The sequence below is a fragment of the Pseudomonas sp. PvP089 genome, assembly GCF_017875165.1.
Classification (GTDB): Bacteria; Pseudomonadota; Gammaproteobacteria; order Pseudomonadales; family Pseudomonadaceae; genus Aquipseudomonas; species Aquipseudomonas fortuita.
In genome coordinates, this window is the sequence record NZ_JAGGME010000001.1 from 2,331,709 (window position 1) to 2,444,887 (window position 113,179).

Genomic DNA, 113,179 nt, shown 5'->3' on the forward strand with positions numbered 1-113,179 from the left:
ACATGGAGCTCAATCTGCTGCCGTGGCTAGGATTTCGAGCTTGGTCGGCCCGGGATATGGCTAAGTATCGACTTGGAGAAGCCGCCATCGACACAAATATCCTGCCCGGTAACAAAGCCGGCTAGCGGGCTAACGAGAAACTCGATCACGTTCGCGATATCCATTGGCTCACCAATTCTCCCCAGCGGAATAATCCCTTCCCGTGCTCTCTTGATCTGTGGGTCTGCGTACATTTTTTCAGACATGGGTGTATGCGTCATACCTGGCGACACGACATTCACTCGGATGCCATCAGGTGCCCACTCCAGCGCCAGCGTTTGCGCCAACATGGTTAATGCTGCCTTGGTGGGGCTGTAGGCGCCAGAGCCGGCATGCGGAAGCTGGCCAGACATCGACGAGGTGAAGCACGCTGAGCCTCGGCTCTCGCGAAGGTGCGGGTAGGCCGCTTTGGCTAGCAGCCAGGCGCCGCGAAGATTCACGGCGAACATGTCGTCCCAATCCTTGATGGACAAGCTACAGATCGCGCCCGGGCTGGCGATGCCAGCATTCGCAACAAGCGCGTCAAGCCCCCCAAATTCGGCTACTGCAGCTGCTACAAGTTGGTCAGGTACTGCAGGGTCGCCGAGATCACCCGACAGCGAGATCGCGATGCCACCCATCGACTCTATCGTTCGAACGACGTCGTCCTGCGTCGCGTTTGACGTCTGCCCGCACACGGCAATTTTCGGCTGCGAGCCCCGGGCAAGTGCAGCCTCCGCCATCCTCAGGCATGTAGAAGCACCGATGCCGCTGCTACCGCCACTCACCAAAGCTCTCATTCAATTGCCCTCACACGTAGATTTTGTTTTAGGTGGAAGGCTCAAACTACAAAACTGGAAGGTACTTTGCAATCAAATTGACAATGGAATCCAGTTCCGTTATCGTTTTTTTCGTCATCAGGATGTCCTTGACAGCGCAGTGGCTGTCGCTCTCCAGGTGCATCCATCATCGCGTCTTCCTGCAGGCGATAGTGGTCACCATACAAAATTCATAATATGAATGGCCCGTTTCACTTCGGTGAGTCCTCAACTGAAAGGATGTTTCGATATGATCATCAGCACGTTTTCTTATCTGTGGTCATCCACGGCAATCGATGCAATTGCGCAGTTGTCAGAGCATGGACACCGCGTGTTCGAGGTGCCCGTAAGCTCGCCCCATTGCTGGCCGGTGGAAATGTCTATCGCAGAGCGTTCTGCTGCAAGCGTGCGTCTGCGTCAGTACGACGCAAAGATCAGGTCGCTCAATGCCGGCGGCTATGACGTCAACCTGGCCAGTCCCGCCGCCAATATGCGTCAGAAGAGCATCGATCACATCAAGGCAGTGATTGACCTGGCAGTCGCTTGGGATACCCAAGAGGTGGTGATATCCCCGGGTACCCGGCGCCCGATGATTTCTCCACCGCTTGAAAAGACTTATGACTGGATGTACGAGAGCCTGGCGGTTTTAACGCCGCTTGCGAAACAGGCGGGTGTTCGCTTGCTGCTGGAAAATACCCCGTATTGCTTCACGCCTACGATGGGGGAGCTGGCAGAGGTTGTTGCCACTATCAATGATGATGTCGTCAGGGTCGTATATGACATCGCCAACGCTGCTTACATAGGTGAGGATCCGGTAGCCAGTCTGCTGACCTATCGCAGCGCTATCGACTTTGTGCATGTGTCCGACACCGGCATGGATGTTTGGGGCCATGATCCAGTGGGCACCGGAGTCGTGGATTTCGTCGGACTGGGTGAGGCCGTTCAGGCGACCTGCGGTATTGAAAACTGCGTGCTCGAAATCATCCGCGAAGAAAACGCCTTGTACGAGCTGAACAAAGGTGTGCAGGATCTGCGGGAGAAGGGTTGGAACATTCCGTAATTGCGTTTCAATCGCTCGTCATCACAGTAGCCCTGAGGCCCGCAATGGGCCCAGGTCCAAGTCAGAGCGTCAGCGTGCAGGTAGCGGGCTTTCACCGTTGACCGAAGTCCACAGCGACCAGCACTCGCCAACCTTGATGGCGGACTGTTTCAGATGTTCGATATGAGCATTCAGGGTTTCCTCTCGCATGCGGGCGATAGGGCCGGCGATGCTGAGGGTTGCCACCGGGGCTGAGTTGGCCGGGCGTGTTTTATCGAATACAGGCACTGCCACAACGCACACACCCACTTCACCTTCTTCTCTGACTACAGCATGCCCCTCTTTGCGGATCAGGGCGATGTCATCGAAAATATCGCGTATCGAAACGCGAGCGTTGGGCCCTGCGTACTCTCGGCTTTTCTCGATATCCCAGGCGGCGAGAATGCGCATGGCGCGCTCATCAGGCATGGTGGAGAGCCATGCTTTACCAGCCGCGGTGGTATGGGGGATGATTTTTTCGTCCAGGGCGCGGCGGTATTGAAGGCCCCTGGTGTTATTCGTGGCCTGCAGCACCCAACTCAGATGATCCTCAGCAACTTCCGCCAGGCGAACATGCTCGCCGGTTTCGCTGGCGAGTTCGTCGAGCAAAGGTTGCATTATTCTGGCAAAGCCGGTTTCACTGATGTAGTTCACGCCCATGCTGGGAATTTTAAGCGTCAGGCAGTAGTGGTCCTGCTCGTCTTGGTAAACGTAGCCTCTTTCCCGCAGGGCGCTCAATATACGGTGAGCTGTGGCCATAGCCACTTGAGTCTGTTCACTGATGTCAGACAGGGCGAGGCCGCCTGGATGGGAAAGGAGCAGTTCCAAAGTATTGAAGTAGCGGCCTATATGTGACAATTTTCTAATCCTTAATTTCGTGCCAGCGTTTTAGACCTTGATGGGAACACCACCCAGGCGATCTGACTCATAGGCCGCCTCGATGATACGCATGACGCGGTGCATGGTGGCGAGCCCGGCACCTGCATAAGCACTATCACGGTCAGGCGCGAGTATGTCGATTACGAAGTTGTCGTAATACACGTCAGAGTTCAAGCTCATGTGCAGGTCACTTGCCTGCCCGGACGCGTCCACCAGCCGCATGCCATCTGCGGTGGAGCGTGCGTAGAACTGATCCGTTGACATTGAAAATGAATACTCCCGTTGCTCGGGCGTATTGGCGGGATAATTGTACCCCGTTTCGATAGTGCAGATGCACCCACTCTCGGTCACCAGGGTCATCAACGAGCCGATCTCTACGGCTGTCAGTAGCGGGTCGCGATAAATCACGGCTGACACGCTTCGAATCGCCTCGCCGGAAATTTCCTGAACCAGATCGACGAAATGAGGGGCGAGATTGATCGTGCATCCGCCACCCGAGCGTTTCGGCTCAAGCATCCAGGAGCAACTGTTGGTCAGGTAGCGTCCAGGCGGGCCAGCGTTGAATCGAAACGCCAGGGTTCTCCACTTGGCATCACTCTGCCTGGCTTGCTGTTTCAGGCGGTTCAATAACTCGCTGTGCCTCCATATCAACGGCACCGCCACGAACAGGCCGCTGGCCTGTGTGCGTTGGTAAAGATCCAGCACTTCGTGTTGGGTTAGCCCGCAAGGCTTTTCCATCGCGAAGGGGACCTTTTGCTCGATCAATGCCTCGCCCATGGCATGCAGCTCATCGTGCGGGCCAAAGGCGAAGGCAAAATCAGCTTCCTCGTTTTCCAGCAGGGTTTCCCAGTGATCGTAAAGTTTTGCTCCGAAACGCTGGGCGAGAGCAGGCCCCCGCGACCCCGTTGCGTCGGATACCGCCGTGACCGTTACATCAGGCAGACGCTCCAGAGCATCAAGATAGAGCGGGGTGTGCCAGTGGCTGACTTCCAGGAGAACGACTTTCAAACATCCACCCTTTATTAATAAGTATGTTTGACAAACTTGGCGACGCTAACGGGGTTTCGGATCGGACCACCGACGAATAGCGCGCAAGCGACACTGCAGAGGTTGCCAGCAGGCTAGCATGACCCTGTTACGAACGGAAGTAAGTTACGTTCTACTGGGGTGCCAAGCGCTGGGAAGGCATGGCGGCCAGCATCACGGAGGTGAGCGGGCCGAGAGCATGCGCATCGTGGAGGTTTTGATTGACGCAATGAAGAACCCTCGTGCTGGCTGCCGAGGGGAGGAGGGGTACTAAAGTCCCGTTGAGTAGCGACGCTCGATGTTTTTGAAGCCCAGAAAATCAAGTGCCAGCAAGGCCTGTCCTAAATGCATGGGCTCGCCATCAAGGGTTTTGCATCCGCGCGCTTGTGCCGCCAGTAACAACGCGGTTGGCTCGGATCGAGTGATGATGTCGACCACCACCATGGCGGGGGTTAAACGCTCTGCTTCTACTGGCATCGGATCATCGGGGTTCATGCCGAGAGGCGTCGCATTGATAACGATGTCATGACCTTCCGGGTCTGGTGGACCTGCATGCACATTGCACGAACCCTCTTTGCCAGCGCTTTGCGCCAGGTCAGCGGCGCGGTGCGGGTCCAGATCAGAAATGGTCAGTGAGTAGGCGCCAGCAGCGGCCACGGCAAAAGCGATAGCCCTTCCCGAGCCACCGGCTCCGACCAGCAGGACAGATTTCCCAAGCACAGAAACACCCTGACGCTGCATCCCCAGTACGCAGCCGAGCCCGTCGAACACAGCGCCCTCCCAGCGACCGTCCTTATCGCAGCGAACCACATTTATTGCCCCTACCTGGCGCGCGGAGGGGTGAAGGATGTCCACGACTTCAAGCATGGTCTGCTTGTGCGGCATGGTGACCAGAAGCCCGTCTAGGTTGCGCAAAGCGCGCGCGCCTTTGACGAACTCGGCCAGGGCCTGCGTACCGACCTCCAATGGAATGCACACGGCGTCAGTCTGTGCTTCGGCGAATAGCCTGTTCAGCAGCATCGGCGACCTGGCGCTCTTGAGCGGGTCACCTATCAGTCCATAGATGCGTGTTTTGCCGGTGATGTGGGGATGCATGTGAACCTACTGTAGGTGGCGAGTGCACGCAATTGCCAGCTCGCGGGTTGGATGCTTGCTGGCGGCGCACACGTTCATCGCCTTGGGGCTCAACGTGCTGCGCAGGGCAATTGCGCAACACGTTGAGCGTGATGGGTCTGGTTGTCAGGTGTGCGTCACAGCAGTTGATTTTTCAGCGCTTGATTGGGGGCGCTACTGCTCGATCTGGGATTGGACTTTTCCTGCAGCAGTTCGTACTCCTCCTTCGACATCGGCACCGCGTTGGGGTCGCCAAGTTCGCTCAGACGAATACGGAACGTTTCGCGGGTCGTGAACGCCGCAATTGCGCAGATCGCACAGATACCAAACGTCAGGGCGCCAATTTTCAGCGGGATATTTTCGGTGCCAGGCGGCGCAACCGATACGAACAGCGCTGGCAGAAACGCTGTGCATGCCACGCCGATGTTTTGACCGATAGCCATACCGGTGACGCGTACCCGGGTGCGGAACAACTCTGGGAACATGCTTGGGAAAACACCATTGAAGCCTTGGTAGGCCACGCCCCACATGAGAAGCGACAGGATCAGAGACAGCCAGAGATTGTGGATGCTGATGGCATAGAGGTACCCAAACGACAACAGGCCGCCGCAGAGCACGCCCACGATCACTGGGGGGCGACGCCCAATTCTGTCAGAGAGTCTACCGACGAATGGGATAAGTATCACCGCGCACAAATTGCCCAGGACAGGAATCCACATGAACAAGCCTGAGGGGAAGCCAATACCGTAAGCAGGCTGGACTGCATAGGTGGCGCCGAACACGGAGGCGAGGATTGCAAGGACTGCAGAGAGTGCCATGCAGACGACGCGCAACACATCCTTCCAGCTTTCGGTGAGCACTTCGACCACTGGCAATTTGCGAGGCTTGTCCCCTGCTTGCGCCTCAGCGAAGACCGGGGCCTCATGGACTTCACGGCGGATGATCCAGCCGACCACAAGCACCACAGCGCTCAGCAGGAACGGAATTCGCCAGCCCCAGGACGCAAAAGCATCTGCGGGCATGAATTGGGCCAGTGGCAGGAACACCGCCGCCGCTAGCAGTTGCCCGGCTTGCACGCCTTGAAGGGTAAAGCTGGCGAAGTAACCACGGCGCCCGTCAGGTGCATGCTCCATGGTCATGGAGCTTGCGCAAGACACCTCGCCGGCAACCGCGAACCCTTGGATCAGACGCAAGGTAATCAGTATCGCGGGAGCCCACACGCCGATCTGGTCGTAGGTCGGGAGCAAGCCAATGCACATGGTCGAAAAGCCCATCAAGAACATGCAGTAGACCAGGACTGTCTTGCGCCCATGGCGGTCACCCAGGTGCCCCAGCACCACCGCGCCTATAGGTCGTGCGATGTACCCAACCCCGAAGCTGGCAAGTGAAACGATGATGCCGACGGTGGGATTGTCCGTTGGAAAAAACAGCTGCGGGAAAAGCAAGGCTGCGGCAGTGGCATAAATGAAAAAGTCGTAGTACTCCAACGCCGAGCCGATCCAGCCGCTAGCGGCGGCCTTCCTCGACTGACGCTTGGAGTGTGGATCGCTCGGGATGCCATGGCTCATGAAGTGTCTCCGGTACCGTGATTTTGTTATTGTAACGTCGTTCCATTTGTAATGTTGTTCCGGAGCATTGCCTTTGTCAAGGCTGCTGGCAGGTCTCACGCCCCGGTCGTCGACCTGCAACAGGCTGGCAGCTCAAGCCCGGTTCAGTGTTGATGGCAGGCGTGCATTTGCGTTGACTTGACGAGGACACGGTGCTTACTATTGTAACTGTGTTCCAAATAGAACAGCGTGACATTTTGGTTGGCGCTGCTCATAACCAGCTGAGAAGAATTCCATGAGAGTCGTTAAAGGTGCTGTTGATCGCTGCCTTGAGGCTATCGAGCTGCTGGCTCGTGAGGCCCGCTGGATGCGAATGTCTGATATTGCAGGTGAACTGGGGATGGAAAAGGGGCCGGCCCACCGTGTGCTTGCGCAGTTGGTAGAACAAGGCTGGGCCGAGCAGGATGAGGCGACCTCCCAATACCGGCTGACACTCAAGCTGGCGCTTTTAGGGCAGCGTTACCTGAACGGCATCGGGCTGCCGGAGCTTGTGCAGCCGATTATCGAAAACGTAGCGTCTTTATCCCATGAGCTGGTACGCCTGACTGTCGTCTGCGAGGGCGGTTTGTCCTGGCTCGCCTCGGCTCAAGGCGCTGCACCTGGGTTGATGTACTCGCCAGCCATGGATCAGCCAATCAATCTGTACACCACTGCAAACGGCAAAGCCTGGCTTGCATCCATGCCTGACGAGCAAGCTGTCGAAATTGCTATCCGCGACGGTCTGGGCAAAGACCTGGGTGTAGGCAAAGGCCCTAAGGCTATCAATACCGTTGAACGCTTGCTTTCCGATTTGGCGGCGACCAGGTCACGAGGTTATGGCCTCGTTGTGGAAGAGGCTGAGGCCGGTGTGTGGGCTATCGCGGTGCCGGTGAAGATGATCCCGTCGGGAGTTGTGGTCGGGACCATGAGTATTGCCGGCCCGGTGTTACGGATGCATCCAGACCGCTATGACGAATTGCATGCACTGCTCGAGGATGCTGCGAACAAGCTCGGGACGGTATGGCCTCGGCAACCCAGCGTGCAGGGGTGAAGCTCATGGATCAGTGCAGTCAATCAGCTGATGCGCGTGAACCAACCCTTATGCAAGCCGCCGCGTACCTCGCGAAAGCACGCCAAACGGGTAATCGACTAGATGCTCTGCCCTGCAATGAGGCGTCACTGAGCCTGGAGCAAGGCTTCCAGATACAGCAGCATGTCGGTGTGCTGGCCGGGAAAAAAGTGGGCGGATGGAAATGCGCATTGCCCAAACCTGGCAAGTGGATAGTCGCGCCCATCTACACCGATAGCATCGTGAGTTGCGACCGATACCCCCTGGGCTTCGCAACTTCCACAGTGCGAATCGAACCCGAGCTTGCTTGCGTGTTGGGCGCCAGTCTTCCTGCCCGCGCGGCGCCGTACACGGCCGATGACATTGCGCGGGCCATCGGCCAGGTACACCTGGCACTTGAGGTAATCGACTGTCGGTACACCGATCCGCAGAAAGTCCCGTTCGAGCAGTTGCTGGCTGACGGGTTGTTCAACCATGGGTTAGTGCTGGGGCCACGTGCCATTTCGCTGAACGCGAACAATTTGCCCACTCACCTCGATGTAACCCTGAGTCATCCAGGTGTAGAGCCTGTGAGCATTGCCGGCACTCACCCGGATCAAGACCCCGTCTCACCGATTGTCTGGCTGGCAAATTTTCTTTCTGCACATGGCATCGATCTGCAAGCGGGTCAGGTCGTTATCACCGGGTCCTATGCAGGGCTGCTCGAAGTTCCCACCCACCAGCCGCTGGACATCCAGTTCGGCGAGGCAGGATCTCTGTCTGTCTTTTTTTCAACGCTTGAGGAGTAACGTATGCGCTTGGTTCGTTTCGGTTTGCCAGGACAAGAACTGCCTGGGATTTTGGATGCTCGAGGACAGGTCAGGGATCTTTCTGGCATCGTCGATGATATCGATGCCGCAGCGCTGGCACCGTCCAGTCTCGAAAAACTACGAGGCATCGACATTGAGCGCCTGCCACTGGTACCGGCCGGGACACGTTTGGGCCCGTGCGTGGGCAGCGTGCCGAACCTGATCTGTATCGGCCTCAATTATTCTGACCACGCCGCCGAAACCAACACGCCCATTCCGAGCCAACCTGTGGTGTTCAACAAGCACACCGGGGCCATCAGTGGTGCAAATGACCCTGTGATCCTGCCGGGTGATGCAAAGAAGCTCGACTGGGAGGTCGAACTGGCCATCGTGATTGGTTCACCTGCCTGGCACGTAGAGGAAAGCAAGGCGCTGGATCATATCGCCGGTTACTGCCTGGCAAACGATGTCTCCGAGCGCGCCTATCAGCTTGAGTACGAAGGGCAATGGACAAAGGGCAAGAGCAGCTTTTCCTTCGCGCCACTTGGCCCTTGGCTGGTGACTCGTGATGAAATCGCCGACCCGCAGAACCTCGACCTCTGGCTGGAAGTGAACGGCAAGCGTTATCAGAACGGTAACACTCGGACGATGATTTTCAGCGTGGCTCACATCGTGTCCTACCTCAGTCGTTTCATGCCCCTGCTGCCGGGTGACGTCATCATCACCGGCACACCGCCCGGCGTAGGCCTGGGCCAGAAGCCGCATGTGTTTCTCAAGGCCGGGGACGTCATGCGTGTAGGTGGAACGGGGTTGGGCGAGCAGTGCCAGACTGTAGTTCCCTATGTTTCGGAGATGGGCGCAGCCTGGGTTGACGGTCGCTACCCTAACGTTGATTGACCCCGGAGTAAAAGATATGAGTTTTGCAGGAACAGGCGTAGTCGCAATTTGGCATGATCTTTTGCCCGAGGCGCGGGATGAGTTCTACGAGTGGCATAACCGTGAGCACATGCCAGAGCGCGCGGCGATCCCTGGTTTTCAGCGGGGACGGCGATACATCGCGCTCGATGCGGGGCCTCTCTATTTCAATCTGTACGAGGCCGATACCGTCGGGGTGTTAGGGGGGGCAGATTACCTGGCTCGCCTCAATGCGCCGACACCCTGGACACAGAAAGTCGTGCAGTCGTATCGCAATGTTGCTCGATCGATCTGTGACGTGCACTACACCGCCGGCGTAGGAAATGGCGCCTACCTGGTCACCCTGCGCTTCAATGTAACCGCCGAACGCCACGCAGACGTTCTCCAGGCGTTGCGTGATCAGGTGCTGCCTCCACTGGCCGATGCTCAGGGGATCACGGGGATCCACCTTTGCACCGCCGATGAGGCCGTCAGCAAGGTTGAGACTGCGGAGAAAAAGGCCCGATCGGAGGGTACTGAAATCCCATCCTGGATCATCATCATCGAAGGCTGTGCCGCAGACTATGTCGGGCATGCCAGAGCGCAACTGGTCGAGGCCGTTGGCAACGTGCTGGACGAACCTGAACCGCAACTTGCCACGACGCTTTATCAACTGGAATACACCCGCTGCAAGACCCCTTCCAGCGCCGGGTGATAATTGCCGAGCTGCACTAAGCAAACAACGTTCCGCGTTTTGCTCCTTTGGGTGCGCCGCGCGTGCAGATAAGCACGCTGCGGGCGCGCTCTTTTTCAGCCAGCGTCTCGGCGCTGCAGTGCGTGCGAAAAAAAACGCTATTCAAGGGTGATGCGTCAAACGACAACAAGAATTAAAACCTCGTTGAATGAATGTTCGGCGTGAAGGGCTGCGTTTCAATTAACTATCTGTTGTGGAAAAAATAAAAATGAAAATCCGCGCATCCGGCTCTATTTTCAGTCACGCAAACGTGTTTATCGCCGTGCCGCTGCTGAGTACTGCAATCAGCGCACAGGCAGTCGAAACCGGGTTTGTAGAGGATTCAACGGCAGGATTGAACCTGCGTAATTATTATATTAACCGCAACTATGTCAGCGACTCTGCGACTCAAAGTAAGGCCGAGGCGTGGAGCCAGGCGTTCATCTTGAACTACAAGTCCGGCTTCACCCAAGGCTTGGTAGGTTTTGGACTGGACGCCATGGGTCTTTACGCTGTGAAACTGGACGGTGGCCGTGGCACGCCGGGGACCCAATTGCTGCCGATTCATGACGATGGCCAAGCGGCAGATGATTATGGGCGGCTGGCCATTGCAGGCAAAGTCAGGATCTCCGCTACGGAGCTCAAGGTCGGCGAATGGATGCCTACACTACCGATCTTGCGTTCCGATGACGGGCGTTCGTTGCCGCAGACATTCAGAGGTGCGCAGGTCACTTCTCGAGAGATCGAAAATCTCACTTTGTATGGCGGCCAATTCCGAGCCAACAGCCCACGAAACGATGCCAGCATGGACGATATGTTCCTTGCCCAGAAGCCGGGCGTCTTTTCGGATCGGTTCAACTTTGTGGGTGGTGAGTACACGTTCAACGACAAGCGGACGTTGCTCGGTGGTTGGGGCGCTGAGTTGAAGGATATCTACCGCCAGCAGATGATCCAGATCACTCACAGCCAGCCCATTGGCACATGGACACTGGCTGCCAACGTCCAATGGTTCACGGGGAAGGATGACGGGCGATCATTGGCGGGTGGTCTCGACAACCGGACCTGGTCTGGATTGTTTTCCGCGATGCACGGTGCGAACACCTTTTACATAGGCCTGCAGAAGGTTTCCGGCCAGGACGGCTGGATGAAAGTCAACGGCACTTCAGGTGGCTCATTGGCCAACGACAGCTTCAGCTCCAGCTACGAAAATGCCAATGAGCGTTCCTGGCAGGTGCGCCACGATTATAATTTTGTGGCGTTGGGCGTTCCGGGCCTGGTGCTTATGAACCGCTATATCAAAGGTAGCGGTATTCATGTTGGGGGAGAGACCGGTGTCAAGGAGTGGGGGCGGGAGACCGAACTGGCCTATGTGTTCCAGGCTGGCGCGCTCAAAGACTTGAATATCAAATGGCGGAATTCGACGTTACGTCGGGGTTGGGGCACCCATACAAGCTTCAATGAAAACCGATTGGTCCTCAACTATCCGTTTTCGCTGTTTTGATGCGTAGGGATGGGCGGCAGTCTGTATCAGGCCACGCAGCGTCCAGCCCGTAGGCAGGTAGCCCTGAATTTTAGGTACAAAGACCGCGACGCGTTGCTGAGCGCCGTAACGAACGTGGCTTACCTGGGCATATCGCTTATCATGTCCGCAGGCATTTCGGAAAGTTCGGGTGCGCTCAACAGGTCCACTGCGGACAGCAGCGCATCGGGTTCGATGGGGCTTTCCAGGATCACGGTGTGTTGGGTGTGATTGTCGATCAGGCGCAGAGTCGGTGTGGCGTTCAATCCGTTCTGCGAGGCTTCCGTGTTTTGGCGGGCCGCGGTTTGAGCCACCTCTTCACCCGCCAGGCAGCGTTGCAGGCCAGGCGTCCCACCGGAAGAGGTGCTGACGGTGGCCAACCCCTGGCCGTTGCTTTGCGAGTGCAGGTAGACCCAGACACCTGCCCCCCACAGGCCCTCTGGGCCTTCGGGCTGGCCTACGCATTCGAGCAGCCGCGCTTCGCGACTGGATGCAGGCTCGTTTTGTGGCAACGGCAGATCGGGCCAGGCCAGGTTGACGTGATCGTTGGTGACGATCCAGCGCTGCAGTTGGGGCAGGTAGAACCGGCAATGGGGGCATTCAAGGTTGGTATAGAGCGTGACCGTAAAGCGTGCTTCGGGGTTGCCATAGATCCACGGTGGGCCGCTATCGGCAGCGGGGTGTAAGGGTAGCGGTAGCCACCAGCACAGAGCCAGACCCGCGACAGCGAGCCAACCGCAGGTCCATTTCAGGTTTTGCGCCGTTATCCGTTTGCGCATGGTGTCGCTCCTGACAGTTCCTGGTTAACCCGCTTTAAAGGCTCGTTGCCACGTGCACGGTCGATGTCATGAGCCGAGTTCGGTGATGCCGTGTCCCTGCATGAGGGTATGACGCGCGGTTTTTCCCCCCAGTTCCGTCATTGCCAACGGCAGGCACCGGCTGGCTCGCACGGCGCGAAACAGCAGGTCTATCGACTTGGACAGAAACCCACCCTCACAGGCTATTTCCCTCGGCCATTTAGCTATCCGACCGCCGAACGACCGGTTTCGGCCATATAAGCCAGTCTGGCTTCATCTCAAGGTACCGCCTAAAAAATATCAGATCTTTGCCTGATATTTTCGCCAGTAGTCAATTTGATGAAAGCGGATTCAAATGATCAAGGGCAACGGGCTGGGTGAGTGTGATGAAGCCTATAGATAACGACGCCGGACCAAGGCTGCCAGATTTTTTCAGTACCAGAGTGAAGTCGTTTGTACAAGAGCGTTTGAATGCAGTGTGGGGCGGGCGCCATCTGTTGCCGCGTTGGTTCGGCTTTCGATGAATAGTAGTATTTCAGATGATCAAGCGGAACGTATTGTCAAAGGATGCATTGCTGCCATTAGAACAATCCGCGGCTGAACGCGCTATACAAGGTCGCCGCCGTGAAGACCGGAAAACCACTACCTGTCAAAATTGCCAGTTTTTCATAGGTCCAATTCTATGTATGTTGTTCCTTCACACGGAATGTCGCATACAAGGAGTGGGACCTATGAACAGACTTGTCAAATCACTCGCAGTCGCGGGCCTGATGCTTCACCTGCAGAGCCCAAGCGCTGCTCCAGTTGGTGTACCTGCTAAAGCTGTGCAGAATTATCTGGCCCCCTGTTTCACGGCCGGTAACGGTGTGAACTGTGAAGTTTCGGGTGTGGCGCGAGTCGGCGAAAATCTCATCCTTGCTAATGACAAGAAAATGCCTAGGCCTGGCGGTCCTGCAATTTTTACAATGGCACTTGATGATCATCGTATCGTCGGCACGCCCTCCTATCTAGAGGGAACGGTGCTGCTCAAGGCAGACAAGTTTGAAGGCCTTACAACCACGCTGGATGGGAAGTATGTCATCGCCATCACTGCGTTCAACAATCCTTCCAATGACGCCCTCAATACGTTGCTCTACTGGCCAGTGAGCGAACCAAAAAATGCTACGGTCATCTCTGTATCAACGGGAAATCAGGTGACAAACTCGCAAGATTTGCGGGCGAAAATTAGGGAAGCCGTAGGCTCGTCTTATTATCAGATTGAGGCGATTTCTACTTCGCCTGGCGACCGTTTGCTGATAGGTATTCGTAAGCATGGTAAAGAGAGCAAACAAGCAAAATTCTCGTTTTTATTGCTGTCAATTTCTTGCTCCATCAATGAGCAGGGCGTTCAGCTTGGCGACCAATTTGAGATTGTTTTGAGCCTGACGCCTGACCAACTGGTCGAAAAACTGGGTATGCAGGCAGGGGCGTATCCTGAGTTGGGGCTTTCTGGGCTCGAGTTTGACCGCTACAACCAAGACCGCCTTTACGCAGTTACCAGTTACGAGCGAGACGGTAAGGAGGTCGGCCAGAAAGAGATTGGCGGCTTCTTGTGGGTGTTGCCGTTTGAAGGCTCTAAGCTTGGTGAGCCTCAGCCTGTCAGGCTTGAAGAAGGGGCTGTGGTGGCCTTCAACCACAAGCCCGAGGGTGTGGAGGTACTTGACGACAGCCATGTGCTGATCGTGCATGACGACGACCGGGTAAGGGTGGAAGATCCCGAGACGCACACCAGGCGTCAAGAGCACGAATTTGGCTACAGTGTCGTAACCTTCGGCGCAGAGTAAGTTGGAACCTAGGTGCTGATCGGTCTCATTCGGGTAGCCAGCGATCACCGGCCACGGAAATCATCGGGCTGATTTACGCCAGCAGGCGGTAGTGAAGATCTATTTCTCCACTTTAAAGCCATTCAGTTGGACGGCTTCGGAGCTTGAAGCCGCTGGCGCAGGACTGACATTTTTACCAGTAGGCAGGCCTCGCCAAGCGATTTAGGGTCATGGTCAGCGAGGAGGCTGAGCTGCGCGAGTCACAAGAACAACCGTCGGGCACTTCCTCACAGCAACAGGGAAGTGGCAGAAATGAACGGACGAATGTTGTTAACGGCTTGGGCGGCGATCCTCCTGACCTGCGGCGCTGAAGCTTCCGACACGTTACGAATAGATGACCTCGCGCCTTATGGTCGTGGCGACACGGCCGGCTTTCAAAAATGGTGCGCGCAAGTGCGGGGTGTGAATCAGGCACCTCCAGCTGTGGTGGTCGATGGAGTTACTTTGCCCATATCGCGTGTCAAGCAGCAGCGGGATTCCCTGTGCTTCAACTTAGCTGAGGGGGTAAACAGTGGCCCGGTTTGGCTAAGTGCTGGCGGGTTTACGAGCAACGCGGTCTGGCTCAGCACAAGGCAAAGCTGGGTGCAATCTCCCAGCCAAGACCGTCTCGTGACTATCAATGACCGGGTGGTGACTGCTCTGGATTTGGTCAGTTTGATCTTGCGTGAAAATACTAACGGCCTGCTGGAGACGCGAAGGATTGCGCTTCAGTACGACGTGGACATCGTTGGGGTGATACCGCCTTTGAATGTTGTTCAAGTGCGTCTGCGCGCTCGCACATTGGCAGCGCGTCACAGCATCGTGAGCAGCATGAAAAGCGACCCTGCCGTGCAGGGGATCGTAGTGGAGGATGACAACCCAGAGCGACCGGAAGATCCTGAACGAATCATCGAGCCGCCTGACCAGGCGGGGTGGATCGCCAACAAACTCGAGCAGGCAGTGGAGGCCTTTAAGCACAATGTTCGTGAGCAAGGGCGGAGTTTTCAGCCAACTAACGTGGTAGTCGGCGTGGTAGAGAAGGGTGTCAATTTTGAATCGACTGATTTCTCGGCGTTTGCAGCGCCGTGCAAAGGCGTCGGCACGTGCCTTTACGCCCGCCACAGTTCTGCGATAAACGGGCACGGCTCAGTGGTTGCCGGAATACTTGCGGCTCGCCTGTATCCGCGCGGCAATGTGGCTTTTCTAAGTCGGTTGGGTGCCGTGGGCGGGCGCTTCGACATCATTGTGGATCGCGGCGCAGCGTCAGGTGTTACGGCTCGCATCGCTGCTTCGGTGAACCTTGTTGAAGACGGTGTGCGGGTGCTCAATTGGAGCTGGGGGGTTCACCGGATAGGAACGCTCAACCTGAGGGGCGAACCTGTAGATATCAACGTCCGCACCGACGAGGCAATGGCCGGGTACGAATTGTTATTGAGGCGTTTCTTTGATTGGTTAGAACACCGGCATTCGAGCGTTGTGGTGGTCAATTCAGCGGGTAATAGCGCCTCCACTACCGATGATCATCTGCCTGCATCATTGTCATCAGCTCAGCTTGTAGTAGTGGGTGGGCATCAGCGAAGTCGCCAGGTTGTGGATGTGGCTGACCCTCGTTTCGCAGTGCCTCGTAGCAGTTCAAACGTTGGCCCTCGTATCGACATCAGTGCTGCCGCGTGTCCGAATCCCTCTCGATCGACTGCGGTGAGGGCCGGGCGGGGTGGAGGGTGTGGCACTTCGTATGCCGCAGCCCTGGTCACTGGCGTGGTCGCTGCGATGATTTCCATCAACCCTGATCTCACCCCACGACAAATCAAGCACTTGTTACGCGAGAGTGCATTGCCGATGATTGCCAGACCTGATCAGGCACGCCGCATTGGGCCGACGCGACCGATCAGAGCTGCCGCTTGCTCGAACAATGTTGCTTGCGCAGTTGAGCAGTTTGCACGGCTGGATATGCATCAAGCCTTGGCGCTTGCGGTCAAGACAAAGCGTCACCCGTCCATGGCTGAAGATGGTGGTGGTGAGTTACTTGAATAGCAGGAGTGGATGAGCACCAGCACGCGGGACGGCTGTTACATGTCGAGCCTCATCGAAACGCCGCTCATTGACACCTTCGCCCTTGTGGGGCCAGCGGGCGCTTCAACACGTTGTTCTGACTATCCCAGTCCCAGGGAAATTGACTTTGACCTGACAGCTGCATCGCGTCCGGCGGCAAGGTGCAGTCGTTCGGTCAACCACATGACGCCGGCAGCTTTCTCATAAAGCTCTGTAATAGACATGCTGACGTGGGGGCGTAGCAGGGCCAGGCAGCTGCGGATAACCCCTTGATGCACAGGCTGTAACCACCCATGACAAAGGCCCAGTTCCCGAGCCTGCGACCACAGAGCCGGGCCCTTGGCGAATGTTTTGGGTTCCCATAACAATGGGATGTCCGAGCTTTGAAGATAAGGGGGTCGAAAATCCAATGCCGCCTGGACGATCCTGCGTCCGCCGGGCAAGAGGTTTTCTGAGTGGAGCTCGTAGGGGGGGCTGGTGTATCTGAAGCTGTAGAAGGTAAATCCCAACCCTGCAGCGAGATGAGGGAGCTCCTTGAGCAATGCCGGTAACTCTCGCAATCGCTCCCAATCGTCTGTGGTCCTGTTGAGCATCTAACCTCCGTGTAGGAATACACGTAGCGGGACCTGCCACGTTCAACAAACTATAGGATTACAGTAAACCCCAGCTTGATAGTCAACTTTATCGTTGCGCCTGCTTGGCATAAATGAGCAAAATGTGTTGTCAGTCACTGCATATAGGGGAGGCAGTTCCCAGGTCAAACACGCTGGACTACAGTGCCTGGCAATTGATTTTTTCTTATCTACGCCCTCAGTCGCCTTGCTTTGGTTTTACCTTGAGTCTCATCCTCGATCTCGATCGTGCTTATAAACACCAGCCGCGCTTCACGGCTGGGTCGTGCTTGCCGAGGTTCTGCCTTTTTCGTAAACCAAGCAGGTTGGCGCAATGCCAATGCTGCCCGGCACGAGTTTGAACTGACCTGTCATTTTTGCTAGTGGACACAAAGCGTCACGCGATTCAAAGTCATTGCTCGAGAGGCGCGTAAGCGAGCGATGTTGATGAGTTAAAAAACTTCGTCAGGGCGTGCGCTGACCCGCAGAGGTAATGTGTGAACCTGATGTGCCTTCATCAGTAGCCTACCCCCTATGCGGATCTACGGAGGGATTCCATGAGGGTGTCCATCTATCAACCTATACTGCTGGCGCTGCTGATACTTGTACTGCCGGGTAATGTTTGGGCAGGGCTGCCCGAATCGTTGAAGGTCATGTCATTCAATGTGCGCACACCGGTCGACGCTGCGCCTGGTAAGCGGTGGGAAGACCGTCGGGCCGCGATGGTCACGATGATTCTGGATGTCCAGCCCGCTGTTATCGGTACTCAGGAGCTCGTGCAGGAGCAGGCTGATTATCTGGCAGCTCACCTTCCCGGCTACCGTTGGTTCGGGGAGGGGCGACGCGGCGGCGACGGCGATGAACATATGGGTGTGTTCTACGACAGCACGCAGATGACGGCGGAACAATGGGGTGACTTTTGGCTGTCGGACACGCCTGACGTTGCAGGGAGCGTCAGCTGGGGCAATCTCTTTCCTCGCATGGTCAGTTGGGCGTTATTCCGTCGGATCGAGGACGGCCGCCGTTTCTATTTCCTGAATACTCATCTGCCTTATCGCGCAGAGGATGAGACGGCGCGGGTCAAGGGGGCAGAGCTGATCGCCGCTCGCGTCGACAAATTACCCATTGGCGTGCCCGTGGTGCTAACAGGTGATTTCAATGCTGAACCCGGCAGTTCGGCTTACCTGGCGCTTTCCCGCGTATTGCAGGATACCCGTCCTGTAGTGAAAACCCCGCGGGGGCCAAGCAATACCTTCCATGGTTTCACCGGCAAGGCCACAGTGCGCGTGGACTGGGTGCTGGAGCGCGGCTTCCATGCGCGCAGCTTCGTTACCGACGATCGCCTCATCAACGGCGTGCTTCCCTCGGATCACTTCCCAGTGGTGGTTGAGCTGGAGTGGACCAGCCCGTAGTCGATTATTGCTGCACAAGCTCGCGTGTCGCTCAGGTTCGGCGCCGCACGGGTGTTGCCTTAGGCAGCCATCCCGGCAAAAAAGCGCGAGGCATTTTCATCGAGGGTCGCAATGTCGTAGCCACCCTCCTGGATCACCACGCAAGGCAGGCCCAGCGCCTTGATCCGCTGCCCCAGAAGGTAAAACCCTTCATGGCTGACGTGGACCTTGGATTGGGGGTCGTTTTCGTAGATATCAAAGCCCAGCGACAGCACCAGCACGTCGGGAGCGAAGGCGTGCAGCGCTGTTGCCGCCTGGTCCATGCAGGCTAAGAAATCCGCTTCGCTGGCGCCGTGTGCCATGGGCAGGTTCAGGTTGAAGCCTGCTCCTGCACCCGCTCCGGTCTCATCATCGAACCCGGCGACCACGGGGTAGAAGTTGGTCGGGTCGCCATGAATCGACACGTACAATACATCGTTGCGCTCGTAGAAAATTTCCTGGATGCCCTGGCCGTGGTGCATGTCGGTGTCGAGCATGGCCACTTTGTCGAACTTGCCACGCAGCACCTGGGCGGCGATTGCGGCATTGTTCAGATAGCAGAACCCACCCGCCGCTTCGGCGCGGGCATGGTGCCCTGGCGGCCGGCACAGCGCATAAGCGGCCTGGTCGCCTTCGATCACCGCATGTGCTGCGGCCACTGCGCTCTGCGCCGACCAGTAGGCGGCCTGCCAGGTGTGCTCGCCGATCGGGCAACTGCCATCGGCCAGGTAGCGGGCGGTCTTGCCGAGGATGCCGCGCAACGGGTTGCCTTCACGGATGTAGATGTTGGACATCACCTCATCGCCCCAGTCTTCCGGCACTTCATGCCACTGCTGGTAGGCGCTGCCCAGGTAGTCCAGATACGCCTGGCCATGCACCGCCGCCAGCGGCGCCAGGCCGTGGTCAGCGGGCTCGAACAGCGGGTAGCCTAGCTTATTGACCACTGCCAGCAGCGGTTCGATGCGTGCCGGCACTTCCTGTGGTTGGCGCATCTGCCCACGTGACAGATAGGAGCGGGGGTGGTGCAGGCGTTGAGCTGGATGGAAAAACGCTTTCATGGATCACCTCTTGGTAACGCGTGCGATCAATCGCCCAGTTCGGGGAGAACCCTCAGCACGGGTATGACAAAGGCACCCTGGTGGTGCGTTGCCAGATATTGGGCCAAGTCCTATGCTAGGAAAAGCTTCTAATTCGAATACTCCAGTATAAGATCAACAAATAATGATGCCGACGACAACGCCCTTCACCAGGGACCCCGAAGCCAAGCGTTTCCTCAACGATCGCCTCGACTGGAACCTGTTGCGAACATTTCTGGTGATCGGCCAGGAGGGCAGTATCAGCCGCGCTGCGGCACGGCTGCACTTGAGCCAGCCGGCGGTAAGCCAGGCGCTGAGGCGTCTTGAGGAGCAGTTGGGCAGTGCCTTGGTGGTACGCCGCGGGCCACGCATCAACCTGTCGCAGGCGGGGGAAGAGGTAATGCAGATCGCTGCCGAGCTATACGGCACGGTCTCGCGGCTGGGGCCTGCGCTGGACCGCCCTGCCGAAACAGTGACGGGCAAGATCCGCCTGCTGAGCATCAGCCGTATCCAGTCCCGCGTGTATGATGAGTTTCTTGCACAATTCCACAGTGACTACCCCCAGGTGGAGGTGGAGATCGATGTGCTGCGTAGTTCGGATGTGGCCAGTGGCTTGTTGCAGAAGACCGCCTCGTTCGGCCTGAGCCTGTGCCGCACGCCCCAGCCCCGGCTTGAACAACGGGTGCTGTTAGAACAACGCTACGCGTTTTTCTGTGGCAAGCGCCATCGCTTGTTCGGTCGCAAGAACCTCACCCTGGCGGATCTGCAGGGCGAGAACTTTGTGAGCTTCACCAGTGACCAGATGGGCGGCAACCTGTCGCCGCTGACGGTGTTTCGTGATCAGCAGGGGTTTACCGGGCGTATTGTTGCATCGTCACCGAGCCTGGATGAAATTCTGCGGCTGGTGGGGGCCGGTTACGGCATCGGCTGCCTGCCGGAGCACATCGTCGCGGCGGATGTCCAGGCCAATGAGCTGTGGCGACTGCCGCCGTGGGACGGGGTGATCGATGTGAACGTGTACCTGCTGTGGAACCGGGAACAGAAGTTTACCCAAGCCGAGTCGATCTTTCTGGAGCGCTTCCAGCAGATGCTCATGACCACAGACCCGGCCGAGCGCTTTTGACCGACGTACGGGTGCGTAATCAGGCCCAGAGACCAAACACTACCAACGCCGCCACGCCAAGCCCGACCGCAATCGAGCACCCACCCAGCGACAGCGCCGCCCTGCCTTGCCGGTACCAGCCGTCATGGCCCAGTTGCCGTGCCGGGGCCAACAGGCTGCGCCAGCGCAGTTCGGTTTCGTGAAACGCTTGCAGGTTTGCCGTATCCGCATCCAGCCAGCGACGAAAGTCGATCCGTTCGCAAGCGGTCACCTGTGGGCTTTGCAAGCGCACATACCATTGCCCGGCAACACTCGACAGCACATCACGGCGTGAGCGCCCGGCCTGCAGCGCCTGGTCCATGTTTTGCTCGATGCTCGCCAGGGGCAAGTCGAGGCGGGCAGCGATGCTGGCAAAGTCCAGTTGGTCGAGGCGGTTGAGCAGGAACACTTGCTGCACACGCCGTGGCAGCCGCTTGAGCGCATGCAGCAAGGCGCGATCGGGATCGTGTTCGGTAACAGGCGTTGGGTGCTCAAGGGGCAGTAACAGACGGGTCATGGACAGCTCCTTGCATGAAAGGGGGAGGGGTGGGGGCATCTTCCTTGATGCGGAACCAGCGTAGGCGAAACGAGATTGATTCTCAAGTGCTGATTCCGCAAAGTTTTGTAATGAGCGTTCACGCCCTGAAACACCTTTGCTATCATGCGCGCCATTACGATCTTCATTAGCCTGAAGAGCCAAAAAAAAGACCCGGCAAAAAGCCGGGTCAAAAACCGTGATTAGCCTGATGAGGAGATAATCTGAGAGCGACCTAAGCTCCAGGTTATCCAGCTGGTCTCGCGATCAGCTGAGTGCAATAATAATCGTTATCATTTGCCAGTCAAATGATTTTTATCCATTTCGGTAAAAAAGTTTTACCGATGCGCTTCCTTGTCCCGGCAATCGGGGCATTTGCCGTTCCAGGCCATCACGTTCTCTCCCTTTCTTTTTTCTTCAGAATTCCGGATCTGCGGCGCGATTGTGCTCCAGCAGGGCGCGGGCCATGTCCATCATGTGCATCAACGCGTAGGTCAGTTCGCGCTGGCTGCCATGCTGGTGGCTGGCAGTTTCCTGCGCGGTGGCGGCGGCGCAGCGCAGCAGGGCGATGGCATGTTCCTGGGCCTGGTCGCTCGTGACGCTCTCGTGCAGGGTCCAGATCTTGTTGTCCAGGGTAGGGCGCTGTGGCTTGGGATTGAGGTAGTAGTCGAGGGCGCGGCGGGCGGCTTCGCTGTCGAGATCTGTTTCGTCGTTTTTCGGTGGTTTCATCGCGATACCTTGTGATTTCCCTTTAAACACAATGGAATCAGAGGATAGGTCAATCTGTACTGATTATGATCAAATAAATAATTCAGATTGTGTATTGCTGCGGATAATACAGTCCGTATTGTTTCCGCTCATGGAAAACTGGAACGCATTTCTCAAGCGCTACAAGCGCGAACACAACCTCAGCCAGCTGAAGCTGGCCGAACGGCTGGGCATGACTCAGGGTGGCGTGGGTCATTGGCTACGTGGCACGCGGCGGCCGACGCTGGAAACCATAAACGAAAAGCTCGAGAAACTTGGCCTGGTGTTTCTGGAAGCACAAGTCATGGTGGTAGAGCGTGACATCTTGCGCGAAGCCCCTGGGCGCTATGCGGTCGAGCCCCCGGTATCAACCCAAGCGCTGCTTTATGCAAGCTTCCGCTTCCCGGTTCTGACCTGGGCTGACTTGCAGGGGCCTTTGCCTGAAGCGGGCAAATGCCACGAACAGACGGATTACATGCCCGCAGGCAATGCGTTCTGGCTAGTGGTGGAAAACGACTCGATGAATGCAGCCAGTGGCAAGAGCGTGCCTGAGGGCATGCGAGTGCTGGTGGACACGGGCCTGCAGGCAGAACCCGGCAGGTTGGTGATTGCGCGGCAGCCGGGGCGGCCTGCAGTGTTGCGGCAGTTGGTCGAGGAGGGTGGCGACAAGATGCTCAAACCGTTGAATACGCGCTATCCGACAATCCTGTGTGAAGAGGGCTGCGAGTTCCTGGGGGTGGTCGTGCGGGTGCATGGGGCCTTCTAGATAGCCGGCGCTGCTGCGCGGCCCATCGCCAAGCGGGGCTCCCACAAGTACGGTGCCGATCTCAAGCATTGCGCTGGCCCTGTGGGAGCGGGTTCACCCGCGAAGAATCCAACGCGGTTTATGGCACCGGCTTTGCCGGTGTTCGCGGGCATGCCCGCTCCCACAGTGATCGCGCAAACTTTCGCCGTCCGAGCTAGGCGGTGGACCCCGCTTACCTCACTCAGCCAGTTCGACCAGCACCGTCCCTTCGCTGACCATATCCCCTTCATGGCAGAACAACGCCTTCACGGTCCCACCATGCGGCGCACGAATGCTGTGTTCCATCTTCATGGCCTCCAGCACCACTAGTGCCGTACCGGCTTCAACCACCTGCCCCGGCTCTACCAGCACCCGTACGATGCTGCCGTTCATGGGCGCACCCAGGCCGCCTTGATGGCCATGGCTGGCCTCGGCTTCGGCAATCGGGTCGAAGGCCTGAATGGCGTGCATCTCGCCATCCCAGTGCAGGTACAGCGTGCCGTCGCGGCGAATCGCCAAATGCTGGCGGCGCACACCTGCCTCATCGTGCACTAGTTGCTCGCCCACTAACTGCCAGGTGGACGCAGCGCTGCGTTCCAGTGCAACCGCCTGGTCCTGCCCGCCGCTCACCAGGTGCAGGCTGCTGCGTGCCGGCAGGCCCAGGCGCAGGCCGTTGTGCGCACCCCATGGCGAACTGCGGTCGTCATCGCGCTGATGCCCGGGCTGGCTTTGCAGCCAGGCTTCGGCTGCCGCCTCCCAGAAGCCCGCCGGCAGCGCACCTGGCGCTGGCAGCAGCACGTCCTGGTGGCGTGGAATGAATCCGGTGTCCAGCTCTGTCGCCGCAAACGCAGGGTGGGCCAAAATGCGGCGCAGGAAGGCAATGTTGGTCTTCAACCCGCCAATCGCAAACTCGTCTAGCATGGCCAGCAAGCGCAGGCGTGCCTGTTCGCGGTTTTCACCCCAGGCAATCAGCTTGCCCAGCATCGGGTCATAGAACGGCGACACCACGTCGCCTTCGCTGACCCCGCTGTCCACCCGCCGACCTTCGCCAGGCGCCGATTCCCGGTACAGCGCCAGTTTGCCGGTAGCGGGCAGGAACTCGTTGGCCGGGTCTTCGGCGTACAACCGCACTTCGATGGCATGGCCGATCAGCGGCACTTGCTCTTGGGTGATCGGCAGGGGCTCGCCGCAGGCCACGCGAATCTGCCAGGCCACCAGGTCCAGGCCGGTGATGGCCTCGGTGACCGGGTGTTCCACCTGCAGGCGGGTGTTCATCTCCATGAAGAAGAACTCGCCACGGGCATCGAGCAGGAACTCCACGGTGCCGGCACCCACGTAACCGATCGCCTGGGCCGCACGCACCGCCGCTTCGCCCATGGCCCGGCGCAGTTCGGGCGACAGGCCGGGGGCAGGGGCTTCTTCGACCACTTTCTGGTGGCGGCGCTGAATCGAGCAGTCGCGCTCGTTGAGGTACAGGCAGTTGCCGTGCTGGTCGGCAAACACCTGAATTTCCACATGGCGCGGCTTGAGCACGTATTTTTCCACCAGCATGCGCGCATCGCCGAACGATGACTGCGCTTCACGCTGGGCTGAGGCCAGGGCGTCGGCCAGTTGGCTTTCTTCCTCGACCACTTTCATGCCCTTGCCGCCGCCGCCAGCGCTGGCCTTGAGCAGCACTGGGTAGCCGATGCGTTCGGCGGCGGCGCGGAAGGTGTCCAGGTCCTGGGCTTCGCCGTGGTAGCCCGGCACCAGCGGTACACCTGCGGCTTCCATCAGCGCTTTGGCCGCCGACTTGCTGCCCATGGCGTCGATGGCGCTGGCCGGTGGGCCGAGAAAGATCAGCCCGGCCTGTTCAATTGCCCGGGCGAAGCCTGCGTTCTCGGAAAGGAAACCATAGCCCGGGTGAATGGCCTGGGCACCGCTGGCCTTGGCAGCGGCCAGCAGCTTGTCGACCAGCAGGTAGCTTTCGGCGGCCTTGGTACCGCCCAGGTCAACGCGGATATCCGCTTCGCGGCTGTGCCGGGCGTCGCGGTCGGTTGCGCTGTGCACGGCGACAGTGGTCAGGCCCATGGCCTTGGCGGTGCGCATGATGCGGCAGGCGATTTCGCCACGGTTGGCGACCAGCAGGGTGGTCAAAGCGGGGCGGCTCATGGGCGCGGTTCCTTCTTGTCATCGGTTTGCCAGGCGGGGCGGCGTTTTTCCAGGAAAGCGCGCAGGCCCTCCTGGCCTTCGGCGCTGACGCGGATGCGGGCAATGGTGTTTTCGCAGTAGCGACGCAGGGCTGGGCTGAGTTCGCCGTCGTCCACTTCGCGCAGCAAGTCCTTGGTGGCGCGCAAGGCTTGCGGGCTGTTCTGCAGCAGGTTGTTCACCCACGCTTCGACCTGGGCGTCCAGCTCACTGGCCGGATACACCTCGGCCAGCAGCCCCAGCTCGCGGGCCCGTACGCCACTGAAACGCTCGGCGGTAAGGGCGTAGCGGCGCGCGGCACGCTCGCCAATGGCCTTGACCACAAACGGGCTGATGACTGCCGGGGCCAAGCCGATGCGAACTTCCGACAGGCACAATTGGGCATCTTCGGCGCCGATGGCCATGTCGCAGCAGCTGATCAGGCCCAGCGCGCCGCCAAAGGCGGCACCTTGCACCACGGCAAGGGTAGGGGCCTTGAGGCGGTGCAGGGCGTACATCAGTTCGCCCAGTTCGTGGGCGTCATCCAGGTTGGTGTTGAAGTCCAGCTGCGCCGACTGCTGCATCCAGGCCAGGTCGGCACCGGCGCTGAAGTGCCGGCCACGGCCGCGCAGCAGCACAAAGCGCAGGCTTGCGTCTTCGGCCAGTCGGTCGATGGCGACGATCAGCTCGCGGATCATCTGCGCGTTGAAGGCGTTGTTCTTGTCCTCGCGGCTCAGCCACAGGGTGGCGAAGCCGCGTGGGTCGCGGGTTACTTCAAGGGTGCTGAAATCGCTCATGGGTCACATCCGGAAAATGCCGAAGCGGCTCTGTTCGATCGGAGCGTTCAGTGCGGCAGACAATGCCAGGCCGAGCACATCGCGCGTTTGTGCCGGGTCGATAACGCCGTCGTCCCACAGGCGGGCGCTGGAGTAGTAGGGGTGGCCCTGGTGCTCGTACTGGTCGAGGATCGGTTGCTTGAGCCTGGCTTCGTCTTCGGCACTGAAGGGCTGGCCGCTGCGCTCGCTTTGCTCGCGCTTGACCTGCGCCAGCACGCCAGCGGCCTGTTCGGCGCCCATCACGCCAATGCGCGCGTTGGGCCACATCCACAAAAAGCGCGGATCATAGGCGCGGCCGCACATGCCGTAGTTACCGGCGCCAAAGCTGCCGCCGATGATCACCGTGAACTTCGGCACCTGGGCGCAGGCCACGGCGGTGACCAGCTTGGCACCGTGCTTGGCGATGCCGCCTTCTTCGTACTTTTTGCCGACCATGAAGCCGGTGATGTTCTGCAGGAACAGCAGCGGAATACCACGCTGGCAGGCCAGCTCGATGAAGTGCGCGCCTTTTTGCGCAGCTTCGGCGAACAGGATGCCGTTATTGGCCAGGATCGCCACCGGGTAGCCCTGCAGGTGGGCGAAGCCGCACACCAGGGTGGTGCCGAACAGCGCCTTGAACTCATCGAACACCGAGCCATCGACCAGCCGCGCGATGACCTCGCGCACGTCGAACGGTTGCTTGGCATCCGCCGGGACCACGCCATACAACTCGTCGGCGGCATACAGGGGGGCCACCGGGGCCAGGCGCTGCAGCTTGCCCAGCTTGTGCCAGTTGAGGTTGGCCACGCTGCGCCGGGCGATGGCCAGGGCGTGTTCGTCATTGTCGGCATAATGGTCGGCGACGCCGCTGATGCGGCAATGCACATCGGCGCCGCCCAGGTCCTCGGCGCTGACCACTTCACCGGTCGCGGCCTTTACCAACGGTGGGCCCGCCAGGAAAATGGTCGCCTGCTGGCGCACCATGATCGCTTCGTCGGCCATGGCGGGTACGTAGGCGCCGCCAGCCGTGCACGAGCCCATCACCACGGCAATCTGCGGGATGCCCTGCGCGCTCATGGTTGCCTGGTTGAAAAAGATCCGCCCGAAATGCTCGCGGTCGGGGAACACTTCATCCTGGCGCGGCAGGTTGGCACCGCCCGAGTCCACCAGATAGATGCACGGCAGGCGGTTCTGCTGGGCGATGGTTTGCGCACGCAGGTGCTTCTTCACTGTCAGCGGGTAGTAGGAACCGCCTTTGACCGTGGCATCGTTGGCCACGATCATGCATTCGACGCCTTCGACCCGGCCAATACCGGCGATCACGCCGGCGGCGGGCACGTCTTCGCCGTATACCTCATGGGCAGCCAGTTGGCCGATTTCGAGGAATGGCGAGCCCGGGTCCAGCAGGCGGTCGATGCGCTCGCGCGGCAGCAGCTTGCCACGCGAGGTGTGCCGCTCCTGGGCTTTGGGCCCGCCGCCCTGGGCCACCTGGGCGAGCAGGCCACGCAGGGCCTGAACCTGTTCGAGCATGGCCGCGCTGTTGCCGGCGAATTCCGCCGAACGCGGGTTGATCTGGGTGTGCAAGGTAGCCATGTGCGCCCGTCCTTTATGCTCAGCGGGTTTCGTTGAACAGCTCGCGGCCAATCAGCATCCGGCGGATTTCGCTGGTGCCGGCACCGATTTCGTACAGCTTGGCATCGCGCAGCAGGCGGCCCGCCGGGAATTCATTGATATAGCCGTTGCCACCGAGAATCTGGATCGCTTCCAGGGCCATTTGCGTGGCGCGTTCGGCGGTGTACAGGATGACCCCGGCAGCGTCCTTGCGCGTGGTCTCGCCACGGTCGCAGGCCTGGGCCACGGCGTACAGGTAGGCGCGGCTGGCGTTCAGTTGGGTGTACATGTCGGCGATCTTGCCCTGAATCAGCTGGAACTCGCCGATGCTCTGGCCGAACTGCTTGCGGTCGTGAATGTAGGGCACCACCAGGTCCATGCAGCTTTGCATGATGCCGGTCGGGCCACCGGACAGCACGACGCGCTCGTAATCCAGGCCGCTCATCAGCACGCGCACGCCGCCGTTGAGCTGGCCAAGGATGTTTTCTGCCGGCACTTGCACGTCATCGAAGAACAGTTCGCAGGTGTTGGACCCGCGCATGCCCAGCTTGTCGAACTTGTTGCTGCGGCTGAAACCTTTCCAGTCCCGTTCGACGATGAACGCGGTAATGCCGTGGGCGCCCTTGTCCAGGTCGGTCTTGGCGTAGATCACGTAGGTGTTGGCGTCGGGGCCGTTGGTGATCCAGGTCTTGCTGCCGTTGAGCACGTAGTGATCGCCGCGCTTTTCGGCGCGCAGCTTCATCGAGACCACGTCGGAGCCGGCGTTCGGCTCGCTCATGGCCAGCGCACCGATGTGCTCGCCGCTGATCAGCTTGGGCAGGTACTTGAGCTTCTGCTCATGGGTGCCGTTGCGGTTGATCTGGTTGACGCACAGGTTGGAGTGGGCGCCGTACGACAGTGCCACCGAGGCCGAGGCACGGCTGATTTCTTCCATCGACACTACATGGGCCAGGTAGCCCAGGCCGGCGCCGCCGTACTCTTCCGACACCGTGATGCCCAGCAGGCCCATGTCGCCAAACTTGCGCCACATATCGGCGGGGAACAGGTTGTCGTGGTCGATTTGCGCAGCGCGTGGGGCCAGTTCGGCGGCGACGAAGGTGCGCACCTGGTCGCGGAGCATGTCGATGGTTTCGCCCAGGGCGAAGTTCAGGGAGGGGTAATGCATGCTGGGGCACCTTCTTGTTCTTGAAATTGGGTTACATCGGCGCTTATGGACTCACCGCCCGCTCCCACAAGGGTCGACGTCAAGCCATAGGTCAGATGTCGTTCATCACCTTTACGTTAACGTAAACCTGCCTGGTGTGACTGTCAATCTACTCATCACCTTTACGTAAACGTAAATCTGCGCCAGAGTATTCCCGCTTGCTTCAGTCGTGCCCAGAACAACCACAAGAAGGGACACCCATGAGTCAACCGAGCTATACCCGCGGTCGCCAGGACCAACCCTTGCTGACCCAGACCATCGGCCAGGCCTTCGATGCCACGGTGGCTCGCTGTGCCGATGGCGAGGCGCTGGTGTCGCGCCACCAGGGCTTGCGCTACAGCTGGCGGCAGTTGGCCGAACAGGTCGAAGTGCATGCCCGTGCGCTGATGGCCCTGGGCGTGAACACCGGCGACCGTGTCGGCATCTGGTCGCCCAACTGCGCCCAGTGGTGCATTCTGCAGTTGGCCAGTGCCAAGGTCGGCGCCATCCTGGTCAACATCAACCCGGCCTATCGCGTGGGCGAACTGGACTATGTGTTGCGTCAGTCCGGCTGCCGCTGGCTGGTGTGCGCCGATGCCTTCAAGGCATCTGATTATCACGCCATGGTCCAGGAGCTGGTGCCAGAATTGGCCAGTACCACGCCCGGTGAACTGGCCAGTCCGCGCCTGCCTGAGTTGCGCGGCGTGATCAGCCTGGCCGCCAACCCGCCTGCCGGCTTCCTGCCTTGGCACGCATTGGCCGAGCGGGCAGGGCAGACATCGACCGATGCCTGTACTGCCCGCCAGCAAAGCCTGCAATTCGACCAGCCGGTGAATATCCAGTACACCTCCGGCACTACCGGTGCGCCCAAGGGCGCCACGCTCAGCCACTACAACATCCTCAACAACGGCTTCATGGTCGGCGAGAGCCTGGGCCTGACGGCCTGCGATCGCATGGTAATCCCGGTGCCGCTTTACCACTGCTTCGGCATGGTCATGGCCAACCTCGGCTGCATCACCCACGGCAGCACCATGATCTACCCCAACGACGCCTTCGACGCCGAGCTCACCCTGCGCGCCGTGGCCGAGGAGCGTGCCAGCATCCTGTACGGCGTGCCGACCATGTTCATCGCGATGCTCGATCACCCCTCGCGTGCGCAGATGGACCTGTCAAGCCTGCGCAGCGGCATCATGGCCGGTGCCACCTGCCCGATCGAGGTGATGCGTAGGGTCATCGACCAGATGCACATGGCAGAAGTGCAGATCGCCTACGGCATGACCGAAACCAGCCCGGTGTCGCTGCAGACCGGCCCGGACGATGACCTGGAGCTGCGCGTGACCACCGTCGGCCGTACCCAGCCGCAGCTGGAAAACAAGTTGGTAGCCGCCGATGGCTGCATCGTCGCGCGCGGTGAGATCGGCGAGTTGTGCACCCGCGGCTACAGTGTGATGCTTGGTTACTGGGACAACCCGCAAGCCACGGCGGACGCCATCGACCCGGCCGGGTGGATGCACTCGGGCGACCTGGCGGTGATGGATGAGCACGGTTATGTGCGTATCGTCGGGCGCAACAAGGACATGATCATTCGCGGCGGCGAGAATATTTACCCGCGTGAGCTGGAGGAGTTCTTCTACACCCACCCGGCAGTGGCTGATGCGCAGGTGATCGGCATTCCGTGCAGCCGCTATGGCGAGGAGATTGTGGCCTGGATCAAGCTGCATCCCGGGCACCACGCCACGGTCGAGGAACTGCAGGGTTGGTGCAAGGGACGCATCGCACATTTCAAAGTGCCGCGGCATATCCGCTTTGTTGACGAATACCCGATGACGGTGACGGGCAAGGTGCAAAAATTCCGCATGCGGGAGATCAGCGTGGCGGAGATTTCGGCGCTATCTGCAGGTTGATGCGTTGGCTTGGCTGGCCTCTCGGCAGATTTACCCGCCCACAGACCAGCCAATGCTGCATAAAAACCTTGTCTATCCTTAAGCCTTCACCGGTGGCTCCTGGCTCGGCGGGTCGCCCACCGTCGGCGGCATGGTTGGCTTGATCGGCAGCTCGTCCGGCTCTTTTTCCGGCACGGGCGGTGGCAAGCTGGGGTCGTCAATGTTGGGATCGGGGGTTTCCGGTGGAATGGGAATGTTCATGGCCTGACCTCGCGTGGGTGGAATGAAGAGGTGCTGCAGGCTCTGACCGCTGGTAGCTGCCGTTCGCTCAATTTTTTTGAACCCCACGCCTGTGCCCGGCTCTGAACCCTTACCGCCACCAGCCTGAGGGAGCAAGGTCGATGTCACGTAACGAGCCCTTTGAAAGCGTGCCCATGGCGAACGATCACCCCGAACAGGCCATCAGCCTGTCCCAGGCGCTGTTGGCGCCGCGTGTCGTGATCGAAGACACCCAACCGGTGCTCGACGCCGGCACCTTTGCCGCCAAGGCCATCAGCGGCCAGGCTGTGGCGGTCAGCACCAAGGTGTACAGCGACGGCCACGACCGCCTGGCCGTGATGCTCAACTGGCGTCAGGCCAACAGCCGCCGCTGGCATTGCGTGCCCATGCACTCGCCGGGCAACGACCTGTGGCTGGCAGAATTCACCCCCACCGAGCTTGGCCCACACCTGTTCAGCATCGAGGCCTGGGTCGACCCGTTCGCCACTTATAGCCACGATCTGGAGAAAAAGTACAACGCCGGAGTCGAGGTACAGCTCGAACTGGAAGAGGGCCGCTTGATGCTGGGCAAAGGCATCGAACTGTGCAGCGGCGCCGTGCGTGAGGAGCTCGAAGCGGTGCAGCAGCGCCTCGCGGAGCTGGATAGCGACGGGCAGGTGGCGCTGTTCCTGGGCCCTGATGTTGCACACCTGATGAGCGAAGCCGGGCACCGCAGCTACCTGGCCCGCAGCTGTGAATTCCCCATTGATGTCGACCGCCCGGCTGCGCAGTTCGCCAGTTGGTACGAGCTGTTCCCCCGCTCGATCACTGACGACCCACAGCGCCACGGCACCTTCAACGACGTGCACCAACGCCTGCCAATGATCCGTGACATGGGCTTCGACGTGCTGTACTTCCCGCCCATCCACCCCATCGGCATGCAGCACCGCAAGGGCCGCAACAACGCCCTCAAGGCCGAGCCCGGCGACCCTGGCAGCCCGTATGCGATTGGCAGTGCCGAAGGCGGCCATGACGCCATCCATCCGCAACTGGGCACCCGCGAAGACTTCCGTCGACTGGTGGCTGCCGCTGCCGAGCATGGCCTGGAAATCGCGCTGGATTTCGCCATTCAGTGCTCGCAGGACCACCCATGGCTCAAAGAGCACCCCGGCTGGTTCAGCTGGCGCCCCGACGGCACCATTCGCTACGCCGAGAACCCGCCGAAAAAGTACCAGGACATCGTCAACGTCGATTTCTACGCCCCGGACGCCGTCCCTTCGCTGTGGCTGGCGCTGCGCGACGTGGTGGTCGGCTGGGTAGAGGAGGGCGTGAAAACCTTCCGCGTCGACAACCCGCACACTAAACCACTGCCATTCTGGCAATGGCTGATTGCCAATGTGCGCAGCCAGCACCCCGACGTCATCTTCCTTGCCGAAGCGTTCACCCGGCCGGCGATGATGGCGCGCCTGGGTAAGGTTGGCTACGCGCAAAGCTATACCTACTTCACTTGGCGCAACCACAAGCAGGAACTGCGCGAGTATTTCGAGCAGCTAAACCAGCCGCCATGGAGCCAGTGCTACCGGCCGAACTTTTTCGTCAATACGCCGGATATCAACCCGTTCTTCCTGCACACGTCTGGTCGCGCCGGCTTCCTTATCCGCGCCGCGCTGGCAACCATGGGCTCGGGCCTGTGGGGCATGTACTCAGGCTTCGAACTGTGCGAAAGCGCGCCTTTGCCGGGCAAGGAGGAGTACCTGGATTCGGAGAAATACCAGATCCGCCCGCGCGATTTCACCCAGCCTGGCAACATCATTGCCGAGATCGCCCAGCTCAACCGTATTCGCCGGCAGAACCGCGCCTTGCAAACGCACCTGGGCGTGGCGTTTTTCAACTGCTGGAACGACAACATCCTGTATTTCGCCAAGCGTACGCCTGAGCGCGACAACTACATCCTGGTGGCTATCTGCCTCGACCCGCACAACGCCCAAGAGGCGCATTTCGAGCTGCCGCTTTGGGAGCTAGGCCTGGATGACGACGCCGACACCCAGGGCGAAGACCTGATGAACGGCCACCGCTGGACCTGGCATGGCAAGACCCAATGGATGCGTATCGAGCCCTGGCATCAGCCTTTCGGGATCTGGCGTATCGAAAAAGCCCGGTAGAGCAAGGCACACATCTCCTTGTGGGAGCGGGCGTGCCCGCGAGCACCGGCGCTGCGGGTGCCAAACACCGCGGTGTCTGGTTCGCGGTCATACCCGCTCTTACGGGGATGGGGTCAAGTCAGTTGCTGGCAGAGCAACCCGGAAAATGAAAGGAGTCACCCATGGCCAAGCGTTCACGCCCGGCAGCCTTCATCGATGACCCGCTGTGGTACAAGGACGCCGTCATCTACCAGTTGCACATCAAGTCGTTCTTCGACTCGAACAACGACGGCATCGGCGATTTTGCAGGCCTGATCAGCAAGCTGGACTACATCGCCGAGCTGGGCGTCAATACCCTGTGGCTGCTGCCGTTCTACCCTTCGCCGCGGCGCGACGACGGCTATGACATCGCCGAATACAAGGCCGTGCATCCCGACTACGGCAGCATGGCCGATGCCCGGCGCTTTATCAGCGAGGCACACAAGCGCGGCTTGCGGGTAATTACCGAACTGGTGATCAACCACACCAGCGATCAGCACCCCTGGTTCCAGCGTGCCCGCCACGCCAAGCGCGGTAGCAAGACGCGCGACTTCTACGTGTGGTCGGACGACGACCAGAAATACGACGGCACGCGGATCATCTTCCTCGACACCGAAAAGTCCAACTGGACCTGGGATCCGGTCGCCGGCCAGTATTTCTGGCACCGCTTCTACTCGCACCAGCCAGACCTCAACTTCGACAACCCGCTGGTGCTCAAGGCGGTGATCGGGGTGATGCGCTTCTGGCTGGACCTGGGTGTCGATGGCTTGCGCCTGGATGCCATCCCTTACCTGATCGAACGCGACGGCACCAACAACGAGAACCTCGCCGAAACCCACGCTGTGCTCAAGGCAATCCGCGCTGAAATCGACGCCAATTACCCCGACCGCATGTTGCTTGCCGAGGCCAACCAGTGGCCGGAAGATACCCGGCCTTACTTTGGCGAAGGTGATGGCGACGAGTGCCACATGGCCTTCCATTTTCCGCTGATGCCGCGCATGTACATGGCCCTGGCCATGGAAGACCGTTTCCCGATCACCGACATCCTGCGCCAGACGCCGGAGATCCCGGCCAACTGCCAATGGGCAATTTTTCTGCGCAACCACGATGAGCTGACCCTGGAAATGGTCACCGACCGAGAGCGCGACTACCTGTGGAACTACTACGCCGAAGACCGCCGCGCGCGCATCAACCTGGGCATTCGGCGGCGCCTGGCGCCGCTGCTGCAGCGTGACCGTCGGCGTATAGAGCTGCTCACCAGCCTGTTGCTGTCGATGCCGGGCACGCCAACCCTGTACTACGGTGACGAGCTGGGCATGGGCGACAACATCTACCTCGGGGACCGCGACGGCGTGCGTACGCCCATGCAGTGGTCGCCCGACCGCAACGGTGGTTTCTCCCGCGCCGACCCGCAGCGCCTGGTGCTGCCGCCGATCATGGACCCGCTGTACGGCTACCAGACGGTAAACGTCGAGGCCCAGAGCCATGACCCGCACTCGCTGCTGAACTGGACCCGGCGCATGCTGGCCGTGCGCAAGCAGCAGAAGGCCTTTGGCCGCGGCAGCCTGCGAACCCTTACGCCCAGCAACCGGCGCATTCTTGCGTACATCCGCGAGTACACCGATGCCGATGGCAACACCGAGGTCATCCTGTGCGTGGCCAACGTGTCCCGCGCCGCCCAGGCTGCCGAACTGGAATTGTCACAATACGCCGACAAAGTACCGGTGGAGATGCTCGGCGGCAGCGCCTTCCCGCCCATTGGGCAACTGCCGTTCCTGTTGACGCTGCCACCCTATGCCTTTTACTGGTTCCTGCTGGCCTCCCACGACCGCATGCCCAGTTGGCACATCCAGGCCACCGAGGGGTTACCCGAATTGACTACACTGGTATTGCGCAAGCGCATGGAAGAACTGCTGGAAGCACCCGCCCGCGAAACCCTGCAAACCACCATCCTGCCGCAATACCTGCCCAAGCGGCGCTGGTTCGCCGGCAAGGAAGGGCCCATCGACCAGGTGCGCCTGTGCTACGGCGTGCGCTTCGCTACCGCCACCACGCCCGTACTGCTCAGCGAAATCGAGGTGCTTGGCGGGGGGACGGCCAACCACTACCAGCTGCCGTTTGGCCTGCTGCCCGAAGACCAGATCAACACAGCGCTGCCGCAGCAGCTGGCCTTGTCGCGGGTGCGCCGTGCCCATCAGGTTGGCCTGATTACCGATGCCTTCGTGCTCGAACCGTTTATCCGCGCGGTGCTGCACGCCTGCCAGAATGGCCTGCGCCTGCCCTGTGGCAGCGGCGCGGGCGAACTGCGTTTCGAGTGCACCGACCTGCTGGCGGCCCTTGGGTTGAACGATGAAAGTGCAGTGCGCTACCTCAGCGCCGAGCAGTCCAACAGCTCGGTGGTGATCGGTGACAGCGTGGTGCTCAAGCTGATCCGCCGGGTCAACCCGGGCATTCACCCAGAACTGGAAATGAGTGCCTACCTGACCGCCGCCGGCTTTGCCAATATCTCGCCATTGCTTGCCTGGGTCAGCCGGGTGGACGAGCAGAATGCCCCCCACCTGCTGATGATCGCCCAGGGCTACCTGAGCAACCAGGGCGATGCCTGGGCCTGGACCCAGAACACCCTGGAGCGGGCCATCCGCGACCAGATGGCGCCGGCTGGCGGCGATGCCGAGGTACACACCGATGCGTTGGAGGAACTCACCGGCTTTGCCGCCTTGTTCGGCCAACGCCTGGGCGAGATGCACCTGTTGCTGGCCGCGCCGACCGATGATGAGGCCTTCCGCCCACGCCCCAGCGATGCTGACGACAGCCAGCGCTGGGGTGCGCAGATCAGCGCCGAACTGACCCACGCCCTCGAACTGTTGGCCCAGCACCGTGACGCTCTCGACAGCGACAGCCAGGCCTTGATCGACGACCTGCAGCAACAGCGCGATGGCCTGGCCCAGCACATCGCTAGCCTGGCGGACCAGGCTGAGGGCGGCCTGCTGATGCGGGTGCACGGCGACCTGCACCTGGGCCAGGTGCTGGTGGTGCAGGGTGACGCCTACCTGATCGATTTCGAGGGTGAACCGTCACGTCCACTGCAAGAGCGCCGGGCAAAACACAGCCCGTACAAGGATGTCAGCGGCGTGTTGCGTTCCTTCGACTATGCTGCTGCGATGATCCTGCGCAGCGCGTCTGCGGTCGACCTTTCCGGCCCAGCGCAGCAGGCGCGTCAGCGGGTCGCCCGGCAGTACCTGCACCAGTCGCGCCACGCCTTCGTCGAAGCCTACGGCCTGGCCACCGCCGCCATGCCCCATGCCTGGAAAATGGCCGACGGCGAGCGCGCGGCACTGGAATTGTTCTGCCTGGAAAAGGCCGCCTACGAGATCACATATGAAGCCGAAAACCGTCCGACCTGGCTGGCCGTGCCTTTGCATGGCCTGCATGGACTGATCAGTACCTGGGGAGAGTCATAGATGAATGCAACCACGCGTGAAAACGGCGGCCTTCGGCAACGGGACCTGGATGCCCTGGCCCGCGCCGAACACGCCGATCCTTTTGCAGTACTCGGCCCCCATGGCGATGGCAAGGGCGGTGTGTTTATCCGCGCCTTCCTGCCCAATGCCCTGAATGCACGGGTGCTGGCGCGCGATGATGGGCGCGTGCTGGCTGAAATGGTGCAAGGTGCAGTTCCGGGATTGTTCACGGCGCACCTGGATGATGCGCAGGCCTATCTGCTGCACATCGGCTGGGCCGGCGGCGAGCAAATCACCGAAGACCCTTACAGCTTTGGCCCGCAATTGGGCGACATGGACTTGCACCTGTTCGCCGAGGGCAACCACCGCGACTTGTCCGGGCGCTTTGGTGCCCAGCCGATCCAGGTCGATGGCATCGATGGCGTGTGTTTCTCGGTGTGGGCGCCGAATGCCCGGCGGGTATCGGTGGTGGGTGATTTCAACAACTGGGACGGCCGTCGCCACCCCATGCGCCTGCGCCACGGCGCGGGGGTGTGGGAGCTGTTCGTGCCGCGCCTGGGCGTGGGCGAAACCTACAAGTTCGAGGTGCTGGGCAAGGACGGGATACTGCCACTCAAAGCAGACCCGCTGGCCCGCGCTACCGAATTGCCGCCCAGCACCGCGTCCAAGGTGGCCGGTGAGCTCAGCCATGCGTGGCAGGACCACGACTGGATGGCACAACGCGCCCAGCGCCATGGTTACAATGCCCCCCTGTCGATTTACGAACTGCACCCGGGATCATGGCGCTGCGAGCTGGACGAGGCAGGCGAAGTCGGGCGCTACTACAACTGGCGCGAGCTGGCCGAGCGGCTGGTGCCCTACGTGCAGGAGCTGGGCTTTACCCATATCGAGTTGCTACCGATCATGGAGCACCCGTTTGGCGGCTCGTGGGGCTATCAGCCACTGTCGATGTTCGCGCCCACCTCGCGCTACGGCAGTGCCGAGGACTTTGCCGCGTTCATCGATGCCTGCCACCAAGGCGGCATAGGCGTGCTCCTGGACTGGGTGCCGGCGCATTTCCCCACCGACGAACACGGCCTGGCCCGCTTCGACGGCACCGCGCTGTACGAATACGACAACCCCCTGGAGGGGTACCACCAGGACTGGAACACGCTGATCTACAACCTGGGCCGCAACGAAGTGCGCGGCTTCATGATGGCCTCGGCGCTGCACTGGTTGAAGCACTTCCACATTGACGGCCTGCGGGTCGATGCGGTGGCCTCGATGCTGTACCGCGACTACTCGCGCAAGGCTGGCGAATGGGTGCCTAACCGCTACGGCGGGCGCGAGAACCTGGAGGCTATCGACTTCATTCGCCACCTCAACGGCGTGGCTGCCGTCGAGGCCCCTGGTGCCCTGATCATTGCCGAAGAATCCACCGCCTGGCCCGGCGTCAGCCAGCCGACCCAGCAGGGCGGCCTGGGCTTTGCCTACAAGTGGAACATGGGCTGGATGCACGACACCCTGCATTACATCCAGAACGACCCGGTGCATCGCGCCCACCACCACAACGAGATGAGTTTCGGGCTGATCTATGCCTATTCCGAGCATTTCATCCTGCCCATCTCCCATGACGAAGTGGTGCATGGCAAGCACTCGCTGATCGACAAGATGCCCGGCGACCGCTGGCAGAAATTTGCCAACTTGCGTGCCTACCTCACCTTCATGTGGGCGCACCCTGGCAAGAAGTTGCTGTTCATGGGTTGCGAGTTCGGCCAGTGGCGTGAGTGGGACCATGACAGCGAACTGGACTGGTACCTGTTGCAGTACCCCGAGCACCAAGGTGTGCAACGCCTGGTGGGCGACCTCAATCGCCTGTACCGTGAGGTGCCGGCGCTGCACGAGCAGGATTGCCAGCCGCAGGGCTTCCAGTGGCTGATCGGGGACGACGCGCAAAACAGCGTGTACGCCTGGCTGCGCTGGAACAGCAGTGGCGAGCCGGTGCTGGTGGTGGCCAACTTCACCCCGGTGCCGCGTGAGGGCTACCGCATTGGCGTGCCGTTTGGCGAGCGCTGGCAGGAGCTGCTGAACAGCGATGCCGAGCTGTATGCAGGGTCCAACGTGGGCAACTTGGGGGCAGTGGCCAGTGAGGCAGTCGCCAGCCATGGGCAGCCATTGTCGCTGGCCCTAAATTTGCCGCCGCTTGGCGTGTTGATAATGAAACCGGCCTGACGTTTTGCCTGCACTGGCCTCTTCGCGGGCATGCCCGCTCCCACAGGGATTGCACAATGTTCGTCCCTGTGCTGTCGCTGTGGGAGCGGGCGTGCCCGCGAAAGGGCCGGGCCTGGCTACCAGCGCATCCGCACCCCAAGGCTGCCAATCAGCCCGTTCAGGTCATTGTCATCCACATCACTGCTGTAATCGGCGCTGACAAACAGGGCCACAGAAGGCGTGACACGCGCCACCAGCCCCAAGCCCAGCTCTACCGTGGTCGAGTAGCGCGAGCTGGAGATCTTGTCGACCTGGTCCAGCTTCACTTCATCGGCATTGCTGAAGTCGTACCACACGTTCGTCCGCACATAGGGTTCGATGGGCATGCCGCGCACTTCGTAGCGCCCGGACAATTTTGCACCCACCCGGCCGCTCCAGCTCGGCTGGCTGTCTAAGGCTTGCAGGGTTTCTTCCTGCACCTGGTTGCCGGGGAAGAACTGCTGGTTGATCAACTGTGCCTGGGGTTCGATTACCCAGTTGCCACTCAGGCGGATCGGGTAGCCGCCTTCCACCGAAAAGGTCATCGCATGGCCGCTTTCGTCAAGGCGTTGGCCGTTTTCGCCCCGGCCCAGGACATCGATCCGCGAACCCATGGCCACGGCATCCAGGTGCCAGCCCTGTTCATGGGTCATGCTCCAGTACACGCCCAGGCTTTCCCCGCTCAGGTTCACCGCATTGCGCTGCTTGTCGCCCAGCAGTGGGCGTATGCCGTTGAAGCTGCTCTGCAGGTTGTTGTGCCCTACGAAAACCCCTGCACGGTGCACATTGCCCGCTGCAGTTTCACGCACGAACAGGTCCGGGCCGATCACCAGTTGCTGGCTGGGTGCCTCCAGCTGGTCTGGGGGTTGTGTACCCATGCGGGCGTTGGTCGGGAAAAACTGCGCCCACTGGCTGGCGATCATGTCCGGCGCCGCCTGCCCGTGCCGCGCGCTCATCGTTTGCGAAAACGCATTCAGGGTACCGATACTCAAACCACTGGCGCTGGCCGGGTCTAGCGACAGCTGCGGCATCGCTGGCTGTTGCAGAAAACCGGGCGAGGTGGGGTCACCCTGCAGTTCGTACGCGAAAGTTTCCACCGGGGTTGCCAGAAGCAGCGACGTGGAAACCGCGTAGAAAATGCTGTCGAAACGCACGGGGTTCGAGGTGCTTTTCATGGCGGATCTCCTTTGTTTTTGTGGTTTTACAGCCCAAGGACCTGGCCTGTTGTCACGAGCTGTACGGCAAAAACAGTGGGCGACCCAAACCAGCACGCCAGCCTTCTGAAGCGCGCACGAAGGCGCGAGCTAGAGGCCCGGCGCGAGATCTTTACTGCTAGATAATGTTCAGCTAAGGAGAGGACACCGCTTGCGTCAAGAAAGCGTGAAAGATCTGTTCAGGTTGTGTAACTCACCTTAAGCACCTGATTTCCCGAGACAATCACCCGGGTATGGCGGGCTTCGCTATTTCCCCCTGCGTGGCTATGACGAATGATTGCTAGAGCCTGACCTCCACCGCCAATGGCAGGTGAGCAGCGCATTGCCGTGGTGGCCGTCGGGATACACCGCGTTGCGGCCGTAGTCAAAGTCGCTCCACGTGTTGGCGGCAAGGAATTCGTACTGCGAGGTCTGCGGCCAGCCGGGATAGCGCGCGGCGTGGCGGTCGTGGCTACCAACTACTTCCTGGAGGAAGACGATGTCGCCCTGGGTGCTGCGTACCGCCTCGCGCAGTTTCGGCAGAATGAAGCGCCGGTTGAAGGCGGTGACGCCCTTGTGGGTTTTCACCGTCAGTACCCGCAGCCGCTTCACGGCCGGGGCCTGGTTGACGCTAGCGAAACCTGTGCTGCCGGCTTCGGGGTTCACAATTCCTCCTCGATCGCAGGTGCCTGTGTGTTGCATCTACCGGCCCTATCGCCGGCAAGCCAGCTCCCACAGGTTGGTGCAGGCCTTCAGGCGGTGCAGAACGTGTGGGAGGTGGCTTGCTGGCGGTAGGACCACCCCGGGTTCACTCCTCCTCGTGCTGCAACACCATCAGCAGCATCGACCGCCCTTTGACCTCGAACGTGCTGTCGAACTGCAGATGTTGGCCCTTGCGCAACTCCGGCCGGTCGGTATCGATCAGGCAGCTCCAGTAATCGCCTTCGGGTACCGCTGGCAACTTGAATGGCACAACGTCATGGTGGGCATTGACGATCAATAGCACTGTGGCCTCGGACCCTGGCCGGGCGATGCCGCTGACCTGCGCGCGGCCGTCGATCAGCATGCCCAGGCAGCGCCCGTGCGGGTCTTCCCACTGCGCCACGCTCATTTCGTTGCCATCCGGTGCCAGCCAGGTCACGTCCTTGACCCCGATTGCTTCATTGTAATCACCCACCAGGAAGCGTGAGCGGCGCAGCACCGGGTAGGCCAGGCGCAGGCGGGTCAAGCGTTTGACGAAGGCCAGCAGCTCTTTGCCCTCCTGGTCCAGGTCCCAGTTCACCCAACCGATTTCGCTGTCCTGGCAGTAGGCGTTGTTGTTGCCATGCTGGGTGCGGCTGAACTCGTCGCCGGCGACGATCATCGGCGTGCCTTGGGCCAACAGCAGGGTGGCGAAGTAGTTGCGCATCTGGCGCATGCGCAGCGCATTGATGTCCGGATCGTCGGTTGGCCCTTCGGCACCGCAGTTCCATGACAGGTTGTTGTCAGTGCCGTCCTGGTTGTTCTCGTCGTTGTCTTCGTTGTGCTTGTGGTTGTACGACACAAGGTCGCGCAGGGTGAAACCATCATGGGCGGTGATGAAGTTGACCGAGGAATACGGCCTGCGCCCGCGGTTGTTGAACATGTCGCCCGAGGCGGTCAAGCGTGCGGCGAAGTCGGCCAGCTGGCCCTCGTCACCTTTCCAGAAGGCGCGGGCGGTATCGCGGAAGCGGTCGTTCCATTCCGCCCAGCCCGGCGCGAAGTTGCCCACTTGATAGCCACCGGGGCCGCAGTCCCAGGGTTCGGCAATCAGCTTGACCTGGCTGAGCATCGGGTCCTGGCGGCAGGCGACGAGGAAGCCGTGGCGCTCGCTGTAGCCATCGTGGTAGCGGCCAAGGATGGTCGCCAGGTCGAAGCGGAAGCCGTCCACGTGCATCTCGCCGGCCCAGTAGCGCAGCGAGTCGGTGACCAGCTGCAGTACGCAGGGGTGGCTCAGGTCCAGGGTGTTGCCGGTGCCGGAATCGTTGATGTAGTAGCGTTTGTCATCCGGCATCAGGCGGTAGTACGAGGCGTTGTCGATGCCGCGCATGGACAGGGTCGGGCCGCGTTCGTTGCCTTCGGCGGTGTGGTTGTAGACCACGTCGAGGATCACCTCCAGCCCGGCGTCGTGCAGGTGCGCGACCATTTCCTTGAACTCGGCAATCTTGCCGCTGGCCAGGTAGCGCGGGTGCGGCGCAAAAAAAGCGATGCTGTTGTAGCCCCAGTAGTTGTTCAGCCCCTTGTCCAGCAGGTGCTGGTCGTTGACGAAGGCGTGAATGGGTAACAGCTCGATGCTGGAGACGCCCAGGTCTTTGATGTGCTTGAGCAGCTCGTCGTTGGCAAGGCCGGCAAAGGTGCCCCGCAGTTCTTCCGGTACTGCCGGGTGGCGCATGCTGATGCCGCGCGTGTGCGCTTCATAGATGATCGTACGTTCCCAAGGAACAGACACGCGCTGGTCACGGCCCCAGGTGAACGCCGGGTCGATCACCTTGCACTTGGGCACGAAGGGCGCACTGTCGCGCTCATCGAACGACAAGTCGCCGTCGGGGTGGCCAATGGTGTAGCCGAACAGTGCCTCGGACCACTCCAGGCTGCCGACCAGTTGCTTGGCATAGGGGTCGATCAGCAATTTGTTGGGGTTGAAACGGTGGCCGTTTTCCGGCTCGTAGGGACCGTATACACGGTAGCCATAAACCAGGCCAGGATGAGCGTCGGGCAGGTAGCCGTGGTAGATCTCATCGGTGTATTCGGGCAGCTCAATGCGCTCGAGCTCCTGCTCGCCGGTGGAGTCGAACAGGCACAGCTCGACTTTGGTTGCGTTGGCCGAGAAGAGCGCGAAGTTGACCCCAAGGCCATCCCAGGTGGCGCCGAGGGGGAAGGGCATGCCTTCGCGGATACGCGATGGTGCGACCGAGCGGGTTTTCTTAGGGGTGCGGGGGCTCATGACGATCCTCAAATGGCCGTGATAGAAGGGGAATTGTGCTGTCCTGCATTGGCCTCTTCGCGGGTAAACCCGCTTCCACAGGTCCTGCACTGCGCTGAGCACCAGTGATGAACCTGTGGGAGCGGGTTTACCCGCGAAGAGGCCGGGACAGGCTTAACCGGCAGTAGGCTTTTTCACCGCCCGAGGCTTTTTCGCCGCAGCGGGTTTGACGCCTGGCAGCGCAGCCGCCTTGGGCTCGGCAGGGGCCTTCGGCTCAGTGGCTGCCTTGGGCTTGGCCGGCGCGCGCTTGCGCGGTTGCGCCTTGGGGGCCAAAGCCTCGGCCTCGGCCAGCTTGCGGGCCATATCCCAGTGCCGTTCTTCCTCCCCTACAGGCTTACCTTCAGACTCCCAGATCTGATAGGCAAATTCGCGAATACGTTTTTCATCGACACTCATCATGACGCTCCTGATGCTCAAGATTGTTGTATCAACACGTTGACCGGGAACTCCGCGAGCACGGTGCTCAACATCAACTCCTTGGAAGAGCTGACCGCCGCGCCACGGAAAAGTCCCGTCGAGTTGGCAGGCGACAAGGCAAACGGCAGTACCACCCGGGTGTCGTCCCAGTTCTGTGCCGGGATCAACGGTGTAGCAGCGCCACCGAGCAAGCCGCTGGCCAGGCGCGGGGCGACGACGACGGCGTGTTCACCTTCACCCACGCGCGCAAAGGCAATCACCTTGTCCGCATGCCTGCCCTGTACGGTCAGTGGCAGGTAGGCGCCACGGCGAAACAGTTCGGCGTGGGCCTGGCGGCAGTCCAGCACCCGTGCGATCAAGGCCTGCTTGATGCGGCCGTCGCGCCAGTGCGCCAGCAGCTCGGCTAGCGGCGTGGCGTCGTCCAGGGTGCGACGCCTCGAAGCGTAGTCCACGGGGCGGCGGTTGTCGGGGTCGACCAGGCTGAAGTCCCAGTATTCGTTACCCTGGTACAGGTCGGGCACACCGGGGGTAGTCATGCGCAGCAGGGCTTGGACCAAGCCATTGAGGGCGCCGGGGCAAGCCAGCAGTTGCGCGGCATCGGCCACGGATTTGCGCAGTTGCTGGTGTTCGCTGCCTAGCAGCAGGCTATCGATGTAGCGGGCACAGGCACTTTCGTAAGCCTCGTTCGGCGCGCTCCAGCTGCTGCGTAACTTGGCTTCGCGCAGTGCCTTCTGCTGCCACTGACGGATACGCTCGGCGTATTGGTGCAGGGCGGTTTCGTCGTGCAGGTCGAGCTCCAGCGGCCAACTGCCGAGCAGGGTTTGCAGCAGCATCAGCTCGTCGCCGGGGCTGGGTGCCAAGCCATCGTTCAGCTGCGCGCGCAGCGGTTCTGCCAGTTCACGCCAATGTTCCACTCGGCTGGCCAGCCACGGGGCGCGTTCGCTAAGCACGGCCAAGCGTGCGCGAGTGTCTTCGCCGCGCTTGTGATCATGGGTGGCGGTGGCCAGCAGGTTGTCGGGGAAGTCGCGCAGGCGCCGCTGGGCTTCGTTATGGAAGTGCATGGGCGGGGCGCTGAAGTGCTCGGCCTCGAAGCCTACGTCGTTGCGCGACAGCAGCCGGGCGCTGCGGTAGAAGGCAGTGTCTTCCACGGCTTTGGCCGCGCTCGGCGCGGTCAGCTGCTGGAAGCGCACGCAGGCGTGGCGCAGTTGCTTGCGGGCGCGGCCCGGTGGCAGCCGCTTCCAGGCTTGGCCCCCCAGCCATTGTTCAAGGTGGTCCAGTAGCGGCCAGTCGGCTTCGCCGAGGTCGTGCCGGGCGTTGGCCAGCGCCTGCTGGAAAAACCCTTCGTCTTCAGCGGGGCGCCCGCAGGCGTTGAAGTAGGTACGGTACACGGGGTAATGCGCTACCACTGCCTGCAAGGCCCGGCGAATGCCGCCCAAGGTCAGGTCGCGGGTCATCAGGTCGTTGCGCGCGACCTGCAGCAGCGCCTGGGCGACCGATTCGCAGTCACCGGCGAGGCTGGCATTGAGCACAAGGTAACGCGCCTGACGCACTTCTTCAGGGAAGTCGGGCCGTTCGGTGACGTTCGCCCATAGCTCGGTGAGTGGCGTTTCGCCGGACGGGTCGTGCTGCAGCAGCGAGACCTGGTTCATGAATTCGTAGCCAGTGGTGCCGTCGGTGAGCCAGTCGCGGTGCAGGTGCTCGCCTGCACCGAGGATTTTTTCCACGTAGATCGGGAAGTGCTCCAACGCAGCCTGCAAAGGCCTTTGCGCCAACAGGCTATCGACCCGACGGCGCAGCTTGCGGCAATAGCCGCGCGGGTCGGCCAGGCCGTCGATATGGTCGATGCGCAGGCCATCCACCAGGCCGCGCTCGATCAGCTCGAACAGCTTGGCGTGGGTGGCCTCGAACACCACCGCGCGCTCCACGCGCAGGCCGCCCAGCTCGTTGATGTCGAAGAATCGCCGCCAGTTGATGTCATCGGCGGCGGTGCGCCAGCTGGCAAGGCGGTAGGTCTGGCGCTCCAGCAGCAGGTGCAAGCGTTTGAAGCCGGCCTCGCTGCGGCTGTCGAAGGCCACCAGGGCCGATTCAAGGTCAGCCCCTTCACGCACCAGGCGTGCCAGTTCGGTTTGTAGCGGGAGCGCTGCGGCCAGTGGTGTGGGTGACTCGTTCAACGCAGTGAAATGTTCGGCCAGGGCCTTGAGCGCAGGCTCCGGGCTGAGTGCGAGAATCCAGCCGTAATCGACTGGGCAGATCGGGAAACTATGCTCGTAATGGACCACGTGCAGCAGCCCCTGCTGCTGGTCGAACTGCAGTGGGATTTCGCCGTTCTTGAGTGCCACGCCATAGTCACTGCCAAGGAACGGCAACAACAGTTGCCCGGCCAGTAGCGGGTCGCTGGAGTGCCACTGGATATCGAAGAACTCGGCATACGGGCTACGCCGGCCCCAGGCCAGCAGGCTTTGCCACCAGGGGTTATCGGCACCGCCCACGGCCATGTGGTTGGATACGGTGTCGAGAATCAGCCCCATGCCATGCTGGCGCAGGGCCGCCACTAGCCGCTCCAGCGCCGCTTCGCCGCCCAGTTCGGGGTTGACGCAGGTCGGGTCGACCACATCGTAGCCGTGGCGGGAGCCGGCGCGGGCCTTGAGGATGGGCGAGGCATACAGGTGGCTGATACCCAGCTGGGCGAAGTACGGCACCAGCGGCACGGCGTGATCGAGGGTGAAATCACTGTGAAACTGTAGGCGCAGGGTCGCAGTCAGCGGCTTCATCGGTCACGCTCCCAGGCCTGTTCGCGGGCCTGGGCCAGCAGCTCCAGGCGCCGTGCGGCATCTTCGTCATCGAGCAGTTCTGCCACCGGTTGGGTGAAGCGCCGCCTCCAGTTAGGGTGCCCGGCTGTAGTGCCTGGCAGGTTCGGCTGCTCTTCGCAGCCCAACAGGTCTTCGAGCGGTACCAGCACCAGGGGCGCACGGGTGTGGCCAACGAAGCGGATGGCCGCGTCGATCACGGCGTCGTTGTCCTTCAGTTCGCCGTAGTTGGCCTCCAGGGTGCGGCGCAGGCCGTCGTGTTCTTTCTGGCGGTCTTGGCGCCAATGCAGTTCGGTGGCAGCGTCGATCAGTTGCAAGCGGTGGCTCCAGTCGATGTCGCGGTTTTCCAGCCAGCCGGCCAGCGGGGCCAGGTCGTGGGTGCCGGTTGTGGCAAGGGCGCTGTCTGGCCAGTCCAGAATGGGCTTGAACTGGCCTGGCTGGGTCTGTTCGAAGGGCAGCACGCGCATGCCCAACACTGCTTTCTCGGCAAGTGTTTCGCGCAGGCCGTCGGGCACGGTGCCCAGGTCTTCGCCAAGGATGACTGCCTGGTGGCGCACCGACTCCAGCGCCAGCAGGCGCAACAGGTCGTCCAGCGGGTAATTGAGGTAGGCGCCTTCGCTGGGCTTGGCCCCCTGCGGGATCAGCCACAGCCGGCGCAGGCCCATCACATGATCGATGCGCAGGCCGCCGGCATGTGCCAGGTTCGCCCGCAGCATCTCGATAAAGGCGCGGTAGCCATTACGCTTGAGGCCCTCGGGCGAGAAGGCGCAGATGCCCCAATCCTGGCCGGCGCGGTTGAGGATGTCGGGCGGCGCACCCACGGTCAGGCCGGCCAGCAATTCATCCTGGCGGCTCCATGCCTGGCTGCCGGCACCGTCGGCACCCACCGCCAGGTCGGCGATCAAGCCCACAGCCATACCGTTGCCGCGGGCTGCCTCCTGAGCACGTTGCAGGCCGCGTTCGGTCAGCCATTGGCAAAAGGCATGGAACTCGACCTTGGCCGGGTAAGCATTGGCGAAGGCCGCCACTTCCGGGTGATAGGGGTCGTGCCAGGCCTTTGGCCAGTTGCGCCAGTCGGCGCCCAGGCCGTGCTCTACAGCCTGTGCCTGCAACACCTCGAAGCGGCAGTGGTGCTCCAGGGCCTGGCCACCGGCCTCGCGGAAGCTATCGAAATCCCTGCGCAGCGGATGGTCGCCATGGCTGAACCCGTGGTACAGCGCTTCAAGCAAGCGCAGGCGGGCACTGGCGGCGCGTGGCCAATCAACCAGTGGGCGTTGCTCCAGCTCTTCCAGTTGTTGCTCCAGTCCGCAGGCTTCAATGGCCATGCGCACCTCCCGCTCACCCAGCAGGGCTGCGGGGCTGGCATACAGGGTGTTGAGCAGCAGGCGGCTGGAGGGTGAGTAGGGGCTGTAGTGCTCTTGGTCGATGGCCGACAGTGCATGAATGGGGCTGATGGCCAAGGCATCGGCACCGCGCTCGGCGGCCAGGCGGGCCAGCTGCTCCAGCGCCAGGCAGTCGCCGTAACCGCCATCGCCGGGCCTGCGCAGGCTGTACAGCTGCACTGCCAGGCCCCAGCAGCGTGGGGGGGGCTGCACGTTGTCTGCAAGGCTGTAGCAGCGCGGCGGGGCCACGGCCACGGTGAAGCGGCGGCTGTCTATTTCCACCTGGTGGTAGCCAATGGGCAGGTCACCTGGCAGGCGTGCCTGCTCGTCCAGGCTGAGGGTAACCGAGGTTTGGTCTTCCAAGGTGCAGCGGGCGACGCTGGCAGCGCTGAAATAGCGTGACAGCGCCAATGGCTGGCCTTGGTCGGCGGTCAGCAAGGGCGGCAAATGTTCGCTGTCTTCGGCGGCTTCTACCGCGCGCAGGCTGGCGGCAATGGCCGTGTCATCGCTGGCCGGGTGGCCAAGGCCTGCGAGTAGCTTGCACAGCACCTCGTCGCTGACGCGCTGGGGCCGGGCGTTGGCGTCGATCCAGTCGCGGCTTAACCCGACGCGGTTTGCCAAGCGGTGCAGGGCGGTTTCGCTCATGGGCGCTCCTGGTCAGAGGGAAGCAGGCTGACCACGCAACTGTACGGGGCCAGTTGGCTATCAGGGTGTTGGGTGTCGCTGGTGTCGAACAGCCGGGTGGCGGCAGCGGGCAGTTCGACGGCCTGCGCAGTTGCCGCCAGGTTCAGGTCGATGCGCAGGGTATTGCCATCGCCCAGCCGCCAGCGTGCGGTCAGCGCTTTGTCGCCATGCACCTCGGCCCCCAGTGAGCGGCTACCGGGCAGGTGCGGGATGACGTGGCGGCGGCGCAGGGCCAGCAGTTGCTGATAAAGGCCGTGCCAGCCGGCGACCACTTCCTTGTTTTGCGGGCGGGAAGACTCGAAGGTCTGTTCGGCGTTGGGGTCGGGAATGTGCTCTCGCTGCTCGGGGTCGGCGAACGCGGTGAAATGGGCGAACTCGCCACGGCGGCCTTCGCGCACAGCGTCTGCCAACGCGTCATGGAAGTCGGTAAAGAACAGGAACGGCCGGCAACTGCCCTCGTCGTCGCCCATGAACAGCAGCGGGATCATTGGCGCCAGCAGCAACAGGCCAGTGGCTGCGCGCAGGGCCGGTGGCGGGCACAGGCGGGTCAGGCGTTCGCCCAAGGCACGGTTGCCGACCTGGTCATGGTTCTGCAAGAACAACACAAAAGCGCTGGGCGGCAGGTGCCCGCTGGGTTCGCCGCGTGGCGTGCCATGGCGGTTTGCCTGGCCCTGGAACACGAAGCCCTCGGCCAGGCAGCGCGCCAGCTGGTCGATGGGGCGTTGCTTGTAGTCGGCGTAGTAGCCTTCTGTTTCGCCGGTCAGCAGCACATGCAGGGCATTGTGGCCGTCGTCGTTCCATTGCGCATCGAAACCCTGTTCCAGCAGGGCGGCCTGGTTGTGCTCGTTCTCCAGCACTAGCCACACGTGCCGCCCCGGTTCTACGGCGGCGCGTACACGCTGGGCCAGCTCAATCAGGAAATCGGGCTGGTCGATGGCATGCACGGCATCCAGGCGCAGGCCGTCGCAGCGGTAGTCGCACAGCCACATGAGCGCGTTCTGGATGAAGTACTCGCGCACCTGCGGGCGGCGGAAGTCGATGGCCGCGCCCCAGGGTGTCTGCCGGTCTTCGCGGAAGAACGCGCTGGCGTACTGGTGCAGATAATTGCCATCGGGGCCAAAGTGGTTGTACACCACATCCACCAGCACCATCAGCCCTTCGCCGTGGGCCTGATCGACCAGTGCGCATAACTGCTCGGGGCTGCCGTAGGTATTTTGAGGCGCGTAGGGCAGCACGCCGTCGTAGCCCCAGTTGCGCTCGCCTGGGAACTGCCCCAGCGGCATCAGCTCGACAGCACTGATGCCCACCTCGGCCAGGCGCTGCAGGTGCCGGGCAACCCCGGCGTAGCCGTCGAGCAAACCGACATGCAGTTCCTGAATCACCGCTTCGTGCCACGGCCGGCCTTGCCACGGGTGTTGCCAGGGGTAACCGGCCACATCCACCACCTGGCTTGGGCCTTGTACGCCTTGGGGCTGATAACGCGAAGCCGGGTCAGCCACCTGGAGTTCGCCGTCGATACGGTAATGATAAAGGTCGCCAGCCTTGCACGGGGCAACGCCGGTGAACCAGCCATCGTCATCGGCCAGCAGCGCCACGGGCGGCTGCTGCTCCAGTTCCACGCTCACGCTGCGCGCATCCGGCGCCCAGAGGGCGAAGCGCGCCGACGTGGCGTCCATTAAGTGTGCGCCATGCCTGTGCATCTTCTGACCCTCGCTCAGTAATGGCTCAGCTGTGCCTGCTTGACCAGGTCCTCGTAAAGGCGGGCGTAGGGCTCAACCGCCTGGCACCAGTTGAAGGGTTGGGTCATCGACAGGCAGCGCATGGCGTTCAGCAAGTCCTTCTTGCCGTACACATAGAAGGCGCGGCTGAGTGCCTCGCGGTAGCTCTCCACGGTCGACTCGTTGAACAGAAAGCCCGTGACGCCGCACTCGATGGTGTCGGCCAGGCCACCGGTATTGCGCGCCACCGGCAGCGAGCCGAAGCGTTGCGCGTACATCTGGCTGAGGCCACAAGGTTCATAGCGTGACGGCATCAGCAAGAAGTCGCTGCCGGCGAACATGCGCCGGGCGTCGGTCTCGTTGAAGCCAATACGCACGCCGATGCGGCCCGGGTGGCGCAGCGCCAGCTCGCGCATGGCCTGTTCTTCTTCCGGCTCGCCACGGCCGATGATCGCGATCTGCCCACCTTGTTCGACGATGTAGTCGGCCACACCCAAGGTCAGGTCCAGGCCTTTCTGATAGACCAGCCGTGACACCACGGCGAACAACGGGCCTTCTGATTCCTCCAGGCCGAACAGCTCGCGTACCTCATGAGTGTTGCGCGCCTTGCCTTCCCAGTCGTTGATGCTGAAGTTGTGTTGCAGGTGTTTGTCGGTGGCCGAGTCCCAGCTTTCGTCGATGCCGTTGGGGATGCCGCCAAGCAGGCCTTGCTGGGCTTTGCTGGCGAGAAAACCGTCCAGGCCGCAGCCGAATTCCGGCGTGGTGATTTCCCGGGCATAGGTGGCGCTGACGGTGGTGATGTGGCTGGAGTAAGCCAGACCAGCCTTGAGGAACGACAGCTTGCCGTAGAACTCCATGCCTTCCTGCTGCATGGCGTGATCGGGAATCGCCAGCTCCGGGCTGCAACCTCGGCTGTACACACCCTGGTAGGCCAGGTTGTGGATGGTGAACAGGGTGGGCGTGTTCAGCCCGCGCCAATGCATGTAGGCCGGGGCCAGGCCCGCGGGCCAGTCATGCGCGTGCACCACTTCTGGCGTCCAGTGGATCTTGCCTTCGCCAGCTGCGATTTCGGCAGCAGCCAGGCCCAGGCGTGCGAAGCGGATGTGGTTGTCGGGCCAGTCGCGACCATTGTTGGCACCATAGGGTGTGCCGTCGCGCTGGTACAGCTCGGGGCAGATCAGCACATAGATGACCAGGCCGTCGGCCATGTCCATACGCCCGATCTTGCACGGCGGCAGGGCCGCGTGGCCGCCTAGCTCACCCACGATGTGGATCGGGTTGTCACTTTCCATCACCTGCCGGTAGCCAGGGATCAGCACCCGCACATCGTGCAGGTGGGCCAGGGCACGGGGCAGGGCGGAGGACACGTCGCCCAGGCCGCCGGTCTTCACCAGGTCTGCGATTTCCGAGGTCACGAACAGAATCTTGCGCATGTTCGGGTTGTGCTGGCGCTGGGCGCCGGGTGCCTTGCCTGTCGTGGCGAAATCCGGGGTGAGCGGCTCGCGGTTGTCCGGTTTGAATGAATCTACGTGAGGCTCGACAGCGGCACTGATCATACTTCTCTCCGTCCCTATGCTTGGCCGGGTGCTGGCACCCGTGACGATATTGCGTGTTGGTTCTCTCTGTTTCTGGATTCTGCGTAGTGCGTTCCATGCCCCAGGTTCGTGCGCGCAGGCACAACGCGATCAGCACTCCGGCCGAAGGCGATTGGACTGGTTGGGATGGGTGGGCCGAGCCAGGGAATGTCCCTTGCGTTTGGCCTACTTAGTTCCTGACCTGCCGGCGTTTGCGAAAGTTCGACTTTTTTTCGTCGCTCTTCCGTTGAGCAAATGGCGGGCCGAAACCCGAGTGTAGGAGAGAAAAAGATAAAAAGGTGACCCATTGGTCACTATTGCTATGCGCGGAATAGACGCAAACGTTGGCGTATGTGACCGGATGTGAAAAGAGGTGGGCGAAGGCAGTGCGGGGTGTTTGGAGGATGCGCCAAATTGTGGCTAGGGTGGGGTAACGCACCATGATGGTGCTAGCAGCAAGTCACTTCTTCATCGTGGACAACCCGGTCATCATGGCATTGGATTCTCTACGCGCAGTGAATCCCTTGGCTGGCATTTCTGACAGTTGTGTCATTCAGGGCTAGGGCACCACCATTGTGCCGATCTCCCTAGGACGAAGGTCATGGAAAAAATTGATCAGCTGACCTCAGTGCATAAGCACTCTTCAGGCATCCCTTATGCACCCTATGGATACTCTGTGTGGCTCGACTCATCTCTGAGCTTCAACGCTCAACACAGGGATTTGCACTCAAAATTTTACCTGCTCGGTAACGGGTATCGGGGATATAAGCCCGAACTTATGCGGTTTAACTCACCCGATACGCTCAGTCCGTTCGGCAAAGGGGGGGCGAACGCATACGCCTACTGCGCTAACGACCCGGTGAATCGCCTGGACCCCTCAGGCCATTTCTTCAAATGGTTGAAACGGGGTGTAGCCAGCATTTTTGGCAACTCCGGCAGGTCGCCAGGACGCCGAACAGATTCAATCACCGCTACTACCCTAAGCGAACCCGGTTCAGTTAAGCGGAGTTCAGATCTCTCTTTTGGGGCGCCTTCGGGAGGTAGCGGTGCGAGTCACGTTCAAACAACGTTCGAGGAAATTCAGCGTCTTGAACGCGACATTATGGATGTGAGGGTTTTTTCGCCGCAAAATCCTCGTGAGGTCAATGCTCAGCTCGAAACCCTATCTGTTTTGCAGCATCGACTTGCTGATGCCCACAAGCGGATTAAACCGAGCGATCAGGTATGGCTAGCCTTGCATGTACGGGAAAGGATTCGTGAAACAAAAAATCACGGATTATCCGTCTCAGATTCAGCCAGCTGGCACAGCCATAGTGAGTTGCGATTGCGCATTACCAGAAACCTGATTTGAAGAAATCGATCAGAGGCTTACAGCCTTTTCGCCATCACGTTGTTGCGCCAGCAACAGGTTCAACTGGGCGACCTGTTGGCGCAACTGGTCACGTTCGTCTTTCAGTTTACGCAGCTCATCACGGCGCACGGAGACATAAAGTGTCTGGGTTGGGGTTGCAGGCATCAAGGTACCCATGAGCACACCTCGCGGTTTTGGCTGGTGACAAGTCAAAGCGTAGACGCTTCACGCGGGGCGCATTCTGAATTCTTTTGCAGTTGGTGGGAACTTTTTTGTTTATCGTGGTCTTGCCGTTCGTCGCTGAACCCTCGGGCGGCAGGCTGGACTAATCTGAAACGCTGGACTGTGTTGTCATCCATTTCGTAAGGGAGCATCGGCTCATGCAATTGGGAATCGTCGGGCTGGGCCGCATGGGCGGCAATATCGCAAGGCGCCTGATGCGCGCCGGCCACCGCACCGTGGTGCACGACCGCAACCGCGAGGCCATTACCGGGCTGGAGGGCGAGGGTGCCCAAGGCGCGCACGACCTTGGTGCGCTGGTACAAAAGCTGAAAGCCCCACGCGCAGTGTGGGTGATGCTGCCGGCCGGCGAGCCCACCGAGCAGACCATCGCGCAGTTGGCTGACCTGCTGGAACCGGGCGATGCGATCATCGACGGCGGCAATACCTTCTACAAGGACGACATGCGCCGTGCTGCCGAGCTGGCAAAACGCGGCCTGCATTACCTGGACGTCGGCACTTCTGGCGGCGTATGGGGCCTGGACCGTGGCTACTGCATGATGATCGGCGGCGAAAAGGACGTGTTCGAGCGCCTGGAGCCACTGTTCAAGGCGCTGGCCCCGGGCGTGGGTGACATCCCGCGTACTCATGGCCGCAGCGGCGAGCATCAGCGCGCCGAGCACGGCTATATCCACGCGGGCCCACCCGGCGCCGGGCACTACGTGAAAATGGTGCATAACGGTATCGAGTACGGCCTCATGCAGGCCTATGCCGAAGGCTTCGACCTGCTGCGCAGCAAAGGCGGCAACGAGCTGCCGCAAGACCAGCGCTTTGACCTGAACGTGGCCGAGATCGCCGAGGTGTGGCGGCGTGGCAGCGTGGTAACCTCATGGCTGCTCGACCTCACCGCCGATGCCTTGGTGGCCGACCCGCAGCTGTCGCAGTTCAGTGGCTCGGTATCCGACAGTGGCGAAGGCCGCTGGACCATCGATGCCGCCGTTGAGCAGGCGGTGCCGGTGCCGGTGCTGTCCAGCGCACTGTTTGCGCGCTTCCGCTCGCGCCAGCAGCAGGGCACGTATGGTGACAAGATCCTTTCGGCCATGCGCCTGGGCTTCGGTGGCCACGTCGAGAAGAAAGGCGAATGACCAAACAGACCATTCCAGCCGCGCCTCCCTGTACCCTGTTCCTGTTTGGCGCCAATGGCGACCTGGTCAAGCGCCTGCTGATGCCGGCGCTATACAACCTCAGCCGCGACGGTTTGCTGGACCGCAACTTGCGCATCGTTGGCGTGGACCACAACCCGGCCAGCGCCGAGGAATTTGCAGAGCGCCTGCATGCGTTCATGCTCGAGCGGGATAAAGGCGGCGAGGGCAGCGCCAAGTGCCTGGACGAAAAGCTCTGGGCACGCCTGGCCAAGCGCCTGGATTACCAGACGGGCGATTTCCTCGACCCGGCCACTTACCAGGCCCTCGCCAAGCGCATCGACAAAACCAGCCACGGCAATGCCATCTTCTACCTGGCCACCTCGCCGCGTTTCTTCCCCGAGGTGGCGCAGCGCCTGGGGCAGGCCGGCTTGCTCGACGAGTCTGGCGGCGGCTTTCGCCGCGTCGTGGTCGAGAAGCCATTCGGCACCGACCTGGCCAGCGCCGAGGCGCTCAACGCCTGCCTGTTGAAAGTGATGGGCGAACGGCAGATCTACCGTATCGACCATTACCTGGGCAAAGAGACGGTGCAGAACATTCTGGTGAGCCGCTTCTCCAACGGCCTGTTCGAATCGTTCTGGAACAACCACTACATCGACCACGTGCAGATCACCGCTGCGGAAACGGTCGGCGTCGAAACCCGTGGTGCGTTCTACGACAGCACCGGGGCCCTGCGCGACATGGTTCCCAACCACCTGTTCCAGTTGCTGGCGATGGTGGCCATGGAGCCGCCGGCTGCGTTCGGGGCTGACGCGGTGCGCGGCGAAAAGGCCAAGGTGGTCGGTGCTATTCGCCCATGGTCGGCGAAAATGGCCCTGAAGAACTCGGTACGCGGCCAGTACAGTGCCGGCAAGCAGGGGCGCAAGCCGCTGCCCGGTTATCGGCAGGAGCCCAATGTCGCGCCTGACAGCCAGACCGAAACCTACGTGGCGCTGAAGGTGATGATCGACAACTGGCGCTGGGCCGGCGTGCCGTTCTACTTGCGCACCGGCAAGCGCATGAGCGTGCGCGACACCGAAATTGCCATTTGCTTCAAGCCCGCGCCGTATGCGCAGTTCCGCGAGTCGGAGCTGGAGCGGCCCAAGCCCAACTACCTGAAAATCCAGATTCAGCCCAACGAAGGCATGTGGTTCGACCTGCAGGCCAAACGGCCAGGGCCGGAGCTGGTGATGGAGAATGTGGAGCTGGGCTTTGCCTATAAAGACTTCTTCAAGATGACCCCGGCGACCGGCTACGAGACGCTGATTTACGACTGCCTGACCGGTGACCAGACCCTGTTCCAGCGGGCTGACAACATCGAGAACGGCTGGCGAGCGGTGCAGCCGTTTCTCGATGCCTGGGCCCAGGATGGCGAGGTGCATCAGTACCCGGCCGGTGAAGACGGGCCTGACGCTGGCAATGAATTGCTGACCCGCGACAAGCGCGAGTGGCACCGCTTGGGCTGACCTGATCAAGCTGGGTTGCCTGTGCCGGCCGCTTCGCGGGGCAAGCCCGCTCCCACAGGTACTGCACACGGCTTAAGTGCAGTAGGGTTCCCTGTGGGAGCGGGCTTGCCCCGCGAAGCGGCCGGCACAGGCAACAAACCGGTTCAACCGAAAGGAGACTCAATGCCTGCCCACATCGAAGACTATGCCCTGCTGGGCAACTGCCGCAGCGCCGCCCTGGTCAGCCGCGATGGCTCGCTCGACTGGCTCTGCCTGCCACGCTTCGACGCCCCCGCCGTGTTTGCGGCCCTGCTGGGCAACGAAGAAAACGGCCGCTGGCGCGTGGCCCCCTGCGACCCCGTCGAGCACAGCAGCCGCCAATACCTGGACGACACCCTCGTGCTGGAAACCACCTGGGTCACTGCCACCGGCCGTGCCCGGGTGCTCGACTTCATGCCGCTGGGCGACGTCAATTCGGTGGTGCGGATCGTCGAGGGTCTCAGTGGCGAAACCAATTTTGAAATGGACCTGGTCATGCGCTTCGACTACGGTCGCAGTGTGCCATGGGTGGAACGGCTCGCCCCACTGACCCTCAGCGCCGTTGCCGGCCCTGACCGGCTGATCCTGTGCAGCACCGTCCCCCCGCATGCACTCGACCACCATACCGTCGCGCGCTTTCGTGTTGGCACGGGCGAGCGCCAAATCTTCAGCCTGCGTCACCAACCCTCGCACCTGCCCGTGCAGCCCGACTGCGATATCGACCAGGCTTTTGCCCAAACCGTCGAGCAGTGGCAGGCCTTCGCCACCCGCTGCCCGCAGGTAGGGCCATACACCGCCCTGGTGCGCCGCTCGTTGCTCACCCTCAAGGCCATGACCTACGCCCCCACGGGTGGCATCGTCGCCGCCGTCACCACCTCGCTGCCCGAGCGTGTGGGTGGGGAGCGCAACTGGGACTACCGCTTCTGCTGGCTGCGCGATGCCACCATGACACTGCTGGCCTTCATGAACCTCGGCTACTTTGACGAAGCCCAGGCCTGGCGCGAATGGCTGCTGCGCTCGGTGGCCGGCAACCCTGAGCAGATGCAGATCATGTATGGCCTGGCCGGCGAGCGTGACCTACAGGAATACACCTTGCCGTGGCTGGCCGGTTACGAGCATTCGCAACCCGTGCGGGTAGGCAATGCCGCGTCGCAGCAGATGCAGCTGGACATCTATGGCGAACTGGCCGATGCCATGTCCCAGGCGATCAAGGGCGGCTTGCCGCGCCATCCGCGCAGCGCCGCCATCTCCCGCCTGATCATGCCTTACGTCGAAGGCATCTGGCGCGAGCCGGACGAAGGCATCTGGGAAGTGCGCGGCGGCCGGCAACAGTTCGTGCACTCCAAGGTGATGGCCTGGGTCGCCTTCGACCGTGCCGCAGGGTTGGCCGACACCACTGAAGAAGGCCGCGAGCGCGGGGACCATTACCGCCAGGTGGCTGACGACATTCACCGCGAAGTTTGCGAGAAAGGCCTGGACCCCAGTGGCCGGTTTTTTGTTCAGGCGTACGGCTCGTCCGAAATGGATGCCAGCCTGTTGCAGATCGCCCTGACTGGCTTCTTGCCCGCAGATGACCCACGCTTTTTGCGCACGCTGGAGCAGGTCGAACAGCGCCTGCTGAAGAACGGCCTGCTGATGCGCTACGACAGTGACAGCTGCAGCGACGGCCTGACGCCGGGGGAAGGCACCTTCCTAGTGTGCTCGTTCTGGCTGGCAGACGTTTATGTATTGTTGGGGCGCCAGGCTGAAGCCGAAGCGCTGTACCAGCACCTCACCGGCTTGAGCAACGACCTTGGCTTGCTGGCGGAACAGTACGACCCGGCCGGTCAGCGCATGCTCGGCAACTTCCCCCAGGCGTTCAGCCATATCGGCATCATCAACACCGCACTTAATCTTCATCGCGCACAGTGCCCGGTGCGGGACCGGGCGAGTTGCGGATAGACGTGCTTCTGATCGCAACCAATGGGTGACGCATCAAGCCATCGCCATCAGCCTGTAATCACACGGATGTTTCAGGCCGCCTGATATAAAAGTGTGAAACGACCGGAGTAGACTAGGCCAAACCCCCTACGGCACGGAGCACACATGGGCATTCGCGGTACTGACCGGCAGATCGACAACATCGAGTTCAATGTCAGCGACATCGCAAGCAGCAAAGCCTTCTATGGCAGCGTGTTCGGCTGGGCGTTCACCGACTATGGGCCTGCCTATACCGAGTTCAGTGACGGCCGGCTGACCGGTGGCTTCACCACCGGCGAGCCAGTACGCCCGGGCGGGCCATTGGTCATCTTGTACGCCGACGACCTCGATGCCACACAGCAGCGGGTCGAGGCCGCCGGGGCGACAATCAGCCGGGCGACCTTTGCCTTTCCGGGCGGGCGTCGCTTCCATTTCATCGACCCGGACGGCTATGAACTGGCGGTGTGGACGGCCCAAGCCTGATGGCCAACCACAAGATCGAAATCCGCCGACGCAATATCGAGAAAATTTTGCAGGCGGCGGAAAAGGTGTTCGCCGACAAAGGTTATGGCGCCACGTCCATGGGCGATATCGCCGAGCAGGCCGAATTGCCGCGCTCCAACCTGCATTATTACTTCAGCACCAAGGACGAGCTGTTCCGCGCGGTGCTGCAGGACCTGCTGGATGTGTGGAAGCAGGACGCACTGTGCTTCGAGAACTTCGACGACCCGCGTGTGGTGCTGACCAGCTACATCAGGGCCAAGATGGGCCATTCGCGCTCGCGGCCACTGGGCTCGAAGATCTGGGCCGAAGAGATGCTGCACGGGGCGCCTGTGCTTGGGGTGAACCTGGATGACAGCCTGGTGCCCTGGGCGAAATTGAAAGAAGCCAAGATCCGCCGTTGGATGGAGGAGGGGCGTATTCTGCCGGTTGAGCCGTCGGCATTGCTGTACATGATCTGGGCGTCCACCCAGCACTATGCCGACTTCGGTTACCAGGTGCAGTTGCTCAATGGCGGCGAGATGCTGTCGGACATGGCGTTCGAGAGTGCGGTGCAAACGGTGACCAGCGTGATCTTGCGGGGGATCGGGCTGGAGCCCTGACCCGAGACTCCAGCCTGACGCGGTCCATTGTAGGAGCGGCCTTGTGCCGCGATGGGGCGCGAAGCGGCCCCGTCAATTTCGGCGGCGAAGCTCAAACCCCAGGGCCGCTTCGCGCCCCATCGCGGCACAAGGCCGCTCCTACACCGATCGCGTTGCGGGTTCAGGCAGTGATCTACCTCAACTGGCCTCGCGGTAGGGGTTACGCGGGTCCTGTGTCCAGTTCAGGTACGGTTTGCCGGTATCCTGCGCCTGCATCTCGATGCAGTTTTCAACCGGGCAGGTGATCTGGCACAGGTTGCAGCCCACGCATTCCTCCTCGATCACGCTGTAGGCATGGGTGCCATCTGCCTTCAGCGTGCTGGCAATGGCCTGGTGTGAGGTGTCCTCACAGGCAATGTGGCAGCGCCCACAGCCAATGCAGGCGTCCTGGTCGATGTGCGCCACCGATTTGTAGTTGATGTCCAGGTACTTCCAGTCGGTGGTGTGCCCTACCGCCTGGCCACGGAACGCCTCGAGGGTGCGATGCCCATGCTGGTCCATCCAGCGCGCCAGGCCGTCCTTCATGTCCTCGACAATGCGAAAGCCATGCAGCATCGCTGCCGTGCACACCTGGACGGCGCCACTGCCCAGGGCCATGAACTCCGCCGCATCACGCCAGTTGCCGATGCCGCCAATGCCGCAGATCGGTAGGCCACGCGTCTGCGGGTCGCGGGCAATTTCTGCCACCATGTTCAGGGCAATCGGCTTTACGGCCGAGCCGCAGTAACCGCCATGGGTGCTTTGGTCGCCGACGATGGGGTGGGCCACCATACGGTCCAGGTCGACGCTGGTGATGGAGTTGATGGTGTTGATCAACGACACCGCATCGGCCCCGCCACGGTGGGCGGCGCGGGCCGACTGACGGATGTCGGTGATGTTGGGCGTAAGCTTCACGATCACCGGCAGCGAGCAGTAGGTCTTGCACCAGCGGGTGACCAGCTCCACATACTCAGGCACCTGGCCGACCGCCGCACCCATGCCGCGCTCCGGCATGCCGTGCGGGCAGCCGAAGTTCAGCTCGATGCCATCGGCACCGGTGGCCTCTACCAGCGGCAGGATGAACTTCCACGAGTCCTCGACGCACGGCACCATCAGCGACACGATCAATGCCCGGTCGGGCCAGTCCTTCTTTACCTGGGTGATTTCACGCAGGTTGATTTCCAGCGAACGGTCGGTAATCAGCTCGATGTTGTTGATGCCCTGCACCAGGCGGTTGGCGCCGTAGTGCGCCGAGTAGCGCGACGACACGTTGACCGCTGCCGGGTCCTCGCCCAGGGTTTTCCAGACCACGCCGCCCCAGCCAGCCTCAAAGGCGCGGACCACGTTGTAGGCCTTGTCGGTTGGCGGTGCGGAAGCCAGCCAGAAAGGGTTGGGTGCCTTGATGCCGGCAAATACGATAGACAAGTCGGCCATTTACGCTGCCTCCACGTTGAGCATGAGTTGGGCATGGATGGCTTCGGCGGCCAGCTTGCCGTGCTGCACAGCCTGGACAGTGAGGTCCTGGCCCAGGGCCGTGCAGTCGCCGCCGGCATATACGCCCGGCAAGCTGGTCTGCAGGGTGTGGTCAACGCGGATGCGCTCACCGTCCCGGGCCAGTTGTGCAGCCACCGGGTCGACGAGGCAGGCATCGTCGAAGCGCTGGCCGATGGCCTTGAAGATGGCATCGGCCTGCAGCTCGAAGGTTTCGCCAGTGTCGCGCAGTCGGCCGTCCGTTAGTTCGGTGCGGGCAAAGCGCATGCCGCGCACCTTGCCGGCGTCATCCAGCAGCACGGCGTCGGGGCGCGCCCAGGTGTGCAGGCGCACCTGGTTAGCCTTGGCGATGTCCTGCTCGTGGCCGGTGGCGCCCATGTCGGCGTGGCCACGGCGGTACACCAGGTTGACGTCGCGGGCGCCCAGGCGGCTCATCTGCACCGCCATGTCGATGGCCGTGTTGCCGGCGCCGATGACCAGGCAGCGGTCGGCCAGCGGCAGCTGGCTCAGGTCGGCTGCCTGGCGCAGTTCACGGATGTACTCGGTGGCGGCGAGCAGGCCGGGTGCTTCCTCGTCTGGCAGGCCTAGCTGGCGCACGGCATTCAGGCCGAGGCCGAGGAACACCGCATCGTACTGGTCGCGCAGTTCGCCCAGGCTGAGGTTGCCGCCCAGGCGCTGGCCATGGCGTATTTCGATGCCGCCAATGCCCAGCAGGAACTCCACTTCCCGCTGGACGTAGTCGTCGACCAGCTTGTAGCGGGCAATGCCGTACTCGTTGAGGCCGCCCGCCTTGTCGCGGGCCTCGAACACCACCACGTCATGCCCGTGCATGGCCAGGCGATGGGCGCAGGACAACCCGGCAGGCCCGGCGCCGACCACGGCGATGCGCTTGCCGGTAGCCGGTGAGCGCGTGAACGGGTGCTCGGTGAAATGCGCGTTGTCCAAGGCGTAGCGCTGCAACTGCCCGATCAATACGGGTGCACATTCCTGGGCGTTGTTGCGCACGCAGGCCTGCTGGCAGAGGATTTCGGTGGGGCACACGCGGGCGCAGCTGCCACCCAGGATGTTGGCCGAAAGGATGCGCTCGGCGGCGCCTTGCAGGTTTTCATCGCTGATGCGGTGGATGAACGACGGGATGTCGATGTCGCTTGGGCACGCATTGACGCAGGGGGCGTCATAGCAGTACAGGCAGCGCGCGCTTTCGACGGCGGCCTGGCGAGCGGTGAGGGGTGGGGCCAGGTCGCTGAAGCGCTCGGCCAGCTGGTCGGCGCCGGCCCGGGGGCGCGGCAAGTGGTTCAGGGCGTCGATCACGGTTGTAGCCTCTCTCTTTATTATATTTGGCTTGCCGGCGATGGGCTGCGCAGCAGCCCCAATGGCCTCAGCGCTGAACGGGCGTCGGGCGCTGCTGTTCGGCGCGTCGCCCCAGCACCTCGTACACCGACGGATACGCCGGCCGTTCCACATACCGCCCCGCCCCGGCCTCGGCGCGCAGGTCGCCATCGGCCCAGAGCACCTTGCCCTGGCTGATGGTGTGGCTGGGGACCCCGCGCACAGTGCGGCCTTCAAAGATATTGAAGTCCACCCGCTGGTGGTGGGTCTGGGCCGATAGAGTGCGAGTGCCCTGCGGGTCCCACAGCACCAGGTCGGCGTCGGCACCCACGCGGATGGCGCCCTTGCGTGGGAAAAGGTTGAAGATTTTTGCCGTGTTGGTGGAGGTCAGCGCAACGAACTCATGCATCGACAGGCGCCCGCTGTTGACACCGGCATCCCACAGCACCGCCATGCGGTCTTCGATGCCGGCGGTGCCGTTGGGGATGCGACTGAAGTCGTCGCGGCCCATGGCTTTCTGTTCGGCGCAGAAACAGCAGTGGTCGGTGGCCGTGGTGTGCAGGTTGCCCGACTGCAAGCCGCGCCACAGCGCCTCCTGGTGCTCGCGCGGGCGGAACGGCGGGCTCATCACGTAGCCAGCGGCAGTGGCCCAGTCCGGGTCACGGTAGACGCTGTCGTCCAGCAGCAGGTGGCCGGGCAAGACTTCGCCGTAAACCGGCTGGCCCTTGGCGCGTGCATAGGTGATTTCATCCAGTGCTTCACGGCTGGAAATGTGCACCACATACAGCGGCGTACCAATGGTTTCGGCAATACGGATGGCGCGGCTGGCCGCTTCACCTTCCACTTGTGAAGGGCGCGAAAGGGGGTGAGCCTCTGGTCCGGTCATGCCCTGGGCAAGCAGTTTTTTCTGCAGGTGGTACACCAGTTCGCCGTTCTCGGCATGCACGGTGGGCACCGCACCCAGTTGCAGGCAGCGCTCGAAGCTGGCCACCAGGGTGTCGTCGGCGGCCATGATTGCATTCTTGTAAGCCATGAAGTGCTTGAAGCTGTTCACCCCATGCTTGGCTACCAGTTCGCCCATTTCTTCAGCCACCTGTTCGCTCCACCAGGTGATGGCAACGTGGAAGCCGTAGTCGCTGGCGCTCTTCTGCGCCCAGCCGCGCCAGGTGTGGAAGGCCTCCAGCAATGACTGCTGCGGGTTGGGGATGACGAAGTCGATGATCGACGTGGTGCCGCCGGCAAGGCCCGCTGCGGTGCCGCTGAAGAAATCCTCGCTGGCCACGGTGCCCATGAATGGCAACTGCATGTGGGTATGCGGGTCGATGCCGCCGGGCATCAGGTACTGGCCGCTGCCGTCGAGGATTTCACAGTCGGTGGGCGGTTCGAGGTTTGGCCCGATGGCACGGATCAGGCCATCGACACACAGGACATCGGCGGGGTAACTCTCTTCGTGGGTGACCACGGTGGCGCCACGGATCAACAGGGACATGCCGTTTTTCCTCGCAGGCTGACCGGTCTGGGCCGGTTCTTGGAATTGTCTCGGGTGTAGGGCAGGCAGGGCGGTTAATCCTGTCAGACCTGACAAGATTCGAGGCTAGATGCTGATTTGGGAATCTTCAAGAAAATTTTCCTATTATTTTTGTGGTTTTTAACTGTTTGAAATTTAACACTTAATTTTTATTGACCTGCTGACTTCGGGGGTTTCAGGGGTTATTGACTGACTTGACAAGATGGAATTCTGGTCAAGATTTCTAAGCACCAATACGCGTGTGTACTCCGGCCATCGAATTAGCCCGATGAGCAAACAACTACAAGAAAATCTGGAGAAGGGCCCATGCAACAGAGCAGATCGGAAGTGGTCGAGCAGGATGGCCTGTTTGAGCTGTCCGAGGGCAGTGATGTCCTCGACAGCCCGCGCTACAACCACGACATCGCGCCGACCAAGGTGCACCAGCGCACCTGGAACAAATGGCACATCACTGCCCTGTGGGTGGGCATGTCCATTTGCGTACCCACCTACACCCTGGGTGGCGTGCTCACCGCCTACTTCGGCCTGAGCGTTGGCGAAGCGCTGCTGGCGATCCTGCTGGCCAACGTGATCGTGCTGATCCCGCTTACCCTCAACGCCTTCCCAGGCACCAAGTACGGCATCCCGTTCCCGGTGCTGCTGCGTTCGTCGTTCGGCATCCTGGGCTCCAACGTACCGTGCCTGATCCGCGCCGTGGTTGCCTGTGGCTGGTTTGGCATCCAGACCTTGTTCGGCGGCTTGGCCATTCACCTGTTCCTGGGTTCGGTGTTCGATGGCTGGAAGGCCTTGGCCGGTACTGGCGAGGTGATCGGCTTCATGATCTTCTGGTGCCTGAACCTGTGGGTGGTGCTGCGCGGCGCCGAGTCGATCAAGTGGCTGGAAACGCTCTCGGCACCGCTGCTGGTGGCGGTGGGTGTCGGGCTGCTGTTCTGGGCCCTGCCGCACATGTCGATGACCGAGCTGCTGGCGCAACCGCCCAAGCGGCCGGAAGGGGCGAGCGTGGTCAGTTACTTCTGCGCCGGGCTTACGGCCATGGTCGGCTTCTGGGCCACTTTGTCGCTGAATATTCCCGACTTCAGCCGTTACGCACGTAGCCAGAAAGACCAGATTCTTGGGCAGATCTTCGGCCTGCCGCTGACCATGTTCCTGTTCGCTTCGCTGGGTGTGGTGCTGACCGCCGCGTCGGCGTCTTTGGTGGGCGAGACGGTGTCCGACCCGGTCAGCCTGATCGGCAAAATCCACAGCCCGTTCTGGGTGGCCCTGGCCATGGCGCTGATCGTGATTGCCACACTGTCGACCAATACGGCGGCGAACATCGTGTCGCCGACCAACGACTTCCAGAACATTGCCCCACGCCTGATCGGGCGCAGCCGTGCGGTATGGCTGACCGGCTTTATCGGCCTGGCGCTGATGGGCCATGAACTGCTTAAGAAACTGGGCCTGATTGTCTCGGACCTGAGCCTGGAGAGCGTGTACTCCAACTGGCTGCTCGGTTACTCCAGCCTGCTCGGGCCGATTGCCGGGATCATGGTGGTGGACTACTTCCTGATCCGCCGGCAGCAACTGGACCTGGCCGGGTTGTACCGCGACGACGTGTACCCGGCGTGGAACTGGCCCGGGTTTGCGGCCTTTGCCTTGCCGGTGGCGCTGACGGTAATGGCGATTGGCAACAGCAGTTTCAGCTGGTTCTACGACTACGGCTGGTTTACCGGCTCGCTGCTGGGCGGCGCGCTGTACTACGTCTTCGCCAGTTTGGCTGTGGGCGCGGGTTCGCCCGCGAAGCGGCCCGCAGCGACAACAAAAAAAGCCTGAAGGAGAAACCCGTGACCCCAGTCAAAGAGATCCTCAAGACCACCGCCCGGCATGTCGACAGCAACCGCCTGTGGCAATCGCTGATGGACCTGGCCCGCCTCGGTGCCACCGCCAAGGGCGGCGTCTGCCGCCTGGCCCTGACCGACCTCGACCGCCAGGCCCGCGACCTGTTCGTGCAGTGGTGCGAGGCGGCCGGTTGTTCGGTCAGCATTGACGCTGTCGGCAACATTTTCGCCCGCCGCCCGGGGCGTAACCCCAAGCTGCCCCCGGTAATGACCGGCAGCCATATCGACACCCAGCCCACGGGCGGCAAGTTCGATGGCTGCTTCGGGGTGATGGCCGGGCTGGAGGTGATCCGTACGCTGAACGATTTGGGCGTGGAAACCGAAGCACCGCTGGAAGTGGTGGTGTGGACCAACGAAGAAGGCTCGCGCTTTGCCCCGTGCATGATGGGTTCAGGGGTGTTCGCCGGCAAGTTCACCCTGGAGGAAACCCTGGCCAAGCGTGATGCCCAGGGCGTCAGCGTTGGCGAAGCCTTGAACGCTATCGGCTATGCCGGCACCCGCGCGGTGCTGGGCCATCCGGTTGGGGCTTATTTCGAAGCCCATATCGAACAGGGCCCGATCCTTGAGGACCAGGCCAAGACCATCGGCGTGGTGCTCGGAGCGCTGGGGCAGAAGTGGTTCGACCTGACCCTGCGCGGCGTCGAAGCCCACGCGGGCCCGACACCCATGCACCTGCGCAAGGACACCCTGGTCGGCGCTGCCGCCGTGGTGGAGGCGGTCAACCATACCGCCCTCGGCCACCAGCCCCATGCCTGTGGCACTGTGGGTTGCCTGCAGGCGTATCCAGGCTCGCGTAACGTGATCCCGGGTGAGGTGCGCATGACCCTGGACTTCCGCCACCTGGAGGGCGAGCAACTGAGTGCGATGATCGCCGAGGTGCGCGGGGTGATCGAGGCAACCTGTACCAAGCATGGCTTGAGCCACGAACTGGTGCCTACGGCCGACTTCCCGGCATTGTACTTCGACAAAGGCTGTGTCGATGCCGTGCGCGCCTCGGCGCAGGCGCTGGGGTTGCCGCACATGGACATTGTCAGTGGCGCGGGGCATGACGCGATCTTCCTGGCCGAACTAGGGCCAGCGGGGATGATTTTCGTGCCCTGCGAAAACGGCATCAGCCACAACGAAATCGAGAACGCCACGCCCGATGACCTGGCGGCGGGCTGCGCAGTGTTGCTGCGGGCGATGCTGGCGGCGTCGGAGGCGATTGCCAGCGGGCGCTTGGCGGCCTAGCACCTCGGGCATCAGGCGACCGCGCTTTTTGTGGGAGCGGCCTTGTGTCGCGATCGGGCTGCGCAGCAGCCCCAGGGTTTGGAAGTAAACGCTGATATCGCTGGGGCTGCTGTGCAGCCCGATCGCGACACAAGGCCGCTCCTACAGGGACCGCGCTGCTGGTGCTGGTTGTATGAGGCCTTCCACAAACGCCGCAATCTGCCGGTCACCACGCAGATGCACAACCGGCACCTGCGGGCCGATTGCCTGGCGGTTGGCTTCGATACCTGGCCGATAGCCCCGGTCGAACGTCCACACAAACTTCAGGAAGGTCAGAAACGCCCGGTCCAGCCGCTCGGTACACCCAGCCGGCAGGTCTGGCCGTGGCTTGTTCAGCACACTGCGCAGGATGACCCGCTTCAGGCATGTCAACCGTGGTGTATCCAGCCAGATAACCAGGTCGGCCCGTGGCAAGCGCAGGTCGAAGGTGCGGCGGCTGTAGTTGCCCTCGCATACCCACGCTTGCCCGCTAACCGCATCGCGTACCCGGCTGCGAAAGGTCTCGGCATCCGGCTCTACCCAGCCGGCCTCCCAGAACAACGTGTCAAGGTGTACCACCGACGCCCCCAGGCGGGCGCCGATCTGCCGGGCCAGGGTCGATTTGCCACTGCCGGCGTTGCCCAGAATCACGATGCGTTGCATGACCAAGTCCTTTTGGAAAAACCGGCCATGTTAATTCATCCGGTCAGCTCAAGACAGCCATCCCGGCCAAGGTGATAGCGCTGCAGGTCCTGCGCCAGGGTCAGGTGCCCGCTGTAGTGGACGAGGGCTTCGTCACGCACGTTGTCGATATTCGGGCTGCGCCTTGGGTCGCTCTGGTAGCGGGCGCTGAAATGCGTCAGCACCAGGTTGCGCACGCCCGCCGCTTCGGCAAAGCGCGCCACCGCCGCTGCAGTACTATGGCCGAAGGTGACCCCGGTGCGTTCGACCACGGCCTGGGTGAACGTGGCTTCGTGCACCAGCACATCCGCGCCTTGGGCAGCGTCGGCCAGCAGCTCGGGGGTATCGTTGTCGCCGCACACGATCACCCGCCGCGGTGGCCGTGAAGGGCGCAGGTAGTCGTTACCGTTCAGCAACTGCTCGCCATGCTGCACCGCCAAACCCTTGGCCAGCTCGCCCCACAGCGGGCCACGCGGTATGCCTTCGGCTTCCAGGCGCGGGATGTCCAGGCGCGGTTCGGGGTTGATTTCGGTGAAGACGAAGCCCACGCTCGGCACCCGGTGTGAGAGCTGCACGGTGGTCACCTGCACGGTATCGTTGTGCCATTCGACCAGCTCCTCCACGGCCAGAAGGCGCAGTTCGAACGGCAAGAAGGTATCGCTGGCGGCCAGGCCCTGGCGCACCCAGTCATGCAGCGCGGCGGGCAGGATCAGCTCCAGCGGTTGGGTACGCCCGCTCATGCCGGCACTGGCCAGCAGGCCGGGCAGGCCGAAGCAATGATCGCCGTGCACGTGAGTGATGAAAATGGCGCGCAGGTCGCGGATCGACAGCGGGGTACGCAGCAGCTGATGCTGGGTGCCCTCGCCGCAATCGACCAGGTACCAGCCGCTGCCACTGGCCTCGATCACCGCCGTGGCGCTGACATTGCGTGCCTTGGTGGGGACCCCGGCGCAGGTGCCCAGGAACAGCAGGTCCATGTGCAGCCTCCTTGTATCAGCCCAGCAGCGGTTTCAGGAAGCTACGCTCATAACTGAGGATGAAGCGTTGCTCGGTGGCTGTGGCTACTGCAGCGATGCATTCCGGGTCGGTCTCGGCCTGCCTGCGGTACTGCTCGTAGGCCGCCAGGCTGGGGAAGCTGAACAGGCAATACGCGATGTTGTTAGCCCCTTCAGCAGGCAGGAAGTAGCCGTGATGCTGGCCGCCCATGCGCGTGACGAGGCCAATCCACTGGCGTGAATAGGCCTCGAAAGCAGGCAACTGGAAAGGGTCGACGATGTATTTGACATGGCAGGTGATCAACGCACTCGCTCCTTCGAGGTATGACGGCCGCACACCTTAGCCGCATTGCTGCCAGCCGTCGACGGCCTGCTAGTCTCCCTGCCGCCAGATGAGCTTGCTGGTGTCATAGCCTTGCTCCCGGGCGATCGTCAGCAGTTGCTCGCGCTGCTGGTCGGTCACCGCAGGCGTGCGCGAAAGCATCCACAGGTACTCGCGATTGGGGTGGCCGACCAACGCCACGCGGTAGTCCTTGTCGTGGTACAGCACCCAGTACTCGCCCTTGGTCAGGCCCGGTGCCAGGCGGCTGAACCAGTTGTCGAAGCGCACCCACAGCTTGTCGGTGTTGCCCGGCTGCTGGGCCTCGGCGATGCCCTTGGCTTCGTTCCACTGGCCGTCCTTTTCCTTACAGCGGTTGGTTACATCGATCCGGCCATCCGTGCGCAAGCCATAGTGCGCTTCGGACTGCACGCAATTGCGCTGGAAGAACATCGGCAACCGCGCCAGTTCGTACCAGGTGCCCTGGTAGCGTTGCAGGTCGACCTGCTGGGTGCGCGGCGGCGCCGGTTGATCGGTGCCGGCGCAGCCGAGCAGCGCCAGGGTCATGCAGGAAAGCAGCAGCGTGGTACGCAGCGCCATGGTTGACCTCCTTGAGCGGATAGGGGCTTACCTGTGTTTCGATGCCTGCGCGGGGCAAAAGTTGTGTGGGCGTGGCGCATGTCTTGAAATTGCATTATGGCTGCGGGGTGCATGTCTCAAGAGTCATTTCGACCGTGAGATCGAGCGCCGCGCGGGCGGCGCTCGATCTCAAAAGCGACATCACCATAAAGGCATACACCCTCAGGCCCTGATGCAACCTCGCGCCGACCAGACGATCTCACAGCCAGTAGGTCACCGCCCACCAACCCAGCCCACCCATCACCACGGTATAGGGCAAGGCCATCCACACCATCCGCCCATACGACAGCCGGATCAGCGGCGCAATCGCCGAGGTCAGCAGGAACAGGAACGCTGCCTGCCCATTCGGCGTTGCCACGCTGGGCAGGTTGGTGCCGGTGTTGATCGCCACCGCCAGCGTTTCGAAATGCTCGCGGCTCATGCTGCCATTGAGAAACGCCTGCTTCACTTCGGTTATGTAGATGGTGGCGACAAACACGTTGTCGCTGATTGCCGACAGCAAACCGTTGGCCAGGTAGAGCATGCCCGGTTGCTGCTCGGCCGGCAGTGTCAGCACCCAGCTGATCAATGGGCTGAACAGCTGCTGCTGGTGAATCACCGCGACCACGGCGAAGAACACCACCAGCAACGAGGTAAATGGCATGGCGTCCTGGAAGGCGCGGCCCAGGCGGTGCTCGTCGGTGATGCCGGTAAAGGCGGTGATCAGCACGATCACCATCAGGCCGATCAGGCCAACCTCGGCCACATGCAGGCCCAGGCAGACAATCAGGATCAGCGCCGCGAGCCCTTGTACCCACAGCGCGACGCGCTGTGCCTGGGTGCGTGCGGCGTCATCCTCTGCCGCATAGGCGGCCAGCACCTGACGCACTGGCTCGGGCATCAACGTGCCGTAGCCGAACAGGCGCAGTTTTTCCAGCAGTACGCAGGTCAGCAGGCCGGCACCCAGCACTGGCAGCGACACAGGTGCCACCTTGAAGAAGAATTCGGCGAAGTGCCAACCCATCTCGTGGCCGATCAGCAGGTTCTGTGGCTCGCCCACCAACGTGCACACGCCACCCAGGGCGGTACCCACTGCGCCGTGCATCAGCAGGCTACGCAGGAAGTCGCGGAACTGGTCGAGGTCTTGGCGGTGCAGGTGGGCGATCTGCTGGTCGCTGTCCAGCGCGCTTTCCTCGCGTGGGTTGGCGCCAGACGCGACGCGGTGGTACACGGCGTAGAAGCCGACCGCAGCGCTGATGATCACCGCCGTCACGGTCAGCGCATCGAGAAACGCCGACAGAAACGCCGACAGCACGCAGAACAGCAACGCCAGAATTGCCTTCGAGCGCACCCCGAGCAAAATGCGCGAGAACAGGAACAGCAGCAGCTCCTTCATGAAATGGATGCCGGCGACCATGAACATCAGCAGCAGGATCACCGGGAAGTTGTGTTGCAGTTCCTCATACAGCGCCTGTGGCGTGGTCATCTGCAACAGCAAGGCTTCGATCAGCAGCAGGCCGCCCGGCATCAGCGGGTAACACTTCAGCGCCATGCCCAAAGTGAAAATGAACTCGAGCACCAGCGCCCAGCCGGCTGCAACCGGGCCAACGGTAACCAGCAGCAGCGGGTTGAGCACCAGGAACAGGCAGATGACCACCTTGTACCAAAGCGGCGACTGGCCCAGAAAACCATGGGCGAGGGCGCCGGACAGGGAGCGTGGCATGAATATGTATCCTTATGATTCGGCGATGGCGCACGGTGCCGGATTGGCGCGTCTTAGGCAAGGCGTGGAGTCCCGTTTTTGGCACAAGTACGGCCATCGGGCTGGGTTACCATCCACGCCATGAATCCTTCACCCGCAGGAGTGCCGCCCGTGACCGAGTACAGTGCGTTCAAGGTTGAACTGACCGACAACATCGCCCACGTTCAGATCAATCGCCCGGAAAAGGTCAACGCGATGAACGCGGCCTTCTGGGAAGAGATCATCGCTATCTTCCAGTGGATCGACGACACCGATGCCGTGCGGGCGGTAGTGATCAGTGGTGCCGGCAAGCATTTTTCCGCAGGCATCGACCTCATGATGCTGGCCTCGCTGGCTGGGCAAATGGGCAAGGACGTGGGGCGCAATGCGCGCTTTCTGCGTAGCACCATCCAGCGCCTGCAAGCCTCGTTCACCGCCGTGGACAAATGCCGCAAGCCAGTGCTGGCGGCCGTGCAGGGCTACTGCATCGGCGGCGCCATCGACCTCATCTCGGCGTGCGACATGCGTTACTGCAGCAGCGACGCGCAGTTCTCGATCAAGGAAATCGACATGGGCATGGCCGCCGACGTCGGCACACTGCAACGTTTGCCACGTATCATTGGCGACGGCATCATGCGTGAGCTGGCCTTCACCGGTCGCAACGTTGCGGCCGACGAGGCCCTGCGCATCGGCCTGGTCAACCGGGTCTATGATGATCAGGCCGCACTGATGGACGGTGTCTTTGCCATCGCCCGCGAGATTGCTGCAAAATCACCGATCGCCGTGGCCGGCACCAAGGAAATGCTCAGCTACATGCGTGACCATCGCATTGACGATGGCCTGGACTACATCGCCACCTGGAACGCCGCGATGCTGCAGTCCGAAGACCTGCGCGTGGCCGTGGCGGCGCACATGAGCAAACAGAAACCGACGTTCGCCGACTGATCGGGCCGGGGGACGCGCAGTCAAGGAATCTCCCGACATGTCAGCACGCTGGACTACTGCAGTACTCGACCCGCAGATCACCGGGGGTGTGGCCGTGGCCCGCAGCCCGGAAGGGTTTCTGGTGGACGACAACGGCGCGCTGTTCCCCCGCGACTGGCTGAAGCGCCAGGACCTCGATGTGCTGTGCGAGCATGGCATCGGCCACTTTGACGGCCAGCCGGTATTTTTGCTGGAACTGCGCAGCGCCACCGATGTGCCCGGCTGCAGCTGGCGTGGGCTGCGTGCGTTCATGCTCGAAGGCGACTTCGACACCTACAAAGTACTGGGTTACGCCGCGCAGATCGGCACCTGGGCCCGCGAGCACCGTTTCTGCGGCAGCTGTGGCCAGGCGATGACACAAATTCACTGGGAGCGGGCGATGTACTGCCAGCCGTGCGACCTGCGCAGCTACCCGCGTATTTCGCCGAGCATGATCGTGCTGGTGACCCGTGGTGATGAAATCTTGCTGGCGCGCTCGCCGCGCTTCGTCACCGGTGTGTACAGCACCCTGGCGGGTTTTGCCGAGCCGGGTGAGTCGGCCGAAGACTGCCTGGTGCGCGAAGTGCGCGAGGAAGTGGCCGTGGACGTGCAGAATATCCAGTACGTCGGCAGCCAGTGCTGGCCGTTCCCGCATTCCATGATGCTGGGTTTCCATGCCGAATATGCCGGGGGCGAGATAGTCATGCAGCCGGACGAGATCGAGGATGCCCAGTGGTTCAGCGTCCACGACCTGCCGCCGCTGCCGGCCGGGCGGTCCATTGCCCGGTACCTGATCGATCTGTATGTGGCCAGGCGTTTAGGCTTGCCCGAACCAGTGCTGCCACGCTAGGCGCACAGTCAGTGCCAGCACCACGGTGATGAACACCGGGCGGATGAATTTGCTGCCGCCGCTGATCGCCGTGCGTGCGCCGAAGAAGGCGCCCACCATGACCGACAGGCCCATGCACAGGCCGACGATGTAATCCACCTGCCCGGAAATGACGAACACCGTCAGCGCCGCGATGTTGCTGACGAAGTTCATGCTGCGCGCCACCCCGCTGGCGCGGACCAGGTCGATGGGGTACAGCAGCAGGGTGCTGACCGTCCAGAACGCTCCGGTGCCTGGCCCTGCGACGCCGTCGTAGAAGCCCAGGGTGAAGCCTTGCGGTACCTGCCACTTCTTCTTGATGGGTGCATCGGCATCCAGCGGGGCCTTGGGTGTGCCGCCGAACAGCAGGTAGATGCCACAGGCGAACACGATTACCGGCAGCATCTTGTTCAGCCATTCGGCTGGCATGTAGTGGGCGATGACCGCGCCGAGCAACGCCCCGGTCAAGGTGGCGAACAACGCCGGGCGCCACTGCGCCGGGTGGAACAGTTTGCGCTTGTAGTAGGTGAAACCTGCGGTGGCCGAACCGAAGGTGGAACTGAGTTTGTTGGTGCCCAGCACCAGGTGCGGTGGCATGCCGGCGGTGAGCAGGGCCGGGGTGGTGAGCAGGCCCCCGCCACCGGCGATGGCATCGATGAAACCGGCGACGAAGGCGACCAGGGCCAGAATCAGCAGGGTTAAGGGTTCTACGGTGAGTTCGAAGGGCATGGGGGTCTTGGCAGGCAGGGAGGCAAGGTGCGGCAAAAGGCCGCGCTAGAAGGGTGACATGGTAATCCTGGGAGGGGTGTGTTGCCAGTGGCGGCCTCTTCGCGGGTAAACCCGCTCCCACAGGTTCAGCGTCGAACCTGTGGAAGCGCTGTACCTGTGGGAGCGGGTTTACCCGCGAAAGGGCCGTTACAGGTGATCACATCAGCTACGGATAAACGCCAGCAAATCCGCATTGATCACATCGGCATGGGTAGTCGGCATGCCATGCGGGTAACCTTCGTAGGTTTTCAACGTGCCATTGGGCAGCAGCTTCGCCGAAAGCACCCCAGAGTTTTCATACGGCACGATCTGGTCATCGTCCCCATGCATCACCAGTACCGGCTGGTTTATGCCTTTGAGGTCTTCGGTGAAATCGGTCTGGGAAAACGCCACGATGCCATCGTAATGGGCCTTGGCGCTGCCGATCATGCCCTGGCGCCACCAGTTGGCGATGATGCCCTCGCTGGCTTCGACACCGGGGCGGTTGTAGCCGTAGAACGGCCCGGCCGGTACATCCCGGTAAAACTGCGCACGGTTGTTGGCGACCTGGGCCTGGAAGTCATCGAACACCGACTTGGGCAGGCCGCCAGGGTTGTCGGGCGTTTGCACCATCAGTGGCGGCACGGCGGCGATCAGCACCGCTTTGGCCACCTTGTCCTGAGGGTAGCGGGCCATGTAACGCACCACCTCGCCACCGCCGGTGGAGTGGCCGACATGCACGGCGCCCTGGACACCCAGGTGGGCAACCACGGCTGCCACATCATCGGCGTAGTGGTCCATGTCGTGGCCGTCCCATACCTGGCTGGAACGGCCATGACCACGCCGGTCATGGGCTACCACGCGGTAGCCCTGGGCGAGAAAGAACAGCATCTGGGCATCCCAGTCATCTGCGCTCAGCGGCCAGCCGTGGTGGAAGTGAATGACCGGGGCGTCGCGTGGGCCCCAGTCCTTGTAGAAAATCTGCACGCCGTCCTTCGTGGTTACATGGCTCATGATCGTGTCTCCTGTCTGCAGGAACCGAAGGGAGCTATTGAGAATAGGAGAGATTCCGGCGCAGCAAGCGCCGGTCGTCTTCAGACAGTGTCGCGCAGTCTGTACCAGGCTTTGGCGGCGGCTTCCAGCGGTGCTGCGAGCAGGTCCCCGCCGGGGAACCGGCCATTGTCGATGCCTTGGTACAACGCCAACAGGTCGTCGTCACCGAGGATGGCATCGCTGACCGCCCGCGCCGCGGCCAGGGTAGGCAGTATGCCGTGGCCGGAGAAACCCTGCAGCCAATAGCGCTGGTCTTCGCGGCCGACGTCAGGGGTGCGCCGGGTGCTGCAATCGATATGGCCGCCCCAGGCATAGTCAATGGCTACCCCGGCCAGTTGCGGGAACACCCGCTCCAGGTAAGGGCGCGTGGCGCTGGCGACGTCCTTGGGAATGCCGCCCAGGTAAGTGCAGCCGCCACCGAACAGCAGGCGGTGGTCCGGGGTGAGGCGCAAGTAGTCGGGTACGAACTGGTTGTCGATCACGCAGCTGTTGCGCGGCAGCAGTGAGCGGGCGACGTCGGCGTCCAGTGGTGCGGTGGCGACCTGGTAGGAACCGACTGGCAACAGGCGCCGCGACAGGCCGGGGTCGAGGCGGTCGATGTAGGCGTTGCAGGCCAGCACCAACACCTGGCAGCGCACTTCGCCGTTGTCTGTGCGGGCAACATAGCCGTTGCCGGCTTTTTGATAACTGAGTACCCGGCTTTGTTCGTAGATGTGCCCACCACCCGCTTCGAGGGTGCTGGCCAGACCTTGGGCCAGCTTCAGCGGGTTGAGGTGGGCGCCTTTGGCGTCGTAGAGCGCAGCCTGGTAACGCGGGCTGTCGATCCATTGCGGCAGCTCGTCGCGGCTGATCAGGCGCAGGGCGTCGGAGCCCCATTTGCTTTCGGCATCGTGCAGGGCTTCTTCAAGCATTTTCACCCGGCGCGGCAGCACGGCGGTCCATAGGCTGCCCAGCCTGTAGTCGATATCGAAACCATGGCGCTGGGGCAGCTCGCGCAGTTCGTCGGCGGCCCAGCACATGCTCGCCCACAGGCGCTGGGTACGTTCCAGGCCCAGGGCTTTTTCCAGTGGCGGCATGTCGCAGGACCAGCCCAGCAGCGCCTGGCCGCCATTGCGCCCGGAGGCAGCCCAGGCCACGCGGCTGGCCTCCAGCAATGTGACGCGCTTGCCGGCCTGGGTCAGGCGCAGGGCGGTATGCAGGCCACTGAAGCCGGCGCCGATGATCAGCACATCAGTGTCGTGGAGGCCTTGCAGGGTAGGACGCAGCGGAATGTTGGCGGGGTAGGTCTGGGCGTAGTAGCTGGCGACGTGCTGGGCGGATTGTTTGAACATGCAGAAGCCTCGTGAAAATTATTGTGATTATTTTCATGAAAACTTAGCAGGGAAATTTCATAGCGCCAATGTGTCAGGCAGGGTTTAGTCGTTTGCCTGTTATTAATGTGCTGCCTGAGCAGGCCCTATCGCTGGCAAGCCAGTGCAGAAGTTTCAGGTTGTCGCCTTTTTCCGGGGCTGGCGCGGCTTGCCCGCTGCCGACTTGCTTCCGGCCGCTTTGCTTTTTCCACTGCCACCGCGACGCTTCTTCTTCCAGGGCGGTGCTGCCCCGGCTGCCGGCCCGCTGATGGTCATGCGCATGCCGCTGCAACGTTCCACCAGTTTGCCCATCCACGCCGACTGCCGGGCCACGAATTCTTCCAGGCTCATCTCGCCGCTTTGCACCATGTCCAGCGCCTGCTCCCAGATCGCCGTGGTGCCAGGGTCGGCGATGGCGCGGGGTACGGCATCAATCAGGCTGAAGGCCGCGGGTGTGGCCGCGAGCGCCTTGCCGTTCTTCACCAGGTAGCCGCGGTCGAGCAAGCCCTGGATGATGCTGGCGCGGGTGGCCTCGGTGCCGATGCCGGTGGTTTCCTTGAGCTTCTGCTTAAGGCGCGGGTCGTCCACCAGCTTGGCCACGTTTTTCATGGCCTTGATCAGGTCGCCTTCAGTGAACGGCTTGGGCGGCTGGGTCCACAGGTCTTTCAGTTGCAGGCCTTGCACGGTGCAGTCCTGGCCTTCGCGCAGCACGGGCAGCACCTGGGCCGGCGGTGCTTCGCGGCCTTTTGCCGGGGTCAGCGCCTCGGGCAGGGCGCGGCGCCAACCCGGTTCGACGATCTGCTTGCCCACTGCGCGCAAGGCATGGCCGGCACAGTCGAAGTCGGCCTGGGTGCGGTCGTACTCATGATTGGGCAGGAACTGGGCCAGGTAGCGGGCGCGGATAAGCGTGTACACCGCCTTGTGCTTGGCCGGCAGGCGTGAGGGGTCGCTGGCGGCGGCGGTGGGGATGATGCCGTGGTGGGCGCTGACCTTGGCGTCGTTCCATGCCCGCGAGCGGCGTTGGGGCTCCAGGTAGGGCTGTAGCGGCGCCAGGCTGGCATCGGCCCGTTGCAGGGCAGCCAGGATGGCGGGGGCCTCGGCGTGCTGGCTTTGTGGCAGGTAGCCGCAATCGCTGCGCGGGTAGGTGATCAGCTTGTGGGTCTCGTACAGGGCCTGAGCGATGTCGAGGGCTTCCTGGGCGCCCAGGCCGAACTTTTTCGAGCACAGCTCCTGCAGGGTGCCGAGGTCGAAGGGCAGGGGCGCGGCTTCACGCATGCGCTCGGTGGTCACCTTGACGGCCCGGGCCGTACCGGCATTACCGATGGCGGTGGCAGCCTGTTGCGCCAAACCCTGGTTCAGGCAGCGGCCCTGATCGTCGCAGGCATCTTCGGGTGCACGCCATTGGGCGTTGAAACGTTGGCCTGCGTGTTCAAGCTGTACGTCGATGGCCCAGAACGGCACCGGCACGAAGTCGGCAATGCTGCGGTCGCGGTCGACCACCAGGCGCAAGGTGGGTGTTTGCACCCGCCCCACCGGCAGCACGCCCTGGTAGCCGGATTGGCGGCCAAGCAGGGTGAACAGCCGGCTCATGTTCATGCCGATGAGCCAGTCGGCGCGGGAGCGGCCCAGCGCCGAGTGGTACAGGTTGAACGTTTCGTGGCCTGGCAGCAGGCGCGCCAGGGCCTTGCGGATGGAGGTGTCATCCAGCGCCGACAGCCAAAGGCGCTGCACCGGGCCGCGGTAGCGGCAATGCTCGACCAGCTCGCGGGCGATCATTTCGCCTTCGCGGTCGGCATCGGTGGCAATTATCAGCTCCCGGGCTTCGCCGAGCAGGCGCTTCACCGCCTTGAACTGGCTGGCGGTTTTGGGCTTGACCAGCATCTTCCACGTGTCCGGGATGATCGGCAGGTCGGCCAGGTTCCAGCGCTTGTAGCGTTCGTCGTAGCTGTCGGGCGGGGCGGTTTCCAGCAGATGGCCGATGCACCAGGTTACGCAGACATCGGTACCTTGCCAGCAGCCGTCGCCCTTGCGAGTGGCGCCAAGCACTTTGGCGATGTCTTTTGCCTGTGAGGGTTTTTCGCAGAGGAACAGGCGCATGGCCGGGAACGCTTCATCGGGGGTGATGGGTACTAGGATGCGCAAGCGGGGGCGCGGAGGCAAGTTTTATCTGGATGGATGTACAGGTTTTTGTCAGGGGAAGTATCTTGAGCCTGTTCCGGCCCTTTCCCGGTTGAACCCGCTGCCACAAGGGCCCCCACAATTTGCAGATGTATGGGGCCCCTGTGGGCTGGTCATGGATCAGGCGTGCGAGTCGCGCACCATGTCCACGTGCGGGATGCCGGCTTCGAGGAATTCCTCGCTGACCACGCGAAAGCCCAGCCGCTCGTAGAACGGGGTGGCGTGCACCTGGGCGCTGAGCGTCTGCTGCTTCAGGTCGCGGTTCTGTGCTTCGGCGATGACCGCATTGACCAACGCATCGCCAACCTTCAGGCCCCGCCAGTCCTTGAGCACGGAGATGCGACCGATGGTGCCGTCAGCCAGCAGGCGCGCGGTACCAATCGGATAGTCGCCTTCCTGGGCCAGGAAGTGGACGGCGTCCTGATCTTCCGAATCGAACTCCAGCTCTGGTGGAATGTGCTGCTCGGCGACGAACACCGCTTCACGGATACGGCGGATGTCGGCGTTGTCTTTGTGCCAGTCGGCAAGGCGAACGCTGATCTTATTCATTGGCGAATCCCAGGCTTCCTTGTTTGACCAGCTGCTGTACAAGCATAAGGCCATCTTCATCCTGCAGCCACTCGGCGAGGTTGTCGACATGCAGGGCATCGGCCGCGCACACCAGCTTCAGCAGCTCGCGCAGTTTGCCTGGCAGTGGGCAGCTACGGCCGCTGGCGAACAGCAGCAAGTCGTCTTCGAACTCTGACCAGGCCATGCGGGCGCTCGGGTTGCGGATCAGGATGGCGCCTTGCTCGAGGGCGTCGACCAGCTCCTGCTCGCTCAGCTCTTCGCCAACGATCTGTTCGGGGTAACGCGGCTCGGTCATGAACTGGCCGAACCAGGTCAGCAGCAGGTCCTTGTCGCCCATGTGCTTGTCGAGCAGGGCCTTGAGGCGGTCGAGGGCGTCGTGCTGGATCTGGTGTGGGTCGCTGACCGGCTGGGCGTCGGCGTCACTGTAGCGTTCTTCGTCCGGCAGGAACTGGCCCAGGAAATCGGTGAAGTGGGTCAGTACTTCGGCGGCGCTTGGCGCGCGGAAGCCGACCGAGTAGGTCAGGCAGTCGTCCACGGCTACACCGTAGTGGGCCAGGCGTGGCGGCAGGTAGAGCATGTCACCTGGTTCCAGGGTCCATTCGCCGCTCTGCTCGAAGTCGGCAAGGATACGCAGGTCGGCGTGCTCCAGCAGCGGGCTGTCGCTGCTGCACATCTGGCCGATCTTCCAGTTGCGCTGGCCGTGGCCCTGCAGCAGGAACACGTCGTAATTGTCGAAGTGCGGGCCAACGCTGCCACCGGGGGCGGCGAAGCTGATCATCACATCGTCGATACGCCAGCTGGGCAGGAAGCGGAAGTTTTCCAGCAGTTCGGCCACTTCCGGGACGAACTGGTCCACGGCCTGTACCAGCAGGGTCCAGTCCTTTTCCGGCAGCTCGGCGAAGGTGTCTTCGTTGAACGGGCCGCGGCGCAGCTCCCACGGGTGTGCACCGTGTTCAAGCACGATACGCGACTCGACTTCCTCTTCCAGGGCCAGGCCAGCCAGTTCGTCGGGGTCGATCGGGCTGATGAAGTCCGGGAAGGCCTGGCGCACCAGCAGGGGCTTCTTCTGCCAGTAGTCGCGCATGAATTCGCGGGCCGAGATGCCGCCGAGCAGCTGCAGTGGAGTATCAGGATTCATGTTCAACCTATTGAAAAAACGTAGTTTTCGTCCGGGAATAAAAACGCCCGGCCAGGCCGGGCGTTGTATGCGACGGTCAGCTTAGATGCGTTTGGCCTGGGCTGCCGCGTTACCGATGTAGGTAGCGGGGGTCAGCTGCTTGAGCTCGGCCTTGGCTTCGGCTGGCATGTCGAGGCCGTCGATGAAGGTGAGCAGCGCGTCCGGGGTGATGCCCTTGCCACGGGTCAGCTCTTTGAGCTTCTCGTAGGGGTTTTCGATGTTGAAGCGGCGCATCACGGTCTGGATCGGCTCGGCCAGCACTTCCCAGCAGGCGTCCAGGTCGGCGGCGATGCGGGCTTCGTTGACTTCCAGCTTGCCGATGCCTTTCAGGCTGGCTTCGTAGGCAATGACGCTGTGGGCAAAGCCCACGCCCAGGTTGCGCAGCACGGTGGAGTCGGTCAGGTCGCGCTGCCAGCGCGAGATCGGCAGCTTGCTGGCCAGGTGCTGGAACAACGCATTGGCGATACCCAGGTTGCCTTCGGAGTTTTCGAAGTCGATCGGGTTGACCTTGTGCGGCATGGTCGAGGAGCCGATTTCGCCGGCAACGGTCTTCTGCTTGAAGTAGCCCAGCGAGATGTAGCCCCACACATCACGGTCGAAGTCGATCAGGATGGTGTTGAAGCGGGCGATGGCGTCGAACAGCTCGGCGATGTAGTCGTGCGGCTCGATCTGGGTGGTGTACGGGTTGAACTGCAGGCCCAGCTCGTCTTCGATGAAGGCGCGGGCGTTCTCTTCCCAGTCGATCTGCGAGTAGGCCGACAGGTGGGCGTTGTAGTTGCCCACGGCGCCGTTGATCTTGCCCAGCAGTGGTACGGCAGCGACCTGGGCGATCTGGCGCTCCAGGCGATACACGACGTTGGCCAGCTCTTTACCCAGGGTAGTCGGCGAAGCCGGCTGGCCGTGGGTGCGCGACAGCATTGGCACGGCGGCGTGTGTGTGGGCCAGGGTGCGGATGGCGTCGGCGATCTGGCGCATCAGTGGCAGCAGCACGTCGTCACGGCCGGCGCGCAGCATCAGCGCGTGGGACAGGTTGTTGATGTCTTCGCTGGTGCAGGCGAAGTGGATGAACTCGCTGACCTTGGCCAGCTCAGGCAGCTTGGCAGCCTGCTCCTTGAGGAGGTATTCGATCGCCTTGACGTCGTGGTTGGTGGTGCGCTCGATTTCCTTGACGCGCTCGGCGTGCTCAAGTTTGAAATCGGTGGCCAGGTTGTCCAGCAGGGCATTGGCTTCGGCGGTGAACGCCGGCACTTCGCCGATCTGCGGGTGGGCGGCCAGGCGCTGCAGCCAGCGCACTTCGACCAGGGCGCGGAAACGGATCAGGCCGAATTCGCTGAAAATGGGGCGCAAGGCCTGGGTTTTGCCGGCATAACGGCCGTCTACAGGGGAAACCGCAGTGAGCGAAGAGAGCTGCATGGGGTGTTCTCGGACAGTCAGGCTTTTGGAGGGCGCATATCATACATGAAAAATACGCCGAGGTCGGGTGGCTGACCAAAGGTCGGCCCAATTTGGATCTGGTGGCAGACCCTGTGGGAGCGGGCATGCCCGCGAGCACCGGCGTAGCCGGTGCCATACACCGAGTCGCCTGCTTCGCGGGCACGCCCGCTCCCACAAAGGGCAGCTCAGCCCGTCAGCTGGGGCTGCGCATCATGTCGTACAGTTCGTTCAGCAGCTTGCGCCGGCTGAACACCAGCTGCCAGCGGTGACCGCCCAGCTGGCGCCACAGGCGTGCGGCGCGGATACCGGCCAGCAGCAGGGCGCGGATTTTCGAGGCGTTGCTGGCCTGCTGCAGGAAGCGCATGTCGCCATGCACCTGAATACGCTGGCGCAGGGTGCTCAGGGTGTCCTGGTACAAGGCTCCACTGGAAGCAATGACGTTTTCGTGAACCAGGCCAAAATGGTCAGCCTGGGACTGGATTTGTGGCAGGCGGTTGCCAATGGTGTCGAGCAGGTCGCCACGTTTGTTCAGCTGGCGCTCCAGGCCCAGCATCGACAGGGCATAGCGCAGTGGCTCGCGCTGCAGGCTGCTGGGGTCGCGCTCCAGGGCACCGGCCAGCGCACGGTAGCCGTCACGCAGGTTCAGGTCGTCACCGCCGAACACCTCCAGGGTGTTCTTGGGGTCGCGGACCAGCAGGCTGCCGAGCATGCAGCCGATGTTGGCCTCACTGGCCTGGCCGGTGCGGGCGATGCGGTCTACCAATACGGCGGCCTGAAACACACCGCCCAATGCAATCAGCTGCTCCTGCAGGTTGCTCATGCGCGCGGGCTCCAGGGCTCGGCGGCTTCGATCACGCCGCCGCCCAGGCATACTTCACCGTCATAGAACACTACCGACTGGCCTGGGGTAACGGCGCGTTGCGGTTCGTCGAACACAGCGCGGTAGCCGCTGGCCGTAAGCGCCAGGGTGCACTGCTGGTCGCTCTGGCGGTAGCGGACCTTGGCGGTGAGCTGGCGCGGGCTGCTGAGGTCGATGGGGTTGACCCAGAAGATGTCCGAGGCGAGCAGGGCGCGGGAGAACAGCCAAGGGTGTTCGTTACCCTGGCCGACCACCAGCACGTTGCGGGTCAGGTCCTTGTGCAGCACGTACCACGGCTCGTCACCGGCATCCTTCAGGCCGCCAATGCCAAGGCCCTGGCGCTGGCCGATGGTGTGGTACATCAGGCCATGGTGGCGGCCGATCACTTCACCTTCGGTGGTTTCGATGTTGCCCGGCTGGGCTGGCAGGTACTGCTTGAGGAAGTCGCTGAAGCGGCGCTCGCCAATGAAGCAGATGCCGGTGGAATCTTTTTTCTTGGCGGTGGCCAGGCCGTGTTTCTCGGCGATGGCGCGCACTGCCGGTTTTTCCAGCTCACCGACCGGGAACAGGGTGCGGGCAATTTCCTTGCCGCCGACGGCGTGCAGGAAGTAGCTCTGGTCCTTGTTCGGGTCCAGGCCCTTGAGCAGTTCGGTGAGCGCGCCAGTGTCACGACGGCGCACGTAGTGGCCGGTGGCGATCAGGTCGGCACCCAGTGACAGGGCGTAGTCGAGGAACGCCTTGAACTTGATTTCGCGGTTGCAGAGGATGTCCGGGTTGGGCGTGCGGCCGGCCTTGTATTCTTCAAGGAAGTGCTCGAACACGTTGTCCCAGTATTCGGCGGCGAAGTTGGCGGTGTGCAGCTTGATGCCGATGCGGTCGCAGACGGCCTGGGCGTCGGCCAGGTCTTCACGGGCGGTGCAGTATTCGGTGCCGTCGTCTTCTTCCCAGTTCTTCATGAACAGCCCTTCCACCTGGTAGCCCTGCTCGATGAGCAGAAGGGCGGAGACGGAAGAGTCCACGCCGCCGGACATGCCGACGATGACGCGGGTCTTGGCGGGGTCTTTGAGTGCTGGGCTGGTCATGGTTACCGGTGTGTATCAAGGGAAAAACGTCGATTCTATCAAACCCGTGGCGACGCGTCAGTCGCGTAGCAGGGTAAGGCTGTGCAAGGGGCCTTTGAGGTAGTCGTCAAGGCAACGTGGCACCAGCTCGCTGCGCCAGCGGGCCGGGTCGGCCAGCAGCTCGTCGCGGGTCAGCCACACGGCGCGGACGATGTCGCTGTCCAGCGCCAGGTCGGCGTGATGGCACACCGGGCGGGCAGCAAAGCAGATGCGCTGGTAGGTCACGCCGTTGCTGGGGGCAGTGTAGAGATAGATACCGACCACGCCGGTGAGCTCGACTTCCCAGGCGGTTTCTTCCAGGGTTTCGCGCAGCGCGGCCTGGGGCAAGGTTTCGTTGGGCTCCAGGTGGCCGGCGGGCTGATTGAAGACGTGCAGGCCGGCTTTGAATTCTTCGACGAAGAGGAACTTGCCCTCGTGCTCGACGATGGTGGCGACGGTGATGTGGGGTTGCCAGGTCATTTACGGTGTCCTTTCAGAGGGTCGGGACCGCTTTGCCGGCGATGGCCCGCAAAGCAGCCCCAATGTCCAGAACGCAAAAACCCCGGTGCGTGGCCGGGGTTTTTGCTGTTACTTCAAGCGAACCTTACAGGGCAGCAATGGCGCTGTTCAGGGTCTGGCTTGGGCGCATCACCTTGGCGGTCAGCTCGGCATCAGGGGCATAGTAGCCACCGATATCGGCCGGCTTGCCCTGAACGGCGTTGAGCTCGGCGACGATGGTCGCTTCGTTCTCGGCCAGGGTTTTTGCCAGCGGTGCGAAGCGCGCTTGCAGCGCAGCGTCGTCGGTTTGAGCGGCCAGGGCTTCAGCCCAGTACAGGGTCAGGTAGAAGTGGCTGCCGCGGTTGTCGATACCGCCAACTTTGCGCGAAGGCGACTTGTTGGTGTCGAGAAACTTGCCGGTGGCCTGGTCCAGGGTGCTGGCCAGAACCTTGGCGCGCGGGTTGTCGTAGGTGTTGCCCAGGTGCTCCAGGGAAGCGGCCAGGGCCAGGAATTCACCCAGCGAGTCCCAACGCAGGAAGTTCTCTTCAACCAGCTGCTGCACGTGCTTGGGCGCCGAACCGCCGGCGCCGGTCTCGAACAGGCCACCACCGTTCATCAGCGGCACGATCGACAGCATCTTGGCGCTGGTGCCCAGTTCCATGATCGGGAACAGGTCGGTCAGGTAGTCGCGCAGCACGTTGCCGGTCACCGAAATGGTGTCCTTGCCTTCGCGGATGCGGGCCAGGGAGAACTTGATGGCGTCGACCGGAGCCAGAACACGGATGTCCAGGCCAGTGGTGTCGTGATCCTTCAGGTATTGCTGCACCTTCTCGATCATCACGCCGTCGTGGGCGCGGGCCGGGTCCAGCCAGAACACCGCAGGGGTGTTGCTCAGGCGGGCACGGTTGACGGCCAGCTTGACCCAGTCCTGGATCGGCGCGTCTTTGGTCTGGCACATGCGGAAGATGTCACCGGCTTCGACGTTCTGCTCCAGCACAACGTTGCCTTTGCCATCGACCACGCGCACGACGCCGTCGGCCTTGATCTGGAAGGTCTTGTCGTGGGAACCGTACTCTTCGGCTTTTTGCGCCATCAGGCCAACGTTCGGCACGCTGCCCATGGTGGTCGGGTCGAAGGCGCCGTGCTGCTTGCAGTCTTCGATGGTGGCCTGGTAGATACCGGCGTAGCAACGGTCCGGGATCACGGCCTTGGCGTCTTGCAGTTCACCGGCGGTGTTCCACATCTTGCCCGAGTCACGGATCATGGCCGGCATCGAGGCGTCGACGATCACGTCGCTCGGCACGTGCAGGTTGGTGATGCCTTTGTCGGAGTTGACCATGGCCAGGGCCGGGCGCTGGGCGTACAGGGCCTGGATGTCAGCCTCGATCTCGGCCTGCTTGTCGGCTGGCAGGTCCTTGATGCGGGCGTACAGGTCGCCGATACCGTTGTTGGCGTTGAAGCCTACTTCGGCCAGGGCTGCGGCGTGCTTGGTCAGCACGTCGTTGTAGAACTCTTCGACGATGACGCCGAACATGATCGGGTCGGAAACCTTCATCATGGTGGCTTTCAGGTGCACCGACAGCAGCACGCCGGCGGCCTTGGCATCAGCGATCTGCTCGGCGATGAAGGCTTTCAGGGCCTTGCGGCTCATGGTGGCGCAGTCGATGATTTCGGCGGCCTTGACGGCGGTTTTCTCTTTCAGGACGGTGGTGCTGCCGTCTTTGCCAACCAGCTCGATGCGCAGGCTGTCGTCAGCTTCGATCAGTGCGGCTTTTTCGCTGCCGTAGAAGTCGCCCTGGGTCATGTGGGCAACGTGCGACTTGGAGTCGGCGGCCCAGGCGCCCATCTTGTGCGGGTGCTTGCGGGCGTAGTTCTTCACCGACAGCGGCGCGCGGCGGTCAGAGTTGCCTTCGCGCAGCACCGGGTTCACGGCGGAGCCCTTGATGCGGTCGTAGCGGGCACGGGACTCTTTCTCGTCCGCGGTGGCCGGCTCGTCGGCGTAGTCAGGGATGTTGAAGCCCTTGCCTTGCAGTTCCTTGATCGCGGCCTTGAGCTGCGGTACCGAGGCGCTGATGTTTGGCAGCTTGATGATGTTGGCTTCAGGGGTGGTAGCCAGCTGGCCCAGTTCCGCCAGGTGATCGCCTACTTGCTTCTCTGCGCCCAGTTGCTCCGGGAAGGCGGCAAGGATACGGCCGGCCAGGGAGATGTCGCGAGTTTCGACGGCGATGTCAGCCGAAGCGGTGAAGGCTTCGACGATCGGCAGCAGCGAGTAGGTGGCGAGGGCGGGGGCTTCGTCGGTGAAGGTATAGATGATCTTGGAACGGGTGGGCATGCGGGTTAACTCTCTGTGTGCTGAGCGTGCTCGAGTCTCGTGGTGCGCAGGGTAGGCGCATCGCCCTGGCAGCGCCATGAGCGGAAAGTCGAGAGGCTGCGAGCGGTGATGGTGGATGCATCAGTCGAGCGTCAATGCTGAGCTGCGGTAACAACCCAGGCTTTTCGGCCATTCATGGCCAAGGGCGGTCCGCATTTTCCTGGGATTCGCCCCGATGACCCTACGGTCGCGGCGGAGTATACCAAACCATTCGGGCTAATCAGCAAGGCCAAGTGATATCGGCCCATTTATAAGACCAAAGACGTAGCGGCAATGTGGCGGGTTGTCGCATGCCTTGCAGGTCGGCAGATGTGGTTTAGGCTCAGTGGATCGCACGATGTCCAATCACACCCGACAGCGGAGTAGTGCAAGCATGGGATACCAGAAAATCAAGGTTCCGACCGACGGCACCAAGATCACCGTCAATGCAGACCATTCGCTCAACGTTCCTGACAACCCCATCATTCCTTATATCGAAGGCGACGGGATTGGCGTCGATGTCTCGCCGGTAATGATCAAAGTAGTGGATGCGGCGGTGCAGAAGGCCTACGGCGGCAAGCGCAAGATCGCCTGGATGGAGGTGTATGCTGGCGAAAAAGCCACCCAGGTGTACGACCAGGACACCTGGTTGCCGCAGGAAACCCTCGACGCCGTGCGTGATTACGTGGTGTCGATCAAGGGCCCCCTGACCACCCCGGTGGGGGGTGGCATCCGTTCGCTCAACGTGGCCCTGCGCCAGCAACTGGACTTGTACGTGTGCCTGCGCCCGGTACTGTGGTTCCAGGGTGTGCCGAGCCCGGTGAAAAAGCCCGGTGATGTCGACATGGTGATCTTCCGGGAAAACTCCGAGGACATCTATGCCGGTATCGAGTGGAAGGCCGGTTCGCCTGAGGCGAACAAGGTGATCAAGTTCCTCAAGGAGGAAATGGGCGTCACCAAGATCCGCTTCGACCAGGACTGCGGCATCGGCGTCAAGCCGGTATCCCGCGAGGGCACCAAGCGCCTGGTGCGCAAGGCCCTGCAGTACGTGGTGGACAACGACCGCGAATCGCTGACCCTGGTGCACAAGGGCAACATCATGAAGTTCACCGAGGGGGCCTTCAAGGACTGGGGCTACGAGGTGGCCAGGGACGAGTTTGGTGCCGAATTGCTCGATGGCGGCCCGTGGATGAAGTTCAAGAACCCCAAGACCGGCCGCGAGGTCATCGTCAAGGACGCCATCGCCGACGCCATGCTGCAGCAGATCCTGCTGCGCCCGGCGGAGTACGACGTGATCGCCACCCTCAACCTCAACGGTGACTACCTGTCCGACGCCCTGGCGGCGGAAGTGGGCGGTATCGGCATCGCGCCGGGTGCCAACCTGTCCGACACCGTGGCCATGTTCGAGGCTACCCACGGCACCGCGCCCAAGTATGCCGGGCAGGACAAAGTGAACCCTGGCTCGGTGATTCTCTCGGCAGAGATGATGCTGCGGCACATGGGCTGGGCCGAGGCGGCCGACCTGATCATCAAAGGCACCAACGGTGCGATCGGTGCCAAGACCGTGACCTACGACTTTGAGCGCCTGATGGACGGCGCCACGCTGGTGAGCAGTTCAGGCTTTGGCGATGAAATGATCAAGCATATGTAGGCAATGCAAAACCGGCCGCTTCCCGGTAAAGAAGCGGCCGGTTGTTTCGTATACCGGCACAGCGCAGGCAGTCAGGCTTTGGCAGTTTCGCTCTGCGGCTCGCCCAGGGTTCTGGCACCCTCTGCCGCGGCCACCGCAGCGTCTTTGATGTCGACGGCGTGCAGACCTTTGGGGCCCTGTACGATGTCGAACACTACGCACTGGCCTGCCTTGAGGGTCTTGTATCCGTCCATTCGGATGGCCGAATAATGGGCGAACAGGTCATCGGATTTACCTTCTTCATTGATGAACCCATAGCCCTTGGCATTGTTGAACCACTTGACTTTACCGCTTGCCATCCCTATGTCCCTCTGCAAAGGACTCCATCACTGGAGTATCATCCACTTCATCCGCATACGAACCTTGCGAAAAATCTGGTTGACTGCGCGGATCTTTATCGACCACGGTGGGTTCTTATTGGTTGTAACACCGTTTTGCCGATAGTCAAGGTCGCCCGGCGCCTGCGCTGGATGCGGCCTGTGCCGTCAACCCACAACCTTAACCTGACGCTCATGATGAAATTCTTTCCATGCATGCACCTAGTGAGATTCGACTAACATTCAATCAGGATCGCCCGCAATCGAATGAGGACGACGGCTCGGGTCTTGCAGTCCAGGAAGCCAAGCCGATCCTGCAGGCGCCACCGATGTACAAGGTGGTTTTGTTCAACGATGACTACACGCCAATGGATTTCGTCGTCGAAGTGCTCGAGACGTTCTTCAGTCTGAACCGCGAGCTGGCGACCAAGATCATGCTGACCGTCCATACAGAAGGGCGGGCAGTGTGCGGATTGTTTACCCGTGACATCGCCGAAACAAAGGCTATGCAGGTCAACCAATACGCCAGGGAAAGCCAGCATCCGCTACTCTGTGAAATCGAGAAGGACGGTTAATCGCCGACCACTTGGGTATGAGGTGAAGCTATGTTAAACCGCGAGCTCGAAGTCACCCTCAATCTGGCCTTCAAGGAGGCCCGTTCGAAACGTCATGAGTTCATGACCGTCGAACATCTGCTGCTGGCACTCCTTGACAATGAGGCTGCCGCGACCGTTCTGCGCGCCTGTGGCGCCAATCTCGACAAGCTCAAGCACGACCTGCAAGAGTTCATCGATTCCACCACCCCGTTGATCCCTGTCAACGATGAAGACCGTGAAACCCAGCCGACCCTGGGCTTCCAGCGCGTGCTGCAGCGTGCCGTGTTCCACGTGCAAAGCTCTGGCAAGCGCGAAGTGACCGGCGCCAACGTGCTGGTGGCGATCTTCAGCGAACAGGAAAGCCAGGCCGTATTCCTGCTCAAGCAACAGAGCGTGGCCCGCATCGACGTCGTGAACTACATCGCCCATGGCATCTCCAAGGTGCCTGGCCATGGTTCGCACGCTGACAGCGATCAGGAAATGCAGGACGAAGAGGGCGGCGAAACGTCCTCGTCGAGCAACCCGCTGGACGCTTATGCCAGCAACCTGAACGAGCTGGCCCGTGCCGGCCGTATCGACCCGCTGGTAGGTCGCGAGCAGGAAGTTGAGCGCGTGGCGCAAATCCTTGCCCGCCGGCGCAAGAACAACCCGCTGCTGGTGGGTGAGGCGGGCGTGGGCAAAACCGCCATCGCCGAAGGCCTGGCCAAGCGCATTGTCGATGGCCAGGTGCCCGACCTGCTGGCGCAGAGCGTGGTGTACTCCCTCGACCTTGGCGCACTGCTGGCCGGTACCAAGTACCGCGGTGACTTCGAGAAACGCTTCAAGGCGCTGCTCGGCGAGCTGCGCAAGCGCCCGCAGGCGATCCTGTTCATCGACGAAATCCACACCATCATCGGTGCCGGTGCGGCGTCGGGCGGGGTGATGGATGCCTCCAACCTGCTCAAACCGTTGCTGTCGTCGGGTGAGATCCGTTGCATTGGCTCCACCACCTTCCAGGAGTTTCGCGGCATCTTCGAGAAGGATCGTGCCTTGGCACGGCGCTTCCAGAAGGTGGATGTCAGCGAGCCGTCGGTCGAAGACACCGTGGGCATTCTGCGCGGCCTTAAAGGGCGCTTCGAGAGCCACCACAACATCGAGTACAGCGACGAAGCCCTGCGCGCCGCCGCCGAACTGGCCTCGCGCTACATCAATGACCGGCACATGCCGGACAAGGCCATCGACGTGATCGACGAAGCGGGTGCCTACCAGCGCCTGCAGCCGGAAGCCAACCGCGTCAAACGCATCGACGTGCCGCAGGTCGAGGACATCGTTGCCAAGATTGCGCGCATTCCGCCGAAGCATGTCAGCAGTTCCGACAAAGAGCTGCTGCGTAATCTCGAGCGTGACCTGAAACTGACCGTGTTTGGCCAGGACCAGGCGATCGATTCGCTGTCGACTGCCATCAAGCTGTCCCGTGCCGGCCTCAAGGCGCCAGACAAGCCTGTCGGTTCGTTCCTGTTCGCCGGCCCAACCGGCGTCGGCAAGACCGAAGCGGCGCGGCAGCTGGCCAAGGCGCTGGGTGTGGAGCTGGTTCGTTTCGACATGTCCGAGTACATGGAGCGCCACACGGTGTCCCGCCTGATCGGTGCGCCTCCTGGTTACGTTGGCTTTGACCAGGGTGGCTTGTTGACCGAGGCGATCACCAAGCAACCGCACTGCGTCTTGCTGCTCGATGAAATCGAGAAGGCCCACCCGGAAGTCTTCAACCTGCTGCTGCAGGTGATGGACCACGGTACCCTGACCGACAACAACGGGCGCAAGGCCGACTTCCGTAACGTGATTTTGATCATGACCACCAACGCTGGCGCGGAAACCGCGGCACGGGCCTCGATCGGCTTCACCCATCAGGACCATGCGTCCGATGCCATGGAAGTCATCCGCAAGAGCTTCACGCCAGAGTTCCGCAACCGCCTGGACACCATCATCCAGTTCGGCCGCCTGAGCCACGAGACGATCAAGAGCATCGTCGACAAGTTCCTTATCGAACTGCAGGCGCAGCTGGAAGACAAGCGTGTGCTGCTGGAAGTCAGTGATGACGCCCGCGGCTGGCTGGCGGCGTCGGGCTACGATGTGCAGATGGGCGCGCGGCCGATGGCGCGGCTGATCCAGGACAAGATCAAACGGCCGTTGGCCGAGGAGATCCTGTTTGGCGAACTGGCCGAGCATGGCGGTGTGGTGCACATCGACCTGCGCGATGGCGAACTGGTGTTCGACTTCGAGACCACGGCTGAGGTTGCCTGACAAGCGAGGCCCTGTGGGAGCGGGCTTGCCCCGCGAACACCGGCGAAGCCGGTGCCATGCGCCGCGGGGCCTGCTTCGCGGGGCAAGCCCGCTCCCACAGAGAGGGTTGCAACCGTACAATTTCACAGGCACAAAAAAGCCCGGCACATGGCCGGGCTTTTTCATGGCTGGAGCTTAGCGCGCACGGTAGGTGATGCGGCCCTTGCTCAGGTCGTAGGGCGTCAGCTCGACGCGGACCTTGTCGCCAGTGAGAATACGGATGTAGTTTTTGCGCATCTTTCCGGAGATGTGCGCGGTTACGACGTGCCCGTTTTCCAACTCCACGCGGAACATGGTGTTGGGCAGGGTGTCGACGACAGTACCTTCCATTTCGAAGCTGTCTTCTTTCGACATGCAGTTGAGCCCTCGGATCCAGTGTTAGCCCGACGCATATCCGCACCGGGCAAAAAAGTGGCGCCGATTATGCCGGAAATCTGCGTGTCAAGCCAATGCTTTCAGTTAAGGGTGACCCAGCGCTGGTTTATCAGCAGCTCGATAGGCCGATACTGCGTCTTGTAGTTCATTTTCTTGCAGTTCTTGATCCAGTAGCCCAGGTAAACCGCCTCCAGGTCCTGGCGCACGGCTTCGGTGATCTGCCAGAGGATGGCGAAGCGGCCAAGGCTGCGTCGCTCCTCGTCCGGCTCGTAGAAGGTGTACACCGCCGACAGGCCGTTGGGCAGCAGGTCGCACACGGCCACCGCCATCAACCGGCCTTCCAGGCGGAACTCGTAGAACCAGCAGAACGGCAGGTCGCGTACCAGAAAGGTGGAAAACTGATCACGGCTGGGCGGGTACATGTCACCGTCGGCGTGGCGCGTTTCGATATAGCGCCGGTACAGCTCGAAGTACTCCTCCTTGAACGTGGGGCGCGCCGCGCTCACGGTCAGGTCGGCATTGCGCTTGAGAATGCGCCGTTGCTGGCGGTTGGGAATAAAGCGCGCCGCCGGGATGCGCGCCGGCACGCAGGCGTTGCAGTTCTGGCAGTGGGGGCGGTACAGGTGGTCGCCACTGCGCCGAAAGCCCATTTCCGACAGGTCGGCGTACACCTTTACGTCCATCGGCTGGCTGGGGTCGAGGAACAGTGTGGTCGCCTGCTCGTCAGGCAGGTAGCTGCAGGAGTGGGGCTGAGTGGCATAAAACTTCAACCGCGCCAACTCTGTCATGATCAACCCCTTCGGTGAGACTTTGTTTTAAGTGTAAGCCAGCTATGGCAACTCGCCTAGGCAACCCACGTTGCGCTGTTGGGCTGGTCGAGGTGGCGTGCCAGGTAGCCGGCGAACTCGGCGCGGCTGATGGCATGGGCGCCCAGGCTGTGCAGGTGGTTGGTGGGCATCTGGCAGTCGATCAGCACGAAGCCGGCTTCGCGCAGGTGGTTGACCAGGGTCACGAAGCCAACCTTGGAGGCGTTGTCGGCGCGGCTGAACATCGATTCGCCGAAGAACAGCTGGCCCATGGCCAGGCCGTACAGGCCGCCGACCAGCTCGCCGTCCTGGCGTACCTCCACCGAATGCGCGATGCCACGGCGGTACAGTTCGCAGTAGGCGTTGCGCATGGTGTCGGTGATCCAGGTGCCGTCGGCGTAGTCGCGTGGTGCGGCGCAGGCAGCGATGACGGCGGCAAAGTCGGTGTCGAAGCTGACCTGGTAGCGGCCTTGGCGTATCAGCTTGGCCAGCGAGCGGGAAACGTGCAGTTGGTCGGGCAGCAGCACCGTGCGCGGATCGGGTGACCACCACAGGATCGGCTGGCCGTCCTGGTACCACGGGAAGCAGCCATGGCGGTAGGCCTGCACCAGGCGCTCGGGGCTCAGGTCGCCGCCAGCGGCCAACAGGCCGTTGGGGTCGTGCAGGGCCTTTTCCAGGGGTGGGAAGGTCAGCGAGTCGCGGGTCAGCCAGGTGAGCATGGTCTATCGTGCGGTGGGGGAGGGGAGAGGGCAGCATGGCGCGGGTGAAAAGCAGGGTCAATCTCTTTGGCTGCTTCGCGGGCACGCCCGCTCCCACAGAAACACCACGGTCTTCAGGCTTGCGCAGGCCTGTGGGAGCGGGCGAGCCCGCGAAGAGGCCGGCACAGGCCAGGAAATCAGGCAATTTCCTGCACATTTATCAAGCCGCAGGCACCATCCGCTATATTTGCGGTCACACCTGTGCAAAAACACAGCATAAGCCTTTGTCACAAAAGAAAATGCATGCTCAAATTGCAGCCATGTGAAAGTCGCCCCCGGGCAAACCCCCATGCGGCGTGCCGCCATGGCGGCTGGCGGGCAGTAATGTTAAAAGTAGTGGTTCATTGGCCGCACAGCCGGCCGATCACTATTGGACGCGCACCACGCGCAGGAATAGACGCGTTTTGAAGAAATCCACCGCAACCCCAGCTCCTTTGCCTGTGCCCCTGTGGCGGCAGCAGCTGCATTATCGCCTCAAGGAAGGTGCGTTGATCGCGATCGGCGCCTTGTGCCTGTACCTGTGGATGGCGCTGCTGACCTACGACACTTCCGACCCGGGCTTCAGCCACACCAGCAACGTCGAGCAGGTGCAGAACGCCGCCGGGCGCGCCGGCGCCTACTTCGCCGACATCCTGTTCATGGTGCTGGGTTACTTTGCCTACATCTTCCCGCTGTTGCTGGGGGTCAAGACCTGGCAGATCTTCCGTGAGCGCCATCAGCCCTGGGACTGGAGCGGCTGGCTGTTCTCCTGGCGGCTGATCGGCCTGGTGTTCCTGGTGCTATCCGGCGCAGCGCTGGCACATATTCACTTCCATCCGCCGGCGAGCATGCCGTTTTCCGCGGGCGGCGCGCTGGGCGAAAGCCTGGGCGAGCTGGCGCGCAACCTGCTGAACGTGCAGGGCAGCACGCTGATGTTCATAGCCCTGTTCCTGTTCGGCCTGACCGTGTTCACCGATTTGTCGTGGTTCAAGGTGATGGACCTGACCGGCAAGATCACCCTTGACCTGTTCGAGTTGGTGCAGGGTGCCGCCAACCGCTGGTGGGAAGCGCGTAATGAGCGTAAACGCCTGGAGGCCCAGCTGCGTGAGGACGAGCCGGTGTTCAAGGCGCCGCCGATGGCCGCCGACAAGCGCGAGCCTGCCAAGCCGGCGTTGCGCGAGCGTCTCTTCAAGCGCGAAGAAGCGCCTGCTCAACCTGCCGCGCCACGCGAACCGACCTTGGCGCGTGAGCCCGTTGTGCCGCGCGAGCCGGTTGTGCCGCGTGAAACCGTGCTGCCCCGCGAGCAGCCTGCAGCCCCGACGATCGTGCCTCCGGCAGCGGCCAGGGCGCCGGAGCCGAGCAAGCGGGTGATGAAGGAGAAGCAGGCGCCGCTGTTCGTCGACAGCGCCGTTGAAGGCACCCTGCCGTCGATTTCCATCCTCGACCCGGCCGAGCAGAAAAAGATCGAGTACTCGCCAGAGTCCCTGGCCAGTGTCGGCCAGTTGCTGGAAATCAAACTCAAGGAATTCGGCGTTGAAGTCTCGGTGGACTCGATCCACCCAGGCCCGGTGATTACCCGTTACGAAATCCAGCCGGCCGCTGGCGTCAAGGTCAGCCGTATCGCCAACCTGGCCAAGGACCTGGCGCGCTCGCTGGCCGTGACCAGCGTGCGGGTGGTCGAGGTCATCCCTGGCAAGACCACCGTGGGTATCGAGATCCCCAACGAAAACCGGCAGATGGTGCGGTTTTCCGAAGTGCTGGCCACGCCGCAGTTCGAGGAGCAGAAGTCCCCGGTCACCCTGGCCCTGGGCCACGACATCGGCGGCAAGCCGGTGATCACCGACCTGGCCAAGATGCCACACCTGCTGGTGGCCGGTACCACCGGCTCCGGTAAGTCGGTGGGTGTGAACGCGATGATCCTGTCGATCCTGTTCAAATCCGGCCCGGAAGACGCGCGGTTGATCATGATTGACCCGAAAATGCTCGAACTGTCGATCTACGAAGGCATCCCGCATTTGCTGTGCCCAGTGGTCACCGACATGAAGGATGCTGCCAACGCCCTGCGCTGGAGCGTGGCCGAGATGGAGCGCCGCTACAAGCTGATGGCGGCCATGGGCGTGCGTAACCTTGGCGGCTTCAACCGCAAGATCAAGGATGCCCAGGAGGCCGGCGAGATCATCCATGACCCGCTGTACCGCCGCGAGAGCATGGACGACGAGCCGCCTGCGCTGAAAACCCTGCCGACCATCGTGGTGGTGGTCGACGAATTCGCCGACATGATGATGATCGTCGGCAAGAAGGTCGAAGAGCTGATCGCCCGTATCGCCCAGAAGGCGCGGGCGGCCGGTATCCACCTGATTCTTGCCACCCAGCGCCCGTCGGTGGACGTGATCACCGGCCTGATCAAGGCCAACATCCCGACCCGCATGGCGTTCCAGGTATCGAGCAAGATCGACTCGCGCACCATCATCGACCAAGGTGGTGCCGAGCAGCTGCTGGGCCACGGTGACATGCTGTACATGCCGCCGGGTACCAGCCTGCCGATCCGGGTGCACGGTGCGTTCGTCTCCGACGACGAAGTGCACCGCGTGGTGGAAGCGTGGAAGCTGCGCGGCGCGCCGGACTACAACGACGACATCCTCAACGGCGTGGAAGAGGCCGGCAGCGGCTTCGAAGGCGGCGGTGGCGGTGGGGATGGCGAAGATTCGGAAAGCGACGCCCTGTATGATGAGGCCGTGCAGTTCGTGCTGGAAAGCCGCCGTGCGTCGATCTCGGCCGTGCAGCGCAAGCTGAAGATCGGCTACAACCGCGCCGCCCGCATGATCGAAGCCATGGAAATGGCTGGCGTGGTCACCCCGATGAACAGCAACGGCTCGCGGGAAGTGATTGCCCCGGGCGGCCCGCGCGACTGATGAACACCTTGCCGGGCGCCAACGGTGGCGCCCGGTCTTTTCAATGCTCAATGAGGATTACCATGCGCGCGATTCGCATGCTGTTGGTTTCTGCCCTTGCTCTGGGCAGCGTTTCGGCTTTTGCCGGTGAGCAAGATGTACAACGCCTGACCCAGCTGCTGGAAAAGTCGCAGACCATCGAGGCCAATTTCTCTCAATTGACCTTGGGTGCCGACGGCGCCAGCCTGCAGGAAACCGCTGGCCAGATGACAGTCAAGCGCCCGGGCCTGTTCTACTGGCACACCGATGCGCCGCAGGAGCAGGTGGTGGTGTCTGATGGCAAGATGGTTACCCTGTGGGACCCGGACCTGGAACAGGCCACCATCAAGAAGCTCGACGTGCGCCTGAACCAGACCCCGGCACTGCTGCTGTCCGGTGACGTGTCGAAGATCAGCCAGAGCTTCGATATCACCTCCAAGGAGCAGGGCGAAGTCATGGACTTCACCCTCAAGCCGAAGACCAAGGACACCCTGTTCGACTCGCTGCGCGTGTCGTTCCGCAAAGGCCTGATCAATGACATGCAGTTGGTCGACAGCGTCGGCCAACGCACCAACATCCTGTTCAATGGCGTCAAGGCCAACCAGGCGGTGCCGGACAGCAGGTTCAAGTTCGACATCCCCAAAGGTGCGGACGTGATCAAGGAGTAAGCGGAGCTCGTCATGGACCTGTTTCGAAGCGAACCCGTCGCCCAGCCCCTGGCTGCTCGCCTGCGCCCGTCCAACCTGGACGAGTACGTGGGCCAGGAGCACCTGCTGGCGCGCGGCAAACCGCTGCGTGAGGCGCTGGAGCAGGGGGCGCTGCACTCGATGATCTTCTGGGGGCCGCCTGGGGTGGGCAAGACCACTCTGGCGCGGCTGCTGGCGCAGTTTTGCGATGCGCACTTCGAAACCGTGTCGGCGGTGCTGGCCGGGGTGAAAGAGATTCGCCAGGCGGTCGAGGTGGCCAAGCAGCAGGCTGGGCAGTATGGCCGGCGCACCATCCTGTTCGTTGACGAGGTGCACCGCTTCAACAAGTCGCAGCAGGACGCCTTTTTGCCCTACGTCGAAGACGGCACCCTGCTGTTCATCGGCGCTACCACCGAAAACCCGTCGTTCGAGCTGAACAACGCGCTGTTGTCGCGGGCGCGGGTGTATGTGCTCAAGAGCCTGGACGAGGCGGCCCTGCGCAAGCTGGTCAACCGTGCGCTGACCGAAGAGCGTGGCCTGGGCAAGCGCAACCTGCAGGTGGGCGACGAGGCCTTCAAGATGCTCATGGCCGCTGCCGACGGGGATGGCCGGCGCATGCTCAACTTCCTCGAGAACGCCTCGGACCTGGCGGAAGACGGCAGCGAGATCGACGTCGAGATGCTGCAGAGCCTGCTGGGTGACAGCCGCCGCCGCTTCGACAAGGGCGGCGAGGCGTTCTACGACCAGATTTCCGCGCTGCACAAGTCGGTGCGCGGCTCCAACCCCGATGGCGCCCTGTACTGGTTTGCCCGCATGCTCGACGGCGGCTGCGACCCGCTGTACATCGCCCGCCGTGTGGTGCGCATGGCCAGCGAGGACATCGGCAACGCCGACCCGCGCGCGCTCAGCCTGTGCCTGGCAGCCTGGGACGTGCAGGAGCGCCTGGGCAGCCCCGAGGGCGAACTGGCGGTGGCGCAGGCCATCACGTACCTGGCCTGTGCGCCGAAAAGCAACGCGGTGTACATGGGCTTCAAGACTGCCCTGCGTGAAGCGGCCGAGCATGGCTCGCTGGAGGTGCCGTTGCACCTGCGCAACGCCCCGACCAAGCTGATGAAGCAACTGGGTTATGGCGACGAGTATCGCTATGCCCACGATGAACCTGATGCCTACGCCGCCGGTGAGGATTACTTCCCCGATGCGCTGGAGCCGCGCCAGTACTACCAGCCGGTGCCCCGTGGCCTGGAGCTGAAGATTGGCGAGAAGCTGCGCCACCTGGCCGACCTGGACCGTAACAGCCCCCGCCAGCGGAGAAAACCGTGATTGCACTCATTGCCGCGGTCAGCGCGGGCGGTGTTGCCGGCACCCTGTTGCGCTTCGCTACCGCCAACTGGGTAGCGGCCCACTGGCCACGGCACTTTTATGCCGGTACGCTGGCGGTCAACCTGGTTGGCTGCCTGCTGATCGGCTTGCTCTATGGCTTGTTCTTGCACAAGCCGCTGGCGCCGGTCGAATTACGCGCCGGCCTGATTGTCGGCTTCCTCGGTGGCCTGACGACCTTTTCCTCTTTCTCGCTCGATACCGTGCGCCTGATGGAAAGCGGGCAAGTGCCCCTTGCCTTGGGCTATACCAGTATCAGCGTGGTGGGCGGGCTGCTCGCAACCTGGGCCGGCCTGTCCCTGACCCGATTCTGAACCAACACCTACCTATAACGAGAGAACGATATGCTCGATTCCAAACTGTTACGCGGCCAACTTCAGGAAGTGGCGCAACGCCTGGCCTCCCGTGGCTTCAGCCTGGATGTCGCGCGCATCGAATCACTGGAAGAGCGCCGCAAGGCGGTGCAGACCCGCACCGAGCAATTGCAGGCCGAGCGTAACGCCCGTTCCAAGTCCATCGGCCAGGCCAAGGCCAAGGGCGAAGACATCGCGCCACTGATGGCCGACGTCGAGCGCATGGCCAACGAACTGGCTGCCGGCAAGACCGAGCTGGACGGCATTCAGGCCGAACTGGACGGTATCCTGCTGACCATCCCCAACCTGCCGGACGCCAGCGTACCGGTCGGTGCCAGCGAAGACGACAACGTCGAAGTGCGCCGTTGGGGTACGCCGACCGCCTTTGACTTCGAAATCAAGGACCACGTCGCCCTCGGCGAAGTCAGCGGTGGCCTGGATTTCGAGGCCGCAGCCAAGCTGTCTGGTGCCCGTTTTGCTGTACTGCGCGGCCCGATCGCCCGCCTGCACCGCGCCCTGGCGCAGTTCATGATCAACCTGCACACCGGCGAGCACGGCTACGAGGAGCACTACACCCCGTATCTGGTGCAGGCGCCTGCCTTGCAGGGCACTGGCCAGCTGCCAAAGTTCGAGGAAGACCTGTTCAAGATCACCCGCGAAGGTGAAGCTGACTTCTACCTGATCCCGACTGCTGAAGTGTCGTTGACCAACCTGGTTGCCGGTGAAATCCTCGACGCCAAGCAGCTGCCGCTGAAACTGGTTGCCCACACCCCGTGCTTCCGCAGTGAAGCCGGTGCTTCCGGCCGTGACACCCGCGGCATGATCCGTCAGCACCAGTTCGACAAAGTCGAGATGGTGCAGGTGGTAGAGCCGGCCAAGTCGATGGAAGCGCTGGAAGGCCTGACCGCCAACGCCGAGCGCGTGCTGCAGCTGCTGGAGCTGCCGTACCGCGTGCTGGCCTTGTGCACCGGTGACATGGGCTTTGGTGCAGTGAAAACCTACGACCTGGAAGTGTGGGTGCCGAGCCAGGACAAGTACCGCGAAATCAGCTCGTGCTCCAACTGTGGCGACTTCCAGGCGCGCCGCATGCAGGCCCGCTGGCGCAACCCGGAAACCGGCAAGCCAGAGCTGGTGCACACCCTCAACGGCTCCGGCCTGGCCGTAGGCCGTACCCTGGTTGCCGTGCTGGAAAACTACCAGCAGGCCGACGGTTCCATCCGTGTACCGGACGTGCTCAAGCCGTACATGGGCGGCGTCGAGGTCATCCGCTAAATGGATTACCTGCCACTGTTCCACAAGCTGCAGGGCGGCCGCGTGCTGGTCGTCGGCGGTGGGGAGATCGCCTTGCGCAAGGCGCGCCTGCTGGCGGATGCCGGTAGCGTGCTGCGCGTGGTAGCGCCGGACGTCGACGGCCAGTTGGCCGCGTTGGCCCGCGAAGGTGGCGGTGAGGTGCTGGTGCGTGGCTATCAGGCAGCCGACCTGGTCGGTTGCCGGCTGGTGATCGCGGCTACCGACGACCCTGGGCTGAACGCCCAGGTGTCGGCCGATGCCCAGGCCCTCAGCCTGCCGGTCAACGTGGTGGATGCGCCGGCCCTGTGCACGGTGATCTTCCCGGCGATCGTCGACCGCTCACCGCTGGTGATTGCGGTATCCAGTGGCGGTGACGCCCCGGTTCTGGCGCGTCTGATTCGCGCCAAGCTGGAGGCGTGGATCCCCGCAGCCTATGGTGAGCTGGCCGGGCTGGCTGCGCGTTTCCGGCACAAGGTGAAAGCCTTGTACCCGGACGTCAACCAGCGTCGCGGCTTCTGGGAAACGGTGTTCCAGGGGCCGATTGCCGAGCGCCAGCTGGCCGGGCAGGGCGCTGAAGCCGAGCGCCTGTTGCAGGCGATGGTAGAAGGCGCGCCACTGCAGCAGGGCGGTGAGGTGTACCTGGTAGGGGCGGGCCCGGGTGATCCGGACTTGCTCACCTTCCGCGCTTTGCGCCTGATGCAGCAGGCCGACGTGGTGCTGTACGACCGCCTGGTGGCGCCTGCCATTATCGAGATGTGCCGGCGTGATGCCGAGCGGATCTACGTGGGCAAGCGCCGTGCTGACCACTCCGTGCCTCAGGACCAGATCAACCGCCTGCTGGTCGACCTGGCCCAGCAGGGCAAGCGCGTGTTGCGCTTGAAGGGTGGTGATCCGTTCATCTTCGGCCGGGGTGGCGAAGAGATCGAAGAGCTTGCCGAGCATGGTATCCCGTTCCAGGTGGTGCCGGGCATTACCGCGGCCAGTGGCTGCTCCGCGTATGGCGGGATTCCGCTGACTCACCGCGACTACGCCCAGTCGGTGCGCTTCGTCACCGGGCACCTGAAGGATGGCACCAGCAACCTGCCGTGGAATGACCTGGTGGCGCCGTCCCAGACCCTGGTGTTCTACATGGGATTGGTTGGTTTGCCGACCATCTGCGCCGAGCTGATTCGCCATGGGCGGGCGGCAAGTACCCCGGCGGCGTTGGTGCAGCAGGGGACTACGCGTAACCAGCGAGTGTTTACCGGTACCCTGGCGGACTTGCCAGACTTGGTGGCCCGGCATGAAGTGCATGCGCCGACCCTGGTGATTGTGGGGGAAGTGGTGCAGTTGCGTGACAAGCTGGCCTGGTTCGAAGGTTCGCAAAACAGCTGACATTGTTGGGGCCGCTTTGCGGCCCATTCGCAGCACAAGGCTGCTCCCACAGGGATCGCGTGAAGCCGACGTGATTCCTGTAGGAGCAGCCTTGTGCTGCGAATGGGCTGCAAAGCAGCCCCGGCTATCTCAAGCCTGCCAGATCCCTTTCCCTACCAACTTCTCCCGATCATGCGGCAAGCCAAAGCCCTGCAAAGGCCCTTTAGGCACGATCCCGGTCGGGTTGATGGTCTTGTGGCTCATGTAATAGTGCTTCTGGATATGCTCCATATCCACCGTGCCCGCCACCCCTGGCCACTGGTACAGCTCACGCAGCCAGTTTGACAGGTTGTGGTAGTCGCTGAGGCGGCGCAGGTTGCACTTGAAGTGCCCGTGGTACACCGCGTCGAAGCGCACCAGCGTGGTAAACAGGCGTACATCGGCCTCGGTCAGGTACTCACCGGCCAGGTAACGGTTGCGGCTCAGCACGTCCTCCAGAGAATCCAGCTCGTTGAACACGTCGTCGAACGCAGCCTCGTAGGCGTCCTGCGTGGTGGCAAAGCCTGCGCGGTATACGCCGTTGTTCACCGCTGGGTAGATGCGCTCGTTCAGTGCTTCGATGGTCGGGCGCAGTGCCTCGGGGTAGAGGTCCAGGGTATTGCCGGTCAATTCGTTGAACGCGCTGTTGAAGATGCGGATGATCTCCGACGATTCATTGTTGACGATGCGTTTCTCTTTCTTGTCCCACAGTACCGGCACAGTCACGCGGCCGGTGTAGTGTGGGTCATCCTGGGTATAGCGCTGGTGCAGGTACTGCAGGCCATCGAGGTGGTCACCGCTGGAGCCTTGCTGCTGGTCAAAGGTCCAGCCATGGTCTTGCATCAGCCAGCTGACCACCGACACATCGATCAATGGCTCAAGGCCTTTGAGGGCGCGCAAGATCAGGGTGCGGTGGGCCCATGGGCAGGCCAGCGAGACGTACAGGTGGTACCGGCCGGCTTCGGGAGCCGGCAGTTGATTGCGGCGTTGGGCATTTTCGCGTTTGAACGTGCCGTCCTTGCCGTTTTCATACCACTGGTCGTGCCAGCGGCCGTCGATCAAAAGGCCCATGATGAGCTCCTGAAACAAAGTGATTTGTCGTTGGAGCCCAGTCTAGGCCAAATCGTTCGAACAAATAGCGCAAAGATCCGGGTGCTATTATCGGTTAAATCGATCTATCTCGCGTATTCCAATAGCCTTGGGCTGTCGCAAATGCCTGCTCGCGGTTCTGTCCCAGGCCACGCAGGGCCAGGGCCATGGTTGCGATCAGGGCTTTTTCGCCATAACTGTCTTCCACTTCACCGCGCCAGAACGCCCGCAAGTGCTCGGCCTGCAGGCTGGCCGGTTTGACATGGCGGCGCTCGCTCAGCGCTGGCCATTCTTCGTCCCATGCTTCGCCCGCCGTCGTCCCGTAGAGGTGGCTGATGACATCGGGGTTGACTTCGATCTCACCGCCATCGCCCTTGATCACCACGGCATGGTCGCCCAGCAGGCGGCTGGCCTCACGGTGCACGGCCTGGTAACCCGGGTGGAAGATGCTTTGCAGGCCACAGCGTGCGCCCAGCGGGTTGAGCACCCGGGCCAGTGAGTGGATGGGCGAGCGCAGGCCCAAGGTGTTGCGCAGGTCGATCATGCGCTGCAACTGCGGCGCCCAGTCGTGCAGCGGGAAAAACGCCAGGTGATGCTGGTCCAGTGTATTGCCCACAGCAGCCCAGTCGCGGCACAGCGGGATCTGCAACAGGTCGAGCAGTTGCTCTGTATACATCCGCCCGGCGGTATGCGCGCCACCGCCGTGCATCAGGATGCGCACGCCATTGCCGGCCAGGCACTTGGCCGCCAGCAGGTACCAGGGCAGGTGGCGCTTCTTGCCGGCGTAAGTGGGCCAGTCCAGGTCCACCGCAATGCTCGGCGCCTGCAGGTGGGCGCGCAGGGCCTCGGTGAAGCCGGCCAGCTCTTCGGCGCTTTCTTCCTTGTGGCGCAGCAGCATGAGGAAGGCGCCCAGCTGGGTGTCCTCGACCTTGCCTTCCAGCAGCAGGGTCATGGCCGCGCGGGCCTCTTCACGGGTCAGGCCGCGCGCGCCGCGCTTGCCTTTGCCGAGAATGCGCACGAATTCGGCGAACGGGTGCTCGGCAGGGGTTTCAAGCGTGAGCGGGCGAACTTCTTTCAAGAGGGGCTGGGTCATATGCAGTTGGTCGGCTTGGGCAGGCCCGCCAGCTTGGCGGCAAGTTTGGCGGGGGTGCCATTGAACAGGCGGTTCAGGTGCGGGCTGTTGCCCTTTTCCGGGCCCAGCTTCAGGGCCGTGTACTTGATCAGTGGGCGCGTGGCCGGGGACAGCTGGTATTCCTGGTAGAACTGGCGCAGCAGTTCGAGGATTTCCCAATGGTCCGCCGTCAACGGGATACCCTCGCGCTCGGCTAAAGCCTCGGCGGCGGCGCGGGACCAGTCTTGCAGGTCGACCAGAAAGCCGTCCTTGTCCAGGGCGATCGCCTGATCGCCAACGTTGAGCGTACTCATAGCCAGCTGTTGACCTTGTCGTAAAGCAGCGACAGTTCGACGAACCCGGCGTAGTCCACGGCTTTGGCCAAGTCGTTGCCGACCGCGCGAGCTTGCACATCCTCATCCAGGGCGAACAGGCGCCGGGCCAGGCCGGCAGCTTGCAGTTGGCGATGCGGCTCGCTGCCGCTGCGCAGGGCATACACCGCATCGCCGCACAGCAGCAACGCGTCGTCGGTGCCGAGCAGGCGCAGGCAGCTGGCCAGGCGCTCGTCGCCAAACGGGGAGTGGGCAATTACATGCAGGGTTGTCATCAGAGCGTTACCACCTGGTCGAAACGGGCGATCAGCGCGGCCAGTGCCGCGTCGTCGAGCACTTGCACCGGCAGTGCCAGGGCATCGGCTGTCAGGCCGCGGCGGTTGAGGCTGTGGCTGCAGGCAAACAGTTCTTCGACACCGAACATTGGCAGTGCCTGCAGGTTGGCGGCCAGGTTCTTCTGTTGCACAGCGGTAGGTTGCTGCGCCGGGGCGAGCTGGAACACGCCGTCGTCCAGGAACAGCATGCCCAGCGGCAGGTCGAACGCGCCGCCGGCCAGGGCAATGTCCAGTGCTTCGCGGGCTGATGGGCCGTTCCACGGGGCCTGACGGCTGATGATCAACAAGGATTTGGCCATTTCAGTCGCCTCCGAAGCAGACAAGGCGGTCGGCAACCTGCGCCGCTTCATGCAGCTGGCCAAGCCCCGACAGTTCCCACGGTTTGGGCAGGTTCACGGCCGGGCGCTGGTAACGGTTGGCTTCAGCCTCGTCGAGCACGCCACGGCGCAGGGCCGCGGCGATACACACCACCGCGTCCAGCTGGTGGGTCTGGATAAAGGTACGCCATTGGCCTGCCACGTCCAGTTCGTCCTGGGGCGCGACCACGTTGGCCGAGGCACTGTGCACCCCGTCCTGATAAAAGAACAGCCGGGCAATCTCATGCCCGCCGGCCAGTACCGCCTCGGCGTAGCGCAAGGCACGCCGCGAGGAGGGCGCATGGGCCGGGGAGAACACCGCGATAGCGAATTTCATGGATAACTCATGCAAAGGAATGCTGCCATGATAAAGCAAAAAAGCCCGCGCCCGCTTGTGCAAGCGGCGCGGGCTTTCTATGTATCCGTGTGCCCTACGCGACCCCTGTAGGAGCGGCCTTGTGTCGCGATGGGCTGCAAAGCAGCCCCATGGCCCTGTCAGAAGGACACAAGACTCAACCCTGCTCCTTGCTCTCCGGCAAGAACCAGTTCAGCACCAGCGCACAGATCCCCCCGGTAGCCACACCCGACTCCAGCACATTGCGAATCGCCGCCGGCATATGCGCCAGGAACTCCGGCACCTGCGCCACGCCCAGGCCCAGCGCCAACGACACGGCAATGATCAGCAGTGCACGACGGTCCAGCCGGGTGCTGGCCAGAATGTTGATACCCGAAGCCGCAACCGCCCCGAACATCACCATGGCCGCACCACCCAGCACCGGCTCCGGCACCGCCTGGATCACCCCGGCAACGCTTGGGAACAGCCCCAGCAGCACCAGCATCACGGCAATCCACATGCCGATGTGGCGGCTGGCAATACCGGTCAGCTGAATCACCCCGTTGTTCTGGGCAAAGATCGAGCTGGGGAAGGTGTTGAACACACCGGCCAGCAGCGAGTTGGCACCGTTGACCAGCACGCCACCTTTGATCCGCTGCATCCACACCGGCCCTTCGACCGGCTGGCGCGACACCTTGCTGGTGGCGGTAACGTCACCGATGGCTTCCAGCGAAGTCACCAGGTAAATCACCAGCATCGGAATGAACAGCGCCCACGAGAAGCCCAGGCCAAAGTGCAGCGGGGTCGGCACCTGGAACAGCGCGGCTTCATGCATGCCGGTGAAGTCCAGGCGGCCCATGTAGCCGGCCAGCGCGTAACCGACCGCCAGGGCGATGACGATGGCGCAACTGCGCATCCACACTACGGGTACGCGGTTGAGGATCACGATGATCGCCAGCACCACGCCCGACAGCAGCAGGTTATCGCCATTGGCAAAGGTGCCGTTGGCCATGGCGCCAAAGCCACCGCCCATGCTGATCAGGCCGACCTTGATCAAGGTCAGGCCGATCATCAGCACCACGATACCGGTCACCAGCGGGGTGATCAGGCGTTTGACGAACGGCAGGATGCGCGACACGCCCATTTCCACGAACGAGCCCGCAATCACCACGCCGAAGATGGCTGCCATCACACCTTCTACCGGCGTGCCTTGCTTGACCATCAGCGCGCCGCCCGCAATCAGTGGGCCAACGAAGTTGAAGCTGGTGCCCTGCACGATCAGCAGCCCGGCGCCGAACGGGCCAAAGCGCTTGCACTGGACGAAGGTGGCGATACCCGAGATAACCAGCGACATGGAAACGATCAGGTTGGTATCACGCGCAGAAACGCCCAGCGCCTGGCAGATCAGCAGGCCAGGGGTGACGATCGGCACGATGATCGCCAGCAGGTGCTGCAGGGCAGCCAGCAGGCCGATCAGCAGCCGTGGCTTGTCCTCCAGGCCAAGCACCAGTTCATTGGCAGGCGCCGCTGCGCCTGGGCTGTGTTCGTGTGAGCTCATTGCTGAAAGCCGCCCCGGAAGAAAAAAGGAGCGCATTCTACGGGGTGATGAGCGATTGCGGTAGAGAAAAGCACGATGTCTGCATGATCGGCGAGCATCTGCCTGATTATCTGACTTTTTAGTCAGCAATTGCGGTTGGCAGGGTTTTGAGGGGCAGGTGTCCTCCCTGAGTTATAGGGAGGGGCAGAAATCGAGCGCCGCCCGCGCGGCGCTCGATTTATCAGGCGCTGAACCTCTATCGACGTACACCCCGGCCCCCAGTCCCCTTTCGAAAACCCACAAAAAAGCCCGCCGAAGCAGGCTTTCTCACACAGCAATCAATCAGTCATCACGACCCATGATGCCAAACAGCTGCAGCAGGCTGACAAACAGGTTGTAGATCGACACATACAGGCTGATGGTCGCCATGATGTAGTTACGCTCGCCGCCATGAATGATCGCGCTGGTCTGGAACAGGATGCAGACCGACGAGAACAGCACGAAGCCAGCGCTGATCGCCAGTTGCAGGCCGCTGATCTGGAAGAAGAAGCTGGCAACGACAGCACCCAGCAACACGAAGAAGCCTGCGGTGATGAAACCGCTGAGGAAGCTCATGTCTTTGCGGGTGATCAGCACATAGGCCGACAGACCACCAAACACCAGCGCAGTCATGGCAAACGCAGAGCTCACCACTTCAGCGCCACCGGCCATGCCCAGGTAACGGTTCAGGATAGGGCCGAGGATGAAGCCCATGAAACCGGTGAGGGCGAAGGTAGACACCAGGCCCCAGGCCGAATCACGCAGCTTGTTGGTCAGGAAGAACAGCCCGTAGAAGCCGATCAGCACCACGAACACGTTCGGGTAGCCGACGCGCATCTGCTGGGCAACGAATGCCATGACACCGCTGAAGGCGAGGGTAAGCGCCAGCAGGCTGTACGTGTTGCGCAGGACCTTGCTGATCTCCTGCTGCTCGACCTGCTGGCCGTGGTGGACGGCGTAATCCTGTTCGCGCATGGCGACACTCCTTGGTAAAACCTGTGGTTTCAGACGTTCAGATGCTAGGAGTCTAACAGAGCTCCTGCAACCCGCGACACAGAGAGTTTGACAGCGTGTTTCATTACGGTATTATGGCGGCCGCAAAACGAGCTGGAAGCGTGGCCGAGTGGTTTAAGGCAACGGTCTTGAAAACCGTCGATGGGCAACTATCCTAGAGTTCGAATCTCTACGCTTCCGCCATATTTAAAGCCCTGATTATTCAGGGCTTTTTGCGTTTCTGGGGCATAGAAAAACTACCCATGGGAACACCCTTGGGAATGGTTTATATCGGAAGCGCTTCCGATACTTTCCTACTTGGTGGGTTTCGCCAAGGCTCCAACTCGGCGATAAACCCGCTCGGTAATGTCGCCCTTAGTGTGGCCCAGCAGCAGGCTGGCGTGGTCGACATCGACGATTTCGGACGCTGCTTTGGGGCGGATGTCTCGGAATTGGAACTGGCTGATACGGCCAGCCAGAACCTGGTCGCCAGCGGCTACTGCTTCCTTCACTGCTTCCTCCCGGGCATCGTCCCAGCGATGTCGGAGCATGGCGGCGGTTACGCGTTTTCCTGACTCGGTCAGAAGCAGGTATGGCGATCCATGCGGCGCGTTCCGCGCCAACATTTTCCTGATCAACGCACCCAAGCCGTTTTCAACCCCGTCCACCTCAAGCATGATCCTCAGCTTCTTGTGGGTCTTCTTCTGTTTTACGCCGAGGGCTTTATCCTCGATGTCATCCCTCCTCATCACCAGCACGTCCGCCGGACGCTGGCCGGTCAAATACGCCAGGTCCATGGCATCCTTTAGCTCACCCACTGCTTTCGCGTAAACCGCGCTCCAGATCGCATCGTTCGCATAGAAGTCCCGTGGAGCCTCCTTGTTCTTGCGAACACCCTGACAGGGGTTCTCTTTCATCGTCAGGCCCCATTCCCGCGCCATGTTGTAAAAGTGGGAGAGCAGGGCGATTTCCCTGTTTGCGCGTACCGGCGCCGACCGGGCGTCTCGATACTGAGCTACAAGCGCTGGCGAAATTGCTTCAATCGGGGCCTTCTCAAAGAACGGCCGCAACTGGCGGAGCTCCGCCAGGTTGTCTTTCTGCGTGCGCTCGCCCTTCTTGGGGATAATGTCTCGCTCATAGCGATCAAAGATCGCCCCCATCAGAAGCAAGTCACGCGGTTTTTCACGGGCTTCCAGCTCTGCCCATTTCATTCTGGCCAGGCTCAGGTCTGTGCCCAGGGGGATTTCCTTTCCGTCCTTGTCGCGGTAGTAGTAGCTGATCCACGCCTTGTCGGGGTTCTTCTTGCTTTTACTGGTGCGCTTGCGCCGGTACACGCCCGGCGGCAAATCCCTGTTCTCTGTGCTCCGGGGGCGCATATCACCTCACCTTCGAAAAATCTGGCGTCCACGCTGGTACGGGAGGCGGGGGTGGTGGTGCCAGTGGCACCACCTCAAGGGTTACGCCTAGCTTCATGCGGGCGTATTGGCGGCCTACCAGGGGGCGGCCGCCGCGGCTCTCGACAAAGTGCCAGCCGCGTTCGTTGAGCCAGCGGCGCTGCCAGCCCCTGGCTTTGTAGCCGGTCAAGTCGGCCAGCTCTTCGTCCGAAAGAATCTCGGTTTCCATGGGATGGTCTCCACGCCGCCGGTGGCGGCAGGTTGGTGTCAGGCGGGAATCTTGTCGAGGACCGCGTCGGCTACCGTGAGCGCCGCCTGGGCATTGTTGACGTAGGCCGGGTCGAATCCGCCGGCGTAGTGGATCACCCGCTGGCAGGCGTCCAGCTCTTTGCAGGCGAGGCGGAGTGCCTGAATCAGTTCTTCCTGCAGTGCGCCCTCGGCCCGGCCGATATCCCAGAACCGCTGGCCCCAGTGCCCTCCGGGCGGCTGGTTATTGTTCTGTTTCCCGGCCGCCATTGCCCCTACGGCTACATCGCATACCCCGCGCTTATAGGCGTTGTCGCCATCAAGGCTCAGGGCGGCACGCCGGCGCAGGGTGTTCACGACCTCATCAGCAGCAACACCAGGGCCCATCAGGACGATGTCTTGCTCAGGTTCGCCTGGTACGTAGATCGCCAAGGTGAGCTTGGCTCCTGGCACCAGATGGTCGCTGATCTGAACCAGGGCATCGTTGGCTACTTCGTGGAAACGGTTTATTGCGGACATAGGTGATCCTCGACCGGCAGCCATTGCCGCCGGCCTTGAGTGGAAGAAGAGAATTATTTGGTCAGTTCGTGGCCGAACGGCACGCGGAAGCCGGAAGCGTTGCGGTGGCCACCGCCGCCGTACTGCTTGGCGATCTCCGACGCATCCATGCCCTCGTCGGTGGTGCGCAGGCTGAATACGCGGCCATCAGGGGTGTCCCAGTAGCAGGCGGCGAAAGGTTCGCCCTGGGCCATGAGGTGACCCGCATCGCTGGTGAGCGTGTACGGCAGGCTGGCCACCGGCACATCGTGACCTCCGATGACCAGGCGGCGCTTGGTCACGGCCACCAGTTCGGCAACGTCCTTCTGGTGCTTTCGCTCAATCGCGGCGCCGTCCGAGCGGAGGGTCTGCACATCAGTCGCCATGAGCGTGTCCCAGACTTCGAAGTCATAGGGGTAGCTGAAGAGATTGTCCTGAATCTCGCGGGTGCCGTCCAGCTGGAACAGCCACAGGTCTCGGTCCTCGATGTGGCGCAGCAGCATGGGAGGTTCTTGCCCGGGGAAGAAGTGGTCCCAGGCAAGCATGGCGCCGCTGCGGTTCATGTCGAAGCAGCAGGCGATAGCCGGGGAATTCTGCGAACTCATGAAGATGTGCGCGCTTTCCCAGCCCAGCGCGACCGTGCCGTCGGCGTGCCGGCCATCGAGCCGAACGCCGGCATGGAAGGGCGGGAACTTGCCAAGGTCCTCGGCCGCCGACTTGTGATGATCGAGGATTATGATGCTGTGAGCCTTCCAACTCAGCCTGGCCATGACTTCGTACTTGTAACTGAAGTCGACGATGATCACGTCTTTGTCGGTGACATCAGGTGGCTCCTGACCGTGCACGCCGGCAACGAACTCAACCTGCTCGCCTAAGGCCTTGCGGACGACCCAGGCGCCGCCGAAGCCGTCAGCGCAGTTGCCATGGTAGATGCACATCGTTTTGCGTTCAGACATAGAGGTTCCTCGCCCGCGCACAGCGGCGGGCACGCATGTTTAAATAGTGCCCCCAAAACAAGGAGCATTGAAATGGCAAAGGAAGCCAGGAAGCCGTTTGGCTACGTAGCGGTCACGCTCATACCCACGGGCATCGGGTTCGTTATGGGCGGGCTGCTGTCAGACCAGCCTGCATTCATCTACAGCGGCCTGGGCATGGCTATACCTGGGGTGTTGCTAGCCGCGACGCACTTCTGGACGACCCGTGGACGGGTTTGAGTTGTATGGGAGGGGGTTAGGCGTTTGGATAACCGCTGGCTATGCGATCGGCGATGGACTCAAGCTTTTCGGCCATGTACCACATATCGTTGTTGTCGCGACGTGACACGACTGCCGAGCGGGGCACGTTGCGGCCCATCAGGATGGCAGCGGCCAGTCGAATCAGGCCTGCCTCGATCTTGCGCCGGAGCAAGCCTTTGCGCGGGATCACGGCATCAGCTCCTTCGGCACCTGGACGGTATCGCCGAGCTTGGCGGTCACGACGGCGCGGCATGCGGCGATAAGGTGAGTCGATCCGTCAGCATCCCCCGGCATCTCATCCAGCCCAGTGACGGCAAAGAACGAATCCGAATAGAGGCCGAAGCCGACGCGATACTTCTGGATCAGCAGCCCGCCCGGCGCCCAGTCTTCCCACGGGTTGTAGCGTTTGGTGTGCTCGAGGGCCTGGCCCTGATACCGTGCAAACACCCGCCAGGGGTTGCCGTACTGCGGCGGGACCAGTTCAAGGTTCAGCCCTTCGGCCTTGCCAACGGCCCAGCCCAGCGCCTCGCCGGCTAGGTCTGCCGTCTTCACTTCGATCAGGTCGGTCATGGCGCCACCTTCAGGCCTAGGGCGTTGATCGCAGCAGTGAGGTGCCCGAGGTATTTCGGGAAGATGAACGACTCACCCTCCACATCCTCGAATTGCTCCCAGTACTGCTCGCTCTTCATGTCTGGCATTTTGATGACCACGGCTTCGCGGGAGGCTTGCCATGACACCCATCGGGTTTGGGTTTCGCTGTAGTAGTAAACGTCTTCGGCATTCACGCACTTCCTCAGGCGCTTGACACCGCCGCAGTAGCGGTCAAGGTGCCACGCCTCGAACTGCTCACGCATCTTTTCGCTCACAGCTGATACCTCTCATCAATCCAGCGCCCAGGCGCCAGTGCGGGTGTAGGTTCGGGTTGTGTTTCGTGCGGGGAGAGCTGGCGCTCGTTGCCGGCCTGCAGCTGGCTGTCGGGGATGCAGCTGATGCCGCCTGGCGAGCTGAAACCATAGAGCCAACAGGTCGCTCCGCGCTCGTCGTCATGGAACACGCGAACCCCATGCGGCAATGGGTCAGCGCTGGCGCCGGCGGCCAGCAGGAGGAGGCAGAGTGCGAGGCGGGTCATGACTGCACCTGCTTAAACTCGACAGCCCAGACCCATGGATTTGCCTCCCATGCTCCAGGCCCGTTGATCGAGTCCCACACCTCGGCGAAAGCGTCAAAGGCCGTCGTCACAGGGATGAACTCGTAAATCGAGCGCGCCAGGCCTTCCTTGCAGATCTGGCCGATGGAAATGGCCTGCAGCTGCTCGACGCCCACGTCGGTGACTTCCAGCAAGATGCGGCTGGCCCAGCGGGGCATATGGATGCTGGGTTTCCAAGCGGGCTGATCGGCTTCGAACGGTGTTAGCCCATCAGCGGCGTAGACCAGCGTCCCGTCGCTGCGAGCCTCGGTAACGTCCAGATCAGCCGGCTTGAGATAGGGGCCGCGCATCACTTCGAAATGATCGCAGTACCAGGTCTCGCGCACCCACAGGCGGTCGCCAGGCTTGCCGTAGGGGCAGATCACCGGATGCTCCGTACCCTGATCATCCATGCAGCTCTCGTCGAACGTGTGCATGGGTCGCCAAGAACCGTCCTCCTGCTGGTGAAGCTCGAACGAGACGTCGAAGCCTCGCATGCTTGGTTTGATTGGCCGGCGGGTGACCGTCTTCCGGCCGTCCAAGATGGCGCTGACCATCGAGCCGCTGAACAGGATCGGTCGTTCCTTTGCTTGAGACATAGCTTCGCCTTGGCCGCCATATCGCGGCAGTGAATAGAGGGGAGAGGGGTTAGCAAGAATGGTGATGGCCAATAGTCTGATTCAGATCACGAATCAGGCAGATGCGGTTGCGAACCGCTTTGGTTTGGCTATGGTGGATTGATGCATACAACTAACGTCGGAGGAGGACGGCATGAGAATTCGCGGTGATGTTTTTTGGTCTTGGGCTGACCCGACGCTTCACCATAGGACTCATGACGAAACACTCGACGATGGAACGTTCATAGATGTCCAAGTGCGACTGTCGCGCACGGGCAACACGCAGATGTTCCTCGGCGTTTATGCGGCGGGTGGAGCTCCCCTCCACGAAGAGGCGTTCGACTCTCGTCCAGGCGAGTCGATGACCAGGGCATTAGCGTGGGGCGTGGGGCGTGCTCGTCGAATCGCCACCGAGGGCCTGGCTGCAACGAATAAGCTTTCGGCCTGCTCGAAATAGAGGGGCGAGGGGTTACAGCTGGGTGGAGTACAAATGTGCTCCTGTAGTCATTCGCCCTGGTTGGCGAGTGCATTCAGGCGCTGGAAGGAAGTGCCCGGTATGCCGTGGGCTCGCTCATCTGGCGGCACGTCTTCGTCGCGCAGGTCGTAGCGCTTGAGGAGTTCGATCAGTTGGCGCTGGTCGTGGAGGGGCTGGATGCATGGATGGCCCGGTAGGTCGGTGGGCTCCTCGAAGCAGATCCGGTCGTAGCCGTTCCCGCCGACGTGCCAGGCTATCGGCGCCCTCGGCTCTGCGCTGGCGGATAGGGCTGTCTCGATCTTGGAAGCCAACCGCAGCGGAACATCATCGGCCAGCAGTTCGCGCAGCAGCGCATCCCGCTCGGCCAGCTGGGCGCCCATGGCGTAGTTCTCGGCTTCCAGCTCGGTGACATGATTCCAGTCGATGTCAGCAGGGGAATTATCTCTCCCGGCCTCTGTTTGCGCTGGGCGGGGGTAGAGCGGGCCAAGTTTGGCGATTACGTCCAGGCACTGGTTCCAACCAGCAGCAATTACTTTGCATCCAGGCAGATTTTCGGGGAGCGCCACCGGCTCGACCTGGTGCTGCTCGTCTGGACTGCAGGTGACTGTCATCGGTCCGAACGGAACCACTCGCTTTCCAGTCGCCGCAGCATCCCGCTCCGCCTCTTCTTTGGTCCACCAGAAGGCAGTACCAACCATCCACGCTATGGGCTCGGCGTGGGGCTGCGGGATTGGCAGTAGGTCGGTGAGAGCGATATCCGGCGCAGTGCACTGGGCAGCATCAATCGCTGCCATGGCTAGGGCGCGGTCAGTCATGGCAGGAACGCCCTTCAGGCGAGTGATGCACGCTGTAGCAGCGTCGACCTGCTTTTCAGTCCAGATGCTGCGCTCTACCAGCATGTAGCCTTCGGGCACGCTGACCATATCGATGATCCCCTCGATATGGTCATGCTGCTCAATGTTGCTGGATCGGTTTTCTGTGGGCATGGGTGTCTCCTGCTGGCGGCGTCAGGCCGCCAGGCGCTGGTAGAGTTCGATGAGGTCGGCTGCGTTGGCCGCGACAAGGGCCCGAGCTTCGTCCTTGCAGACGCTGTTGCCCAGCAGCTTCACC

101 protein-coding genes, 1 tRNA gene and 2 pseudogenes (1 of these 104 cut by a window edge) are annotated in these 113,179 nt (G+C 62.0%); 38 read left to right on the forward strand and 66 right to left on the reverse strand.

The features are described from left to right. Positions 1-26: 26 nt before the first annotated feature. Entirely contained in the window at positions 27-818 is a 792-nt protein-coding gene (locus tag J3A71_RS10635) for an SDR family oxidoreductase (protein ID WP_096426546.1), read from the reverse strand. 268 nt (positions 819-1,086) lie between these two features. Between J3A71_RS10635 and J3A71_RS10640 the strand changes: the two genes are divergently transcribed. Next, positions 1,087-1,896, forward strand: coding sequence for a sugar phosphate isomerase/epimerase family protein (locus J3A71_RS10640; protein WP_095115666.1), 810 nt, complete (start codon positions 1,087-1,089; stop codon positions 1,894-1,896). A gap of 69 nt (positions 1,897-1,965) precedes the next feature. Here J3A71_RS10640 and J3A71_RS10645 read toward each other — a convergent pair whose 3' ends face one another. The 4 genes from J3A71_RS10645 to J3A71_RS10660 form a co-directional block, all read right to left on the reverse strand. Further along, on the reverse strand, positions 1,966-2,772 hold the full coding sequence (locus tag J3A71_RS10645; RefSeq protein ID WP_082421987.1) for an IclR family transcriptional regulator: 807 nt from the start codon (positions 2,770-2,772) through the stop codon (positions 1,966-1,968). Between the two features lie 30 nt (positions 2,773-2,802). Next, on the reverse strand, positions 2,803-3,801 hold the full coding sequence (locus J3A71_RS10650; protein WP_096426545.1) for a Gfo/Idh/MocA family oxidoreductase: 999 nt from the start codon (positions 3,799-3,801) through the stop codon (positions 2,803-2,805). A 288-nt stretch (positions 3,802-4,089) separates the two neighbouring features. Beyond that, on the reverse strand, positions 4,090-4,914 hold the full coding sequence (locus J3A71_RS10655) for a shikimate dehydrogenase (protein ID WP_024717563.1): 825 nt from the start codon (positions 4,912-4,914) through the stop codon (positions 4,090-4,092). Positions 4,915-5,069: 155 nt separating this feature from the next. Beyond that, the gene (locus J3A71_RS10660) at positions 5,070-6,500 is read right to left on the reverse strand and encodes an MFS transporter (protein WP_016488188.1); all 1,431 of its coding nucleotides are present in this window, start codon (positions 6,498-6,500) and stop codon (positions 5,070-5,072) included. A gap of 274 nt (positions 6,501-6,774) precedes the next feature. Between J3A71_RS10660 and J3A71_RS10665 the strand changes: the two genes are divergently transcribed. The 5 genes from J3A71_RS10665 to J3A71_RS10685 all read left to right on the forward strand — a co-directional run bounded on the left by J3A71_RS10665 (position 6,775) and on the right by J3A71_RS10685 (position 11,503). Continuing rightward, positions 6,775-7,569 (forward strand): IclR family transcriptional regulator, encoded by a 795-nt coding sequence (locus J3A71_RS10665; protein WP_016488187.1) that lies wholly within the window; start codon positions 6,775-6,777, stop codon positions 7,567-7,569. 5 nt (positions 7,570-7,574) lie between these two features. After that, positions 7,575-8,375 (forward strand): fumarylacetoacetate hydrolase family protein, encoded by an 801-nt coding sequence (locus J3A71_RS10670; RefSeq protein ID WP_172455916.1) that lies wholly within the window; start codon positions 7,575-7,577, stop codon positions 8,373-8,375. Between the two features lie 3 nt (positions 8,376-8,378). Then, on the forward strand, positions 8,379-9,272 hold the full coding sequence (locus J3A71_RS10675) for a fumarylacetoacetate hydrolase family protein (protein WP_060516994.1): 894 nt from the start codon (positions 8,379-8,381) through the stop codon (positions 9,270-9,272). Between the two features lie 16 nt (positions 9,273-9,288). Next, on the forward strand, positions 9,289-9,984 hold the full coding sequence (locus tag J3A71_RS10680) for a hypothetical protein (RefSeq protein WP_016488184.1): 696 nt from the start codon (positions 9,289-9,291) through the stop codon (positions 9,982-9,984). 247 nt (positions 9,985-10,231) lie between these two features. Then, positions 10,232-11,503: an OprD family porin gene (locus J3A71_RS10685; protein WP_096426544.1), complete on the forward strand. Its 1,272-nt coding sequence runs from the start codon at positions 10,232-10,234 to the stop codon at positions 11,501-11,503. A gap of 119 nt (positions 11,504-11,622) precedes the next feature. Here J3A71_RS10685 and J3A71_RS10690 read toward each other — a convergent pair whose 3' ends face one another. Both J3A71_RS10690 and J3A71_RS31735 read right to left on the reverse strand, forming a co-directional pair. Next, positions 11,623-12,300, reverse strand: coding sequence for a thioredoxin domain-containing protein (locus J3A71_RS10690; RefSeq protein WP_023047560.1), 678 nt, complete (start codon positions 12,298-12,300; stop codon positions 11,623-11,625). Then, positions 12,285-12,516: pseudogene (locus J3A71_RS31735) on the reverse strand (hypothetical protein); the annotation flags it as partial. The gene J3A71_RS10690 and the pseudogene J3A71_RS31735, both read right to left, overlap by 16 nt. Before the next feature lie 533 nt (positions 12,517-13,049). Between J3A71_RS31735 and J3A71_RS10695 the strand changes: the two are divergent. From J3A71_RS10695 to J3A71_RS10705, 3 genes are all read left to right on the forward strand, one after another. After that, positions 13,050-14,141: a hypothetical protein gene (locus J3A71_RS10695; protein ID WP_096426543.1), complete on the forward strand. Its 1,092-nt coding sequence runs from the start codon at positions 13,050-13,052 to the stop codon at positions 14,139-14,141. Positions 14,142-14,432: 291 nt separating this feature from the next. After that, a complete protein-coding gene (locus J3A71_RS10700) occupies positions 14,433-16,193 on the forward strand; it encodes a S8/S53 family peptidase (RefSeq protein ID WP_231995279.1) in 1,761 nt (586 codons plus the stop codon). A gap of 1,186 nt (positions 16,194-17,379) precedes the next feature. After that, a complete protein-coding gene (locus tag J3A71_RS10705) occupies positions 17,380-18,234 on the forward strand; it encodes an endonuclease/exonuclease/phosphatase family protein (protein ID WP_023047563.1) in 855 nt (284 codons plus the stop codon). Between the two features lie 59 nt (positions 18,235-18,293). Here the strand turns inward: J3A71_RS10705 and J3A71_RS10710 are convergent, their stop codons facing one another. Continuing rightward, positions 18,294-19,310 carry a histone deacetylase family protein gene (locus J3A71_RS10710; protein WP_016488177.1) on the reverse strand — a complete coding sequence of 339 codons (1,017 nt, stop codon included), beginning with the start codon at positions 19,308-19,310 and terminating at the stop codon, positions 18,294-18,296. Between the two features lie 163 nt (positions 19,311-19,473). On the opposite strand from J3A71_RS10710, the gene J3A71_RS10715 reads away from it, so the two are divergent. After that, the gene (locus tag J3A71_RS10715) at positions 19,474-20,451 is read left to right on the forward strand and encodes a LysR family transcriptional regulator (RefSeq protein ID WP_016488176.1); all 978 of its coding nucleotides are present in this window, start codon (positions 19,474-19,476) and stop codon (positions 20,449-20,451) included. A 19-nt stretch (positions 20,452-20,470) separates the two neighbouring features. Here the strand turns inward: J3A71_RS10715 and J3A71_RS10720 are convergent, their stop codons facing one another. Together J3A71_RS10720 and J3A71_RS10725 are read right to left on the reverse strand one after the other, a co-directional pair. Then, the gene (locus J3A71_RS10720) at positions 20,471-20,986 is read right to left on the reverse strand and encodes a DUF4880 domain-containing protein (protein ID WP_016488175.1); all 516 of its coding nucleotides are present in this window, start codon (positions 20,984-20,986) and stop codon (positions 20,471-20,473) included. Between the two features lie 435 nt (positions 20,987-21,421). Beyond that, entirely contained in the window at positions 21,422-21,733 is a 312-nt protein-coding gene (locus J3A71_RS10725; RefSeq protein WP_016488174.1) for a hypothetical protein, read from the reverse strand. 130 nt (positions 21,734-21,863) lie between these two features. Between J3A71_RS10725 and J3A71_RS10730 the strand changes: the two genes are divergently transcribed. Next, a complete protein-coding gene (locus J3A71_RS10730) occupies positions 21,864-22,517 on the forward strand; it encodes a S24 family peptidase (RefSeq protein WP_209952841.1) in 654 nt (217 codons plus the stop codon). A gap of 216 nt (positions 22,518-22,733) precedes the next feature. On the opposite strand, the gene J3A71_RS10735 is transcribed toward J3A71_RS10730, so the two are convergent. From J3A71_RS10735 to J3A71_RS10750, 4 genes are read right to left on the reverse strand one after another with little or no spacing between them, the layout of a single operon-like run. Next, positions 22,734-24,686 carry an acetyl/propionyl/methylcrotonyl-CoA carboxylase subunit alpha gene (locus tag J3A71_RS10735; protein ID WP_096426539.1) on the reverse strand — a complete coding sequence of 651 codons (1,953 nt, stop codon included), beginning with the start codon at positions 24,684-24,686 and terminating at the stop codon, positions 22,734-22,736. Further along, positions 24,683-25,498, reverse strand: a complete 816-nt coding sequence (locus J3A71_RS10740; protein WP_016488171.1) for a gamma-carboxygeranoyl-CoA hydratase — start codon at positions 25,496-25,498, stop codon at positions 24,683-24,685. The genes J3A71_RS10735 and J3A71_RS10740 overlap by 4 nt, the downstream gene beginning before the upstream one ends. A gap of 3 nt (positions 25,499-25,501) precedes the next feature. Continuing rightward, positions 25,502-27,109: a carboxyl transferase domain-containing protein gene (locus J3A71_RS10745; RefSeq protein WP_096426538.1), complete on the reverse strand. Its 1,608-nt coding sequence runs from the start codon at positions 27,107-27,109 to the stop codon at positions 25,502-25,504. Positions 27,110-27,128: 19 nt separating this feature from the next. After that, the gene (locus J3A71_RS10750) at positions 27,129-28,292 is read right to left on the reverse strand and encodes an isovaleryl-CoA dehydrogenase (RefSeq protein WP_023048821.1); all 1,164 of its coding nucleotides are present in this window, start codon (positions 28,290-28,292) and stop codon (positions 27,129-27,131) included. Positions 28,293-28,531: 239 nt separating this feature from the next. On the opposite strand from J3A71_RS10750, the gene J3A71_RS10755 reads away from it, so the two are divergent. Next, complete coding sequence (locus J3A71_RS10755; RefSeq protein ID WP_016488168.1) at positions 28,532-30,214, forward strand: AMP-binding protein; 1,683 nt, start codon at positions 28,532-28,534, stop codon at positions 30,212-30,214. 78 nt (positions 30,215-30,292) lie between these two features. Here J3A71_RS10755 and J3A71_RS10760 read toward each other — a convergent pair whose 3' ends face one another. After that, positions 30,293-30,454 (reverse strand): hypothetical protein, encoded by a 162-nt coding sequence (locus tag J3A71_RS10760; RefSeq protein WP_016488167.1) that lies wholly within the window; start codon positions 30,452-30,454, stop codon positions 30,293-30,295. Positions 30,455-30,594: 140 nt separating this feature from the next. Between J3A71_RS10760 and J3A71_RS10765 the strand changes: the two genes are divergently transcribed. The 3 genes from J3A71_RS10765 (at position 30,595) to glgB (ending at position 38,303) form a co-directional block, all read left to right on the forward strand. Beyond that, a complete protein-coding gene (locus J3A71_RS10765; protein WP_023048823.1) occupies positions 30,595-32,613 on the forward strand; it encodes an alpha-1,4-glucan--maltose-1-phosphate maltosyltransferase in 2,019 nt (672 codons plus the stop codon). Positions 32,614-32,774: 161 nt separating this feature from the next. After that, on the forward strand, positions 32,775-36,092 hold the full coding sequence (gene treS, locus J3A71_RS10770) for a maltose alpha-D-glucosyltransferase (protein WP_096426537.1): 3,318 nt from the start codon (positions 32,775-32,777) through the stop codon (positions 36,090-36,092). Then, positions 36,093-38,303, forward strand: a complete 2,211-nt coding sequence (gene glgB / locus J3A71_RS10775) for a 1,4-alpha-glucan branching protein GlgB (RefSeq protein WP_209952843.1) — start codon at positions 36,093-36,095, stop codon at positions 38,301-38,303. 116 nt (positions 38,304-38,419) lie between these two features. Here glgB and J3A71_RS10780 read toward each other — a convergent pair whose 3' ends face one another. From J3A71_RS10780 to glgA, 8 genes and pseudogenes are all read right to left on the reverse strand, one after another. Further along, a complete protein-coding gene (locus tag J3A71_RS10780) occupies positions 38,420-39,496 on the reverse strand; it encodes an autotransporter outer membrane beta-barrel domain-containing protein (protein ID WP_209952845.1) in 1,077 nt (358 codons plus the stop codon). Between the two features lie 348 nt (positions 39,497-39,844). After that, positions 39,845-40,180 (reverse strand): annotated as a pseudogene (locus tag J3A71_RS10785) (EEP domain-containing protein); the annotation flags it as partial. A gap of 142 nt (positions 40,181-40,322) precedes the next feature. Next, positions 40,323-42,476 carry a glycogen debranching protein GlgX gene (gene glgX, locus J3A71_RS10790; protein WP_016488161.1) on the reverse strand — a complete coding sequence of 718 codons (2,154 nt, stop codon included), beginning with the start codon at positions 42,474-42,476 and terminating at the stop codon, positions 40,323-40,325. A 153-nt stretch (positions 42,477-42,629) separates the two neighbouring features. After that, positions 42,630-42,914 carry a DUF2934 domain-containing protein gene (locus J3A71_RS10795; protein ID WP_016488160.1) on the reverse strand — a complete coding sequence of 95 codons (285 nt, stop codon included), beginning with the start codon at positions 42,912-42,914 and terminating at the stop codon, positions 42,630-42,632. Between the two features lie 14 nt (positions 42,915-42,928). Beyond that, positions 42,929-45,703 (reverse strand): malto-oligosyltrehalose synthase, encoded by a 2,775-nt coding sequence (locus J3A71_RS10800; RefSeq protein WP_209952847.1) that lies wholly within the window; start codon positions 45,701-45,703, stop codon positions 42,929-42,931. Beyond that, positions 45,700-47,766, reverse strand: coding sequence for a 4-alpha-glucanotransferase (gene malQ, locus J3A71_RS10805; protein WP_070086565.1), 2,067 nt, complete (start codon positions 47,764-47,766; stop codon positions 45,700-45,702). Before malQ ends, J3A71_RS10800 begins: the two co-directional genes overlap by 4 nt. Continuing rightward, complete coding sequence (treZ, locus tag J3A71_RS10810) at positions 47,763-49,505, reverse strand: malto-oligosyltrehalose trehalohydrolase (RefSeq protein ID WP_096426536.1); 1,743 nt, start codon at positions 49,503-49,505, stop codon at positions 47,763-47,765. The genes malQ and treZ overlap by 4 nt, the downstream gene beginning before the upstream one ends. Before the next feature lie 14 nt (positions 49,506-49,519). Continuing rightward, complete coding sequence (gene glgA / locus J3A71_RS10815) at positions 49,520-51,079, reverse strand: glycogen synthase GlgA (protein WP_016488156.1); 1,560 nt, start codon at positions 51,077-51,079, stop codon at positions 49,520-49,522. Between the two features lie 619 nt (positions 51,080-51,698). Between glgA and J3A71_RS31350 the strand changes: the two genes are divergently transcribed. Next, positions 51,699-52,448, forward strand: a complete 750-nt coding sequence (locus J3A71_RS31350; RefSeq protein ID WP_231995278.1) for an RHS repeat-associated core domain-containing protein — start codon at positions 51,699-51,701, stop codon at positions 52,446-52,448. 9 nt (positions 52,449-52,457) lie between these two features. On the opposite strand, the gene J3A71_RS10825 is transcribed toward J3A71_RS31350, so the two are convergent. After that, on the reverse strand, positions 52,458-52,625 hold the full coding sequence (locus J3A71_RS10825) for a DUF6026 family protein (protein ID WP_016488155.1): 168 nt from the start codon (positions 52,623-52,625) through the stop codon (positions 52,458-52,460). A 203-nt stretch (positions 52,626-52,828) separates the two neighbouring features. On the opposite strand from J3A71_RS10825, the gene gnd reads away from it, so the two are divergent. From gnd to J3A71_RS10850, 5 genes are all read left to right on the forward strand, one after another. Further along, positions 52,829-53,812 (forward strand): phosphogluconate dehydrogenase (NAD(+)-dependent, decarboxylating), encoded by a 984-nt coding sequence (gene gnd / locus J3A71_RS10830; protein WP_016488154.1) that lies wholly within the window; start codon positions 52,829-52,831, stop codon positions 53,810-53,812. After that, on the forward strand, positions 53,809-55,314 hold the full coding sequence (gene zwf, locus J3A71_RS10835; protein ID WP_095115628.1) for a glucose-6-phosphate dehydrogenase: 1,506 nt from the start codon (positions 53,809-53,811) through the stop codon (positions 55,312-55,314). The genes gnd and zwf overlap by 4 nt, the downstream gene beginning before the upstream one ends. A gap of 162 nt (positions 55,315-55,476) precedes the next feature. Beyond that, positions 55,477-57,273: a glycoside hydrolase family 15 protein gene (locus J3A71_RS10840; protein ID WP_016488152.1), complete on the forward strand. Its 1,797-nt coding sequence runs from the start codon at positions 55,477-55,479 to the stop codon at positions 57,271-57,273. A gap of 144 nt (positions 57,274-57,417) precedes the next feature. Continuing rightward, positions 57,418-57,774 (forward strand): VOC family protein, encoded by a 357-nt coding sequence (locus J3A71_RS10845; protein WP_023047436.1) that lies wholly within the window; start codon positions 57,418-57,420, stop codon positions 57,772-57,774. Beyond that, positions 57,774-58,394: a TetR/AcrR family transcriptional regulator gene (locus tag J3A71_RS10850; RefSeq protein ID WP_096426983.1), complete on the forward strand. Its 621-nt coding sequence runs from the start codon at positions 57,774-57,776 to the stop codon at positions 58,392-58,394. Before J3A71_RS10845 ends, J3A71_RS10850 begins: the two co-directional genes overlap by 1 nt. Before the next feature lie 177 nt (positions 58,395-58,571). Here the strand turns inward: J3A71_RS10850 and preA are convergent, their stop codons facing one another. The 3 genes from preA to hydA form a co-directional block, all read right to left on the reverse strand. After that, positions 58,572-59,846 (reverse strand): NAD-dependent dihydropyrimidine dehydrogenase subunit PreA, encoded by a 1,275-nt coding sequence (preA, locus tag J3A71_RS10855; protein ID WP_023047434.1) that lies wholly within the window; start codon positions 59,844-59,846, stop codon positions 58,572-58,574. Then, positions 59,847-61,214 (reverse strand): NAD(P)-dependent oxidoreductase, encoded by a 1,368-nt coding sequence (locus J3A71_RS10860; protein WP_096426535.1) that lies wholly within the window; start codon positions 61,212-61,214, stop codon positions 59,847-59,849. 67 nt (positions 61,215-61,281) lie between these two features. Next, positions 61,282-62,721, reverse strand: coding sequence for a dihydropyrimidinase (hydA, locus tag J3A71_RS10865; protein WP_096426534.1), 1,440 nt, complete (start codon positions 62,719-62,721; stop codon positions 61,282-61,284). A 345-nt stretch (positions 62,722-63,066) separates the two neighbouring features. Between hydA and J3A71_RS10870 the strand changes: the two genes are divergently transcribed. Beyond that, positions 63,067-64,572 (forward strand): NCS1 family nucleobase:cation symporter-1, encoded by a 1,506-nt coding sequence (locus tag J3A71_RS10870; RefSeq protein ID WP_096426533.1) that lies wholly within the window; start codon positions 63,067-63,069, stop codon positions 64,570-64,572. Between the two features lie 11 nt (positions 64,573-64,583). After that, the gene (locus J3A71_RS10875) at positions 64,584-65,867 is read left to right on the forward strand and encodes a Zn-dependent hydrolase (protein ID WP_096426532.1); all 1,284 of its coding nucleotides are present in this window, start codon (positions 64,584-64,586) and stop codon (positions 65,865-65,867) included. A 141-nt stretch (positions 65,868-66,008) separates the two neighbouring features. On the opposite strand, the gene J3A71_RS10880 is transcribed toward J3A71_RS10875, so the two are convergent. The 5 genes from J3A71_RS10880 to nhaB form a co-directional block, all read right to left on the reverse strand. Continuing rightward, positions 66,009-66,548: an AAA family ATPase gene (locus tag J3A71_RS10880; protein WP_096426531.1), complete on the reverse strand. Its 540-nt coding sequence runs from the start codon at positions 66,546-66,548 to the stop codon at positions 66,009-66,011. 35 nt (positions 66,549-66,583) lie between these two features. Continuing rightward, on the reverse strand, positions 66,584-67,543 hold the full coding sequence (locus J3A71_RS10885) for an MBL fold metallo-hydrolase (RefSeq protein ID WP_096426530.1): 960 nt from the start codon (positions 67,541-67,543) through the stop codon (positions 66,584-66,586). A gap of 16 nt (positions 67,544-67,559) precedes the next feature. Next, the gene (locus tag J3A71_RS10890) at positions 67,560-67,865 is read right to left on the reverse strand and encodes an NIPSNAP family protein (RefSeq protein ID WP_063422611.1); all 306 of its coding nucleotides are present in this window, start codon (positions 67,863-67,865) and stop codon (positions 67,560-67,562) included. 69 nt (positions 67,866-67,934) lie between these two features. Further along, positions 67,935-68,480 carry a lipocalin family protein gene (locus J3A71_RS10895; protein ID WP_096426529.1) on the reverse strand — a complete coding sequence of 182 codons (546 nt, stop codon included), beginning with the start codon at positions 68,478-68,480 and terminating at the stop codon, positions 67,935-67,937. A 238-nt stretch (positions 68,481-68,718) separates the two neighbouring features. After that, complete coding sequence (nhaB, locus tag J3A71_RS10900) at positions 68,719-70,221, reverse strand: sodium/proton antiporter NhaB (protein ID WP_096426528.1); 1,503 nt, start codon at positions 70,219-70,221, stop codon at positions 68,719-68,721. A 150-nt stretch (positions 70,222-70,371) separates the two neighbouring features. On the opposite strand from nhaB, the gene J3A71_RS10905 reads away from it, so the two are divergent. Together J3A71_RS10905 and nudC are read left to right on the forward strand one after the other, a co-directional pair. Continuing rightward, positions 70,372-71,184 (forward strand): crotonase/enoyl-CoA hydratase family protein, encoded by an 813-nt coding sequence (locus J3A71_RS10905; RefSeq protein ID WP_095115622.1) that lies wholly within the window; start codon positions 70,372-70,374, stop codon positions 71,182-71,184. A 37-nt stretch (positions 71,185-71,221) separates the two neighbouring features. After that, positions 71,222-72,052: an NAD(+) diphosphatase gene (gene nudC, locus J3A71_RS10910; protein ID WP_016488137.1), complete on the forward strand. Its 831-nt coding sequence runs from the start codon at positions 71,222-71,224 to the stop codon at positions 72,050-72,052. Here nudC and J3A71_RS10915 read toward each other — a convergent pair. The 11 genes from J3A71_RS10915 to J3A71_RS10965 form a co-directional block, all read right to left on the reverse strand. After that, a complete protein-coding gene (locus J3A71_RS10915) occupies positions 72,020-72,799 on the reverse strand; it encodes a TSUP family transporter (RefSeq protein WP_024717416.1) in 780 nt (259 codons plus the stop codon). The two genes, nudC and J3A71_RS10915, sit on opposite strands and share 33 nt — an antisense overlap. A 201-nt stretch (positions 72,800-73,000) precedes the next feature. Then, positions 73,001-73,831: an alpha/beta hydrolase gene (locus J3A71_RS10920; protein WP_016488135.1), complete on the reverse strand. Its 831-nt coding sequence runs from the start codon at positions 73,829-73,831 to the stop codon at positions 73,001-73,003. A gap of 80 nt (positions 73,832-73,911) precedes the next feature. Next, positions 73,912-75,201, reverse strand: a complete 1,290-nt coding sequence (locus J3A71_RS10925; protein WP_096426527.1) for an FAD-binding oxidoreductase — start codon at positions 75,199-75,201, stop codon at positions 73,912-73,914. A 153-nt stretch (positions 75,202-75,354) separates the two neighbouring features. Then, the gene (locus tag J3A71_RS10930) at positions 75,355-77,316 is read right to left on the reverse strand and encodes a DNA topoisomerase III (protein ID WP_096426526.1); all 1,962 of its coding nucleotides are present in this window, start codon (positions 77,314-77,316) and stop codon (positions 75,355-75,357) included. A gap of 201 nt (positions 77,317-77,517) precedes the next feature. Then, complete coding sequence (locus tag J3A71_RS10935) at positions 77,518-77,946, reverse strand: GNAT family N-acetyltransferase (protein WP_096426525.1); 429 nt, start codon at positions 77,944-77,946, stop codon at positions 77,518-77,520. Further along, complete coding sequence (locus J3A71_RS10940; protein WP_016488131.1) at positions 77,939-79,105, reverse strand: cupin domain-containing protein; 1,167 nt, start codon at positions 79,103-79,105, stop codon at positions 77,939-77,941. The genes J3A71_RS10935 and J3A71_RS10940 overlap by 8 nt, the downstream gene beginning before the upstream one ends. Before the next feature lie 81 nt (positions 79,106-79,186). Then, positions 79,187-80,557 (reverse strand): adenylosuccinate lyase, encoded by a 1,371-nt coding sequence (gene purB / locus J3A71_RS10945; protein ID WP_024717417.1) that lies wholly within the window; start codon positions 80,555-80,557, stop codon positions 79,187-79,189. Between the two features lie 214 nt (positions 80,558-80,771). Continuing rightward, positions 80,772-81,398, reverse strand: coding sequence for a high frequency lysogenization protein HflD (hflD, locus tag J3A71_RS10950; protein WP_096426524.1), 627 nt, complete (start codon positions 81,396-81,398; stop codon positions 80,772-80,774). Next, positions 81,395-82,519, reverse strand: coding sequence for a tRNA 2-thiouridine(34) synthase MnmA (mnmA, locus tag J3A71_RS10955; RefSeq protein WP_060517040.1), 1,125 nt, complete (start codon positions 82,517-82,519; stop codon positions 81,395-81,397). The genes hflD and mnmA overlap by 4 nt, the downstream gene beginning before the upstream one ends. A 57-nt stretch (positions 82,520-82,576) precedes the next feature. Continuing rightward, on the reverse strand, positions 82,577-83,017 hold the full coding sequence (locus J3A71_RS10960) for an NUDIX hydrolase (RefSeq protein WP_095115618.1): 441 nt from the start codon (positions 83,015-83,017) through the stop codon (positions 82,577-82,579). Positions 83,018-83,141: 124 nt separating this feature from the next. Continuing rightward, complete coding sequence (locus J3A71_RS10965; RefSeq protein ID WP_102667660.1) at positions 83,142-85,367, reverse strand: NADP-dependent isocitrate dehydrogenase; 2,226 nt, start codon at positions 85,365-85,367, stop codon at positions 83,142-83,144. Between the two features lie 412 nt (positions 85,368-85,779). Between J3A71_RS10965 and icd the strand changes: the two genes are divergently transcribed. Beyond that, a complete protein-coding gene (gene icd, locus J3A71_RS10970; protein WP_016488126.1) occupies positions 85,780-87,036 on the forward strand; it encodes an NADP-dependent isocitrate dehydrogenase in 1,257 nt (418 codons plus the stop codon). 71 nt (positions 87,037-87,107) lie between these two features. On the opposite strand, the gene cspD is transcribed toward icd, so the two are convergent. After that, on the reverse strand, positions 87,108-87,374 hold the full coding sequence (gene cspD / locus J3A71_RS10975) for a cold shock domain-containing protein CspD (protein WP_016488125.1): 267 nt from the start codon (positions 87,372-87,374) through the stop codon (positions 87,108-87,110). 230 nt (positions 87,375-87,604) lie between these two features. Between cspD and clpS the strand changes: the two genes are divergently transcribed. Both clpS and clpA read left to right on the forward strand, forming a co-directional pair. Then, positions 87,605-87,967 (forward strand): ATP-dependent Clp protease adapter ClpS, encoded by a 363-nt coding sequence (clpS, locus tag J3A71_RS10980; RefSeq protein ID WP_003251220.1) that lies wholly within the window; start codon positions 87,605-87,607, stop codon positions 87,965-87,967. Positions 87,968-87,997: 30 nt separating this feature from the next. Beyond that, complete coding sequence (gene clpA, locus J3A71_RS10985; RefSeq protein WP_016488123.1) at positions 87,998-90,268, forward strand: ATP-dependent Clp protease ATP-binding subunit ClpA; 2,271 nt, start codon at positions 87,998-88,000, stop codon at positions 90,266-90,268. 174 nt (positions 90,269-90,442) lie between these two features. Here the strand turns inward: clpA and infA are convergent, their stop codons facing one another. From infA to aat, 3 genes are all read right to left on the reverse strand, one after another. After that, positions 90,443-90,661 (reverse strand): translation initiation factor IF-1, encoded by a 219-nt coding sequence (gene infA, locus J3A71_RS10990; protein WP_002553999.1) that lies wholly within the window; start codon positions 90,659-90,661, stop codon positions 90,443-90,445. Positions 90,662-90,762: 101 nt separating this feature from the next. Next, positions 90,763-91,470 carry an arginyltransferase gene (locus J3A71_RS10995; protein ID WP_016488122.1) on the reverse strand — a complete coding sequence of 236 codons (708 nt, stop codon included), beginning with the start codon at positions 91,468-91,470 and terminating at the stop codon, positions 90,763-90,765. 56 nt (positions 91,471-91,526) lie between these two features. Beyond that, positions 91,527-92,207 carry a leucyl/phenylalanyl-tRNA--protein transferase gene (aat, locus tag J3A71_RS11000; RefSeq protein WP_060517045.1) on the reverse strand — a complete coding sequence of 227 codons (681 nt, stop codon included), beginning with the start codon at positions 92,205-92,207 and terminating at the stop codon, positions 91,527-91,529. Between the two features lie 35 nt (positions 92,208-92,242). Here aat and J3A71_RS11005 point away from each other — a divergent pair, with 35 nt between their 5' ends. The 7 genes from J3A71_RS11005 to cysG all read left to right on the forward strand — a co-directional run bounded on the left by J3A71_RS11005 (position 92,243) and on the right by cysG (position 100,235). Beyond that, the gene (locus J3A71_RS11005) at positions 92,243-92,512 is read left to right on the forward strand and encodes a hypothetical protein (RefSeq protein ID WP_134792821.1); all 270 of its coding nucleotides are present in this window, start codon (positions 92,243-92,245) and stop codon (positions 92,510-92,512) included. A gap of 138 nt (positions 92,513-92,650) precedes the next feature. Beyond that, positions 92,651-95,137 carry a DNA translocase FtsK gene (locus tag J3A71_RS11010; protein WP_016488120.1) on the forward strand — a complete coding sequence of 829 codons (2,487 nt, stop codon included), beginning with the start codon at positions 92,651-92,653 and terminating at the stop codon, positions 95,135-95,137. A gap of 62 nt (positions 95,138-95,199) precedes the next feature. Next, positions 95,200-95,823 (forward strand): outer membrane lipoprotein chaperone LolA, encoded by a 624-nt coding sequence (lolA, locus tag J3A71_RS11015; protein WP_016488119.1) that lies wholly within the window; start codon positions 95,200-95,202, stop codon positions 95,821-95,823. Positions 95,824-95,835: 12 nt separating this feature from the next. Continuing rightward, on the forward strand, positions 95,836-97,161 hold the full coding sequence (locus tag J3A71_RS11020; RefSeq protein ID WP_016488118.1) for a replication-associated recombination protein A: 1,326 nt from the start codon (positions 95,836-95,838) through the stop codon (positions 97,159-97,161). Further along, positions 97,158-97,532 carry a fluoride efflux transporter CrcB gene (gene crcB / locus J3A71_RS11025; RefSeq protein WP_016488117.1) on the forward strand — a complete coding sequence of 125 codons (375 nt, stop codon included), beginning with the start codon at positions 97,158-97,160 and terminating at the stop codon, positions 97,530-97,532. The genes J3A71_RS11020 and crcB overlap by 4 nt, the downstream gene beginning before the upstream one ends. A 30-nt stretch (positions 97,533-97,562) precedes the next feature. Next, entirely contained in the window at positions 97,563-98,843 is a 1,281-nt protein-coding gene (gene serS, locus J3A71_RS11030; RefSeq protein WP_016488116.1) for a serine--tRNA ligase, read from the forward strand. Next, positions 98,844-100,235, forward strand: a complete 1,392-nt coding sequence (gene cysG / locus J3A71_RS11035; protein WP_016488115.1) for a siroheme synthase CysG — start codon at positions 98,844-98,846, stop codon at positions 100,233-100,235. A gap of 129 nt (positions 100,236-100,364) precedes the next feature. Here the strand turns inward: cysG and J3A71_RS11040 are convergent, their stop codons facing one another. The 8 genes from J3A71_RS11040 to J3A71_RS11075 form a co-directional block, all read right to left on the reverse strand. Beyond that, entirely contained in the window at positions 100,365-101,324 is a 960-nt protein-coding gene (locus tag J3A71_RS11040) for a glutathione S-transferase family protein (RefSeq protein ID WP_096426521.1), read from the reverse strand. Positions 101,325-101,418: 94 nt separating this feature from the next. Beyond that, the gene (locus tag J3A71_RS11045; RefSeq protein WP_024717418.1) at positions 101,419-102,420 is read right to left on the reverse strand and encodes a glycosyl transferase family protein; all 1,002 of its coding nucleotides are present in this window, start codon (positions 102,418-102,420) and stop codon (positions 101,419-101,421) included. Between the two features lie 11 nt (positions 102,421-102,431). After that, positions 102,432-102,767 carry a TusE/DsrC/DsvC family sulfur relay protein gene (locus J3A71_RS11050; RefSeq protein WP_016488112.1) on the reverse strand — a complete coding sequence of 112 codons (336 nt, stop codon included), beginning with the start codon at positions 102,765-102,767 and terminating at the stop codon, positions 102,432-102,434. After that, a complete protein-coding gene (gene tusB, locus J3A71_RS11055; RefSeq protein WP_016488111.1) occupies positions 102,764-103,060 on the reverse strand; it encodes a sulfurtransferase complex subunit TusB in 297 nt (98 codons plus the stop codon). Before tusB ends, J3A71_RS11050 begins: the two co-directional genes overlap by 4 nt. Next, positions 103,060-103,419 carry a sulfurtransferase complex subunit TusC gene (gene tusC / locus J3A71_RS11060; protein WP_096426520.1) on the reverse strand — a complete coding sequence of 120 codons (360 nt, stop codon included), beginning with the start codon at positions 103,417-103,419 and terminating at the stop codon, positions 103,060-103,062. The genes tusB and tusC overlap by 1 nt, the downstream gene beginning before the upstream one ends. A 1-nt stretch (position 103,420) precedes the next feature. Further along, positions 103,421-103,813, reverse strand: a complete 393-nt coding sequence (gene tusD, locus J3A71_RS11065; protein WP_016488109.1) for a sulfurtransferase complex subunit TusD — start codon at positions 103,811-103,813, stop codon at positions 103,421-103,423. Between the two features lie 175 nt (positions 103,814-103,988). Next, complete coding sequence (locus J3A71_RS11070) at positions 103,989-105,368, reverse strand: uracil-xanthine permease family protein (protein WP_023047266.1); 1,380 nt, start codon at positions 105,366-105,368, stop codon at positions 103,989-103,991. A gap of 321 nt (positions 105,369-105,689) precedes the next feature. After that, positions 105,690-106,361, reverse strand: a complete 672-nt coding sequence (locus J3A71_RS11075) for a Bax inhibitor-1/YccA family protein (RefSeq protein ID WP_003251184.1) — start codon at positions 106,359-106,361, stop codon at positions 105,690-105,692. 134 nt (positions 106,362-106,495) lie between these two features. On the opposite strand from J3A71_RS11075, the gene J3A71_RS11080 reads away from it, so the two are divergent. Further along, positions 106,496-106,583 (forward strand) — tRNA-Ser (locus J3A71_RS11080). 110 nt (positions 106,584-106,693) lie between these two features. Here J3A71_RS11080 and J3A71_RS11085 read toward each other — a convergent pair. Genes J3A71_RS11085 through J3A71_RS11100 form a run of 4 tightly spaced genes read right to left on the reverse strand, consistent with a single transcriptional unit; the run spans position 106,694 to position 109,512 of the window. Then, entirely contained in the window at positions 106,694-107,755 is a 1,062-nt protein-coding gene (locus J3A71_RS11085; protein ID WP_209952849.1) for a tyrosine-type recombinase/integrase, read from the reverse strand. 1 nt (position 107,756) lies between these two features. Beyond that, entirely contained in the window at positions 107,757-108,002 is a 246-nt protein-coding gene (locus J3A71_RS11090) for a DUF4224 domain-containing protein (protein WP_085614919.1), read from the reverse strand. A gap of 38 nt (positions 108,003-108,040) precedes the next feature. Further along, positions 108,041-108,538, reverse strand: coding sequence for a hypothetical protein (locus tag J3A71_RS11095; RefSeq protein ID WP_096426511.1), 498 nt, complete (start codon positions 108,536-108,538; stop codon positions 108,041-108,043). A 53-nt stretch (positions 108,539-108,591) separates the two neighbouring features. Beyond that, entirely contained in the window at positions 108,592-109,512 is a 921-nt protein-coding gene (locus J3A71_RS11100; protein WP_231995276.1) for a phosphohydrolase, read from the reverse strand. Between the two features lie 72 nt (positions 109,513-109,584). On the opposite strand from J3A71_RS11100, the gene J3A71_RS11105 reads away from it, so the two are divergent. Continuing rightward, positions 109,585-109,770 (forward strand): hypothetical protein, encoded by a 186-nt coding sequence (locus tag J3A71_RS11105; RefSeq protein ID WP_096426510.1) that lies wholly within the window; start codon positions 109,585-109,587, stop codon positions 109,768-109,770. 16 nt (positions 109,771-109,786) lie between these two features. Here J3A71_RS11105 and J3A71_RS11110 read toward each other — a convergent pair whose 3' ends face one another. From J3A71_RS11110 to J3A71_RS11130, 5 genes are read right to left on the reverse strand one after another with little or no spacing between them, the layout of a single operon-like run. Further along, a complete protein-coding gene (locus tag J3A71_RS11110) occupies positions 109,787-109,981 on the reverse strand; it encodes a hypothetical protein (RefSeq protein WP_096426509.1) in 195 nt (64 codons plus the stop codon). Next, positions 109,978-110,361: a DUF2591 domain-containing protein gene (locus J3A71_RS11115; protein ID WP_096426508.1), complete on the reverse strand. Its 384-nt coding sequence runs from the start codon at positions 110,359-110,361 to the stop codon at positions 109,978-109,980. The genes J3A71_RS11110 and J3A71_RS11115 overlap by 4 nt, the downstream gene beginning before the upstream one ends. Continuing rightward, positions 110,358-110,657 carry a hypothetical protein gene (locus J3A71_RS11120; RefSeq protein ID WP_096426507.1) on the reverse strand — a complete coding sequence of 100 codons (300 nt, stop codon included), beginning with the start codon at positions 110,655-110,657 and terminating at the stop codon, positions 110,358-110,360. Before J3A71_RS11120 ends, J3A71_RS11115 begins: the two co-directional genes overlap by 4 nt. After that, on the reverse strand, positions 110,654-110,920 hold the full coding sequence (locus J3A71_RS11125) for a hypothetical protein (protein ID WP_096426506.1): 267 nt from the start codon (positions 110,918-110,920) through the stop codon (positions 110,654-110,656). Before J3A71_RS11125 ends, J3A71_RS11120 begins: the two co-directional genes overlap by 4 nt. Beyond that, positions 110,917-111,576, reverse strand: coding sequence for a hypothetical protein (locus tag J3A71_RS11130; RefSeq protein ID WP_096426505.1), 660 nt, complete (start codon positions 111,574-111,576; stop codon positions 110,917-110,919). Before J3A71_RS11130 ends, J3A71_RS11125 begins: the two co-directional genes overlap by 4 nt. Before the next feature lie 172 nt (positions 111,577-111,748). Here J3A71_RS11130 and J3A71_RS31355 point away from each other — a divergent pair, with 172 nt between their 5' ends. Further along, entirely contained in the window at positions 111,749-112,051 is a 303-nt protein-coding gene (locus tag J3A71_RS31355; RefSeq protein ID WP_096426504.1) for a hypothetical protein, read from the forward strand. Between the two features lie 47 nt (positions 112,052-112,098). Here the strand turns inward: J3A71_RS31355 and J3A71_RS31360 are convergent, their stop codons facing one another. After that, a complete protein-coding gene (locus tag J3A71_RS31360) occupies positions 112,099-113,055 on the reverse strand; it encodes a hypothetical protein (RefSeq protein WP_231995275.1) in 957 nt (318 codons plus the stop codon). Positions 113,056-113,076: 21 nt separating this feature from the next. Continuing rightward, positions 113,077-113,179, reverse strand: partial view of a DNA cytosine methyltransferase gene (locus J3A71_RS11140; protein ID WP_096426503.1) — the 3' end only. It continues 1,790 nt past the right edge of the window; the window shows 103 of its 1,893 coding nt (coding positions 1,791-1,893); its start codon lies off the right edge, out of view; its stop codon occupies positions 113,077-113,079.

Bases quoted from the DNA above. Each gene is read 5' to 3' on its own strand.
- preA (WP_023047434.1), bottom strand. From the start codon at position 59,846: ATGGCCGACTTGTCTATCGTATTTGCCGGCATCAAGGCACCCAACCCT.
- J3A71_RS11085 (WP_209952849.1), bottom strand. From the start codon at position 107,755: ATGCGCCCCCGGAGCACAGAGAACAGGGATTTGCCGCCGGGCGTGTAC.
- J3A71_RS10870 (WP_096426533.1), top strand. From the start codon at position 63,067: ATGCAACAGAGCAGATCGGAAGTGGTCGAGCAGGATGGCCTGTTTGAG.
- J3A71_RS10800 (WP_209952847.1), bottom strand. From the start codon at position 45,703: ATGAAGCCGCTGACTGCGACCCTGCGCCTACAGTTTCACAGTGATTTC.
- J3A71_RS10765 (WP_023048823.1), top strand. From the start codon at position 30,595: ATGTCACGTAACGAGCCCTTTGAAAGCGTGCCCATGGCGAACGATCAC.
- aat (WP_060517045.1), bottom strand. From the start codon at position 92,207: ATGCTCACCTGGCTGACCCGCGACTCGCTGACCTTCCCACCCCTGGAA.
- glgB (WP_209952843.1), top strand. From the start codon at position 36,093: ATGAATGCAACCACGCGTGAAAACGGCGGCCTTCGGCAACGGGACCTG.
- J3A71_RS10730 (WP_209952841.1), top strand. From the start codon at position 21,864: ATGGAAAACTGGAACGCATTTCTCAAGCGCTACAAGCGCGAACACAAC.
- J3A71_RS31360 (WP_231995275.1), bottom strand. From the start codon at position 113,055: ATGCCCACAGAAAACCGATCCAGCAACATTGAGCAGCATGACCATATC.
- J3A71_RS10780 (WP_209952845.1), bottom strand. From the start codon at position 39,496: ATGAAAAGCACCTCGAACCCCGTGCGTTTCGACAGCATTTTCTACGCG.
- J3A71_RS11125 (WP_096426506.1), bottom strand. From the start codon at position 110,920: ATGACCCGCCTCGCACTCTGCCTCCTCCTGCTGGCCGCCGGCGCCAGC.
- J3A71_RS10960 (WP_095115618.1), bottom strand. From the start codon at position 83,017: ATGACCTGGCAACCCCACATCACCGTCGCCACCATCGTCGAGCACGAG.
- mnmA (WP_060517040.1), bottom strand. From the start codon at position 82,519: ATGACCAGCCCAGCACTCAAAGACCCCGCCAAGACCCGCGTCATCGTC.
- J3A71_RS10935 (WP_096426525.1), bottom strand. From the start codon at position 77,946: ATGAATAAGATCAGCGTTCGCCTTGCCGACTGGCACAAAGACAACGCC.
- J3A71_RS31355 (WP_096426504.1), top strand. From the start codon at position 111,749: ATGAGAATTCGCGGTGATGTTTTTTGGTCTTGGGCTGACCCGACGCTT.
- gnd (WP_016488154.1), top strand. From the start codon at position 52,829: ATGCAATTGGGAATCGTCGGGCTGGGCCGCATGGGCGGCAATATCGCA.
- J3A71_RS10825 (WP_016488155.1), bottom strand. From the start codon at position 52,625: ATGGGTACCTTGATGCCTGCAACCCCAACCCAGACACTTTATGTCTCC.
- J3A71_RS10670 (WP_172455916.1), top strand. From the start codon at position 7,575: ATGGATCAGTGCAGTCAATCAGCTGATGCGCGTGAACCAACCCTTATG.
- hydA (WP_096426534.1), bottom strand. From the start codon at position 62,721: ATGTCCCTGTTGATCCGTGGCGCCACCGTGGTCACCCACGAAGAGAGT.
- J3A71_RS10675 (WP_060516994.1), top strand. From the start codon at position 8,379: ATGCGCTTGGTTCGTTTCGGTTTGCCAGGACAAGAACTGCCTGGGATT.
- J3A71_RS11095 (WP_096426511.1), bottom strand. From the start codon at position 108,538: ATGTCCGCAATAAACCGTTTCCACGAAGTAGCCAACGATGCCCTGGTT.
- J3A71_RS10655 (WP_024717563.1), bottom strand. From the start codon at position 4,914: ATGCATCCCCACATCACCGGCAAAACACGCATCTATGGACTGATAGGT.
- cysG (WP_016488115.1), top strand. From the start codon at position 98,844: ATGGATTACCTGCCACTGTTCCACAAGCTGCAGGGCGGCCGCGTGCTG.
- J3A71_RS10845 (WP_023047436.1), top strand. From the start codon at position 57,418: ATGGGCATTCGCGGTACTGACCGGCAGATCGACAACATCGAGTTCAAT.
- J3A71_RS10640 (WP_095115666.1), top strand. From the start codon at position 1,087: ATGATCATCAGCACGTTTTCTTATCTGTGGTCATCCACGGCAATCGAT.
- treZ (WP_096426536.1), bottom strand. From the start codon at position 49,505: ATGCACAGGCATGGCGCACACTTAATGGACGCCACGTCGGCGCGCTTC.
- J3A71_RS11075 (WP_003251184.1), bottom strand. From the start codon at position 106,361: ATGCGCGAACAGGATTACGCCGTCCACCACGGCCAGCAGGTCGAGCAG.
- J3A71_RS10745 (WP_096426538.1), bottom strand. From the start codon at position 27,109: ATGGCTACCTTGCACACCCAGATCAACCCGCGTTCGGCGGAATTCGCC.
- malQ (WP_070086565.1), bottom strand. From the start codon at position 47,766: ATGAGCGAAACCGCCCTGCACCGCTTGGCAAACCGCGTCGGGTTAAGC.
- J3A71_RS10965 (WP_102667660.1), bottom strand. From the start codon at position 85,367: ATGCCCACCCGTTCCAAGATCATCTATACCTTCACCGACGAAGCCCCC.
- tusC (WP_096426520.1), bottom strand. From the start codon at position 103,419: ATGGCCAAATCCTTGTTGATCATCAGCCGTCAGGCCCCGTGGAACGGC.
- J3A71_RS10635 (WP_096426546.1), bottom strand. From the start codon at position 818: ATGAGAGCTTTGGTGAGTGGCGGTAGCAGCGGCATCGGTGCTTCTACA.
- J3A71_RS10660 (WP_016488188.1), bottom strand. From the start codon at position 6,500: ATGAGCCATGGCATCCCGAGCGATCCACACTCCAAGCGTCAGTCGAGG.
- J3A71_RS10995 (WP_016488122.1), bottom strand. From the start codon at position 91,470: ATGACAGAGTTGGCGCGGTTGAAGTTTTATGCCACTCAGCCCCACTCC.
- J3A71_RS10850 (WP_096426983.1), top strand. From the start codon at position 57,774: ATGGCCAACCACAAGATCGAAATCCGCCGACGCAATATCGAGAAAATT.
- J3A71_RS10880 (WP_096426531.1), bottom strand. From the start codon at position 66,548: ATGCAACGCATCGTGATTCTGGGCAACGCCGGCAGTGGCAAATCGACC.
- serS (WP_016488116.1), top strand. From the start codon at position 97,563: ATGCTCGATTCCAAACTGTTACGCGGCCAACTTCAGGAAGTGGCGCAA.
- J3A71_RS11105 (WP_096426510.1), top strand. From the start codon at position 109,585: ATGGCAAAGGAAGCCAGGAAGCCGTTTGGCTACGTAGCGGTCACGCTC.
- J3A71_RS11115 (WP_096426508.1), bottom strand. From the start codon at position 110,361: ATGACCGACCTGATCGAAGTGAAGACGGCAGACCTAGCCGGCGAGGCG.
- J3A71_RS31350 (WP_231995278.1), top strand. From the start codon at position 51,699: ATGGAAAAAATTGATCAGCTGACCTCAGTGCATAAGCACTCTTCAGGC.
- cspD (WP_016488125.1), bottom strand. From the start codon at position 87,374: ATGGCAAGCGGTAAAGTCAAGTGGTTCAACAATGCCAAGGGCTATGGG.
- J3A71_RS11040 (WP_096426521.1), bottom strand. From the start codon at position 101,324: ATGGGCCTTTTGATCGACGGCCGCTGGCACGACCAGTGGTATGAAAAC.
- J3A71_RS11070 (WP_023047266.1), bottom strand. From the start codon at position 105,368: ATGAGCTCACACGAACACAGCCCAGGCGCAGCGGCGCCTGCCAATGAA.
- J3A71_RS10760 (WP_016488167.1), bottom strand. From the start codon at position 30,454: ATGAACATTCCCATTCCACCGGAAACCCCCGATCCCAACATTGACGAC.
- J3A71_RS11100 (WP_231995276.1), bottom strand. From the start codon at position 109,512: ATGTCTGAACGCAAAACGATGTGCATCTACCATGGCAACTGCGCTGAC.
- J3A71_RS11020 (WP_016488118.1), top strand. From the start codon at position 95,836: ATGGACCTGTTTCGAAGCGAACCCGTCGCCCAGCCCCTGGCTGCTCGC.
- J3A71_RS10680 (WP_016488184.1), top strand. From the start codon at position 9,289: ATGAGTTTTGCAGGAACAGGCGTAGTCGCAATTTGGCATGATCTTTTG.
- J3A71_RS11130 (WP_096426505.1), bottom strand. From the start codon at position 111,576: ATGTCTCAAGCAAAGGAACGACCGATCCTGTTCAGCGGCTCGATGGTC.
- infA (WP_002553999.1), bottom strand. From the start codon at position 90,661: ATGTCGAAAGAAGACAGCTTCGAAATGGAAGGTACTGTCGTCGACACC.
- purB (WP_024717417.1), bottom strand. From the start codon at position 80,557: ATGCAGCTCTCTTCGCTCACTGCGGTTTCCCCTGTAGACGGCCGTTAT.
- J3A71_RS10720 (WP_016488175.1), bottom strand. From the start codon at position 20,986: ATGACCCGTCTGTTACTGCCCCTTGAGCACCCAACGCCTGTTACCGAA.
- J3A71_RS10840 (WP_016488152.1), top strand. From the start codon at position 55,477: ATGCCTGCCCACATCGAAGACTATGCCCTGCTGGGCAACTGCCGCAGC.
- glgA (WP_016488156.1), bottom strand. From the start codon at position 51,079: ATGATCAGTGCCGCTGTCGAGCCTCACGTAGATTCATTCAAACCGGAC.
- J3A71_RS10930 (WP_096426526.1), bottom strand. From the start codon at position 77,316: ATGCGCCTGTTCCTCTGCGAAAAACCCTCACAGGCAAAAGACATCGCC.
- zwf (WP_095115628.1), top strand. From the start codon at position 53,809: ATGACCAAACAGACCATTCCAGCCGCGCCTCCCTGTACCCTGTTCCTG.
- J3A71_RS10795 (WP_016488160.1), bottom strand. From the start codon at position 42,914: ATGATGAGTGTCGATGAAAAACGTATTCGCGAATTTGCCTATCAGATC.
- J3A71_RS10725 (WP_016488174.1), bottom strand. From the start codon at position 21,733: ATGAAACCACCGAAAAACGACGAAACAGATCTCGACAGCGAAGCCGCC.
- J3A71_RS10685 (WP_096426544.1), top strand. From the start codon at position 10,232: ATGAAAATCCGCGCATCCGGCTCTATTTTCAGTCACGCAAACGTGTTT.
- J3A71_RS11005 (WP_134792821.1), top strand. From the start codon at position 92,243: ATGGCGCGGGTGAAAAGCAGGGTCAATCTCTTTGGCTGCTTCGCGGGC.
- clpA (WP_016488123.1), top strand. From the start codon at position 87,998: ATGTTAAACCGCGAGCTCGAAGTCACCCTCAATCTGGCCTTCAAGGAG.
- J3A71_RS11090 (WP_085614919.1), bottom strand. From the start codon at position 108,002: ATGGAAACCGAGATTCTTTCGGACGAAGAGCTGGCCGACTTGACCGGC.
- J3A71_RS10710 (WP_016488177.1), bottom strand. From the start codon at position 19,310: ATGAAAGCGTTTTTCCATCCAGCTCAACGCCTGCACCACCCCCGCTCC.
- J3A71_RS10705 (WP_023047563.1), top strand. From the start codon at position 17,380: ATGAGGGTGTCCATCTATCAACCTATACTGCTGGCGCTGCTGATACTT.
- nudC (WP_016488137.1), top strand. From the start codon at position 71,222: ATGTCAGCACGCTGGACTACTGCAGTACTCGACCCGCAGATCACCGGG.
- J3A71_RS10715 (WP_016488176.1), top strand. From the start codon at position 19,474: ATGATGCCGACGACAACGCCCTTCACCAGGGACCCCGAAGCCAAGCGT.
- J3A71_RS10690 (WP_023047560.1), bottom strand. From the start codon at position 12,300: ATGCGCAAACGGATAACGGCGCAAAACCTGAAATGGACCTGCGGTTGG.
- J3A71_RS10940 (WP_016488131.1), bottom strand. From the start codon at position 79,105: ATGAATCCTGATACTCCACTGCAGCTGCTCGGCGGCATCTCGGCCCGC.
- J3A71_RS11050 (WP_016488112.1), bottom strand. From the start codon at position 102,767: ATGAGTACGCTCAACGTTGGCGATCAGGCGATCGCCCTGGACAAGGAC.
- J3A71_RS10915 (WP_024717416.1), bottom strand. From the start codon at position 72,799: ATGCCCTTCGAACTCACCGTAGAACCCTTAACCCTGCTGATTCTGGCC.
- hflD (WP_096426524.1), bottom strand. From the start codon at position 81,398: ATGAGCAACCTGCAGGAGCAGCTGATTGCATTGGGCGGTGTGTTTCAG.
- tusB (WP_016488111.1), bottom strand. From the start codon at position 103,060: ATGACAACCCTGCATGTAATTGCCCACTCCCCGTTTGGCGACGAGCGC.
- J3A71_RS10740 (WP_016488171.1), bottom strand. From the start codon at position 25,498: ATGAGCGATTTCAGCACCCTTGAAGTAACCCGCGACCCACGCGGCTTC.
- J3A71_RS10735 (WP_096426539.1), bottom strand. From the start codon at position 24,686: ATGAGCCGCCCCGCTTTGACCACCCTGCTGGTCGCCAACCGTGGCGAA.
- icd (WP_016488126.1), top strand. From the start codon at position 85,780: ATGGGATACCAGAAAATCAAGGTTCCGACCGACGGCACCAAGATCACC.
- J3A71_RS10755 (WP_016488168.1), top strand. From the start codon at position 28,532: ATGAGTCAACCGAGCTATACCCGCGGTCGCCAGGACCAACCCTTGCTG.
- J3A71_RS10665 (WP_016488187.1), top strand. From the start codon at position 6,775: ATGAGAGTCGTTAAAGGTGCTGTTGATCGCTGCCTTGAGGCTATCGAG.
- tusD (WP_016488109.1), bottom strand. From the start codon at position 103,813: ATGAAATTCGCTATCGCGGTGTTCTCCCCGGCCCATGCGCCCTCCTCG.
- J3A71_RS10750 (WP_023048821.1), bottom strand. From the start codon at position 28,292: ATGCATTACCCCTCCCTGAACTTCGCCCTGGGCGAAACCATCGACATG.
- J3A71_RS10920 (WP_016488135.1), bottom strand. From the start codon at position 73,831: ATGAGCCATGTAACCACGAAGGACGGCGTGCAGATTTTCTACAAGGAC.
- treS (WP_096426537.1), top strand. From the start codon at position 32,775: ATGGCCAAGCGTTCACGCCCGGCAGCCTTCATCGATGACCCGCTGTGG.
- J3A71_RS10695 (WP_096426543.1), top strand. From the start codon at position 13,050: ATGAACAGACTTGTCAAATCACTCGCAGTCGCGGGCCTGATGCTTCAC.
- J3A71_RS10700 (WP_231995279.1), top strand. From the start codon at position 14,433: ATGAACGGACGAATGTTGTTAACGGCTTGGGCGGCGATCCTCCTGACC.
- clpS (WP_003251220.1), top strand. From the start codon at position 87,605: ATGCATGCACCTAGTGAGATTCGACTAACATTCAATCAGGATCGCCCG.
- J3A71_RS10925 (WP_096426527.1), bottom strand. From the start codon at position 75,201: ATGTTCAAACAATCCGCCCAGCACGTCGCCAGCTACTACGCCCAGACC.
- J3A71_RS10885 (WP_096426530.1), bottom strand. From the start codon at position 67,543: ATGGACCTGCTGTTCCTGGGCACCTGCGCCGGGGTCCCCACCAAGGCA.
- glgX (WP_016488161.1), bottom strand. From the start codon at position 42,476: ATGAGCCCCCGCACCCCTAAGAAAACCCGCTCGGTCGCACCATCGCGT.
- lolA (WP_016488119.1), top strand. From the start codon at position 95,200: ATGCGCGCGATTCGCATGCTGTTGGTTTCTGCCCTTGCTCTGGGCAGC.
- nhaB (WP_096426528.1), bottom strand. From the start codon at position 70,221: ATGCCACGCTCCCTGTCCGGCGCCCTCGCCCATGGTTTTCTGGGCCAG.
- J3A71_RS10895 (WP_096426529.1), bottom strand. From the start codon at position 68,480: ATGGCGCTGCGTACCACGCTGCTGCTTTCCTGCATGACCCTGGCGCTG.